We start from the raw sequence: 113,535 nt of genomic DNA on the forward strand, positions 1-113,535 counted from the left end.
CCGGCCGGTGCGGTCGCCACGCCTGTGGCGCCCGGCGCACCGCTGCCCGGTGTCGTACCGGTTTCCACATCCCTGCCTCCGGCGCCTTCCGCGCCTGCCGGCCGTAAGCGTCCCGGAATTCCTCCCGTGACAGCCCGTACCGGTGCTCCCAATTTGCCCGATCCGCTCGGCGACAACGTCGTCGGCGAGCGTGCCGTCGTCCCGCCGATCCAGCAGGGCAAGGCGCGCGCGGCCCTGGCCAATGAACTGGTAGCCGAACCCGTGGCTGGCACCGTGCCGGCCACGCCGGGCGGCGACCTGTTCATCGATGCGGTGCTGGCGCAGTCATACCGGCATTTCTTCGGTCCGACGTCGCAGCCGGCGGTGCCGCCAAGGCAGCAGGTCATCTCGATCGCGCGGCTGATGGAGAAGCTGGCTTATCTGAAGCCGGCTGACCAGGCGGTGGTGCGCGAGGCGTTCCAGTTCTCGGACGAGGCGCACCTGGGACAGTACCGCCAGAGCGGCGAGCCGTACATCACGCATCCGGTGGCCGTGGCCGAACTGTGCGCGGACTGGAAGCTGGACGTGCAGTCCATCATGGCGGCGCTGCTGCATGACGTGATGGAAGACCAGGGCATCACCAAGAGCGAGCTGGCCGAGAAGTTCGGGCCGAAGGTTGCGGAACTGGTCGATGGCCTGACCAAGCTGGACAAGCTCGAATTCCAGAGCCGCGAGCAGGCGCAGGCGGAAAGCTTCCGCAAGATGCTGCTTGCGATGGCGCGCGATGTGCGGGTGATTCTGGTCAAGCTGGCCGACCGCACGCACAACATGCGCACGCTCGATTTCGTGCCGCCCGAGAAGCGGCGCCGGATCGCGCTGGAAACGATGGAGATCTACGCGCCCATCGCGCACCGGCTGGGTCTCAACACGATTTACCGCGAGCTGCAGGAACTGTCGTTCAAGGTCGGCTCGCCGTTCCGCTACGCCACGCTGGAGAAGGCCGTCAAGGCCGCGCGCGGCAATCGCCGCGAGGTGGTTCGCCGCATCCTGGAGGCGGCGCAGGGCGCGCTCGGCGACGCCGGTATCGTGGCCGAGCTGTCAGGGCGCGAGAAGACCCTGTACAGCATCTATCGTAAGATGCATGACAAGCAGCTGTCGTTCTCGCAGGTGCTTGACGTCTACGGGTTCCGCGTGGTCGTGGAAACGCAGATGCACTGCTACATGGCGATGGGCGCGCTGCACAGCCTGTACAAGCCGATGCCGGGCAAGTTCAAGGACTACATCGCGATTCCGAAGATCAACGGCTACCAGTCGCTGCACACGACGCTGGTAGGGCCGTTCGGCACGCCGGTGGAGTTCCAGATCCGCACGCGCGGCATGCACCAGATTGCCGAGGCCGGCGTGGCGGCGCACTGGATGTACAAGCACCAGGCCGACCACGCCAACGATATCCAGCAGCAGGCCCACCAGTGGCTGCAGTCGCTGCTCGATATCCAGAGTCAGACCGGCGATTCGCAGGAATTCCTGGAGCACGTCAAGATCGACCTGTTCCCGGATGCCGTCTACGTATTCACGCCAAAAGGCCATATCCGTGCGCTGCCGCGTGGCGCCACGGCGCTGGACTTCGCGTACGCGGTGCACAGCGACCTGGGCAACCAGTGCGTGGCGGTCAAGATCAACAACGAGCTGCTGCCCCTGCGCACGGAGCTCAAGAGCGGCGATATCGTCGAGGTGGTGACGGCGCCGTACTCGAAGCCGAATCCGGCCTGGCTGGCGTTCGTGCGGACCGGCAAGGCGCGCGCGGCGATCCGCCACTACCTCAAGACCACCAAGCTCGACGAGGCCATCCAGCTGGGCGAGCGCCTGCTGGACCAGTCCGCGCGCCAGCTTGGCATCGAACTGAAGGCGGTGCCGCAGTCGGTGTGGGAGCGCATGATTCAGTGGACCGGCAACAAGGTGCGCGAGGACATCTTCGCCGACCTGGCGCTGGGTCGGCGTGTGCCGGCCGTGGTGGCCCGGCGCATGGAGATCCTGCTGCAGGAGCTGTCTGGCGATGTGGACAGCGCGCTGCTGGCCGCGGTGCAGACATTCGCTGGCGAGGAAGCCCCGGCCGTGCCGATCACCGGCGACGAAGGCATGTCGATGATCTTCTCGGCGTGCTGCCGTCCGATCCCGGGCGACTCGATCGTTGGCTATCTGGGCAAGGGCGAAGGCCTGCAGATCCACGTGCAGGACTGCAAGGTGGCCAAGCGCCTGCACAGCAAGGACCCCGAGCACTGGATCGAGGTCATGTGGGCCAAGAAGACGACGCGTGCCTTCGATGTGTCGATCAAGGTCATGGTGCGCAACGTGAAAGGCATCGTCGCGCGCGTGGCCGCCGACCTGACCGCCGCCGACGCCAACGTGGCCCATGTGGCGATGGAGCAGCAGCAGGTGGCGGGGCACCAGGAAGCCACGTACATGCAGTTCGTGATCCAGGTGCAAAACCGCCTGCACCTGGCCAACGTCATGCGCGCACTGCGTCGGAATCCGGATGTGATCCGCATCTTCCGCGACCGGAACGACGGTTAGAGACCCGAGGCCGCGCAACGACGCCCGCATCGTTGTCCTGGCGCCTCCGGGTTATTTCGCCGGGTATTTCACTTCCAGAATGTCGATCTGTTCGATGCCGGCCGGCGTGCGCAGCGGCACGGTGTCGCCTTCGCGCGCCTTGATCAGGGCCTTGGCGATCGGCGAAATCCAGCTGACGTGGTTGCTGTCCAGGTCCACCTCGTCCATGCCGACGATCGTGATCGTGGTTTCTTCGCCTGACTGGTTCGCGTACGTGACCGTGGCGCCGAAAAAAATCTGGTCGTTGTCGCCCTGCAGCGATGGGTCCACCACCTCGGCCTTGTCCAGCCGCCGTGTCAGGAAGCGGATGCGCCGGTCAATCTCGCGCAGGCGCTTCTTGCCGTAGAGGTAGTCGCCGTTTTCCGAGCGGTCGCCATTGGACGCGGCCCATGACACGATCTGGACGACATCTGGACGGTCCACATCGATCAGGTGCATCAATTCGTCGCGCAGCCGCTTGTAGCCGGCGGCGGTGATGTAGTTCTTGGTGCCGGCGGGCAGCGGTGTCGCGCCCTCGGGAAGATCGTCGTCGTCATCGTTGGACGACTCTTTGACAAATGCCTTGTTCATGTTCCGGATCACTTCATGAAGCTTCAATTATAGGAAGTTGCGCTCATCGACCCCGGTCGATGAAAAAAATGCGCGAAGGGGGTTCACAAAACTGAAAACTTCTATATAATCTCTTTTCTCGGTTGCGGCTGTAGCTCAGTTGGATAGAGTACTTGGCTACGAACCAAGGGGTCGTGGGTTCGAATCCTGCCAGCCGCGCCAACCTATACGAGAGAAGGGCTTCCGGAGACGGAAGCCCTTTTTTCATTCCCCTCCGCCTCCCGCTTCTTCCTTTCCCCCTTTGTTTTCGTTTGCGCCTCGTTCGCTGTCTATGCTGTATGCATGGTCGGCCGGAACACCTGCGCGCTGGCTGGCTCCAATTTCAATCCTGATCGCTACTCACGGAGGCAACACATGCAACAGGACGACTGGCGCGTGGAAGGCTATCGCGGCATGGACGCATACGTACTGGTGACCTCGCAGCACGATGCTGTCGCCGGCAGCGTGGGCGATACGCAGACATGGGGCTACGAAGTCCGTGTGGCACAGGAGGGCATGGACCCGGCCGATGCCGGCGACACCGAGCGGCTTGCCAGTGGCGCGCATGTCTATGCCACGCGCCATGCGGCCGAAGTGGCGGCATTCGCCGCAGCCTATGCGCTGATCGACAAGCTGGTGGTCCCGGCGCGATAGCGCTGGGCCTGTCCGGCGGTTCCTGGCCGCAAAGTTCCTTGCGATACGTGCAATGGCGTATCACAGGCCGATTCCGGCCTCATTGGTTTTGACTTGATCCAGGTCATTCGTGGATCGGGGGATGGCTCCTAGTCTGGTACTGAGGCGCGCCGCGGTGCGCGCCAGCAGTAGAAAACCAGGAGCGCGCCATGCCCGAATACGAAGGATTAAAGATCGTCTACGAAGTGATCATGCTGCCCAAGGACAAGTGGGCCATCATGATCGAGATCATTCGTCGCGAGGATGGCGAAGTTCTGATGGCGCGTCACAATCCGTTTCCGCGTCAGCCGTTCGATACCAAACTCGAAGCGCTCGATCATGTGAACCGCTATGTCGCGCAGGCCGTGAAGGGCCTGGAAGGTGACAACGTGAAGCCGTTGCGACGTCGCGCATAGGCGTTGTCATCGAAGGATGCGTGGTGATGAACAGAGGCCTCCACGATGTTGGAGGCCTTTTCTTCGTGCTGGTGCATGAAACGCTTGCCACGCGCCCCAAATTGCTGCATAATCTTTTTCTTCAGACGCGGGGTGGAGCAGTCTGGCAGCTCGTCGGGCTCATAACCCGAAGGTCGCAGGTTCAAATCCTGCCCCCGCAACCAGATACTCGAGAGGGCTACACATGATGTGTAGCCCTTTTGTTTTTCTCTGCGTTTCCGCTGTTTCCCCCCTCCTGCTGTTCGCTTCCCGTTTCCCTTTTTGTTCCGCTTTTTTATTCCGTGCACCGCATCCGGCGCGAGGCAGCGTGCGCTCGTCTTTTGCGCGTTGGATGATGCGACGTCTGCGGACGAGCCACGCCCCCGCGAGCCATGCGGCTGGCGGGGGCGTTGTTTGTCAGGGGCAGGGGATCAGGCCTTGATCAGCGAGGCGGCGCGTTGGAACGTATCGCGTACCTGCGGCTGGCCTTCGCGTTCTGCGGCTTCGGCGCGGGCCTTGAGTCGGGACGTCAGTACGGCAAGGTTGCCGCCGCCGCCGCATGCGCGTGCGGCCTCGTTCATCAGCTGCGTCAGTTCCTGATTCACGTCGGCGCCATCGAAAGCACTGACGGACAGGGCCGACACGCGCTCCAGAAAGCTGTTGACCAGTGCTTCATCATGTTGCGGTTCGGGCATGGTGGCTCCTTGGCGAACAACGAAAACACTGAAATAGGAATGCCGGCACGTCCGGACCGATGCCGGTCAGGCGGATCAATGCCGCGGGGGCAACTGCGGCGGTGCGATGCGTCGTCGGGCCGGCTTCAGCACGCGCGAAGGCCACAGCACGTAGTTCGTGTGCGGATCCATCGGCTTGCCGAAATACGATACCCATACCTGCACGCCGTGTTCGGTTTCGGACACGATGGCGGCCACTGCACGGGCCGCGACAGAGGGGGATTTCAGCAGGTCGGCCAGGGCCTCGACGCCCTGGACCACATGATGCTTTACCCCCTTGAACCACACGTATTGACGCATGGCAGCAAGAAATCGCTTGGTCATGAATGCTGCTCTTCTCGTTGGCGATGCGGAACTGAGACCACAGCTTACACGGATAGTTGTGACGGTTTTGTAGGCTAGCGTCTGATTTTCTTTCAGCGCACGATGACATGTGGCGGTTGCGATGCATCGTGACACCGACGCCGCTTCTGGGATGTGCGCCGGCAAATTGACAAGCTGTAACAGTTGTCTTAGCGTGGTTGCATATGCTGCACAAAATCTAACGTTGTCCTGGGCCCGATGGGCGTGGAGGCAAGTGTGGAAAAGGTGGCAGAACTCGAAAAGCGGCTCGAAAGCGGCAAGGCCCTGCGTCAGAAGGTGCCGCGACGCACACAGGAATCGATCGGCAATGTCGATCGCGATCCGGTTCGCCTGCTGGAGGAAAGCAGCGCCGGTCGGGTGGAGCGTCTGATCCCGCTGCGCTACGGGCGCATGATCGCGTCGCCATTCACGTTCTACCGTGGCAGTGCCATCATCCAGGCACACGACCTGGCCGGCACGGCGAACACGGGCTTGATCCACCAGATTTGCGGCGATTGCCATCTGTCCAATTTTGGCGGATTCGCTACGCCCGAGCGTGCGCTGCTGTTCGACGTCAACGATTTCGACGAGACCAGCCCGGGCCCCTGGGAATGGGATCTGAAGCGCCTGACCGCCAGCTTCGTGGTGGCGGCGCGCCATCTGCGCCATGGCACGGCGGCCGCCGACAACCTGGTCTTCGAAGTGGTCACCAGCTATCGCCAACGGATGGCCGAGTACGCTGAAATGGGCATCCTGGAAACCTGGTACGACCGGATCACGTTCGAGCGGCTACTGGAAAGCACGGACGATCCCGATATTCAGAAGCGCGTCAGGCGCGCCATGGAGCGGGCCGCGGAGCGCACGCACGAAACGCTGCTGCCGAAGCTGTCCGAACACGATGGCGAGCGCTGGCGCATTCTCGACGCGCCGCCCGCCGTGTTCCACGTGCGGGGCGCGCAGACCCTGTTCCGTGCCGAGGACGACTGGCTGGCCGTCGACAACCCGCGCGAGATCGTCGAAAAGTGCTTTGCCGACTACGTCTCGACGCTTGCCCGCGACCGGCGCGAACTGCTGTCGCATTTCAAACTGCATGACATGGCCTTCAAGGTGGTGGGCGTCGGCAGCGTCGGCACGCGCTGCCTGATCCAGTTGATGATCGACAGCCATGGCAAGCCGCTGTTCCTGCAGGTCAAGGAGGCCACCCGGTCGGTGGTGGCACGCTACTTCAAGTCGGCGGCGGTCGCGCATGAGGGGCGCCGCGTGGTCGAGGGCCAGCGCCTGATGCAAGCCGCCAGCGACTTGTTCCTGGGCTGGTCGAAAGGGCCGTTCGGACGCCATTTCTACATCCGCCAGCTGCGCGACATGAAGTTCTCGGCCGACATCGAACTGATGGACGTCAACGTGCTGACCGCCTATGCCCGCGTGTGCGGCTGGGTGCTGGCACGTGCCCATGCCAAGGCCGGCGGGCTGGCGGCCGAGATCAGCGGCTACCTGGGCAGCAATGACCGCATGGCCGAATCGATGATCGCCTATTCGAATGCCTATGCCGACCAGGTGGAGCGCGACTACGACGTCTTCGTCAAGGCGTGCCGCTCTGGCCGGCTCGAAGCCCGCACGGACGCCGACATGGCCGCCGATTTCCGCGTTTGACCCGGTCCGGACCCACCGGACCCGTTTGCCCCCAGGAGTGCGCCGATGACCGAAGATTTGCTGCTGCAACTGATGGTGGAAGTGGAAAAGGCCGATCCCATCGACTACGCGAACCTGCCTTTCGATGACGAAAAGCTGCGCGCCCTGGCCTGCAGGATCATTGCCGAACGCTCCACCGAACTGGAAACCTCGGGCCTGTCCCAGGAGGCGCTGCTGGCCACGCTGTGGGCGTCCACGGCCAAGCTGGTGCTGGAGAACATCGTGCTCAATGCCCGGCTGCTGACCCTGCAAGGCAAGGCCGAGGATGCGCGCGTGCTGATCGACCGGATCGCCCGGCAATCGCGCGGCACGCCCTGAACGCGCCGGCCTGCGGCGAGTCTCATGCATCACACGATGCGTGAGCGTCGCCGTTTGGCTAAAATAGCGCGTTTTCCGCTCTCAGGCCGTCCCCGACGGCCAACCGGTCACACCCGGGGGCGGGGGTTTGTCCTGGAGGGATTTCGGGTGATCAAATGGATTATCGTCGCCGCCTACGTGGGTGCCATCCTGTATGTGCATTTCCGCGGCAAGGTACGGCTGCCGTTCATGCGCCAGGTGCTTGACCATTCGGCACTGGTGGCGCCGGTCAATTGCTTCATGTACATGTTCTCGGGCGTGCCCCGCACGCCGTACATTGACGTCGACCGCTTTCCTGAACTGGAGAAACTGCGTGCCGCGTGGCCGCAGATTCGCGACGAGGGCCTGGCCCTGATCGCAATGCGCAAGATCAAGGCGGCCGACAAGAACGATGACGCTGGCTTCAATTCGTTCTTCAAGTACGGCTGGAAGCGGTTCTATCTCAAGTGGTACGAGGCCCAGCATCCGTCGGCGGAAACGCTGTGCCCGAACACCGTGGCGCTGCTGCGCGAGATGCCGTCGGTCAAGGCGGCGATGTTTGCCGAACTGCCGCCGGGCGGCAAGCTCAACCCGCACCGCGACCCGTTCGCCGGTTCGCTGCGCTACCACCTGGGCTTGTCCACGCCGAACGACGACCGCTGCTTCATCGAAGTGGACGGCGAACGCCACAGCTGGCGTGACGGCCAGGGCGTGGTGTTCGACGAGACCTACCTGCACTGGGCCGAAAACAGGAGCGAGACGGACCGCCTGATCCTGTTCTGCGACATCGAGCGCCCGATGCGCTATCGCTGGGCCGCCGCGGTCAACCACTGGATGGGCCGCAAGGTAATGACGGCCGCCAGCTCGCCGAACGACGAAAACGACCAGACCGGCGCGATCAACAAGCTGTTCCGCTTCGTGTGGCTGGGCGGCCAGTATCGCCGCCGCTTCAAGTCGTGGAACAAGAACCTGTATTACGTGACCAAGTTCGGCCTGATCATCGGCGGGGTGGCACTGATCGTGTTCCTCTGATCCCCGGCTTGCCGCTGCCGCTGAACTGGCGGCCGCGCAAACCGCGCAAACCGCGCAGACCGCTCAAACATGAACCGGCAGATGACTGCCGGTTTTTTTTCGTCCTGCGGTTTATCTTCCGCAGCCGTCAGTGCAGATCGGCTTCGGGCTGCCGCCGCTCGTTGCCCAGTTCCGCGTAGTGCGCCCGCTTGGCCTCGTACATGCGATGGTCGGCCAGCTTGACCGTGTCGGTCAGCCGGTCGCCCTGGGCGCACGTGGCCGTGCCGATCGAGAACGACAGCCGTGCACCGGGGTAGAACTGGTTGTTCAGGACCACCACTTCCTGGATCTGCTCGACCACGGTCGCCGCGCCGCGTTCGTCGCGCCCGGGCAGCAGCACCATGAATTCGTCGCCGCCGGTGCGGGCCACGCAGGCCTGCTCGCCGACGGCCTTCTTCAGCACCTCGCCGGTGCGGCGCAGCAGCGCATCGCCATCGCCATGGCCAAACTGGTCATTGATGGCCTTCAGGCCGTTCAGGTCCACCGCCACCACGCTGACCGGCCAAGGGCCCTTGCGGCCCAGGCGGGCCAGTTCGTCCTCGTAATAGGCACGGTTGTAAAGCTTGGTCAGCACGTCGTGCTTGCCCAGGAACTCCACATAGGCCTCGGCCTTCTTGCGCGCGGTGATGTCGGTCAGCGACACCAGCACCTGGTCCCAGTCGGCCTCGCGGCCCGGGAACACCGACCACTGCATGAAGACGTCCACGGAGCGGCCGTCCAGCGCGTAGTTGATGACTTCGCGCTGCTGCCAGAGCTTTTCGTGCCACAGGTCGATCAGTTGCTCGGCAAAGTGGAGGCGCATGTCGTCGCGGAACACGTCGCCCAGGCGCGACAGCAGGATTTCCTTGCTGGGCGCGCCGAACATCGTCAGCGTCTGCTGGTTGACGTCGAGCACGCGGATTTCCTGCATGCAGCGCGAGACAAAATCGGGATGCACGTTCAGGAAGGTGCGGAAATCGGTGATGCCGGCCGCGCGCACTTCGTCCAGCAGCATCTTCACGGCGCTGAAGTCTTCCACCCACAGCGACACGGGCGAATGCTCGAACAGCCCCACCGCATATTGCTGGGCGCGGCGCAGGTCGCGCTCGGTGCGCACGCGGGCCGTGATGTCCTCGATCGACAGCAGCACGCGCGACCAGTCGGCCTCGTGGCCGGGCATGACCGTGGCTTCCAGGCGGATGTCGAGCCGTTCGCCGTCCAGCGTGTAGTTGACGGTCTGGCTGGAAAAGTGGTTGCCGCCGTCCCAGAGCTGGCCCAGTTCCTCCACGTGCTGATCGAACATGTCGTCGCGGAACACGCTGTCGAGGTTGGCCACCAGGTCGGCCAGGTCGCTGGCGCGGAACAGGTCCAGCGTGCGCTGGTTCACGTCGAGCACGCGGATCAGCGCCGAGCAGCGCGCCACTTCGGCGGGGTTGTCGCGCAGGTGGCGACGCAGGTCGGTCACGCCATCGGCTCGCAGTTGTTCAAACGCCCGGCGCACCGCGCTGAAGTCTTCCAGCCAGAGCGACACGGGCGCCAGCTGGAACAGGGTTTGATAGTCGTTGTCGAGCCGCGAGGCGGCGGTTGCGTGCCCCAAGTTGTTCTCCCTTTTTGTGATGGATGGCGTACCGCGCACTAGCATAGGCGAGCGGGCACCGCTTGTGGGGAGAAATCTAAAGAAACGGCGATGTATCCGGTGCGGATGTGGTTGGCGCGCGCCAGGTGCCGGCGGCTGCCGGCCAGCCAGTCGGCCATCCAGCTGTCAGCCAGCCAGCCGGCGCGCCGCCGCGGCCACGGTGTCGAGCGCGCGCTCCAGTTCCGGCGTGCGCAGGTTGCCGCAGTTCAGCCGCAGAAAATGGTTGAAGCGGTTCGAATTGGAGAACATGGCGCCCGGCATCACGCGGATACCGTCGCCGATCACCTGCTCGAATACGGCTTCGGATGACACGCCGCGCGGCATTTCCACCCACAGGTGCAGACCGCCGCGCGGCAGCGTGAGCCGCGTGCCGGCCGGGAAGGTGGTGGCCACCCGCTGCGCCATCCATTCGCGCTGCACGCGCAGTTGGGTGCGCAGCCGCCGCAGGTGGCGGTCGAACGCGCCGGTGCCCATGTACTCGGCCACCGCGATCTGCGTCAGCATCTCGTTGGGCCGCGACAGGCCGAATTTCAGCATTTCCACGCGCGCCTGCCACTTGCCGGCCGTGATCCAGCCCAGCCGCATGCCGGGCGCCAGCACCTTGTGCAGCGACGCGCAGTGGATCACCGTGCCGGTGGTGTCCCACGCCTTGGCCGCTGGCAGCGGGGCATCGTCGTCGAACGTGGCCGAACAGCAGTCGTCCTCGATCATGGCGATGCCGCGCGCGGCGCACCACGCCACCAGCCGCTGCTTGTGCGCGTCGGGCATGACGCAGCCGAGCGGATTCTGCAGGTTCGGCACCACGCAAACGGCCTTGATGTTGGCATAGGTCTGGGCGGCCAGTTCCAGCGCCTCGAGCGAGATGCCGGTCAGGGGGCTGCACGGGATTTCCAGCGCGCGCATGCCCAGGCTTTCCAGGATCTGCAACAGACCGTAATAGGTGGGCGATTCCACGGCGATCACGTCGCCGGGGCCGGCCACCGCGCGCAGGGCCAGCGTCAGCGCCTCGGTGGCGCCGTGCGTGACAACGATTTCCTCGGGCGAGACGTTGATGCGCGACCGCAGCGCGTGACGGGCCAGCGCCGCCCGGAAGGCCGGATGCCCATCGGAATCGACCGAGGTGCCGAACAGTTCCGGGTAGCGGCGCAGGGCCCGCGTGGCCGCGTTGCGCAGCGCGTCGGTCGGGTACAGCTCGGGCGCCCCGCAGGCGCCGCCCAGGTTGATCCGGTGATGCTTGCTGCGCGCCAGGATGGCGGAAATGCGCTGGTGGATGCCGACGTACTGCGCCGGATCGGGCAGGCCGGGCACCGGCTCCTCGATGGGCGCCAGGGCCGGTTGCGCCGGTGCGCACACGAAGTAACCGGACCGGGGCCGCGCTTCGAGCAGGCCGGCCGCCTCGAGTTCGCGGCACGCCTGCAGCGCGGTGGACAGGCTGACCGCGTGCAGCCCCATCAGCGCCCGCACCGACGGCATGCGATCGCCAGGCACCAGCGTGCCCGCCGAGATCGCCTGGCGATAGTGGCCCGCCAGCTGCTGGTAGAGCGGGCCGGACGCGTGCGGCGGGACGGGGCGGGCAGCGGAGGCCGGGGCGACGGCAGGGGCAACGATGGACATGGCGGCATCATCGCGCGGGCGCGACGGTTGGAACAGATACAGATGGTACGCCGCTGTATCGTAACAGCGCCAAAGTTTTGCATCTGTTCTGGTCGAGGGCGCGAACGCTTGTGCCTGTTGGCCCGGCGGGCGCGCCGATACGCTGGTGGCACGTTTTTCATTTGCCAAGGAGTGCCGCCATGTCATCCCCCGAGACGATTTCCGGAGACGTTCAGACCATCTTCCTGGCGGCCGGCCAGTGCCTCAGCCTGCACCTGAAGGCCGGCGCGGTAGTGCATGTCCAGCAAGGCCGGGTGGCCGTGGCGGGCGCGCCGCGCTGGCTGGCCGAGCAGGTGTGCCAGGTGCCCCGGCATCTGTGCTCCGGCGGTGCCTGTGTGATGGCTACGGCAGGTTGGCACCAGCTGGTGGCGCAGGGGCCGGTGCAGTTGCGGATCATGACGCCGGCGGCGCGCCCGGGGCTATGGTCGCTGCTAAAATCGCGGCTCGGCCGTTCTGGCCTCCTGCTGGGTAACGCCCGGCCACCAGACATCCAGGCCGCAGAAGAATCGGTACCCCATGCTACGTCTCAGTGAAGTCAAACTGCCGCTCGACCACGTCGAGAGCGACCTCGAGGCTGCCGTGCGCAGCCATCTGGCCCAGATCGGTGTCAAGGGCGACGGCCTTGTCGGATTCACGGTGTTCCGCCGTGCGCACGATGCCCGCAAGCGCGACGATATCAAGCTGACCTACATCATCGACATCGAGGTCAAGGACGAGGCTGCCGCCGTCAAGCGCATGCAGCGCAAGCCGAACTGGAGCATCACGCCGGACATGGCGTATCACTTCGTGGCCAGGGCGCCCGAAGGCGGCCCGAAGTCGCGTCCGGTGGTGATCGGGCTGGGACCGTGCGGGCTGTTGGCCGGCCTGCTGCTGGCGCAGATGGGCTATCGCCCGATCATCCTGGAACGCGGCAAGGAAGTGCGCGAACGCACCAAGGACACCTTCGGCCTGTGGCGCAAGAGCGTGCTGAATCCGGAGTCGAACGTGCAGTTCGGCGAGGGCGGCGCGGGTACGTTCTCCGACGGCAAGCTGTACAGCCAGATCAAGGACCCGAAGCACTACGGCCGCAAGGTGCTGCAGGAATTCGTGCGCGCGGGTGCGCCCGAGGACATCCTCTACAAGGCGCGGCCCCACATCGGCACGTTCCGGCTGGTGAGCATGGTCGAGAAGATGCGCGCCGAGATGCTGGAGCTGGGCGCGGAAATCCGTTTCGAGACGCGCGTGGACGATATCGACATCGACAACGGCCAGGTGCGCGGGCTCAAGCTGTCCAACGGCGACTACCTGCCGTGCGACCACGTGATCCTGGCCGTGGGCCACAGCGCACGCGACACGTTCCACATGCTGCATGACCGGGGCGTGTTCATGGAAGCCAAGCCGTTCTCGCTGGGATTCCGCATCGAACACCCGCAGGGGCTGATCAACCGCAGCCGCTTTGGCAAGTTCGCGGGCAACAAGCTGTTGGGCGCGGCCGACTACAAGGTGGTGCATCACGCCAGCAACGGCCGTGCCGTGTACAGCTTCTGCATGTGCCCCGGCGGCACCGTGGTGGCCGCGGCGTCCGAGCCGGGGCGCCTGGTGACCAACGGCATGAGCCAGTATTACCGCGCCGAGCGCAACGCCAACGCCGGCATCGTGGTGGGGATCACGCCCGAGGAGGACTTCCCGGGCGGCCCGCTGGCTGGCATCGCATTTCAGCGAAAGTGGGAAGAGCGCGCGTTCGCGCTGGGCGGTGGCGACTATCGCGCGCCGGGCCAACTGGTGGGTGACTTCATTGCCGGGCGTGCGTCCACGTCGCTGGGATCGGTCGAGCCGTCGTACAAGCCGGGCGTGACGCCCACGGACCTGAGCACGTCGCTGCCCGACTACGTCATCGACGCGATCCGCGAGGCGCTGCCCGAGCTGGACAAGAAAATTGCCGGGTTTGCCATGCACGATGCGGTGCTGACGGGCGTGGAGACGCGGACGTCGTCGCCGCTGCGCATCCGGCGCAATCGCGACGACTACCAGAGCATCAACGTGCGCGGCCTGTATCCGGCCGGCGAGGGCGCCGGCTATGCGGGCGGCATCTATTCGGCGGCCATCGACGGCATCGAAGTGGCCGAGGCCGTGGCGCTGCACATCGAGAACGGACAGTGACGATGCCCGGGCAGGCCGTCGGCCCCGAAGACGAGCGCGTCGTCGCCGACGTGCGCCACTGGCTCACGCGCGCCGTGATCGGCCTGAACCTGTGCCCGTTCGCCAAGAGCGTGCATGTGAAGGGGCAGGTGCGGTATGTGGTCAGCCAGGCCACGCGCGACGAGGACGTGCTGGACGACCTGGAGCGCGAACTGCGGGCGCTGGCCGAGGCCGATCCGGAGCAGGTGGATACCACGCTGCTGATCGTGCCGCACGCGCTGGCCGATTTCCTGGCCTACAACGACTTCCTGTATTTCGCGGACCGGCTGCTCGGCAGCCTGCGGCTGGAAGGCACGCTGCAGATCGCGAGCTTTCATCCGCAATACCAGTTCGAGGGCACCGCGCCGGACGATATCGAGAACTACACGAACCGGGCGCCGTATCCCATTCTGCATCTGCTGCGCGAGGACAGCATCGCCCGCGCGGCGGAGGCTTTCCCCGAGGCCGAGGACATCTACGAGCGCAACATGGAAACCCTGCGCCAGCTTGGCCACACGGGGTGGCTCAAGTGGATGGCGGGCCAGGGCGATCTCTGAGCGGGCAGTCGCTGCGGCGTTGCGCGCGTCCGCTTACGCCGACGTGGCGGGCGTGGCGGACGTGTCGGGGGTGAAGAAGCGGTCGCCCAGTTCCTCCAGCCCCACGGACTCCAGCACCTGCTGCAGCCGCTCGGCTGGCCGGCGGCGCGGCAGGTCCTTGTACTGGGCGATGATCAGTTCGTTCTTCATCGAATGTTCCCAGCCCACCAGTTCGGTCACGCTGACCTGGTAGCCGTGCGCCTCCAGCTGCAGGCAGCGCAGCACGTTGGTCAGCTGGCTGCCGAATTCGCGCGTGTGCAGCGGGTGGCGCCAGATTTCCGTCATCGGATTGCCAGCGAGCAGCCGGCCCTTGTGCTTGCGCAGCACCGCTGCCACTTCAGCCTGGCAGCACGGCACCAGCACGATATGCTGCGCGTGCTTGGCTAGCGCGAAGCGGATTGCATCGTCGGTGGCGGTATTGCACGCGTGCAGCGCCGTGACGACGTCGACAGTCTCCGGTAGCGCCGGCGATGTGATCGAATCGGCCACGGACAGGTTCAGGAACGACATGCCCGGGAAGCCCAGGCGCCTGGCCAGCTCGGTCGAACTGGTGACCAGTTCCTCGCGCGTCTCGATGCCGTAGATATGCGAGCTGTCTTTCAGATCCTTGAAGAACAGGTCGTAAAGGATGAAGCCCAGGTAAGACTTGCCGGCGCCGTGGTCCACCAGCGACACGGCGCCTTTGGCGTCCTTTACCTCGCGCAGCAGGGGCTCGATGAACTGGAACAGGTGGTAGACCTGCTTGAGCTTGCGGCGGCTGTCCTGGTTCATCTTGCCGTCGCGCGTCAGGATATGGAGTTCCTTGAGCAGCTCGATGGACTGGCCGGGACGGACTTCGTGGGTGCTGGACATCGGGGGAACTGGGCTGTGGCGGCTTCGGAAAGGCCGACAGTTTACCGAAAACACCGTCGAAACACCTGCACCCCACTTTTGTGGGCTAAAGCTCACTCGCCCGATTGCCGTTAAACCTTCGATCACGACAAGCAGAGTTGGCGCAGGTACGGCCGTCCAAGCGGAAGGACCCCGGGGCACGAACCCCAGCCGGCATGGCGCCAAGCAGAACGAGAAAGCGGGGAGCCATGAACGCGGACGTGGGATTACGCCTGGAACTCAACCAGCCGGGCGATCAGGTGAGGGCCTGCTTTACGCCGGAACCGGGCCGGATGCCGCCGGATCGGGCGGCGCTGGAAGCATCGCTGGCCGAGCACGGCTGGCAGGGGGCGCGCCTGGACCAGGCGGCCGTGACCGGCTTTCTGACCCAGTGCCAGCTGACCGACCGCGAAATCGACGCGGTAATCGGCACGGTGCTCGATGGCGCCTTCGAACTGGAGATCTCCGCCGACAAGCTGCAGCTCCTGCTGACGCTGATGCCGCCCGAAGGCGGCCGCAGCATCGAGGAAAGTGATATCGCCGCCGCTGCCGCATCGATGGGCGTGGTGGCGCTGCTGGATTCCGCAGCCATTGGCGTGGCGCTGGAGGCCGGCAGTTGCGAAGGCCGCGAGATCGCACGCGGCGTGGCGCCCGTGCAGGGCGAAATGGCGCGCTTCGACAGCCTGGTGCAGCAGAAAAGACCGGCGCAGGCCGACAACGAGGAAGAGCGCGTCGATCTGCGCGACCTTGGCAACCTGCTGCTGGTGAATCCCGGCACGGCGCTGATGCGCCGCACCCCGGCCAGGTCCGGCAAGGATGGCATGGACGTACTGGGCAAGCCCATTGCGGCCGAGCCCGTGGTGGACACGCCCTATGCGGCGGACCTGACCGGTGTGGCCGCCGACCCCAACGACCCGAACCTGCTGCTGGCAGTCATCGCCGGATCGCCGCGCGTGCTGCCCAATGGCGTGATCGTCAGCCCCGTGGTCGATGTGGATGCGGTGGACCTGCATTCGGGCAACGTCAATTTCGATGGCTCGCTGCGAGTGTCGGGCGATATCCGCACCGGCATGTCGGTGCGCGTCACGGGCGACGTGGTGGTGCAGGGCACGATCGAGGCGGCCCATGTGGAAGCCGGGGGCGACGTGATCGTCAAGGGCGGCATCATCGGCAAGGCCGACTCGGCCCATGGCGGCGACCCCAACGAGGTGGCCAGCGTGCGTACCCGGGGTGCGGTGCATGCGCGCTATATCCAGAACGCGATCGTCGAGGCCGCGACCGAGGTGGTGGTCGAAAGCGGCATCCGTCAGAGCGATGTGTCGGCGGGCCAGCGCGTGGTGGTGGGCACGCCCACGTCCCAGGGCAGCATCAGCGGCGGCCGCACGCGCGCGCTGCAGTCGGTCAGCGTGGCCACGCTGGGCGCCCCGGCAGGATCTGCCACCGCCGTGCAGGTTGGCCTGAACCCGTTTGCGGACCAGCAGAAGGGCGAACTGGAAGCGCGCCGCCGCAAGGTGCTGGACGACCAGGCCAAGTTGCAGCAGCTGGTGGCCTTCTTTGCCAAGAATCCCGAGCGCGCGCAGGGCGACGTCCGCGAGAAGGCACGCGCCACGATGTACAAGATCAACCGCGACCTGTTCGAACTCGATGCGGATATCGCCAGGCTGGCCGAGCAGATCAAGCCGTCGGACGACGCCGTGATCGCCGTGGGCCGCCGCATCCATGGCGGCGTGACCCTGCAGGTGGGACACAAGGTGCTGAAGGTCATGGAAGACAAGACCGGCGGCCAGGTACGGGTCATCGAAGACCGGATCACGGTGACCTGATCCTGCCGAAGGCGGACCGGTTGCCGAGGGCTGGCCGCCGGTTCGGCCTTGCGGTCCGGCGGGCGGATATGACGGGTTTCGTTACGGTCCGGCGTGACACGTTACGTCGCCCGTAACATCGTGGCGCCTTCGCGCATGGCGCGCTGGCTTCGGTACGATGGCGCGCACAGCCGCCAATCCTTGCTGCGCATAGCATTTCAGCCAATTTTGCAGTTGCACGTGCGGCGCGTGACGGACAGATATTGTCTGGCACGCCGTTTGCTCGATCTCCCATATCAAAACCAGACACCGGGGGAAACGCAACATGACCGCACTCGTGATCGAAGACCAGCCGCTGGTACGTCTGGGCATGCAGGGATTGCTGGAACGGATACCTGGCGTCGGCGCCGTGCGGGCCCTGGACCCGGCCGGCATCCTGGCGCTGGAGCCAGGCCTGGAGGCGCCCATCGTGGTCTATGGCATGTCCGGCGACAGCAGCGACAACTGGTACCTGCTGCGCCAGCTGCATCAGGCGCTGCCCCACGCACGCATCCTGCTCCTGTCCGACAACATGTGGCTGCGCGTGCCGGCATCGCTGGAAACGTGCGGCGTCATCGAGCACCTGCCCAAGTCGGCGTCGATCGAACGCATGGAAGCAGTAGTGTTGCAGATGCTGGGCTGCGATGGATTCCTGCCGATGCGCGGCAGCCTTCGAGACGCATGGCAACCGGCCTATCATCCGCGCGTGGCGTCGTAACAGGCCGGCGTCGTCGCTCGAAATGTTATTGAGACGAATCCGATTTCACTGACGCCACGGTTTTTCGTGGCGTTTCGTGCCTGGAATTTCCGTCATCCCATCCTACCGGATCGGATCCAATGTGGATCGTGGGCAGATGATGGGGGCCGTGGCCAACGCGTCGATGATCGTCAGGCAGTGCGGCGGGTGACGGCGGCGCGGCAAGCCCCAAAGCGAAAGCCAAAGCAAAAAGGGCAACCCGAATGGGTTGCCCTTCCTACTTCAAGTGATGGTGCCGGAGATAGGAGTCGAACCTACGACCTTCGCATTACGAATGCGCTGCTCTACCAACTGAGCTACACCGGCGAATCCTGACTTGTAAAACCTGTTCCTATCGCTGCGATTCGCGCTGTTGCTGAGTTTGCGTCGAATCGGATAGAGCCAGCGATAATATCAGCGACTTCCGGGTTTGTGAAGCCCCTTGTGCAGGTTTTTTATCGCATCCTGCAGGCGGGGCTGCCCGGTACGCCGCTGTGGCAGCCAGCAGTGTGCGGCGACAACAGGCGCAAGGATCGCACAGGCGCGGCCGATGGCTTGGCGCAAAAAAGGGGCGAAGCTGCCCCCTGTTCCGGATTGACCCGACACCCGGCGGCACCCGGCGGCGACCGGGCGATCAGAACTTGTGGCGCAGGCCGGCCATCACGCCCACGCGGCTGCCGTGGCCGTAGAACGGCGTCTGGAACGTCGGCTGCGCGCCCAGCGTGCGCCACGCGTCGGTCAGCGACGTGTAGTCGGCTTCCAGGTAGACGTCGGTGCGCTTGCTGAAGGCGTAGTCGAGCATCATCGCGCCGGTGAAGCGGTTGCCCGAATCGCCGGCATGCTTGAGGTGGTCGTAGGTGCCGAGGGCGATCAGCGACCATGCCGGATTGAACTGGTACTTGGCGCCCAGGTAGCCGGCCTGGTTCCTGTAGCCGGCGTTGTCGACGTTGCTGTTCGTGTAGCCAAGATAGATCGTGGCCGGACCGGCGGTGTAGGTGCCGCCGAGCGTCCAGACCTTCTGGTCGCTGTTCGGCACGGTCACGCCGTAGTAGCTCGTGGTGTCCTTCATGATCTGGTAGCCGCCGGCCACCATGAACGGGCCCGTCGCGTACGTCAGGCTGCCGCCTGTCGACGACGACCGCGCCACACTGCCCGGTTGCTCGCCGAATGCGTGCTGGGCTGCAATCGTAAAGCCGCCAAATTTTCCGGCGTACTTGACCATGTTGTCCTGACGGACGCCGCCGGTGTAGTTGCCGCCCTGGAAACCAACGATGGCAAGATTGGCCAGCGCCATGGCGTCATAGCTGGCGATGACCTCGTGGATCACCGTGAATTGCCGGCCCAGCGTGATGGTGCCGAAGTCGCCCTGCATGCCGACATAAGCCTTGCGGCCGAACAGGCGGTTGCCTTGCAGGCTCTGCCCGGCATCGGGCGAGAAGCCCGATTCCAGCACGAACAGCGCCTGGTAGCCGCGCCCCAGGTCTTCCACGCCGTAGAGGCCCCAGCGGCTGCCTGTCAGCACGCCATCGGTCATCTGCACCTTGCCGTTACCGGCGACACTTTCGTTCGAGGTGTAGCGGATCGTGGTGTCGACGATGCCGTAGAGCGTGACGTTCGACTGGGCCTGGGCCGGTGCCGCGGCACCGATGGCGGCTAGTGCTGCTGTCGTGGCGAAGGGCGCAAGGGCTCGCTTCATGATGTGTGTCTCCATCCTGGCTATTGATTTCGTTTTTGCTACGGAAGCGCCGGTGCCAAATGCTTGTTCGACTTCTGGCCGAAGTGGATCGGCTTGTGCATTGCCCTCACCGGCTGGCATGGAAGGCGGGCAGGGGAGTCACTCCCCTGGCGCCGGGACAGACAGTCCAGATCGATTGGGAAAGGCAATCGATGTGATCCGATGTCCTATGACATCGTACCTTACAGAAAAATAACGAAGCAAGACATACGACGAGACATTGAGTGGATCAGCAACAGTCGCGGGCGAGATCAAATACCAGCTCAATAGGTTGCAATCGGGTGCAGTCCAAATTTATGTATTAGCTTAATTTGCATTGCAGCAAATCGCCGTCAGTCTCATGTCGGTCATTGACATTCAACGGGAAAGCGTTGGCTGTGGCGGAATGACGCAAATCCTGGATCGCGATATCGACGCTCTGGAAACACGGGGTTTCACACGTTTGCGAGAAAATAATCCGCACAGCAGCAATTAACGTCTGCATGTATGGAGCTTAAAACTTCTAGGGATTTTACCGAGGCGATATTACCTTGACCGCAATCGGGCAGACGATTAGATTCCAGTTGCGTTGTATGACGACAGATCAATACCACCCTAATCAGTCATTGGCGCGCGTTGAGTTCGATCCCGCGCACCTGTGCCGCCCGACACCATGTCTCAGACCTCCAAAGACCCGCTCGACGGCGTCACCACCCGTTGCCATCGCATTCTCCTGACCGGCGCCGCCGGCAATCTCGGAAAAGTTCTACGTGATCGGCTCAAGCGTTATGCCGATGTGGTGCGCGTGTCCGATATCGCCAGCCTGGGCGGCGCCCGCGAGCAGGAAGAGGTGGTGACGTGCGACCTCTCGGATCCCAAGGCTGTGCATGCGCTGGTGGAAGGCGTTGACGCGATCGTCCACCTTGGCGGGGTGTCGGTGGAGCGGCCGTTCGAGGAAATCCTGCCCGCCAACATCCAGGGCACGTACAACATCTACGAAGCGGCACGCCGCCACGGCGTGCGCCGCATCGTGTTTGCCAGCTCGAATCACGTCATCGGCTACTACAGGCAGGGGGAAGTGCTCGATGCCGATACGCCGCCCAGGCCCGATGGCTACTACGGTGTCAGCAAGGCGTTCGGCGAGCAACTGGGCAGCTTCTACAGCGACCGCTACGGCATCGACACCGTGGCGTTGCGCATCGGTTCGTCGTTCCCCGAGGCCAAGGATCGCCGCATGATGGTGACGTGGCTGGGCTACGACGATCTGGAACAGCTGCTCAAGCGCGCCCTCTTCGTGCCGAAGGTTGGCTTCCTGATCGTCTATGGCGCTTCAGCCAATCGCGACAGCTGGTGGGACAACAGCAAGGCCGCGCGCCTGGGATTCAAGCCCGTGGAGTCTTCCGAGCAGTTCCGCGCCAAGGTGGAATCGGTGCCGCCGCTGCCGGCCGACGATCCGGCCGGTTGGTATCAGGGTGGGGCCTTCGTCAAGGCCGGCCCGTTCGGCGACTGAGGGGCCCGCACGCGATGACCGACGCCTTTGAACGGATCGGCGACATGCGCTGCGGCGTGGGGGAAAGCCCCGTGTGGCGTGCATCGGAAGCCGCCCTGTACTGGACCGATATCCCGAATCGCTCGCTGTGGCGCTTCGATCCGGCCAGCGGGCGCATCGACCAATGGGCCGTGCCCGAGATGGCCGGCTGCATGGCCATGACCCCCGACGGCGGCTGGCTGCTGGCGATGGAGACCGGCATTTTCCGGATGGGCCGGCTGGTGGCGGGGCAGCCTGCACCCGAGGCCCGGCGCGTGGCAGCCGTGGCGCATGCGCGTGAGGGCATGCGGTTCAACGATGGCCGTTGCGACCGGCAGGGCCGCTTCTGGGCCGGCACGATGGTGATGGACATGTCGCTGGCCGCCACCGACGGCAAGCTGTATCGCTTCGACGCCCGCACCGGCGCGCTGGACGTGATCCGCGACGAGATGATCACGCCGAACGGCCTGGCCTTCAGCCCCGATGGCCGCACGATGTACGTGTCGGATTCGCATCCGGCCCGGCAGGCCGTGTGGGCCTATGACTATGACATCGACACGGGCACGCCGTCCAACGGCCGGGTGTTCATCGACATGAATCGCTACCCCGGACGGCCCGATGGCGCGGCGGTCGATGCCGATGGCTGCTACTGGATCTGCGGCAACGATGCCGGCCAGGTGCATCGCTTCACGCCCGATGGCCGGCTGGACCGCAGCCTGGCGGTGCCGTTTGCCAAGCCCGCCATGTGTGCGTTCGGCGGCAGCGGCCTCGATACGCTCTATGTGACGTCGATCCGCACCGACGACACCGATCCGCTGTCCGGCGCGGTGGTGGCGCTGCGCCCTGGCGTGCGCGGCACGCCCGAGCCCGTGCTGCGTGACCGGTCCTGATCCGAAGACGGCGCGCCGAGCCGGGCGGGCCGGGCAATGTGTTGACTTGAACGACAAATAACTGATAACGCTGGAGGCAAGACACATGTTTCAAAAACACTTCGCACGTACCCGGCTGGGTACCCTGATGGCCGCACTTGCGACAGCCGTGGCGTTGCCGGTCGGGGCGCACGCCGCGGATTTCCGCTCCGCCGACATTCACCCCGACGACTACCCCACCGTGCAGGCCGTGCGCTACATGGGCGACCTGCTCAAGCAGCGATCGAACGGCAAGATGTCGATCAAGGTCTTCGCGCAGGGCGCGCTGGGCAGCGAGAAGGACGCCATCGAACAGACCAAGATTGGCGCGCTGGCGATGGTGCGCGTGAACTCGGCCGCGATGAACAACATCTGCGAAGCCACCATCGTGCCGACGATGCCGTTTCTGTTCCGGTCCACCGACCATATGCGCCACGTGCTGGACGGCCCGATCGGTGAAGACATCCTGAAGTCGTGCGAAAAGAACGGCTTCATCGGGCTGGCCTGGTACGACAGCGGTTCGCGCTCGATGTACACCACCAAGCGCCCCATCAAGACCCTGGCCGATGCCAGGGGCATGAAGATCCGCGTGCAGCAGTCGGACCTCTGGGTGTCGCTGCTCGAAGCCATGCATGCCAATGCCACGCCGATGCCGTGGGGCGAGGTCTACACCGCGCTGAAGACCGGTCTGGTCGATGGCGCCGAGAACAACTGGCCCAGCTACGAAAGCTCGCGCCAGTTCGAAGTGGCCAAGTATTACTCGCTGACCGAGCACTCGATGGCGCCTGAAATGCTGATGTTCTCGAAGGTCGCGTGGGATCGCCTGTCGAAGGAAGACCAGGCCATGGTGCGCCAGGCCGCCAAGGATTCGGTGCCTTACATGCGCAAGCTGTGGGACGAGCGCGAGCAGAAGTCGCGCAAGCTCGTCGAGGCGTCGGGCGTGCAGATCATCCAGGTGGACAAGGCCTCGTTCCAGGCCGCGATGAAGCCCGTGTACGACCGCTTCATCACCAGCGCGCAGATGAAGGACCTGGTGCGCCGCACACAGGAAACGAAGTAAACCGCCGACCTCAGGTTGCAGGGAATTCATCATGCTTTCGCCATCTCCCACGCCGGCCACGCCGGCGGATGGCGTGCGCGAGCCCGCCGCTGAGGCGGGCGCCGTGCGCGCCCCCGTTTACACCCGGTTCTGCGCCGCCCTGGCCCGTGCCTGCCTGGGCCTGGGCGTGTTCGGCCTGCTGCTGCTCGTGGTCGCCGTGCTGTACCAGGTCTTCGGCCGCTACGTGCTCAACGACACGCCCACCTGGGCCGAATCCATCGCCATGCTGCTGGTGCTGTATGTGACGATGCTGGGCACCGCCGTGGGCGTGCGCGACGCCGGCCACATCGGCCTGGAATCGCTGCTGGTCCTGCTGCCCGATCGTCTGCGCGCCAGGCTGGAGATCCTGATCCATGTGCTGGTGGGCGTGTTCGGTGCTGTCATGGCCTACAACTGCGCGTTCCTGGCGCATTCGGTGGCGGACTACAAGCTGCCGACGCTGGGCATTTCCGAAGGCTGGCGCTATCTGCCGCCGGTCATCGCCGGCACGCTGATCGTGCTGTTTTCGATCGAACACATCATTGCAGTGCTGAAAGGCACGGAAGTGGAGCCGGCATGGCACTGATCATTCTTACCGTCTGCTTCTTCGGCTTCCTGATCCTGGGGGTGCCGGTGGCATTCGCCATCGGCCTGTCGGCCGTGGCCACCATCCTGTACGAAGGCCTGCCGCTGGCGGTGGTGTTCCAGCAGATGACCTCGGGCATGAACGCGTTTTCGTTCCTGGCCATCCCGTTCTTCATCTTCGCCGGCGAGCTGATGCTGTACGGCGGCATTGCCGACCGCATCGTCAATTTCGCCAAGTCGATGGCCGGCCATGTGCGCGGCGGCTTGGGCATGTCCAACGTGGTGGCCTGCACGCTGTTCGGTGGGGTGTCCGGGTCGCCGGTGGCCGACGTGTCGGCCATGGGCGCGGTGATGATCCCGATGATGAAGCGCGAGGGCTATCACGCCGACTACGCCGTCAACGTGACCACCCACGCGGCACTGGTGGGCGCGCTGATGCCGACCAGCCACAACATGATCATCTACACGCTGGCCGCGGGCGGCAAGGTGTCGATTGCCGCGCTGATCCTGGCGGGCGTGCTGCCGGCGCTGATCCTGACGATCTGCAACCTGGCCGCCGCGTACTTCGTGGCGCGCAGCCGCGGCTATCCGTCCGGCAAGTTCCCGGGCTGGGAGATCGTGGGGCATTCGCTGGCCGCCGCGCTGCCAGGCCTGTTCGTGGTGGTGCTGATCCTGGCCGGCATCCTGTCGGGCGTGTTCACCGCTACGGAATCGGCCGCGGTCGCCGTGCTGTATGCGCTGACACTAACCGTGTTCCTGTACCGCTCGCTGACGAGGGAGCAGTTCATCAAGGCCGCCGCCAAGGCGGTGAAGACCACCGGCGTGGTGCTGCTGCTGATCGGCATTTCGGCCACGTTCGGATACATGATCAGTCTCTACGGCGTGGCCGAGCTGACCGGCCAGTTCCTGAGTTCGGTGTCCACCAGCCCCTGGGTGATCTTCCTGATGGTGAACCTGATGCTGTTCATCCTGGGCACGTTCCTTGACATGGCGGCCACCATCCTGATCTGTACGCCGATCTTCCTGCCGATCTGCATGCACTACGGCATGAGCCCGGTGCAGTTCGGCATGCTGATGCTGATCAACTGCGCGCTGGGGCTCAACACGCCACCGGTGGGCACCACGCAGTTCGTGGGTTGTGCGATCGGCGGGGTGTCGGTGAGGCAGGTCATGCGCACGATCTGGCCGTTTTACGGTGCGCTGGTGGCTGCGCTGCTGCTGGTGACATATGTGCCGGCGTTCTCGCTGTGGCTGCCCGACGTGCTGCTGAAGTAGGCGGTTTTCCCCCGCTCCTGCGCGCAGGAGCGGGGAGTCGACACGTCGAGGACTGACTGACATGCCCTGGCTTGCATCTGGCCCCCTTTATACGCTGCACGCGGGCGCGCATACGTTGACGGTGGCGCCGGCCGCCGGCGGGCGCATGGCGACGTTCCGTACCGCGCGGGCCGACGGCCATGTGATCGACTGGCTGGCGCCCATGCCCTGGCAGGCGCTGGAACAAGGCTTTGACGGGTTCCAGTGGCCCAAGGCCGGCAGCTATCCGTTGCTGCCGTTCTCGAACCGCATTCGCGAGGGCCGTTTCCGCTGGGACGGGCGCGATATCGATCTGCCCGCGCATCCGGGGCAGGCCCATGCGATGCACGGGTTTGGCCATGCGCGCCCCTGGACCGTCGTCGAACAGGGTCGCGACCGCATCGTCATGGCGCTGGTACATGCGCCAGCCGGCGGTGACTGGCCTTGGGCGGTCAGTGCCTGCCAGACGCTGCGGCTGACCGAAGATGGCCTCGATGCCGAGCTGGCGATCCGTAATGATGGCGAAACGGCTATGCCGGCGGGCGGTGGCTTTCACCCGTTCTTCGCGCGCTTGCCGGGCATGCGCCTGCAGTTCGATGCCATGCATATGTGGCCGGCGGATGCGGGTGGCGTGGCCACGGGCCGTACCGTGGTGGGGAACCGCGAACGGTTCCTGCGCGAGCGCCACCTGCCCGATGCCGATCTGAGCGTCTATTACAGTGGCTGGAAGCGTGTGGCGACGCTGAAGCGGCCCGATGGCGCCGCGCTGACGCTGCGCGCCGGCGACGGGCTCGATCACCTGGTGCTGCACGCACCGGGCGGCTGCGATTTCGTATGCGTGGAGCCGGTGTCGCACGTGGCCGATGCGGTCAACCTGTCCGCGCGTGGCTGGGAGGGCACCGGGCTACGCCGGCTGGCGCCGGGCGACACGGCCGCATGGCGCATGCAGTGGCAGGTCGCTCCCTGACCGCCGCCGGAAGCCGGAGGCCAGAGGGGGGCGGAAAAGCAAACAGGGCGCTGGGGCGCCCTGTTTGCGTGGAAATTTCCGCCGCGATGCCGCGGATCAGGCCTTGCCGGCCGCTTCCTGGTGGTAGCGCGTCACGCGCTCCACTTCGTTCTTCGAACCCAGGATCACCGACACGCGCTGGTGAAGCTTGGTCGGCGTCACGTCCAGGATGCGCTCGTGGCCGTTGGTGGCCGCGCCGCCGGCCTGCTCGACCAGGAACGCCATCGGGTTGGCTTCGTACATCAGGCGCAGCTTGCCCGGCTTCTCGGGCTCGCGCTTGTCCCACGGATACATGAAGATGCCGCCGCGCGTCAGGATGCGGTGCACATCGGCCACCATCGACGCAATCCAGCGCATGTTGAAGTTCTTGCCGCGCGGGCCATCCTCGCCGGCCAGGCATTCGTCGATGTACTGGCGCACCGGGGGCGCCCAGTGACGCATGTTGGACATGTTGATCGCGAATTCCTTGGTGTCTTCCGGGATCTTCACGTCCGATTGCGTCAGCACGAAGCTGCCGGCCTCGCGGTCGAGCGTGAACATGTGCACGCCGTTGCCGACGGTCAGCACCAGCGTGGTCTGCGGGCCGTACACGGCATAGCCGGCCGCCACCTGGTGGGTGCCGGGCTGCATGAAATCGCTCTCGGTGACGGTCTCGCCCGGCTTGTGCATGTGCAGCACCGAGAAGATCGTGCCGATCGACACATTCACGTCAATGTTCGACGAGCCGTCGAGCGGATCGAACAGCAGCAGGTATTCGCCCTTCGGGTAGCGGTTCGGGATCTCGTAGAACGAATCCATTTCCTCGGACGCCATGGCCGCCAGGTGGCCGCCCCATTCGTTGGCGTCCAGCAGCACTTCGTTGGCGATCACGTCGAGCTTCTGCTGCGTTTCGCCCTGGACGTTGCCGGTGCCGGCCGAGCCCAGCACGCCGGCGAGGGCGCCCTTGCTGACGGCGTTGGAAATGGCCTTGCAGGCGCGCGCAACCACCTCGATCAGCAGCCGGAGTTCCGGCTGGATCGTGTTGTGCTTGCGCTGCTCCTCGACCAGATAGCGGGTGAGGCTGATGCGTGTCATGGTGGGTTCTCCTTGGATGGCCGCCATTCTACAGGGCCGGCGCTGCGGACAGGCCGTTTTCGGCCCGTCGAGCGCCTTGGCCGGCACATCAGCTTGCCAGCGCCTTGCCTACGATCTCGCGCACGTCGCGCGACAGCGTGGGAGCTGCCGCCACGCGTTCCAGCGCCGCGCGCATGCGGTCGCGCAGCGGGATCTCGTACTTTTGCCAGCGGTCCATCACCCGCGCCAGCCGCGCCGCCACCTGGGGGTTGATCGCGTCGAGCGCCAGCACCTGGTCGGCCCAGAACGCGTAGCCCGAGCCATCGGCGGCATGGAACTGGGCCGGATTGCCCGAGCAGAAGCTGAAGATCAGCGACCGTGCCCGGTTCGGGTTGCGCAGGTTGAACGCCGGATGCTCCATCAGCGCGCGCACCGTGTCGATCGTGCGCTTGCCGGCGTGCGGACCCACCTCGCCGCGCTGCATGCCCTGCAGCGAGAACCACTTGTCGATGACCAGCGCGTCGTCCTCGAATCGCTCGTAGAAATCGGCCAGGGCATGCTCGCGGCCCGGCGCGAAGCTGTTGACCAGCGCCGACAGCGCGGCAAAGCGGTCGGTCATGTTGTCGCTCTGCTGGTAGTGCCGGTCGGCCAGCGCCTGCATGTCGGCGTCGCCGCTGTCGGCCAGGTAGCCCAGCGCCAGGTTGCGCAGTGCCCGCTTGGCCATGGACCCGGCATCGGGGCTGTAGTCGCCCGGCGTGGCATTGGCCTGATACGCAGCCAGCCATTCGGCCTTGAGCGCGCGGGCCAGGCCTTCGCGCATGAACAGGCGGGCGCGATGGATCGCTGCCGGATCGGCCACGCCCATGCGCTCGGCCAGATAGGCTTCGGCCGGCAGCATCAGGGCTTGCTCGCGGAATGCGGGATTCAGCGATCCATCGGTCAGCACGGTCCGGAAAGCCGCCACCAGCGCCGGGTCCAGCTTCAGTTCGCGCTGGGCCTGCACGTCGCCCACCAGTTGCAGCAGGGCGCGCGTGGCCAGGCGCTGGCCGGCTTCCCAGCGGTTGAACGCGTCGCTGTCGTGCGCCAGCAGGAAGGTCAGCTCGGCATCGGAATATTCGTAATCGACGATCACCGGGGCCGAAAAATTGCGCAGCAGCGACGGCAGCGGGGGCCTGGCGCCCTTTGGCAGGCCGACGAAGCGGAAGGTCTGCTCGGCCTGGGTGAAATCGAGCACGCGCGTGGTGCCGGCCGCCCGGGTTTCGCCGTCGAGCTGCAGCGGCAGGTCGTTGCCCTGGGCGTCGATCAGGCCCAGTGCGAACGGGATGTGAAAGGGCTGCTTGTCTGGCGTGCCGGCCTTGGTTTCGATGCCCACCTTCGGGCAGCTCTGCGTCAGCGTCAGCGCCAGCGTGCCGGCGGCGCCATCCCATTGCGTCCGGGCCGTCACCACCGGGGTGCCGGCCTGGCTGTACCAGAGGCCGAACTGCGTGAGGTCGCGGCCGTTGGCGTCGGCCATGGCGGCGCGGAAGTCGTCGCAGGTCACGGCCTGGCCGTCATGGCGCTTGAAATACAGATCCATGCCGCGGCGGAAGCCGTCGCGACCCAGCAGGGTCTGATACATGCGCACGACCTCGGCGCCTTTCTCATAGACCGTGACCGTGTAGAAGTTGTTGATTTCCTCGTAGCTGTCGGGACGCACCGGGTGGGCCATCGGGCCGGCATCCTCGGGGAACTGCACCTGGCGCAGCACGCGTACGTCCTCGATACGCTTGACCGCGCGGCCCGATTCCGAGCCCATCATGTCGGCCGAGAACTCCTGGTCGCGGAACACGGTCAGGCCTTCCTTGAGCGACAGCTGGAACCAGTCGCGGCAGGTCACGCGGTTGCCGGTCCAGTTGTGGAAGTATTCGTGCGCCACCACCGATTCGATATTGGCGAAATCCACGTCGGTGGCGGTCTGCGCATTGGCCAGCACGTACTTCGTGTTGAAGATGTTCAGGCCCTTGTTCTCCATCGCGCCCATGTTGAAGTCGCTGACGGCGACGATCATGAAGCGGTCGAGATCCAGTTCCAGGCCGAAACGGCGCTCGTCCCAGCGGATCGAATGGATCAGCGAATCCATGGCGTGGCGCGTCTTGTCCAGGTCCTGGGGCTCCACCCAGACCTGCAGCAGCTTTTCCTTGCCCGACGCCGACACGATCTTCTCTTCGATGCGTTCGAGCTTGCCCGCCACCAGCGCAAACAGATAGGACGGCTTGCGGAACGGGTCTTCCCAGACGGCTTCGTGGCGGCCGTCCGGCAGGTCGGCCTGCGACAGCAGGTTGCCATTGGACAGCAGCACCGGGCAGGCGGCGCGGTCGGCGCGCAGCGTCACGCGGTACGTGGCCATCACGTCCGGGCGATCGAGGAAATACGTGATGCGACGGAACCCTTCGGCTTCGCACTGTGTAAAGAAATTGCCATTGGAGACGTAGAGTCCCGACAGCGTGGTGTTGGCGGCCGGGTTGCAGGCCACCGTGATCTGCAGCGTGCCCTGCGCGGGAAGGCCGGTCAGCGTGAGCGTGTCGGCTTCGGCGCGGTAGGTGGCAAGCGGCTGGCCGTCCAGGGTGATACCGATCAGTTCGAGTGCTTCGCCGCTGAGTACCAGCGGCGCATCGGCGGCGCCGGTGCGCTGCAGCTTCAGCGTGCTGGTGACGAGGGTGCGCTGCGGGTCGAGGTCGAGCACGAGATCGACATGATCGATGGCAAACGCGGGCGGAGTATAGTCCTTGCGATAGACGGTAACGGGCGTGTCGGTACGCAGCATGGGGAGATCCTGTCTTCGGGTGACCGGGGGCGGCGGGCCGTGAACGGTGACAACCGGCCCTGAAGCCCCCATTGTAGCCAAGCGGTTTCAGGCCTGCGTCGCGTCGGTGCCGGCGTGGGAATTCGGCTGCCCCGATCGTGTCTGAGGAAACGTGACCGAATCAAGAATAACGAGGTGTGACGATGTGGCAAGCAGCGGTTTCATGGGGACAACGGCGTGGGCGGGGTGGCCTGGGTGTGCTGGCGGCGCTCGCCGCGCTATGGCTGGCGGGTTGCGCCAGTACCGTCACCACCGAGGTGACCGCGTTCCGCGACGCGGCCTGGACCAATGACGCGCCGCGTACCTACGCATTCGACCACGCACCGCACCAGGACGCGCAGCTCGATCGCCAGACGTACGAACTGTGGCTGTCCCAGGCCCTGTCCGGCGTTGGCTTCGAACAGGCGCCCCCCAAGCAGGCCCGGTACCTGGTGACGATGGACTATGACGCCGCGCCCGGCTTCGTGCGGGTGGCGGAAACCGTCTATCCCGATCCCTGGTATGGCCCCTGGGGCCCGTACTGGGGGCCGTACGGCGGGTATCGCCCGTGGGGCCCGTATGGCTGGGGCCCGGGCTACTGGCCGCCGCAGACCGTGGTGCGCGATGTGCCGGTGACGTTCTCGAACCTGCGGGTCTTCTTCAAGGATGCCGCCAGCGGCAAGCGGGTCTACCAGGTGACGGCGCGCAACACCACCGAGGGCGGCGACCTGACGGCCGTGATGCCCTACATGATCCGCAGTGCGTTCACCCATTTCCCGGGCGAAAGCGGACGACCGCGGCGCATCACGCTGGAAGTCCAGAAGGACCAGAAGTAGCGAAAAACCGGCATGCATTCGTCGACATTCGTCCACCGGCATGTTTCGCTGGTGGACGAATCGCACTGGCTACCGTGAAGTAAAAGGAGTTTTTCGACGCTGCGCCGTAAAAACACTGTCCGGACCCAGGCAAAGCCCTTCCGGCAGGGGAAGGGTGGGCATAGAATGGCTGCTCGATTTTTTTCGCCTTCTCTTCCCGGACAAGCAGAATGAGCAGCAAGACCAGCGGTGATGCACCGCAACACGCCCCGAACAGCCCCGAAGCGCAACTGCGTCTGGCCGCGCTGGAATACCACCGCAGCCCGACCAAGGGCAAGATCCAGGTAACGGCCACCAAGGCGCTGTCGAACCAGCGCGACCTGTCGCTGGCCTATTCGCCGGGCGTGGCCTACGCCTGTGAAGAGATCCACAAGGACCCCGCGATGGCCGCCGAGTACACCTCGCGCGCCAACCTGGTGGCGGTGATCACCAACGGGACGGCGGTGCTGGGCCTGGGCGACATCGGTCCGCTGGCCGGCAAGCCGGTGATGGAAGGCAAGGGCTGCCTGTTCAAGAAGTTCGCCGGCATCGACGTGTTCGACATCGAACTCGATGCGCGCGACCCGGACAAGATCGTCGAGATCGTCGCCGCGCTGGAACCCACGCTGGGCGGCGTGAACCTCGAGGACATCAAGGCGCCCGAGTGCTTCTACATCGAGAAGAAGCTGCGCGAGCGCATGAACATCCCCGTCTTCCATGACGACCAGCACGGCACCGCCATCATCTCGGCCGCGGCACTGCTGAACGGCCTGAAGGTGGTCGGCAAGGAAATCGGCAAGGTCAAGGTGGCCGTGTCGGGCGCGGGCGCTGCAGCCATTGCCTGCCTGGACACGATGGTCAGCCTGGGCGTGAAGCGCGAGAACGTGTATGTGGTCGACTCGAAGGGCGTGATCTTCCAGGGCCGCGACGCGAACATGGAAGCCAACAAGGCCCGTTACGCGCAGGACACGGCGGACCGCACGCTGGCCGACATCGTCAAGCATGCCGACGTCTTCCTGGGCTGCTCCACCGCGGGCGTGCTGACCGGCGACATGGTCAAGACCATGGCCGAGAAGCCGATCATCCTGGCGCTGGCCAACCCGGAACCGGAAATCCGCCCGGAAGTGGCCAAGGCCGCCCGTCCGGACTGCATCATCGCCACTGGCCGTTCGGACTATCCGAACCAGGTGAACAACGTGCTGTGCTTCCCGTACATCTTCCGCGGCGCGCTCGATTGCGGCGCCACGAAGATCACGGAGGAAATGAAGCTGGCGTGCGTGAAGGCCATCGCCGAGCTGGCCGAAGCCGAACTGAACGATGCCGTTGCCGCGGCCTACGGCGGCCGCGAACTGAAGTTCGGCCCCGACTACATCATCCCGACGCCGTTCGACCAGCGCCTGATCGAGAAGATCGCGCCGGCAGTGGCCAAGGCTGCGGAAGAGTCGGGCGTGGCCACGCGTCCGATCAAGGACCTGGAAGCCTACCGCCAGCAGCTGTCCAGCTACGTGTACCACACCGGCCTGATCATGAAGCCGGTGTTCTCGGCCGCCAAGGCCGCGCCGAAGCGCGTGGCCTACGCCGAGGGCGAGGAAGAGCGCGTGCTGCGCGCCGTGCAGGGTGTGGTGGACGAAGGCCTGGCCCGTCCGATCCTGATCGGCCGCCCGCACGTGATCCAGATGCGCATCGAGAAGGCCGGCCTGCGCCTGCGCGCCGGTGCCGACTTCGAACTGATCAACCCGGAAGACGATCCGCGCTACCGCGCCTATCACGAGGAATACCACGCGCTGCGTGGCCGTGATGGCGTGACGCCGGACATGGCCAAGGTGGCGCTGCGCCGCTCCAACACGCTGATCGGCACGATGCTGATGCACATGGGCGATGCCGACGCGCTGCTGTGCGGCACGGTCGGCCGCTTCGAGGCTCATCTCGAACACGTGCGTGACGTGATCGGCCTGGCGCCGGACGCCAAGGTCTTCGCCGCGATGAACGCGCTGATGCTGGAAAAACATACGCTGTTCATCACCGACACGTTCGTCAACGATGATCCGAGCGCCGAGGAACTGGCCGCGATCGCGCAACTGGCGGCCAAGGAAATCGGCCGCTTCGGGCTGCATCCGAAGGTGGCCATGATGTCGCACTCGATGTTCGGTTCGTCGAACCGTCCGTCGGCGCGCAAGATGCGCGACGCGGCGGAGATCCTGGCCCGCGTGGCACCGGAGCTCGAAGTGGAAGGCGAAATGCAGGGCGACGCCGCGCTGGATGAAGACGTGCGCCGCCACTTCCTGCCGGGCACCAAGCTGGCCGGCAGCGCCAACCTGCTGGTCATGCCGACGCTGGATTCGGCCAACATCGCGTTCAACCTGCTCAAGATGACGGGCGGCCAGGGCGTGACGGTGGGCCCGATCCTGCTGGGCGCCGCCAAGCCGGTTCACATCCTGAATCCGCAGGCCACCACCCGCCGCATCGTCAACATGACGGCCGTGGCGGTTGCGGAGGCTGGCGCGATCCGCTAAGCACCTGCATTCTGATCTGAGAGTTTTGCAGATCTGATGGTCTTAAAAGGAAACCGGGCCGCGAGAGTCTCTCGGGGCCCGGTTTTTTTTGTCGGTGCGCTGGCACGTCTGCCGGGGTGTCAGCGCGTCGGCGGGTCAGTACGCACGGGTGGCGTGTGCCCAGCCAAGAAGACCTTGGCTATTGCAGCACGTTGTACTGCTCCCGCATCACCACGATGATCGAACGGGCCGCGGCCATCTGCTGTGCCAAATCGTCGAAGGTGTCCTGGCGAAAATCGACCTCAGCACTCCAGTTGCAACCCGTGTGGTCCGGCGAATGCACGCGCATCGCATGCAACTCCACCTCGCCGCATTCGGGGTTGTTGTCCAGGCACTGGCTCAGGATGGCCATCAGTTCCGATCGGGATTTCACATAGCGCCGCATGCGTCACCTCACTCGTCCTGGTTTACGTGGTCCGGCACACAGTCCGGAAGACCAATCTAGGTAGAACAGGGGGGCGCCGCCAATTGAATCGCGCTATGGAGCAATGGCTTCCGATCCTGCTGCATTTGCGCAAGATCGCGCTGCGGCGCAGCATTGTGGCGCAACGGTGACTGCCGCGCGCAAGAAAAAAGCCTGCCGCGCGGGCAGGCTTCAGTGCTGCGGGTGTAGCCGACTGCCGTGATCAGAAGCGGTGGCGGACGCCGACGCCGAAGGTGTCGCCGTGCTCTACGCCCGTGACCTTGTCGTAGTAGTACGCGGCGTACACGTCGGTGCGCTTCGACAGGTTGTAGTCGTAGGCCACGCCGAACGTGTTGCGCTTGATGCTGGTCACTTCGTTCAGCACGCGGCCGAACGTGTACGACGCCAGCACGTTACCCGCGCCGACGGGCACCGACACACCGGCCTGGCCGTCGATGTGCTTGATGTCGCCCGTGGTGCTGGTCGTGAAGTTCGTCTTGATGTACTGGCCTTGCAGGTACGCTTTCACGAACTTGAAGTCGTACGTCACGCCAGCCTGGACGGCCGACTGCTTGTCGAGGTTGGCCAGCGCCGGGTTCTGCGGGTCGAACGGTGCAACGTCGAACTTGACCTGCTGGAACGCCACCGTGGCGGCGAAGTTGCCCGAGAAGTAGGTCAGGTTGCCGCCCCACTTGTTCTTGCTGTTGCTGCCAGCCGACTCGCCCATGCCGTAGATCAGGTTGGCGGTCAGGCCGCCGAAGGTCGGCGTCGAGTAGACCAGCGAGTTGTTCCAGCCCGAGTCACCGATGATGCCCGGATCGTACAGGCCCGTGCCCGGCGTACCGAAGTACGTATGGAAGATCATCGGGCTGAAGGTGTACGAGTCCACCAGCGGGTTGAACAGGATGGTCGACACGAAGTACGGCGTCGTGTTGCGGCCCAGCTTCAGCGTGCCGTACTTGTCGTTCGTCAGGCCGACGAACGCGTTGCGGCTGAACATCGAGTCGCCGGTGAAGCGGCCCGTGCTGCCGGTGTCCGGGCGGAAAAAGCCGTTCAGGTCGAAGATGGCCTTCGTGCCCATGCCCAGGTCCTCGGTACCCTTGATGCCCCAGTACGAGGTTTGCATGCCACCGGAATTGACAACGTAGGCACGGTCGCCCGAGCCCGGTGCCTTGACACCTCCGACAAAAGCGTCGGCCATGCCGTACAGCGTCACGCTGGACTGGGCCATGGCTGCGCCGGAGAAAAGGGTGGCCGCGATTGCCGCCAGCTTGATAGCCGGCTTGTACTGCTTCGTCATGTAAGACCTCCGTGGTTGTGATGCTGCTCAGAACGTTTTCTTGTGTGCCGGGACCCTGGCGGGGTCTTCTTCTGCTTTGTCTCTCGGCCGCGCACGGTGTCTGCCAGTAGCAGTGGCACCGGCGCGGCCGGAGACTTTTTTTACAGCGATGCTGCGTCGCTGAACGTTCCTGAATTTCTCTCTCTTTACTGCCGTGGATTTTTTTTCAGGCGGATACTAAGTCGTTCAGGCGGAACTGCGCAATGCGATGAATCTGGTTGATGCATGTTTGCAACTCCACGGCCGGCTCGTTTTCGATACGTCTTGCAAAAGCGTCGATGATCCCGTGCCGGTCGTAGCCGCGCACGGCCAGGATGAACGGGAAGCCGAACTTGCGGTTGTAGGCCGCGTTCAGGTCCTGCAGGCGCTGGAATTCCTCGGCCGTGCACTGATCCAGGCCGGCTCCGGCCTGCTCCCGCGTGGATTCGGCGGTCAGCTCGCCGCGGACGGCGGCGCGGCCGGCCAGCTCCGGGTGGGCGCGCACCAGCTTGATCTGGGCCTCCTGGCCCGCCGCGTCAACGGCGCCGCGCAGCGCGGCAGCCAGTTCGGCCACGTTGGCAAACGGGCGCTGCTTCGCGGCCGCTTCGGCAAACCACGGCGAGTGTTCGTAGATGCCGCCGAGTACCTGGATGAACTCGGCCTCGGGCATCGCATTCAGCTGGGTGATGGTGTAGGGGTTCGGGCTCATGCCTGGCTCCGGTACGGGTGGGTGTCGATCCAGTGGCGCGCGATGTCCACGCGCCGGCAGATCCATACCTTGTCGTGCGATTGCACGTAGTCCAGGAACCGCTGCAGCGCGCGGAAACGTCCCGGGCGGCCCAGCAGGCGGCAGTGCATGCCCACCGACAGCATCTTCGGCTGATCGAGCCCGCGCGGATCGCCTTCGGCGTACAGCACGTCGAACGCGTCCTTCAGGTACTGGAAGAACTGCTCGCCCGTGTTGAAGCCCTGCGGCGTGGCAAAGCGCATGTCATTGGAGTCGAGGGTGTATGGCACCACCAGGTGCGGCTTCTTGTCGCCGCCGGTGACTTCCACCTCGGTCCAGAAGGGCAGGTCGTCGCCGTAATAGTCGGCGTCGTACAGCAAGCCGCCGTGTTCGACCACCAGCTTGCGCGTGTTGGGACTGTCGCGGCCGGTGTACCAGCCCAGCGGCATGTCGCCGGTCAGTTCCTTGATGATCTGCATGCCGATACGCATGTGCTCGCGTTCGGTAGCCTCGTCGATGTTCTGGTAGTGGATCCAGCGCCAGCCGTGGCAGGCGATCTCGTGGCCCAGTTCCACGAAGGCGCGCGTCAGTTCAGGATGACGCTGCAGGGCCATCGACACGCCAAAGATGGTCAGCGGCAGCTTGCGTTGCTCGAACTCGCGCAGGATGCGCCAGACGCCGGCGCGCGAACCATATTCGTAGATGCCTTCCATGCTCATGTGCCGGGCGGGGTAAGCCGCGGCACCGACGATCTCGGACAGGAACTGCTCCGACGCGGCGTCGCCGTGCAGCACGCAGTTCTCGCCGCCTTCTTCGTAATTGAGCACGAACTGCAGCGCGATACGCGCACCGCCCGGCCAGCGGGCGTGCGGTGGCTGGGCGCCATAGCCGATGAGATCGCGTGGATAGTTATCGTGTGTCATCTCGTTGTGTCTGCTTCAGGAGAGAAATCCAAACTGCTGCCCCCGACCCGCTATTCGGGCGAGGGCGTGGCCGGAACCTGGAGCGCACTGGCTTACGCAAAGCGCGTGCCAGATTTCCGGCGAAAGACTTGACAACCGTGCGCAACGTGTCGTGGATTGTCCGTTCGCAATTGTCGAGTCCGATTGTCGAGCGTCGATTGTTCGTCGTTGGCGTGTGGCGTTACTCCGTGCCGTGGGTGTTCGCGGCGGCGTTGCGCATGGCTTCCTCGGCCGACTGGATGCCGTTGAAGAACAGGTTCAGCGCCACGGCCACGATGGTGCCCAGCACGATGCCGCTGTGCGTGAACGGGTCGGTCCACTTGGGCAGGTACTGGAACAGCGTGGGCGACAGGGTCGGGATCATGCCGAAGCCGATCGAGATCGCCACGATGAACAGGTTGTGGCGGTTGCGGTTGAAATCGCACCCGCCCAGCATGCGGATGCCGGTGGCCGCCACCATGCCGAACATCACGATGCCGGCACCGCCCAGCACGAACTGCGGCACCGAGGCCACCACATGCGCCATCTTCGGGAACAGGCCGAACGCGATCAGGATCAGGCCGCCGGCCGCCGCCACGTAGCGCGAGCGCACGCCGGTCACCGTGACCAGGCCCACGTTCTGCGAGAACGACGTGTACGGGAACGTGTTGAATACCCCGCCGATCACCGTGCCCAGGCCGTCGGCGCGCAGGCCGGCCGTCAGGTCCTTCGTGCTCAGCTTGCGGCCGGTGATGTCGGACAAGGCGAGGAACATGCCGGTCGATTCGACCAGCGTGATCAGCATGACGATGCACATCGACAGCACGGCGGTAAGCTGGAACGTCGGCATGCCGAAGTGCAGCGGCGTGATGACGGCCACGAAGCTGGCGTCATGGAGCCCGTCGAACGACACCTTGCCGAACGCCATGGACACGAAGGTGCCGATGATGATGCCGAGCAGCACCGCGCAGTTGGCGACCAGACCGCGGCCATAGCGGGTGAGCGCCAGGATGACCAGCAGCGTCAGGCCGGCGATGGCCAGGTTGCCCAGGTCGCCATACGCGAGGTTCGGCACGTCCTTGACCACGCCGTCGATCACCGCGCGCGTGGTGGGCTGGCCGCCCCCCGCCCAGTTGATGCCCACGCGCATCAGCGACACGCCGATCAGCGTGATCACCGTGCCCGTGACCACGGGCGGGAAGAGTCCGAGCATGCGGCCCATCATCGGCGCAATCAGTATGCCGAACACCCCGGAAGCGATCACCGCGCCGTAGATGCCCAGCAGGCCGACGTTGGGATCGTTGCCGATGGCGATCATCGGCGCCACCGACGCAAACGTGACGCCCATCATCACCGGCATGCGGATACCGAATTTCCAGAAGCCGATGGCCTGGATCAGCGTGGCCAGGCCGGCCGCGAAGAGATCGGCATTGATCAGGAAGGCCAGCTGGTCCTTCGGGAGCTTGAGCGCACCGCCGACGATGAGGGGAACGGCAACCGTGCCGGCATACATCACCAGCACGTGCTGCAGGCCCAGCGCCAGCAACCGCCCGGAGGGCAGCCGCTCGTTTGTCAGATCCGTGGGGACCGTGGTGCTTGCGGAATTCATGGGTGTGTGTCTCCTCTCCTTTGGTTTCGATGGGAACGCACGCCGGGTTCCACCCTTGACCGCCTTGTCGTCGCGTCTTGTCGAGGGCGTTTGTTGGCGGTTCTTGTCCGGTTTCAGTCGCGCCTCTGGCGGGCTTGATCAGCGACGGAAAGCCGGCGGGATGGCATCGGCAACAGGGGGTCTCTGTTGCCCGGCGGCGGGAACATCGTGCTAGGTGGAGCGGCCCAGCACGGTGCGAAGATCGAAGTTGCCGGGTTCGTCCGGTTGCACGCGGTCGGCGCAGGCGCCAAGGTGGTGCGCCATGCGCGACTGGGCCAGTGCGGCATCGCCCTGTTCCAGTGCGTCGAGAATGTCGTCGTGCTCGTCGAACGAGCAGGCGTTGTGGCCGGGGGCTTCGACGCTGGCAATCATCAGCGTGGTGCGCGACACCAGCCGGCGCATCATCGTCACCAGCAGTTCGTTGCCGGAAAGGTCGGCCAGTGCGGTATGGAATTCGGCGGACAGACGGATCCAGGTGGGACGCTCGTGGGTCAGGAAGGCCTGGCGTTCGTCGTTGACCATCTTGCGCAGCGGGGCGATCACGGTGCGCACGTTCGGCATGGCGGCCAGCTTTTCCAGCACCGCGCGTTCCAGCATCTGGCGCAGTTCGAACATGTCATGGGCCTCGTCGGTGGACGGGCTCGCGATGAACGCGCCGCGATTCGGCTCCAGATCGACCATGCCGTCGGCGGCCAGGCGCGACAGCACCTTGCGCACCGTGTGACGTGCGGTGGCATAGATTTCGCAAAGCGAATGCTCGGTCAGCTTCGTCCGGGGCGGCAGCCGGTGCTCCATGATCGCGTCGTAGATCTCGTGATACATGCGCTCTTCCACCGACCCCTTGCGGGCGGGCTTGTTATCGGTGGACGCGGGCAGGGCGTCGGCGGCGGCAATCAGCTTGAGATTCTTGGACATGCTGGGCACTCGTGGAAGCGGGACAGGCAATGGTCAGCGATCGTAGCGAGCCGTTCACGCATCAACATCAAGGGTCTTGATATCGATCATTTGGCTTCGCCGATCTAAAAATTGTTGACAATTATTTGGATATGCAAGCACCATTGTCAACAAAACCGACCAAGGTTTTCGACAACTACGGGTATTTACCGAGTTGTCATCAGGATAGGGCGGGCGCATTGTCGCCTCGCACCAATCCAGCGCCGGGATGCGTTGAAACACGTACCGAGCGGGCACCATTTCCCACAAATGGTGCTAGTGAAGGCAGCGGCGCCCCTCACAACCCACACTCCAAAGGAAGAACAGGATGGGACGCTTGACCACTCACGTTCTCGACACTGCCGCCGGTACGCCCGGTGCCGGCATGTCGGTTACCCTGCATAAAATTGTCGACAATCGTCGCGAGACCCTGAAGTCGATCCAGACCAACCACGACGGCCGTGCCGACCAGCCCCTGCTGGAAGGCGCCGACCTGCAGCCCGGGGTCTACGAACTCGATTTTGGCGCTGGCGCCTACTTCCGTGCCCAGGGCGTGAAGCTGCCCGAGCCGGCATTCCTTGATGTGGTGACGCTGCGTTTCGGCATTGCCGACACGAACGCGCACTACCACGTGCCCCTGCTGGTGTCGCCGTGGTCGTATTCGACCTACCGCGGCAGCTGAGTCAAGGCGGACGGGAACAAGGAGACAAGTCATGGAAGGCTACATTCTCGACTGGGCCAATCTGCTGTTGCGCTGGCTGCACGTCATCACGGCAATCGCCTGGATCGGTTCGTCGTTCTACTTCGTCTGGCTCGACAACAGCCTGACGCGCCCCACCGATGCGGGCCTGAAGGACAAGGGCGTGGACGGCGAGTTGTGGGCCGTGCACGGTGGCGGCTTCTACAATCCGCAGAAGTACCTGACCGCGCCCAAGTCGCTGCCCGAGAACCTGCACTGGTTCTACTGGGAGTCGTATTCCACGTGGATGAGCGGCTTTGCGCTGCTGGTGGTACTGTACCTGTTCAACGCCAGCACGTTCCTGATCGACAAGAACGTCTACGACATGTCGCCCGGCGCAGCCGTCGGCTTTGCCGTGACGTACCTGATCGTCGGCTGGGTGGTCTATGACGCGATCTGCCGCATCTTCGGCAAGAGCGACCGGACCGTGGGCATTCTGGTGGCGGTGTACGTGGCCGTGGCAGCCTTCGCGGCGTGCCATATCTTCTCGGGCCGCGCGGCATTCCTGCTGACCGGCGCGATGATCGCCACGATCATGAGCGCGAACGTGCTGTTCTGGATCATCCCGGGCCAGCGCAAGGTGGTGGCGGCCCTGAAGGCCGGCCAGCCGGTGGACCCGATCCACGGCAAGCGCGGCAAGCAGCGCAGCGTGCACAACACCTACTTCACGCTGCCGGTTCTGTTCGCGATGTTGTCGAACCACTACAGCATGACGTATGCGGCCAAGAACAACTGGCTGGTGCTGATCCTGGTCATGCTGGCCGGTGTGCTGATCCGTCAGTTCTTCATTTTGAAGCACAAGGGCAAGATCAACTTCGCGTGGCCGACGGCCGGTGTGGCGTGCCTGGGCCTGGTGGCATTCCTGATCGCTCCGCAGCCGCGCCAGCAAGTGGCCAAAGGCGCCGACGGCGACGCCGCTGCCACGGCCGTGAGCTTCGTGAAGGTTCAGGAAATCATGAACACGCGCTGCGTGCAGTGCCACGCCGAGCAGCCGAAGATGATGCCGACGGCCGCCAAGGGTATCAAGCTCGACAGCGTCGACGGTATCAAGTCGCACGCCCAGCTGATCTACCAGCAGGCCGTGCAGCAGAAGGCCATGCCGCTGGGCAACGTGACCCAGATTACGGACGACGAACGCGCGCTGCTGGGCCAGTGGTTCGAGGGCGGCGCCAAGACGACCAACTGATTTTGACCGGGCATCGGTGATCGACGGTCCGGAGGCTGCGCAGTCGGCAGCCGGCTGTACCGGACCGGCGAGGGTTTGAGCGGGGCTTCGGCCCCGTTTTTTTATGTCTGCTGCCGATGGGCGTCAGCCGCCCACGTTGAACAGCGCCAGCAGGCCGAGCACCAGGAAGATCGCCGCGGCAATCTTGTGCACCAGCGCGATCGGCATCTTGTTGGCGAAGCGGTCGCCCAGCAGCACGGCCGGCGCGTTGGCCAGCATCATGCCGAACGTCGTGCCAGCCACCACAGCCAGCACTTCACCATGGAAGCGCGCCGCCAGGGCCACCGTGGCGATCTGCGTCTTGTCGCCCATCTCGGCGAAGAAGAACGCCACGATCGTCGTGCCCAGGATGCCCAGCGCGCCCTTGACCGGCTTGGCTTCCTCGGCGTCGTCGAGCTTGTCCGGAATCAGCATCCAGCCTGCCATCGCAATAAAGCCAAGGCCAAGGATCCAGCGCAGCAGGTTGGCGCCCAGCATGCCGGTGATCCAGCCGCCCAGCGCGCCGGCAAAGCCGTGGTTGACCAGCGTGGCGATCAGGATGCCGAGAATGATGGGAAGGGGCTTGCGATACCGTGCGGCCAGCACGAGCGACAGCAGCTGCGTCTTGTCGCCCATTTCGGCGAGCGCGACGATACCTGTGGAGACGAGGAACGATTCCATTTTTATTGGTGCATGAACCGGGCCGCAAACGCATCTCGCGAGATGCCAATGACACACACCTTTCCCGGCCCGGCCAGAAAGGTATGGTCATCGGTCTCGCCAGGCGTCGGACACAAGGTCCTTGGCTGCGCACGCCATAACCGCCTGCCATGTCGGCATTTGGTCAAGTCTGTTGACGTACGCCCCTGTCTTCCGGGTGCCGCATTGCGCGGCGCGGTGAGATCAGGGCGGCTACTCCCCAATGGAAGCCCGCATTGTAGCCAGACCGATGGATGATGTCCATCAATCTGGCTTTTTTACGATACTTTGCGAATGATTCTCAGGTCGGGACCGGGCTGTTCTCGCTGGTCTGCCGACCGCGGAAATCGGTCCAGCACAGCGCCTTGAAGTCGTAGAGCTTGCAGCGTCGCGCGGTCTGGAAGTACCAGCGCCACGAGAAGTTTTCGATGATGATGCGTCCCGGCAGCGCGTGCTCGAGCAGCGCCTGGGCGCGCTTGAGCTGGTACAGCGGCACGCTCATGTCCACGTGGTGTGCCGTGTGCTCCATGATGTGATGCAGTGCCGCGCCAATCCCCATGCCGAAGCGCAGATGCACGGTTGTCGACACGAACGGCTGGGCCTTGGCCCACATCGGCTTGGTGTCGTACCAGGCCACGCTCGTATGCGTGTGGTGCACATAGAGCACGAAGCCGACCGTGGTGTTCCAGACCAGGAAGGGCAGCACGAAGCCGGTGCCGATCATCAGCAGCACGGACTGGTCCGTGGCAATGGCCAGCCACGCCAGCGCGCCGATCCACAGCGCGCCGAAGGCCGCGACGAGCGCGCAGTCCCACATGAAGATCGCGCGGCGCGTGGCCATCTGGCGCTTGCTCGGGAAGAACAGCTTGAACCACCAGATTTCGATCAGGTAGTACAGCCCGGCGCCGAAGCCGTTGCGGTAGATGCGTTCCATCACGCGGCGACGGCGCGGCAGCGCGCGGAATTCCTCCAGCGAGTAGGGCGCCCAGACGAAGTCGAAGCCCTTCAGGTTCGTGTAGCCGTGATGCACCACGTTATGGCCCACTTCCCACAGGCTGTATGGCGTCAGCGACGGCAGGAAGGTCAGCCGGCCCAGCCATTTGTTCAGGCCGCGGTGGTCGGTCAGGCTCTGGTGGCAGGCATCGTGGCCGATGATGAACAGCCGCGCGATGATCAGGCCGGCCAGCACGCCCAGGCCCACCTTGGCCCACCATGCCGACAGCAGCACCACGCCGGCCAGCACGGCCGCGAACAGCGCGTAGTCGAACGCGAACAGGCACAGCGCGCGCGACGTGCTGCGCCGGCCCAGCGGGATCAGCCAGCTGCGGATGGTCTTGCGATTGGGAAATGGTGCCTCGAAGGCGATCGGTTCCGGCAGGGGAACGTTGCCGGAAGGGCGGGTCTGTCGGGAGGGGCCGGGGGCGGCCGCCGTACCGATGTCTTGGGCATCGGCAGGGGAAATCGTGTCGGATCGGGCAGTCATCGATGGTCCAGCGAGTCGGAATGCGGTGGCGCTCAGTCTTCGAGGGCGCACGGATGCGACAGGCTAGAAGGGTTTGATGACGGTTGTGTTGATTCCGGTCAATACAAGACCTTTAAAAGGGGCTTTTCGTTCGCATGCGACCGGAAAGCCCCTTGTCGAAGTGGCGAACCGTCGTCAGGCTGCCAGCGGCGCATCGGCCGAAGCCTGCTCGCCCATGATGTAGACGCTGTCGATCACGCGGTCGTCGCCCAGCATCGCAAACGCGAACAGTTGCTCCTCCAGCGATGCCGAGCGATGGCTGCGGCGCGCGATCAGCGGCGTGGCCTCGGGGTCCAGCACCACGAAGTCGGCCTCGCAGCCCGGCTCGAAGCTGCCGATACGGTCCTGCCAGCCCAGCGCCTCGGCGGCGGCGCGCGTGGCCAGGTAGAACATGCGCAGCGCGGTCAGGTGATAGCCGCCCATGCGGGCGACCTTGTGGGCCGCATTCATCGTGCGGAACATCGAGAACGACGTGCCCCCGCCCACGTCTGTGGCCAGCGTCACGTTCAGGCGATTGGCGTCGGACTGGTGGAAGTCATAGAACCCGCTGCCCAGGAACAGGTTCGACGTGGGACAGTGCGCCACGGCCGCGCCGCTGTCGGCCAGCCGGCGGCGGTCCTCGGGGTCCAGGTAGATCGCGTGGCCGTAGAACGCGCCCGGACGCAGCAGGTTGTAACTGTCGTAGACGTCCAGGTAGCTGCGCGCGTCGGGAAACAGCTCGCCCACCCATTTCACCTCGTCGCGGTTCTCGGCCACGTGCGTCTGGATAAACACGTCGTGGTGGGCGCGGGCCAGCTCGCCGCAGGCGGCCAGCTGCGCTTCGGTCGATGTCGGCGCAAAGCGGGGCGTGATGGCGTAGGCCAGGCGGTCCTTGCCGTGCCACTTCGAGATCAGGTCAGCCGATTCGCGCGCGCCGGACTCGGCGGTGTCGCGCAGGAAGTCGGGGCAGTTGCGATCCATCAGCACCTTGCCCGTGATCATGCGCATGTTGCGCGCCTGGCTGGCCGCGAACAGGCCGTCGGCCGAGGCGGCGTGCACGGTGCTCCAGACCATGGCCGTGGTGGTGCCGTTGCGCAGTAGTTCGTCGGTGAAGAAGTCGGCCACGCCGCGCGCATAGGCGGCGTCGCTGAAGCGGCGTTCCTCGGGGAACGTGTAGGTGTCGAGCCAGTGCAGCAGGCCCGGCGACGGCGACGCGATGATGTCGGTCTGCGGATAGTGGATGTGCGTGTCGATGAAGCCCGGCACGATCAGCTTGCCGCGATGGTCGATCACCTCGGCACCGGCAGGCATCTCGCCCGCCAGGCTGTCGTACGATCCGACGGCGGCAACGCGGCCGGCCGTCACGATCAGCAGGCCGTCTTCCCAATACTGATAGGCATCGTCATGAAACTGCGGGTCGCGCAGAAAATGAAGGATGCGGCCGCGGATGGCGCGGGTGACGGCACCATGGGTGCCGGAGGCGGGGGAAGTCGTCGTCATCGTCTTGTCTCGGGGCGGCCGGCGCCCCGCCCGTGCCTGTCTGGCAGCGGGCGCGGCATCCGGCGTTCTGGGTATGCGCCCGCTCAGCTTGTGGAAGTCACGTGGGCCGTCGCGGGCGGGGTCATGGGCGCGGCCGACCAGAAATGGTCGACCTCCGCCAGGAATTCGGCCTTCTGCACGGCAGGCAGGAAGGCCGCTTCAAAACTGTTGCGCGCCAGCTTGTGGGCATCCGCGGCATCCAGCGGCAGCGCGTCGAACGTGGCTTCCCAGTTGGCGTTCATGTAGCCGCCAAAGTAGGCCGGATCGTCCGAGTGCAGCGTGACGGCCACGCCGGCATCGAGCAGCTGCTTGAGCGAATGGTCGCGCAGGTCCGGATACACCTTCAGCTTCTGGTTCGACAGCGGGCACACGGTCAGCGCAATGCGTTCGCGCGCCAGCCGCGCCACCAGCGCGGCGTCGTCGATGGCACGCACGCCATGGTCGATGCGCTCCACCTTGAGGATGTCCAGCGCGTCGGTCACGTACTGAGCCGGGCCTTCCTCGCCGGCGTGCGCCACCAGGTGCAGGCCCAGCGTCTTCGCCTTGGCGAACACGCGCGCGAACTTCTCGGGCGGGTTGCCGCGTTCGGACGAATCCAGGCCCACGCCGACAAAGCGGTCGCGGTAGGGCAATGCGGCCTCCAGCGTGGCAAACGCGTCTTCCTCCGAGAGGTGGCGCAGGAAGCACAGGATCAGGCTGCTGGAAAAATCGTATTCGGTGCGGGCCTGCGCCAGTGCGTCGGAAATGCCGTCGATCACGGTGCCGATCGGCACGCCGCGCTCGGTATGGGTCTGGGGATCGAAGAAGATCTCGGCATGGCGCACGTTGTCGGCCACGGCGCGCTTGACGTAGTCCATCGTCATGTCGAAGAAATCTTCCTCGGTCAGCAGCACGCTGGCGCCGGCGTAGTAGATGTCCAGGAACGATTGCAGGTCGGTGAACGCGTAGGCCGCGCGCAACGCCTCCACGTCGGGGTAGGCCAGCTTGACGTGGTTGCGCTGGGCCAGCCGGAAGATCAGCTCGGGTTCGAGCGTGCCTTCGATATGCACATGCAGTTCGGCCTTGGGAGTACGGCGGATCTTGTCCGCCAGCGCGGCATCGATGGTCATGGGGCCTCTTTTCTATGCTGACAGCCGGATCACGGCTGTGCTGTTACGGAAGCACCGCCTCCAGCCGGTTGGCACGCAGCGCGGCGATGCGCTGCTCGCGAACCTGCAACAGCTGGGCGACGATGGCAACCGCAATCATAGCCGGAGCCTTGTCGGTGATGCCGGCCACCCCCATCGGACACGTCATTTCCGGCAGGCGTGCCGGGTCCACGCCGTGTTCCACCATGCGGTGCTCGAACCTGGCGCGCTTGGTCTTCGATCCGATCAGGCCGAAATAGGCAAAATCGGTGCGCTGGAAGATCCGCTCGCAAAGCTGCTGGTCCAGCGCGTGGCTGTGCGTCATGACGATGAAATACGCGCCGGGCGGCGCCTGGTCGACCACGGACTCGGGCGTATCGGTGGCCTCGGCCTCCACGCTGTCGGGCAGTCCGCCCGGGAACAGCGTGTCGCGTTCGTCCACCCAGTGCACGCGGCACGGCAGCGTCGACAGCACCTTGACCAGCGCATGGCCCACGTGCCCGGCGCCGAACAGCACCACGTGCATGTCGTCCGGCACCAGCGTGTCGGTCCACGTACCGTCTGCGTGCAGCACAGCCGTATGCAGCATCGCGCGGCTGGCTTCGACCGTGATGGCGCCGTCCGGCGGCACCCTGCGTTGCAGCGCGCGACCGGCCCGGAACGCGGTCTCGACGGCATCGAGCCACGCCAGGTCGGCTTCGCCCAGTACCTCGAAGGCCAGCTTCACCACGCCGCCGCAGCACTGGCCCAGGGCCGGACCCAGCGGAATGCGCTCGATACGGCGATGTGGATTGCCCCGCACATGACGGTTGGCCAGCATCGCCCGCGCGATATCCATGCCGCGCCATTCCAGATGGCCGCCGCCGATGGTGCCCACCAGGTCGGTGGCCGTGACCAGCATGCGGATGCCGGGCTCGCGCGGCGCGGAACCCTTGACGTCGACGATGGTGACCATCGCCACGGGCACGCCGGCGCGCACCCAGCGGGCGGCATCGGCGAAGCGGAACGGTTTGAGCGGGGCGTCCTGCATGGTTGTGGTCTCTCTTGCTGTCTGGCGTGCCTGGCGTCAGGCGGGTACGGCTTCAGTGCTGGCGGCCTGCGTGGCCATCACGGCCTGCACGGCTTCCACCGCATCGAGGATGGCTTCGCTGGTGGCGGGCGCGCGCAGCGGCGGGTTGACCTGGTAGTCACCCACGGCGGCAATCGCGTCGCGGATCGCGAAGAACACCGAGAACGGCAGCAGCAGCGGCGGCTCGCCCACGGCCTTCGACCGGTGGATGCTGTCCTCGACGTTGCTGTTCTGGAACAGCCGCACGTGAAAGTCTTCCGGGCAGTCGTTGATCGTCGGGATCTTGTACGTGGACGGTGCGTGCGTCATCAGCTTGCCGTTCTGGTTCCACCACAGTTCCTCGGTGGTCAGCCAGCCCATGCCCTGGATGAAAGCCCCTTCCACCTGGCCGATGTCGATGGCCGGATTCAGCGACTTGCCCGCGTCATGCAGCGCATCGGCGCGCAGCAGCTTCCATTCGCCGGTCAGCGTGTCGACGATCACCTCGGCGCACGCGGCGCCGTAGGCGTAGTAGTAGAACGGCCGGCCGTGCAGCGCCTTCTGGTCCCAGTACAGCTTGGGCGTGGTGTAGAAGCCGTCCGACCACAGCTGCACGCGCGCCACGTAGGCCTCGCGGGCCAGGTCGCCAAACGGCAGGCGCAGTTCGCCGGCGATCACCAGATCGTCGTTGAAGCGCACCGCATCGGGCTCCACGCCGGCCTTGCGGGCGGCGAAAGTGGCCAGGCGCTCGCGGATCTGCCGCGCGGCGTCCTGCGCGGCCTTGCCGTTCAGGTCGGCGCCCGTGGATGCGGCCGTCGCCGACGTGTTGGCCACCTTGCTGGTATCGGTTGCCGTCACGCGTACGCGCTCCATGCGGATACCCAGTTCGTGCGCCACCACCATCGCCACCTTGGTGTTCAGGCCCTGGCCCATTTCGGTGCCGCCGTGGTTCACCAGCACCGACCCGTCGTTGTAGACGTGCACCAGCGCGCCGGCCTGGTTGTAGTGCGCCACGTTGAACGAGATGCCGAACTTGACCGGCGTAATGGCGATGCCCTTCTTCAGCACCGGGCTCTTCGCGTTGAACTCTCGCGTGGCCGCGCGACGGGCCTGGTACCCGGACGTGGCCACGAGTTCGTCGATCAGCTCGTGGATGACGTTGTCTTCCACGGTCTGGCCATACGGCGTGACGTTGCGCTCGCCCTTGCCGTAGAAGTTGGCGCGGCGTACTTCGAGCGAATCCTTGCCCACGTTGCGCGCCACGTTGTCGAGGATGTACTCGATTGCGAACGCCCCCTGCGGGCCGCCAAAGCCGCGGAAGGCGGTATTGCTCTGCGTGTTGGTCTTGCCGCAATAGCCGTCGATCTGCACGTTCGGCAGCCAGTAGGCGTTGTCGAAGTGGCAGATGGCGCGCGTCATCACCGGGCCGGAGAGGTCGGCCGAGAAGCCGGCGCGCGACACCATTTCCACGCGCACGCCCTCGATGCGGCCATCGTCGTCATGGCCCACGTCGAAATCGAACGTGAAGTCGTGGCGCTTGCCGGTGATCATCATGTCGTCGTCGCGGTCCGGACGCAGCTTGACCGGGCACAGCAGCTTCCAGGCCGCCAGCGACGCGCAGCACGCGAACATGGCCGACTGCGATTCCTTGCCGCCAAAGCCGCCGCCCATGCGGCGGCATTCCACCAGCACCTGGTGCGCATGCCATCCCAGCATGTGGGCCACGGCGTGCTGCATCTCGGTCGGGTGCTGGGTCGAGCACCAGACGTGCATGCCGTCGTTTTCTCGTGGGGCGGCGTAGGCGATCTGGCCTTCCAGATAGAACTGTTCCTGGCCGCCTAGCTGGATCTTCGCGTGGTCGCGGTGCCGGGCGGCGTCGATGTGCCTGGCCGGTTCGCCGCGCGTCAGGTGCATCGGCGGCAGCACGTAACTGCCGGCCGCGTGCGCGGCCTCGGGCGTCAGCACCGGGGGCAGGTCTTCGTAGTCGATATCGGCCAGGCGGGCGGCGCGGCGCGCGGCGTCGTGGGACGACGCCACCACCACGAAGATCGGCTGGCCGATGAACTGCACCACGTCCTTCGCCAGGATCGGATCGTCGTGGATGATGGGGCCGCAGTCGTTGACGCCGGGAATGTCGTCCACGGTCAGCACGGCCACCACGCCGGGCGCCTTGCGCACGCGGTCCAGGTTGACGTTTTTCAGCCGTGCATGGGCCTTGGTGCTCATGCCCAGCGCGGCGTGCAGCGTGCCGGCCAGCTCGGGGATGTCGTCGGTATAGGTGGCCGTGCCGGCCACGTGCAGGTGGGCCGATTCGTGCGGGCGCGAAATGCCGACCACCGGGGTGGATTCGGCGGCCACGCTGGCGTCGAGCATGAAGGGTTCGGTTTGCTTGTTCATGGGGGCTCTCCTCAGGCGCTCACGGTTTCACCGGCGCCCACGGCGCGGACGTTGACCATGGCGGCGGGCAGCGCGCCATCACGCGTTTCCAGCCAGAAGCGATAGAGCAGGTTGGCGGCGCCACGGCTGCGGTAGGCGGCAGTGGCCCGCATATCGGTCAGCGGCGTGTAGTCCTGGCCCAGCGCGGCCATGCCGGCGCGCGCGGTGGCCTCGTTCCACGGCTGCCCGGTCAAGGCGGCCTCGGCCAGCGCGGCGCGCCTGGGCGTGGCGGCCATGCCGCCGAAGGCGATGCACGCGGCCGTGACGATGCCGTTTTCGACCGTGATGCCGAAGGCGGCGCACACGGCGGAGATGTCCTCGTCGAACCGCTTCGACAGCTTGTAGGTGCGGAAATGCTGCGGCCCCTTCACCGGCACGCGCAGCGCGGCCACGAATTCGCCTTCGGCCATGGCGGTCTTCTGGTAGGCCAGGTACAGGTCCTCCAGCGGCATCGTGCGGCGCACGTCCCCGTGCTGCAGCACCACTTCGGTGCCCAGCGCAATCAGCGCGGGCATGGAATCGCCGATGGGCGACCCGTTGGCGACGTTGCCGCCCAGGGTGCCGGCATTGCGGATCGGCAGCGACGCAAAGCGTTTCCACAGCTCTTCGAGCTCGGGATGGGCGGCATTCAGCGCGGCGTAAGCCTTCTCCAGCGTCACGGCGGCGCCAATCTCGATAAAGCCATCGCGCTCGGTGACCGTGTTCAGGTCTTCCACCTGGCCGACGTAGAGCAGGTTCCCCAGTTCGCGGAACTGCTTGGTCACCCACAGGCCGACGTCGGTGCTGCCGGCCAGGATGCGGATATTCGGCTCGGCGGCCTTGATCGCGGCGAACTCGGCGGCGGTGCGCGGTGCGTAGAAGTGCTGGCCGCCCGCGTGGTAATGGAACGTCTCGCCACGCTTCAGGTTGCGCAGGGTGTCGGCGATCTGCTTCGGGTTCAGGCGGCTGGCGGTCGGGGCGGGCAGGGCCATCATGCGCTGGCCGGCATCGACGATCGGGCGGTAGCCGGTGCAGCGGCACAGGTTGCCGGTCAGTGCATCGCAGATGTCCTGGCGCGCGGGCGGTTCGCCGCCGGGCGTGTGCTGCTGGTAGAGCGCCCACAGCGACATCACGAAGCCGGGCGTGCAGAAGCCGCACTGCGAGCCATGGCACTCGACCATCGCTTCCTGCACCGGGTGCAGGGCGCCGTCGGCCTGGCGCAGGTCTTCGACCGTGATGAGGGCCTTGCCATCGAGCGTGGGCAGGAACTGGATGCAGGCGTTGACCGCCTTGAATTCGACGTTGCCGTCGGCCTGCAGGTCGCCGATCACCACGGTGCAGGCACCGCAGTCGCCTTCGGCGCAGCCTTCCTTGGTGCCCGTGCAGCGCACGTCTTCACGCAGGTACTGCAGCACGGTACGGGTTACGGGGGCGTCGGATACTTCCTGGACCTGGCCGCGGTGGAAAAAGCGGATGGTTTGCGTCTCCATGGTCTTCTCTCTTTCGGGGATGGCTGCAAACATAGCATCAGGCCTTTTCCTGCAATATTTGGCCCATGTGATATGCCCCATCAAGGCGCGTGCCGGTGGGCGGCCCGTGCCCGCCATCGCTGCCCCGGGGCGGCCTGGCGCCGATCTACGGGTCTACCCGTAGTGCATCGGGACGAATGACCGGATTTGACCGCATCCCCGGTGGCTGTCTTACACTATGCGCCGTTCCCTTCCCCCACGCCACCCACGCCCGCCATAAGAGCCAGGTGGCACCTGCCATGCACGGACGCGACCATCTCGATACCTATTTGCTGCGGGTACTGCACACCCTGCTGACCGAGCAGAGCGTGACCCGCACCGCCGTCCGCCTGGGCCAGTCGCAGCCGGCCATCAGCAACACGCTCAAGCGGCTGCGCGAAATCACCGGAGACGCCATCCTGGTGCGCGGCAAGAGCGGCATGGTGCCAACCGAGCGCGGCCGCGAACTGCTGCTGCTGGCCGAGCAGAGCCTGGCGGCGATGGATCGCATCGCCCGTCCGCCGCAGCAGTTCGATCCGGCCACCACCACGCGGACGTTCCACCTGGGCGCGCCCGACTACCTGGACGCGTTCTTTCTGCCCAATATCGTCGAGCGCGTGCGCCGCCTGGCGCCGGGCGCCAAGCTGTTCGTGCATCCGATGACGCAGTCCACGGATTTCCTGGACGCGCTGGAGCAGGGCCACCTGGACATCGTGGTCGGCAACTGGCTGTCGCCGCCCGAGCACCTGCACATCTCGCCGCTGTTCGACGACGAGGTGGTCTGCATGCTGGGCGCCCAGCACCCGCTGGCCCGCCATGGCCTGACCCTGCGCCACTACCTGGAAATGCCGCATCTGGCGCCCGCGCCGTATGCGTCGATGCAGCGCAGCATGATCGACCAGGCGCTGGCCGAGCAGGGCTACAAGCGCAATATCCAGGTCACCCTGCCGTATTTCGGCCTGGTGCCCTACGTGCTGATGAAGACCGACATGGTATTCACCACGGGCCGTCAGTTTGCCGCCCACTACGCGCAGTACCTGCCCATCCGCATGGTGCCGTCGCCGGTGACGTTCCCGCGCATGCGCTTCTACCAGCTCTGGCACGAACGCTGCCATGCCGCCCCGGACGTGATGTGGCTGCGCCGCATGATCGCCGAAGTCGCGTCCGACCTGCCTCAGCTTCCCCGCCTGGAATCCGCACCGGCCAGCCAGGCCTGACCGATGTGCCTTGCGCTGTACTTGCGCCGCCCTCCGTCCCGATGCCCCGGTAGGCCCCCTGACCGCGGCTGGCGTTACACTCACCGGACGTTGAACGCGCGCTCGGTCGCGAGGAGCTTCCATGCTGGAAACCGCTGCGCTGGCTGCGGGCATGTCCTGGGCCAGTGGCCTGCGCCTGTACCTGGCCGTGCTGACGGCGGGCGTGCTCGCCCGCCTGGGCTGGCTTGACCTGCCATCGGGGCTGCAGGTGCTGTCGTCGTGGTGGGTGATTGGTGTGGCCGCGGCGATGACGGTGGCCGAATTCGTGGCCGACAAGGTGCCCGGCTTCGACACCGTCTGGGACGGCATCCAGACCTTTATCCGCATTCCGGCCGGGGCGATCCTGGCCGCCGCCGCGTTTGGCCACATGGACCCGCAGTGGACCGTGGCGGCCGGCCTGATCGGCGGGACGCTGGCCGGCACCGCCCATGCCGCCAAGGCGGGCACGCGGGCGCTGATCAATGTGTCGCCCGAACCTTTTTCGAACTGGGTGGCCTCATTCACCGAGGATATCGGCACGGTCGGCGGGCTGTTGCTGGCGTTCTTCCTGCCGGTCGTGTTCCTGATCCTGCTGGTGCTGTTCCTGGTGCTTGCCGCGTGGCTGGTGCCCAAACTGTGGCGCGGCGCGCGACGGCTGCATGCCAGCCTGCGTGACAAGACACAGCCGGCGTCCCGGCCGCCGGCAAAGCAGCCGCCGCATCGTCCCTGAGACCCTTTTGCCAACCGTCAGCCGAACATGTCGACTGCCTCCGATCCCGTTGTTCCCCAAGCAAGGTTTTCCGCGTGGCGCCAGGCCCTGCGCATGGCGCGCCGCGACTGGCTGGCCGGCGAGCTGACGCTGCTGCTGTTCGCGCTGGTGCTGGCCGTGGCCGCGCTGACCAGCGTGGGCTTTCTGGCGGACCGCATGCGCCTGGGGCTGGAGCGCGACGCGCGGCAGATGATTGCCGCCGACGTGCTGCTGATTTCCGACCAGCCGTTCGACGCCGCCTTCAGCGACCGCGCCCGGCGCGACGGCCTGCAGGTGGCGCAGACCGTAACGTTCCCGAGCATGGCCACGGCGCGTGCCAATGGCGCGCCGGCGCAGGGCGAGGCGCCCAGCCAGCTCGGCGCGCTGAAGGCCGTGACGGACGGCTATCCGCTGCGCGGCCGGCTCAAGGTCGCGCAGACGCCCGGCGGGCCGGAATCGAACGCCGAAGGCATTCCGGCACCCGGCACGGTGTGGGTGGACGAGGCGCTGCTGACCGCCCTGAACCTGCGGGTCGGCGACGGGCTGCAGCTTGGCAGCAAGACGTTCCGTATCGACCGGATCATTACCCAGGAACTCGATCGCGGCGCCGGCTTCATGAACTTCGCGCCGCGCGTGCTGCTGCCGATGTCGGATCTGGATGCCACGAAGCTGATCGGCTGGGGTAGCCGCGTGACCTACCGCCTGCTGGTGGCGGGCCCCGATGCCGCCGGCGACGCCTATCGCAAATGGGCCACGGCCGAGATCGAACAGCGCCACCTGCGCAATACGCGCGTGGAATCGCTGGAGTCCGGGCAGCCCCAGATGCGGGCGACGCTGGACCGCGCCGAGCGGTTCCTGTCGCTGGTGGCGGTGCTGTCGTCGATGATCGCGGCGGTGGCCATTGCGATGTCCGCGCGCCGCTACATGCAGCGCCACACCGATGCGTGCGCGGTCTACAAGTGCATGGGCCTGTCGCGCGGCCAGATTCTGGCGGCATTCGGCATCGAGTTCCTGCTGCTGGGCCTGGGAGGCGCGCTCGTGGGCGTGGCGCTTGGCTACGCGGCGCACTACGGGCTGCTGATGTCGCTGGGCGGGCTGCTGCAGGTGTCGCTGCCGCATCCGTCATGGGTGCCGGCGGTGGTGGGCGTGGCGGCCGGGCTGGTGCTGCTGACCGGCTTTGCGCTGCCGCCGCTACTGGCGCTGACGCGTATCGCGCCGCTGCGCGTGTTGCGGCGCGACGTGGGCGTGCCGCCCATTTCCGCCTGGGTGGCATATGCCTTGGGTCTGGGCGCGTTCGTGGCGCTGCTGATGGTGGCGGCCCGCGATCTCAAGCTCGGGGTGACCACGGCGGGCGGATTCGCTGGCGCCGGCGTGGTATTTGCGTTGCTGGCCCTGGGGCTGCTGATGGCGCTGTCGCGCACCATGCGCGGGCGCGCCAGCTGCAGCGTGGGCTGGCGTTTTGCGCTGGCTGTGCTGGAGCGGCGCCGCGGGGTGACCGTGTTGCAGACCGTGGCGCTGGCGGTGGGGCTGATGGCCTTGCTGCTGCTGGGCATGACGCGCAACGACCTGATCGATTCCTGGCGCAACGCCACGCCGGCCGACGCACCGAACCGCTTCATCATCAATATCCAGCCCGACCAGCGCGAGCCGCTGCGCACCATGCTGGCCAGGAGCGGGGTCGATGACCTGCTGTTTCCGATGGTACGCGGCCGCCTGATCCAGATCGGCGACCGGCCGGTGCAGGCCAGCAGCTACCCCGACGGCCGCGCGCGCAACCTGGTGGAGCGCGAGTTCAACCTGTCGTACATGGACAGGATGCCCGACGGCAACGAGGTGGTGGCTGGCCAGTGGGAAGGCGGCGCGTCGGTGGAGGAAGGCATCGCCAAGACGCTGCATATCCGGCTGGGCGATACGCTGCGCTTCGACGTGGCGGGCCAGATCGTCGAGGCGCCGGTGACATCGCTGCGCAAGCTCGAATGGGGCTCCATGCGCGTCAACTTCTTCGTGATCCTCCCAGTGGCAAAGATGCAGGGGCTGCCCGAGACCTACATCACGTCGTTCTACCTGCCGCCGGCCAAGGCGGCGCTGGGCAACCAGCTGACCGCCGCGTTCCCGAACATCACGGTGGTCAACACCGACCTGATCCTGCGCCAGATCCAGAACGTGCTGGACCAGGTGATCGCGGCGGTGGAGTTCCTGTTTGTCTTCACATTGCTGGCCGGCGTGACAGTGCTCTATGCGGCACTGTCCGGTGCGCGCGACGAGCGCAAGCGCGATGCCGGCCTGCTCAAGGCGCTGGGCGCGCCGGCGTCGCTGGTGCGGCAGACCCAGTATGCGGAATTCCTGGTGGTGGGCGGGCTGGCCGGGTTCCTGGCCAGCCTGGGCGCGATCGGCGTGGGCTGGGGGCTGTCGCAGTTCGTGTTCGACTTTCCGTATCGCTTCAACGCGTGGATTGTGCCGGTCGGCGTGGTTTCTGGCATGCTGTGCGCTTTTGCCGGCGGCTGGCTCGGCTTGCGCGAGGTGCTGCGGCAGCCGGCGCTGGCCACGCTGCGCGATGTGAACTGATTGGCCATGATTACCGAACCTGCAGAACCCGAAGACAACCGCGACGACATCACCGCCTACGAACTGATTGGCGGGGAAGGGCGCGTGCGCGAGCTGGTCGACCGCTTCTACGACCTGATGGACCTGGAAGCCGAATTCGCCGGGCTGCGTGCGCTGCACCCGCCCACACTGGACGGCTCGCGCGACAAGCTGTTCTGGTTCCTGTGCGGCTGGCTGGGCGGCCCGAACTACTTTATCGAGCGATTCGGGCATCCGCGCCTGCGGGCGCGCCATCTGCCGTTCGAAATCGGCACGAGCGAGCGCGACCAGTGGATGCGCTGCATGGCGCTGGCCATGCAGGACGTGGGGCTGCCCGAGTCGCTGCAGATGCGCCTGATGCAGGCGCTGTTCCAGACCGCCGACTGGATGCGCAATGTCCAGCGGTAAGCCGTTGCCGGCGGCGGCGCAGGCCGTGCTCGCGTTCTGGTTCGGCACGCCGGGATCGCCCGAATGGGATGGGTCGCGGCGCGAGTGGTTCGCCAAGTCGGACGACTTCGATGCCAGGATCCGCGAGCAGTTCCTGCCGGTCTGGCAGGCCGCCCACGACGGCGCCGACGATGACTGGTCCGTGACGCCCGAAGGCGCCTGCGCGCGCATCGTGCTGCTGGACCAGTTCCCCCGCAACATGTTCCGCGGCGATGCGCGCAGCTTTGCCACCGATGCGCAGGCGCTGGCCGTGGCGCGGCGCATGCTGGCCGACGGTTGGGACCGGCAACTGCCGACGGCCTGGCATCGCGTGTTCTGCTATCTGCCGTTCGAGCATGCCGAGTCGCTGGCCGACCAGGATATCTCCGTGCGCGAGACCACGGCGCTGCGCCAGGACACGTCCGGCCGGGTCGATGTCGTGGAATGGGCCATCAAGCATCACGAGATCATCGCGCGCTTTGGCCGCTTCCCGCACCGGAATGCGGTGCTGGGCCGCGAGAGCAGCGCCGAAGAGCTGGCCTTCCTGAAACAGCCCGGATCGCGCTTCTAGCCGCTTCCTGTGCCGGAAACGCCGCTTGTGGCCGCGGTGCCCGGCCCGGTGTGCTTATAATCGCAATCCTGCCGTTACACAGTCTTTCCGATACCCATGGAAGCCAAACCGCAAGCCGGTCCGCGCCGTACCCGAGACCGCATCCTCGACGTGTCGCTGCGCCTGTTCAATGAACTTGGCGAGCCCAACGTCACCACCACGACGATTGCGGAAGCCATGGAAATCAGCCCTGGCAACCTGTACTACCACTTCCGCAACAAGGACGACATCATCAACTCGATCTTCGTGCGCTTCGAGCAGGAGATGGAGCGCCGCCTGAAGATGCCGGAAGACCACAAGGCCACGCTGGGGGAGAGCTGGGGCTACCTGCAGTACATGTCCGAGTTCCTGTGGAACTACCGTTTCCTGTATCGCGACATCAACGACCTGCTGGCGCGCAACCGGATGCTGGAGACCAACTTCAAGCGCATCGTGGACCAGAAGAAGCGGTTCGCGCTGGAAATCTGCCGCCAGTTCCAGGAAGACGGCGACATGGAAGCCACGCCCGAGCAGGTCGATGCGGTGTGTACCAATATTGTTGTCATTGCCACCTACTGGCTATCGTTCCAGTTCGTGCAGCATCCGCGCCAGTACAACGATCCCGAGCAGATCCGCGGCTATCTGCATGGGTCGAGCTATCACATCTTCTCCATCCTGGCGCCATACCTGCGCGGCAAGGCGCGCGAGGCGTTCGACCAGCTGGCGCGCGAGTACGCCGCGGAAAAGGCGGCGGCCGAGGCGGCCAAGGCCGAAAAGGACAAAAAGTGAAATCGGTTTGCGTGTATTGCGGTTCGAGTCCCGGCTTCCGGCCGGAGTACGCCGAAGCGGCCAAGGCATTGGGCCAGACCATGGCCGAACAGGGCCTGGCGCTGGTCTATGGCGGCGGCAAGGTGGGGTTGATGGGCATCGTGGCTGATAGCGTGCTGGGGCACGGCGGCACGGCCATCGGCGTGATTCCCGACGCGCTGATGCAGAAGGAAGTGGGTCATCGCGGTCTGACCGAATTGCACGTGGTGCGCAACATGCATGAACGCAAGCAGATGATGGCTGACCGGTCCGACGCCTTCATCGCCATGCCCGGCGGCGTGGGCACGTTCGAGGAACTGTTCGAGACGTTCACGTGGGCGCAGCTTGGCTATCACGACAAGCCGGTGGGCCTGCTCAACGTGGCCGGCTTCTACGACGGCATGCTGGCGTTCCTGCATCACGCCGTGGGCGAGGGCTTCCTGAAGCAGGTACACGCCGACATGCTGCACGTATCGACGTCGCCGCAGGACCTGCTCGGCCAGCTGGCCGCCGCGCCGCGCGTGCGCGTTGACAAGTGGCAGGAAGGTCGCGAGAAGACGTAAGCCTGAAAGACTGCCGCGATGGAAAACGCCGCCAGCGATGGCGGCGTTCTGCTTTCTGGCGAAACGACTAGCCGAACGGGCGAGTCGAAGCGGCAAGTTCAGGGGCCTAGTTCATCAGCATCCCGATCCACCGCACGACGTGCGGGCCGCCGATCGCTATCCACGTGCCGCCGCAGAGAATCAGTGCCAGCATCACCGCCGCACTGCCGAAATCCTTGGCGCGCTTGGACAGGCTGTGGCGTTCCAGCGAAATCCGGTCGATGGCCGCTTCCACGCTCGAATTGAGCAGTTCCACGATCAGCACCAGCAACAGCGTGCCCAGCAGCATCACGCGTTCGACCACGGACACCGGCAGGATGAACGCACAGGGCGTCAGGATAACGACCAGCGTCAGTTCCTGGCGAAACGCACTTTCTTCCAGGACGGCATAGCGCAGGCCCGACAGCGAGTTGATCGCCGCGTGCCAGGCGCGCGTCAGGCCACGGTTGCCCTTGTGCGGATTGTTGGCGATCGAGTAATCGGTTTCCACCTCAGCCGCCACCCGGGTGGCGGTCGACCGGTGCAGCGACGGATCGGGCGGTAGCGTGGGTTGGGGCTTGGCCATGATCGGGTGCGACGGAAGATTCCGCATGATCGGATCCGCCAGCCGCGCTGGGCAGCGGACGCAGATGCGCAAGGAACTGCTCGGATGCCGCGCGCCACGAGAATTTCTCCGCGTGGGCACGGGCGGTGGCGCGGTCGATGCGCAGCGCCTCCAGGCAGGCCTCCCGCAAGTCTTCGTGCATCACGCCGGCCGGGCTGTCGCCAAGCACGTCGATTGGACCCGTCACCGGGTATGCCGCCACGGGCAGCCCACTGGCCAGTGCTTCCAGCAGGACCAGCCCGAAGGTATCGGTCTTGCTGGGAAACACGAAGACGTCTGCCGAAGCATACACCTTCGCCAGTTCCGGCTGCTTGAGCACCCCGAGGTAGTTGGCGGTCGGATAGCGCGCCTTCAGCGTGGCCAGCGCCGGGCCATCGCCAACGACCCACCTGGAGCCGGGCAGGTCGAGCTGCAGGAACGCTTCGACGTTCTTTTCGACGGCCACGCGGCCCACGTACAGGAAGATCGGATGGGCTGTGTTTAAAACGTTCGCTCGCTGCGCGGTGAAGACGTCCAGATCCACGCCGCGCGTCCACAGCACGCCGTGCGTGATGCCGTAGTCGTGCAGGTCCTTCAGCACCACCGGGGTGGGGGCCATGACGGCACGCGCCGGGCCGTGGAACCAGCGCAGGAAGCGATAGGTCCAGGCCAGCGGCACGCCGAAGCGCGCCTGCACGTATTCCGGAAACCGCGTGTGGTAGGCGGTGGTGAAGGGCAGCTTGTGTTTCAGGGCATAGGCGCGCGCGGCCAGCCCCAGCGGGCCTTCGGTCGCGATATGCAAGGCGTCCGGCCGGAACGTGTCGATGCGGCGGCGCACCCTGGCGGCCGGCAGGATCGACAGGCGGATCTCTGGATAGGTCGGGCACGGCACCGTGCGGAATTCCAGCGGGGTGAGCAGATCCACCGTGTGACCCATGGCTTCGAGTTCGCGGCGGGTCGACTTCAGCGTGCGAACCACGCCGTTGACCTGCGGTTCCCATGCGTCGGTGACAATCATGACTCTCATTGAGGCTCCTTGGGACGGCAGCGCCGTGGTGTTGTGGGGTGGCGGGTCCGCGCCGGGCAGGCCGGGGCGGGTCGAGCGGATGGGCGCTGGCTCGCGGGCCGGGCCAGGCGGTGGCCCGGGCCCTGTCAGGCCGCGATCCCGGCGGTGCGGCGGCGCCGGCGGGTGGCTGGCACTGGCGGATCGATCAGCGTGGTCCAGTAGACGATCTTCAACTCGCCTTCCATGGTTTCCACCAGCGCCGACAGGCTTTCCACCCAGTCGCCGTCGTTGCAGTAGAGCTGGCCGTCCACCTCGCGAATCTCGGCCTTGTGGATGTGGCCGCAGACCACGCCATCGCAGCCACGGCGGCGCGCCTCGTCCACCATCGCGTGTTCGAACGAATTGATGTAGCTCACCGCATTCTTGACCTGATGCTTCAGGTACTGGGACAGCGACCAGTAGTCGAATCCGAGTCGCGCGCGTACGCGGTTGAAGTGGCGGTTCAGCGCCAGGATCATCGTGTAGAGCGAATCGCCAAGGTAGGCCAGCCATCTGGCATGCTGCACCACCCCGTCGAACAGGTCGCCATGCACGACCCACAGGCGCTTGCCGGTGGCGGTGACGTGCACGGCGTCCTCGCGCACGCTGACGTCGCCGAAGGCCAGCCCGTCGAACTGGCGGGCACCTTCGTCGTGGTTGCCAGGGATGTAGATCACCTCGGTGCCCTTGCGCGCCTTGCGCAGCAGCTTCTGCACCACGTCGTTGTGACTCTGCGGCCAGTACCAGCCACGGCGCAGTTGCCAGCCGTCGATGATGTCGCCAACCAGGTAAAGCACGTCGGAATCGTTGTGCTTGAGGAAGTCGAGCAGGTAGGTCGCCTGGCAGCCCGGCGTGCCCAGGTGGATATCGGACAGCCAGATGGCGCGGTAGCGTTGCGCAGAAGGTTCGGCAGTGGCCGGCGGGCGGTTGCCGGCGTCGGCAGGGTCGCGCGAGGGGGTGACCCGGGCAGGGGACAGATCGGCCTGCGCTGGCATGAACGCCGCGTAGGCGGCAGACATCGAGAGCGTCGTGTCAGGCTTGCCGCGCAGGCGCTGCGCAACCCTCGACAGACTCACGCGTGCAGATCGGATGGCTTGAACCATGGTGGCCCCGGTATCGGCGATGGCTGCATTGAGCCAGTGCCGCATGACGGAGCCGTGACGGAAACATGAATGTCACATGAAGGTTGCCGGCCGCGGCGCGCCGCGATGGTTAGCGGGGCGTGACGATGGCGGGGGAGGCGGGCTGCCGCTGCAGCATGGCCAGTGCCGTCAGCGTCGCCTGCACGGCACGCGGGTCGCGCAGCAGCGACACATGGCCGATGCCGTCGAGCGCCAGATGCTGTGCGCCGTCAAGCCACGACGTGCCCGGTGGGCCGGCGATGGAGTCATGCCAGCTGAAGACCGATACGATGCGCGCGCGCATCGGCGGGGTCTCGGCGGCGGCCAGCGCGGCGAGCCACGGGCTCTGCCATCGCATCTGCCGTGCATTGCGTCCACTGCCGAAGCGCGCCAGCGCACAGCCCTGATGCGGGCTGCCCAGCGTAACGATGCCCGCGCAGGGGGTGTCACCGCCAGCCTGCGCAGCCAGCGCCTGCGCGGCGCGCGCGGCCAGTCCGCCCATGCTGTGGCACACCAGTAGCGGGGCCCGGCCCGCACGCGCTTGCATCTCGCGCATGCGCGCCAGCAGTTGCGGGGCGTAGTCGTCGATGTCGCCAAGCACCGGCGTCAGGTCGATGGCTTCGCAGCGGTAGCCCGCGGCGGCCAACGCCGGCGCCATGTCGAGCCAGACCGCGTGGTTGCAGCCGTAGCCGTGTACCAGCAGTACGTGGGGGGCATCTGGAAGGGGATGTGTGGGCTGGGCAAGGCTCAGCCGTGACCGGAACGGCTGCAGCCAGTTGAACATCCGGAAGACGGCGCGGCATTCGACCAGAAAGCAGCGCAGTGCTGCGCGGGCGTCAAGACGTTGCCGGGATGGCGCTTGATCGGGAAGCGGCGGCCGGTTCCGGCGCGGGATTCCCAGACCGCCAAGCGTGGCGCCGAACGCCCAGGCGACGCTGGCGCCGAAGGTCAGCAGCACGATGGCCAGGCCTGCGGCCAGTGCCGGCATCCATGCCCAACCGTGGCCCAGTGCCAGCCAGGCCGCCAATCCGCCCGCAGCCGCCGTCTGTACCAGCACGGCGACGCGACGCAGGGCGGCGGCCGTCAGGCTCATGGCTGCTGCGGGCGCAGGTCGGTCAGGCGGGTGCCGGCCAGTCGGTCATGCAGGAACTGGCGGCGCGGATCGAGCCATGCCAGCGACATCCAGATCAGCAGCCCGACGGTCAATACGCCGATAAACGGCCACAGCGTGAGGCCCATCGCGTGCCCCACGGCGGCCGCGGGCGGCAGCCACAGCCAGGCCAGCACGTAGCGCAGCAGCGCCTTGGGCCAGCCCGGCGGCTGGCCGGCGGTCGTCTCCAGGCGGATACGCCAGGTCTGCATCGCCAGCGTCTGGCCGTTACGCTGCCAGAACCACGAGAAATAGACGCCAAGCACGATGAACATCCATACCTGATCCACGTACACGTGGTGGAGCCCAAGCTGCTGGATCAGCGGACGGGCCAGGACCGAGACGGCGCTGGCGAGCATCAGCACGCCAAACAGCAGTACGCCTTCGTAGAGCATGCAAAGCAGGCGACGGCCCAGCGTAGGGGCGCGTGGCGGCGTGGAGGGAGTCTGGACGGAGGCGGCTGGCGTGGCGACAGGCATGGCGCGTGGCGGATCGGGGGAAGCGGCCATTATGCCAAACGGCGCACAGGGGGCCATTGCCGGAATTCCGGGGATGCGGGGGCGCGGTGGATCGCTGACGTTCCGTGAGCCAATCTGGTAACGCTGCCGAAGATCGGGGTGGGCCGGGCGGCTCTGCCGAAGCGGGTGTTACGGACGCGTTTCGGTCTGGTTGAAGTCAGTGGCCGCTTCGCCCGTCACTGGCGGCGAAAGCGTCGGCGCCTGGGCGGGCGAGGCCGGCATTGCCGCAGCCGGCGCGGCCGGCGCAGGTGCCGGGGCCGCCGGGGCGGTGGCTGCCGCGCTCCCCGCCAAGGCCGGCGCCCCGGGCGCGGATGCCGGCGAGGCTTCCGGTGCACTGGCCGGCCGGCCCTGATGGTGGAGCTGCCGGCTCGTATCGGCCGGCGGACGCTTGCCCGAAGGCAGCGCGCTGACAGCACCCGGACGGCGCGGTACCTTTTCGGCGGCGGCCAGCTTCTTCTTCTGCTCTTCCGGCAGTTGCTGGTAGCGATCCCACGCTTCCGCCTTCTTTTCCGGCGGCAACTGGCGCGTGATCTGATAGTTCTCGCGGGCCAGACGGCGTTGCTGCGGCGTCATTTTGACCCACTCGGCCATCCGCTCCTGCAGGCGCTGCTGTTCCTCGGGCTTGAGCGTGGGGTACAGGTCGGCAATGCGCTGCCACTTGCGGCGGTTCAGTTCGGGGATGGTGTCCCAGAGCGGCTGCAGCGGCGCCAGAATCTGACGATGCGGCGCAGACAGTTCCTGCCAAGTGGGATGGGCGTTGATGACGGGCCGCGCTGCCGGCTGGCTGGCCGACTGCGCTTGCTGGCCCTGGGCGTGCGCCTCTTCCACCACGACATCGATCGAAAGTGCAGCCAGGGTTGCGCCGGCGGCGCAAAGCGCGGCAAGCCGGCGACGGAGTGCGTCGGTACGGGAAGGTGCGCAGGCCATCTTATTGGTCGCGGTCCCGCTTCAGGAACACGTGAAAGCCCTGGTCGGCATAGGCCGTCGGGGGCAGGTCGTCGAGCAGCATCGCGGCATCGACATCGGCCAGTTCCTCGACGCGCTTCTGCTGCTGCCAGTGGTAGATGCCCATCAGACCGGCACCCAGCGCGACCAGCGTCCACACCAGTGCGAGCTTGCGCAGCCACGCACCGGCACGGTGCAGCGGGGTGTCATCCTCGTCGTCGAAGGCGTAGCCGTGCGGTGCATTGGGCAGCACGAGCTGCGGCACGTGAGCACGCACTTCAGCCTTCTTGGCGGCCAGCGCCATGCGCCGCGCGGCGGCCAGCCGTTCGGAAATGTCCCGCGGCAGCGCCTCCGCGGAGGCATCGAGTGCCACCCGGATCTCATGGGCGAAGCGCCGTTCCTGGATATCTCGTTCGTTTCTGCTCATAGTCGGACTCCCCGCGCACGCAACGCTTGCGCCAGCGTGTGCGTGGCGCGGGAACAGTGCGTCTTGACGCTGCCTTCCGAACAGCCCATCACGGCTGCGGTTTCGGCTACGTCCATATCCTCCCAGTAACGCATCAGGAAAGCCTCGCGTTGACGCGTGGGCAATCGCTGGATTTCCTGCTCGATGATATGCATGACCTGGGCCCGCTCGACCTTGTCGGCGCTGCTTTCGGCCATCTCCGTGCCGCTTTCGGCTTCCAGGGTGTCCAGCAGATCGCTGTCGTCGCCTTCGCGGTCGTCGCGCAGGTTGGAGAACAGGGTGACCCAGGTGTTCCGCACCTTCTGGCGCCGGAACCAGTCGTGAATGGTGTTCTGCAGAATGCGCTGGAACAGGGGCGGCAGTTCGTTCGGCCCCTTGTCGCCGTACTTTTCCGCCAGCTTGATCATGGCGTCCTGCACGATGTCCAGCGCAGCTTCGTCGTCACGCACGGCGAACACGGCCTGTTTGAAGGCGCGGCGTTCGACGCTGGCGAGAAAGTCTGAGAGTTCCTTGTCGGTGGCCATGCAGGCGAAAACAGCAGTTGGGCGGTCAGGCCAGGCCGAATGTGCCGGACTCGTCCTGTGGCACCCCGGAAATGTCTGCGATCCTAACAAAAAACACCTGCCCTCTGCCACTCCTGTATTCAAGTGCAGACATGCTCGCTTGACTGCGCAACGCACGATCGCCGCGCGGATGACCTGGACCGGGGCGACCGTGCAAAAAGTTCCGTCGATACATTTACCGCGCTGGTGCATTGCAGTATCATCGACGGTTCACGACATCAGTGGTTGTCTCATCAGACCGCTTATAAGGCGGTCTCTTCATGCAGACGCGCACCGCTTGAACCCGAGCCACAAGCCCGGCAGAGAGCATCCAAACAATTTTTTGCCGAAAATTGCAAAGGACAGAAATGAACATGCCCAGCGCGGAATTCTCCCACGCAGACAGCAATTCATCCTCCGGTCGGGAAATGATCGGAGCGGAAATCCTCGTCAACGCACTTGCCGAAGAAGGCGTCGAATACGTCTGGGGCTATCCCGGCGGCGCAGTGCTCTATATCTACGACGAGCTCCACAAGCAAACGAAATTCGAACATATCCTGGTGCGCCACGAACAGGCCGCCGTGCATGCCGCTGACGGCTATGCCCGCGCGACCGGCAAGGTGGGCGTGGCACTGGTGACTTCGGGCCCGGGCGTCACCAACGCCGTGACCGGCATCGCCACCGCCTACCTCGATTCGATCCCGATGGTGGTGATCACCGGCAACGTGCCGACCCACGCCATTGGCCAGGATGCGTTCCAGGAATGTGACACCGTCGGCATCACGCGCCCGATCGTCAAGCACAACTTCCTCGTGAAGGACGTGCGCGACCTGGCCGCGACGATCAAGAAGGCGTTCTTCATTGCCGCCACCGGCCGTCCCGGCCCCGTGGTGGTCGACATCCCGAAGGACGTGTCGCGCAACGCGTGCAAGTTCGAGTACCCGAAGGCCGTCGACATGCGGTCGTACAACCCGGTGAACAAGGGTCACTCGGGCCAGATCCGCAAGGCCGTGGCGCTGCTGCAGGCCGCGGAGCGTCCGTATATCTATTCGGGCGGCGGCGTGGTGCTGGCCAACGCCAGTGACGAACTGCGCGAGCTGGCCGCACTGACCGGCCATCCGGTGACCAACACGCTGATGGGCCTGGGTGCATTCCCCGGCACGCACAAGCAGTTCGTCGGCATGCTCGGCATGCACGGCACGTATGAAGCCAACATGGCCATGCAGAACTGCGACGTGCTGATCGCCATCGGCGCCCGGTTCGACGACCGCGTGATCGGCAATCCGTCGCACTTCACGGCGCAGGCGCGCAAGATCATCCATATCGACATCGACCCGTCGTCGATCTCGAAGCGCGTGAAGGTGGACATCCCCATCGTCGGCAACGTCAAGGACGTGCTGCAGGAACTGATCGCCCAGATCAAGGCCAGCGACGTCAAGCCCAAGCGCGAGGCGCTGGCGAAGTGGTGGGACCAGATCGAACAATGGCGTTCGGTGGACTGCCTCAAGTACGACCGCAGTTCCGAGATCATCAAGCCGCAGTACGTGGTGGAAAAGATCTGGGAACTGACCAAGGGCGACGCGTTCATCTGCTCCGATGTGGGCCAGCACCAGATGTGGGCCGCGCAGTTCTACAAGTTCGACGAACCGCGCCGCTGGATCAACTCGGGCGGCCTGGGCACGATGGGCGTGGGCCTGCCGTACGCGATGGGCATCAAGAAGGCGTTCCCGGACAAGGAAGTCGTCACCATCACGGGTGAAGGCTCGATCCAGATGTGCATCCAGGAACTGTCGACCTGCCTGCAGTACGACACCCCGGTCAAGATCTGTTCGCTGAACAACGGTTACCTGGGCATGGTTCGCCAGTGGCAGGAAATCGAATACGACAACCGGTATTCGCATTCCTACATGCAGGCTCTGCCCGACTTCGTGAAGCTGGCCGAATCGTATGGCCACGTGGGCATGCGCATCGAGAAGTCTTCCGATGTCGAGCCGGCCCTGCGCGAGGCATTCCGCCTGAAGGACCGTACCGTGTTCCTGGACTTCCAGACCGACCCCACTGAAAACGTGTGGCCGATGGTCCAGGCCGGCAAGGGGATCTCCGAAATGCTGCTCGGCGCGGAGGACCTGTAATGCGTCACATCATCTCGGTCCTGCTGGAAAACGAACCCGGCGCGCTGTCGCGCGTGGTGGGCCTGTTCTCGGCCCGTGGATACAACATCGAGACGCTGACGGTGGCTCCCACCGAAGATGCGTCGCTGTCGCGGATGACCATCGTCACCACCGGCTCGGACGACGTGATCGAACAGATCACCAAGCACCTGAACCGCCTGGTGGAGGTGGTCAAGGTGGTGGACCTGACCGAAGGCGCGCATATCGAGCGCGAGCTGATGCTGGTCAAGGTCCGTGCCGTGGGCAAGGAGCGCGAGGAAATGAAGCGCACCGCCGACATCTTCCGTGGCCGCATTATCGATGTGACCGAAAAGACGTACACCATCGAGCTGACCGGCAACGGCGGCAAGCTGGATGCGTTCCTCGATGCCATCGACCGCACCGCGATCCTGGAGACCGTCCGTACGGGCGGCTCCGGCATCGGCCGTGGCGAGCGCATCCTGAAGGTCTGACCGGCGCCCCCGGCAACAGAGCACGGCCACAAGCCGACACGCAGTATCCCGAAGCGGCGCGACGACCCCAACAGTCAGGTGTTGCGCCGCCACCCCAATACGAAGATTTGAGAAATTGAAGGAAATATCATGAAAGTGTTTTACGACAAGGACGCCGACCTCTCCCTCATCAAGGGCAAGAATGTCACCATCATCGGCTACGGCTCGCAAGGCCACGCCCACGCGCTGAACCTGAAGGAATCGGGCGTGAACGTGACGGTCGGTCTGCGCAAGAGCGGCGCGTCGTGGAACAAGGCCGTCAACGCCGGCCTGACGGTCAAGGAAGTGGCCGAAGCCGTGAAGGGCGCCGACGTGGTCATGATCCTGCTGCCGGACGAGCAGATCGCCGACGTGTACAAGAACGAAGTGCACGCCAACATCAAGGAAGGCGCCGCCCTGGCCTTCGCCCACGGCTTCAACGTGCACTACGGTGCCGTGATTCCGCGTGCCGACCTGGACGTGATCATGATCGCCCCGAAGGCGCCGGGCCACACGGTGCGTTCGACGTACTCGCAAGGTGGCGGCGTGCCGCACCTGATCGCCGTGCACCAGAACAAGTCCGGCGCCGCCCGTGACATCGCGCTGTCGTACGCCACCGCCAACGGCGGCGGCCGTGCCGGCATCATCGAGACGAACTTCCGCGAAGAAACCGAAACCGACCTGTTCGGCGAGCAGGCCGTGCTGTGCGGCGGTACCGTCGAGCTGATCAAGGCCGGCTTCGAGACGCTGGTGGAAGCCGGCTACGCGCCGGAAATGGCCTACTTCGAGTGCCTGCACGAGCTGAAGCTCATCGTCGACCTGATTTATGAAGGCGGTATCGCCAACATGAACTACTCGATCTCGAACAACGCCGAATATGGCGAGTACGTCACTGGCCCGCGCGTCGTGACGGAAGAGACGAAGAAGGCCATGAAGCAGTGCCTGACCGACATCCAGACCGGCGAATACGCCAAGAGCTTCCTGCTGGAAAACAAGGCAGGCGCCCCGACGCTGATCTCGCGCCGCCGCCTGACGGCCGAGCACCAGATCGAGGAAGTGGGTGCGAAGCTGCGCGCGATGATGCCGTGGATCGCCAAGAACAAGCTGGTCGACCAGTCGAAGAACTAAGCAGTACGGGCAGAAGCGGGCACCGGGCCGATGCGGCCAGGTGCCTCGCCAGTGCCGCAGCCGCCCAGTCGGCCGCCGGTCTTTTGTGATTGCACAAGACATTTCGGCGGTGACTGGGCGGCTTTTTGTTATCCTTGTCGGACTTTTTCAGGCGCCGGCCTGAATTTTTTCTTATCTCTCGCGCCGACATATCCTGAATGCATGCCACGCGGTACGCTGCGGGCTGGCTTTTCGACAGGATGTGCACCGTCTGTGCGAACAACAGAACAACGCTTGCATGAACTATCCTCATCCGCTTATCGCCCGTGAAGGCTGGCCGTTCCTGGCCGGCGCTTTCATCATCTCGCTGCTGGTGCATGTCAGCGCGGGCTTCTGGTGGGCGTTGCCGTTGTGGATCATCACGATCTTCGTGCTGCAGTTCTTCCGCGACCCGCCGCGGCCGATTCCGTCGGCCCCCAATGCCATCCTGGCGCCGGCCGATGGCCGCATCGTGGTGGTCGAAAAGACCCAGGACCCGTATGCCGGCCGCGAGGCGCTGAAGATCAGCGTATTCATGAACGTGTTCAACGTGCATTCGAACCGCGCTTCGCTGGACGGCAAGGTCGAGAAGCTCGAGTATTTCCCGGGCAAGTTCGTCAATGCCGATCTGGACAAGGCATCGCTGGAAAACGAGCGCAACGCGGTGGTGATCCGTCGCGCGGCGGACGGCCAGCTGGTGACGCTGGTGCAGGTGGCCGGCCTGGTGGCACGCCGCATCCTGTGCTACACGCGGGTAGGCGACACGCTGTCGCGCGGCCAGCGTTACGGCTTCATCCGTTTTGGCTCGCGTGTCGACGTGTATCTGCCCGTCGATGCCCGCCCGCGCGTGACGATCGGCGAGAAGGTGTCGGCCTCGTCCACCGTGCTCGCCGAGCTGGACGTCCAGGCCTGAGGCCGGACCGGTCAGCGACAGGAGACCTGGCATGGGTGCCTTCAACCGACGCAACAAGCGCGTGAGCAATGGCAACGTGACGCATCTGCGTCCGTTCCGCCATAACCAGCTGCGCAACGACGCCGCCTACGAGGCCGACGAGCACGACATCGAGTACGTGCGTCCGCGCCGGCGCGGCATCTACCTGCTGCCCAACGCGTTCACCACGGCGGCGCTGTTCGCGGGGTTCTTCGCGATCGTGCAGGCCATGAACATGCGCTTCGACGTGGCGGCCATCGCCATCTTCGCGGCCATGGTGCTCGATGGCATGGACGGCCGCGTCGCGCGCATCACCAATACGCAGAGCGCGTTTGGCGAACAGTACGATTCGCTGTCGGACATGACATCGTTCGGTGTGGCGCCGGCGCTGGTGATGTACGAGTGGATCTTGCACGACCTTGGCAAGTGGGGCTGGATTGCAGCCTTTGTCTATTGCACCTGTGCCGCGCTGCGGCTGGCGCGTTTCAACGCCAATATCGGCGTGGTCGACAAACGCTTCTTCCAGGGTTTGCCGAGCCCGGCCGCGGCCGCGCTGGTGGCCGGGTTTGTCTGGCTGGCCATCGACAACAAGCTGCCCGTGAAGGAACTGTGGATGCCGTGGGTTGCCTTTGCGATCACGCTCTATGCGGGCCTGTCGATGGTGTCGAACGCGCCGTTCTACAGCGGCAAGGCGCTCGACGTGCGCTACCGCGTGCCGTTCGGCATGATGGTGCTGGTGCTGGTGCTGTTCGTCATCGTGTCGTCCGACCCGCCGGTTGCACTGTTTGGCCTGTTCGTGGCCTATGCGATTTCGGGCTACCTGCTATGGGCCTGGCGTGCGGTGCATGGCCAGCCGGGCGGGGTGGTCAAGGCGCGTGCCAGCGGTAACGGCAACGGCGCGGGCAGCGGCAACTGACCGGATCTTGAAGAAAAAGGCGCTCATCGGGCGCCTTTTGTTTTTCCGTTCGACAACCTCAGGAGAATGTCATGGGCATGTTCGACTTCATCAAGGAAGCGGGAGAGAAACTGTTCGGCAAGGGCGAGGCGAAGGCGGCACAGGAGGCTGCCGCAGCCGATCCGTCCGCAAGCGACAAGGCCGAGGCGGCCAACCGCGCGGCCGGCGACGCGATCGAGGCCTATATCGCACAGATGGGACTGTCCGCCACGGGCCTGACCGTGACCGTGGACGGATCGCAGGGCAAGGTCACCGTATTCGGTGTGGCGCCCGATCAGGCCACGCGCGAGAAGATCATCCTGTGCTGCGGCAATGTGGAGGGGGTCGAGTCGGTCGAGGACAAGATGTCGGTCAACGTGGAAAGCGACGAGTCGCAGTGGCACACCGTGGTGAAGGGCGACACGCTTTGGGCGATTTCCCAGGCCGCGTACGGCAATGGCGCCGAATACAACAAGATCTTCGAGGCCAACAAGCCGATGCTGACGCACCCGGACAAGATCTACCCGGGGCAAAAACTGCGCATTCCTCCGAAATAACCCGGTTGCGCCGCCGCACCAAACGAGCTATAGTCGCCGACATGATTTCGCACCAGACCCAGATCGCCCGCACCACCCTAGGTGGCCTACTAGGCCATCAGGTCGGGACGCGCGCGCGCTAAGGGACTCGGTTACCCCTCCCTGGCGCGGAAATCACCAGGATTTTTGAAAACGCCCCGGCCTGCATTCATGCACGCCGGGGCGTTTTGCATTCCGATCCGAATGCCCGGTGTCGCGATTGCGGGACGGCGGACCAGTACATAAGGCACAGCCCAGGAGCTCCACAAAATGTCTGACAAACTCATCATTTTCGACACCACCTTGCGCGATGGCGAGCAGTCGCCCGGTGCGTCCATGACCCGCGAGGAGAAGATCCGCATTGCGCGTCAGCTGGAGCGCCTGAAGGTCGATGTGATCGAGGCCGGTTTTGCGGCCAGCTCCAATGGCGATTTCGAAGCGATCCGCTCGATTGCCCAGGTTGTTAAGGATTCTACGATCTGCTCGCTGGCTCGCGCCAACGACAAGGACATCGCGCGTGCCGCCGAGGCCCTGAAGCCGGCCAACTCGTTCCGTATCCACACGTTCATCGCCACGTCCGCGCTGCATATGGAGAAGAAGCTCCGCATGACGCCGGACCAGGTCTACGAGCAGGCCCGCCTGGCCGTGCGCTTTGCGCGTCAGTTCACGGACGATATCGAGTTCTCGCCCGAAGACGGCAGCCGTTCGGACATGGATTTCCTGTGCCGCGTGCTCGAAGGCGTGATTGCCGAAGGCGCCACCACGATCAACCTGCCGGATACCGTGGGCTACGCCGTGCCGGAAGGCTATGCGGAGCTGATTCGTTCGGTGCGCGAGCGGATTCCGAATTCGGACAAGGCGATCTGGTCGGTGCATTGCCATAACGACCTGGGCATGGCCGTGGCCAATTCGCTGGCGGCGGTGAAGCTGGGCGGCGCGCGCCAGATCGAGTGCACGATCAACGGTCTGGGCGAGCGCGCCGGCAACACGAGCCTGGAGGAAGTGGTGATGGCCGTGAAGACGCGCCGCGACTACTTCAATATGGACGTTGGTATCGATACCACGCAGATCGTGCCGGCCTCCAAGCTCGTGTCGCAGGTCACCGGATTCGTGGTGCAGCCGAACAAGGCCGTGGTGGGCGCCAATGCGTTTGCCCACGCCTCGGGCATCCACCAGGATGGCGTGCTCAAGGCGCGGGACACCTACGAGATCATGCGCGCGGAAGATGTGGGCTGGACCGCCAACAAGATCGTCCTGGGCAAGCTCTCGGGCCGCAATGCATTCAAGCAGCGCCTGCAGGAACTGGGCATCGAGCTCGAAAGCGAAGCCGAAATCAACGCCGCGTTCACCCGCTTCAAGGAACTGGCCGACCAGAAGGCCGAGATCTTCGACGAAGACATCCTGGCGATCGTTTCCGATGAGGAGCAGGAAAACGCCAACGAGCACTATCGCTTCGTGTCGCTGTCGCAACGCTCGGAAACCGGCGAGCGTCCGCACGCCCGCGTGGTGTTCAACATCGATGGCGCCGAGCAGGCTGGCGAGGCCGAAGGCAATGGTCCGGTGGATGCGACGCTGCACGCCATCGAAGGGCGCGTGAACAGCGGTGCCGAACTGGTGCTGTATTCGGTGAACGCCATCACGGCCGGTACGCAGGCCCAGGGCGAAGTGACCGTGCGCCTGTCCAAGGCTGGCCGCATCGTCAACGGCGTGGGTACCGATCCGGACATCGTCGCCGCATCGGCCAAGGCCTACCTGGCTGCACTGAACAAGCTGCACGACAAGGCCGTGCAGAAGATCAATCCGCAGATCTGACCGTTATCTGACCTGATTCCTGCGATGCGATGGCGGGGCTCACAAGGCCCCGGCTGTCATGAACCGCCCGCCCCGATGCGTATCCCGCAGGGCCCGGGCGGTTTGTCGTTTGTGCGCGCTCAGCGCGGGTCCGGGCGGTCGCGCAGCGGATCGGGGGTGATCAGCGTGCGGCGCAGCACGCCCGCATCGTCGAACATGAAGTTGAACATCGAGTACCACTGGTCTTCGTGCAGGAAGCGGTAGCTCCAGGCTTCCTGTTTCAGGCGCGGGTAGTACTCGATCGGCTCGCGCGGGGCGCCGAAATGTTCCAGCACATCCTTCTTCGTCCACGCGTCGACCTTGGCCTTGTAGAGCTCGGTCGTGGTCAGCATCTGCCGGAAATTGGTCAGCTTGCCGTCGCGGTCGAAATCGGCCGCATAGGAATATTCGCCAAGCGGTTGTTTCGAGTAGAACCAGCGGGTGGTGCCGTCGTCGAGCCGGTACACATCGGTGGGTTTGCCGAAGGTTGCCGCCACGGCGCTTTGCGGTTGGCCTACGAGCTTCAGGCCGGTGTTGACGGGGGCCAGGGCAGGCCCCAGGCTGCTGCAGCCGGCCACGGCCCCGGCAGCCAGTGTCAAGGCGGCGATCCAGTGCCGGGCGACTGTCGGAAATGTCGTCATGTTCAGTGATTTGCGGCAAAAAGTGCACGAGTCGTAGTGTAGCGGGCCCGGGCGCAATGTGTGTACCATCGCGGCTTTTGCGCAGAGAAGGGAAGTCGAATGGGCGGAATCCGAACAAGCGGGCACATGGCCCGGCTGCGGGCGTGGCTGGCCGCGACGCTGTGCTGCGTGGCGACGGCCGCGGCGGCACAGCAGCCGGCTGGCGCGCCGATCCGGCTCGGGATGATCGACGGGTTATCCGGCCCCTTCGCCAACGCAGGCGAGGCCGTGGTGCGCAACCTGCGGATCGCGATCGATCGCATCAATGCCCGCGGTGGAGTGAAGCTGCCCGATGGCGCCCATCCGATGGAACTGGTGACGTTCGACAGCAAGGGCAATGTCGACGAGAGCCTGATCCAGTTCCGCAGCCTGGTCGACAAACGCATTCCGTTCGTCCTGCAGGGCAACAGTTCGGCCGTGGCCAGCGCGCTGGTGGCGGCGATCAATCGCCAGAACCAGCGCCAGCCCGATGCGCGCGTGCTGTTCCTGAACTATTCGGCGGTGGACCCCACGCTGACCAACGAGAATTGCAGTTTCTGGCATTTTCGCTTCGACGCCAGTGCAGACATGCGCATGCAGGCGCTGACCGAGGCCATCCGCAGCGAACACGCGGTGCGCAAGGTCTACCTGATCGATCAGGATTACAGCTTCGGGCATCAGGTGGCCCGGTCCGCGCGCGAAATGCTGGCCGCCAAGCGGCCCGATATCCAGGTGGTGGGCGACGAATTCCATCCCGTCGGCAAGATCAAGGACTTTGCCCCGTATATCGCCAAGATCAAGGCCAGTGGCGCCGACGCCGTGATTACCGGCAACTGGGGCAACGACCTGACGCTGATGGTCAAGGCCGCGCGCGAGGGCGGCCTCAACGCGCGCTTCTACACGTTCTATGGCAACGGCCTGGGCGCGCCCGCCGCCATGGGCGATGCCGGCGTGGGCCGGGTGCTGGCCGTGGCGGAATGGCATCCGAACGTGGGCGGCGCGGCATCCGACGCGTTCTACCAGGCGTTCCGCACCCGCTATCCCGATCCGCGCGACGACTACGTGCATCTGCGCATGCAGATGATGGTGGAAATGCTGGCCCGCGCGATCGAGCAGGCTGGCGGCACCGACGCCGTGGCGGTGGCCTACGCGCTGGAGAACATGCGTTTCACGAACGGTTTCCACGAGGCCACGGTGCGGGCGGACGACCACCAGGTGCTGCAGCCGCTCTACGTCTCGATGATGGCAAAGCAGGGCGGGGAGGTGCGTTTCGACAACGAGGGCTCCGGCTACGGCTTCCGGACCGTCAAGAAGCTCAAGACGGCCCAGACCACGCTGCCCACCACGTGCCGGATGGAGCGCCCGGCGCGAAATTGAGCCATTGCCGGTGGCGGGCTTCGCCGCCGGACGGAATTCGGCTATAATCCGCGGCTGTCGTCCGCAAGTCATCTGGCTACGGACGGCGGATGCCGAGTCAAAAAGCAAGGCACGACGCAGGCGGCGCATCCCGTGCTGCAGCGTTCGCAAGTGAAAGGAAAACATCATGGCAATTGCCAACAAGTCCGAAGTCATCCAGAAGTTCGCCCGCGGCGCCAACGACACGGGTAGCCCCGAAGTCCAGGTCGCACTGCTGACCACCCGCATCAACGAACTGACCCCGCACTTCAAGGCCAACATGAAGGATCACCACAGCCGCCGCGGTCTGCTGCGCATGGTGAGCCGTCGTCGTCGCCTGCTGGACTACCTCAAGTCCAATGACGCTGACCGTTACCGCGCCCTGATCGAAGCCCTGGGCCTGCGCAAGTAAGGTCTGCGGATGGCAGCACGGATCCTGCAAGCGTTGTTCAAGCACGATTTCACGTGAGGCCACGATGCCTGCGCCAGCACTGCTGGGGCAGGCATTTTGCTTTTCTGCACCGGCGATTTTTGACCGGGCAGTGATGGATGTGATGTTTATTTCACACTAAACCCGGGCGAATTTGCCCGGACGCCGTTGCGCCACGCCGTGCGACGGAGTAAGTTACCTCGCTCTTTCTGACACCGGAACTGGCCAAGGAAACGGGGTTTTGTGTCATTCCATCGCGTATCGCATCGTCCTCATGTGGGCCGGACGGTGGCGCGATGGAATGGCATAGCACTTCCCTGAGACTGCGGACCGGGCAAATTTCCGGCAGTCCGCCTGCCGCTGCGAGCGCAGGCGTCGGCCCGCTGTATCTGTTTACGGCAGGCAAGCATGAATCAAGGAACGCTCATGACCATGTTCAACAAGATCGTCAAGGAATTCCAGTGGGGCCAGCACACGGTCCGCATGGAAACCGGCGAAATCGCCCGTCAGGCATCGGGTGCCGTGATCGTCGACGTGGAAGACACCGTGGTGCTGGCCACCGTGGTGGCAGCCAAGAGCCCGAAGGCGGGCCAGGACTTCTTCCCGCTGACCGTCGACTACATCGAAAAGACCTACGCCGCCGGCAAGATCCCGGGTGGTTTCTTCAAGCGTGAAGGCCGTCCGTCGGAAAACGAGACGCTGACCTCGCGCCTGATCGATCGTCCGCTGCGCCCGCTGTTCCCGGAAGGTTTCTACAACGACGTGCAGGTGGTCATCCACGTGCTGTCGATCAACCCGGAAGTGCCGGCCGACATCCCGGCCCTGATCGCCTCGTCGGCCGCGCTGGCCGTGTCGGGCATCCCGTTCAGCGGTCCGGTGGGCGCCGCCCGCGTCGGCTACAAGGACGGCCAGTACCTACTGAACCCGAACCGTTCGCAGATCGCCGCGTCGGAGCTGGACCTCGTCGTTGCCGGTACCGAGCGTGCCGTGCTGATGGTGGAATCGGAAGCCAACCAGCTGTCGGAAGACGTGATGCTGGGCGCCGTGGTGTATGGCCACGAGCAGATGCAGACCGCCATCAACGCGATCCACGAACTGGTCCGTGAAGGCGGCAAGCCGGAATGGGACTGGGCGCCTGCCGCCAAGAACGAAGCACTGATCGCCAAGGTCAGCGAGATCGGCCTGCCGCTGCTGCAGCAAGCCTACCAACTGCGTCAGAAGTCGGCACGCAGCACCAAGCTCAAGGAAATCTACGCAACCGTGCAGGCCCAGCTGGCCGAAGCCGGCGTGGAAGCCGACAAGGTGGAAGTGGGCAACGTCCTGTTCGACCTGGAAGCCAAGATCGTGCGTGGCCAGATCCTGGCCGGCGAGCCGCGTATCGACGGCCGCGACACGCGCACCGTGCGCCCGATCGAGATCCGTTCGTCGGTGCTGCCGCGCGCCCACGGTTCGTCGCTGTTCACGCGTGGCGAAACGCAGGCACTGGCAGTAGCCACGCTGGGCACCAAGAGCGACGAGCAGATCATCGACGCGCTGGCCGGCGAGTACCGCGACCGCTTCATGCTCCACTACAACATGCCCCCGTTCGCCACCGGCGAAACGGGCCGCGTGGGCAGCCCGAAGCGCCGTGAAATCGGCCACGGCCGTCTGGCCAAGCGCGCACTGATCCCGGTGCTGCCGAAGGAAGACGAATTCGCCTACACGATCCGCCTGGTTTCGGAAATCACCGAATCCAACGGCTCGTCGTCGATGGCATCGGTGTGCGGCGGCTGTCTGGCACTGATGGACGCTGGCGTGCCGGTGAAGGCGCACGTGGCCGGCGTGGCCATGGGCCTGATCCTGGAAGGCAACAAGTTTGCCGTGCTGACCGACATCCTGGGTGACGAAGATCACCTGGGCGACATGGACTTCAAGGTGGCGGGTACCGATACGGGTATCACGGCACTGCAGATGGACATCAAGGTGCAGGGCATCACCAAGGAAATCATGCAGGTGGCACTGGCGCAAGCCCGTGAAGGCCGTATGCACATCCTGGGCAAGATGCAGGAAGCGATGGGCCACGCCCGCACCGAGCTGTCGGAGCACGCTCCGCGCATGATCACGATGAAGATCCATCCGGACAAGATTCGTGAAGTGATCGGCAAGGGCGGTTCGACCATCCAGGCGCTGACCAAGGAAACGGGCACGACCATCGACATCCAGGAAGACGGCACGATCACGATCGCCTCGACCTCGACCGACGGCATGGCCGAAGCCAAGCGCCGCATCGAAGGCATCACCGCCGAAGCCGAAGTGGGCAAGATCTACGCCGGTACCGTGCTGAAGCTGCTGGACTTCGGTGCCATCGTGAACATCCTGCCGGGCAAGGACGGTCTGCTGCATATCTCCGAGATCGTCAACGAGCGCGTGAAGGACATCAAGGACTGGCTGAAGGAAGGCCAGCAGGTGCGCGTGAAGCTGATCCAGGCCGACGAGAAGGGTCGTCTGCGTCTGTCGCTGAAGGCTGCACTGGCCGAAGAGGGCGGCAGCATCAGCCCGATCGCCCCGCAAGGCGATGCGCCGGCGGCACCCACCTCGCCGGAACAGCAGCAGTAAGCTGAACGGCAGGCGGTACCGATAGCAGTACCTGCAAAAGCGGCTGGCGATGTCCAGCCGCTTTTTTGTTTACACTGCCGGTCAGCCTTTTACCTGCGTTGGGCGCGCGCATGCTTGCCGCGCGCGATGCGACATACGACATTGATGAGGAGCGATCATGAAAGCCATCGAAATCCGTGAATACGGCGGCCCTGAAGTCCTGCAGGAAGCGCAGCGTCCCGACCCGGAGCCGAAGGCCGGAGAGATCCTGATCCGCGTGGCCGCAGCGGGCATCAATCGCCCCGATGTGTTCCAGCGTACCGGCAACTATCCGGTGCCGCCGGGTGCGTCCGACTTGCCGGGCCTGGAGGTGGCCGGCGTGGTGGTGGGCGGCGACCTGTCGAATCCGGCGAACCGCTTTGGCCTGAAAGCGGGCGACCGGGTTTGCGCGCTGGTGCAGGGCGGCGGCTACGCCGAGCTTTGCACGGCACCGATCGAACAATGCCTGCCGGTGCCCGAAGGCCTCAGCGATATCGAGGCTGCCGCACTGCCGGAAACATTCTTCACCGTGTGGAGCAACGTGTTTGATCGTGGCCAACTGGGCAAGGGCCCGCGCGGGGCGGCGGAGACGCTGCTGATCCAGGGTGGGTCGAGCGGCATCGGTACCACGGCCATCCAGATCGCCAAGGCGATGGGCTTCAAGGTATTCGTGACGGCGGGCAGCGACGACAAGTGCAAGGCCTGCGAGGCGTTGGGCGCCGATCGTGCGATCAACTACAAGACGCAGGACTTCGCGGCCGAGGTCAAGGCGTTGACCGAAGGCAAAGGCGTTGACGTGATTCTCGACATGGTGGCCGGTTCGTACCTGGCCCGTGAACTGTCGTGCATCGCTGACGACGGGCGCATCGTCATCATTGCGCTGCTGGGCGGCGGCAAGGCCGAGATTCCGCTGGGCGATATCCTGCGTCGGCGCATCACCGTGACAGGTTCGACACTGCGTCCGCGTCCGGCATCGTTCAAAGGCGCGATTGCGCAGGCGCTGCACCAGAACGTCTGGCCGCTGCTGGCTTCGGGCAAGATCAAGCCCGTGATCTACAAGGTCTTCCCTGCCGCGCAGGCCGCCGATGCCCATCGCCTGATGGAATCGAGCGAGCACACCGGCAAGATCGTGCTGACCTGGTAACGGGTTTCGTTGGCCACACAATTGCACCATCGCTGTCGCAATTGTGGGCCGACGACCACTGGCTGTCCGCAATTGGCCGCCATGCGCTGGCGGCCCCCCGTTGACCACGCTACAATAGCCGGCTTGATTTAAGAGGGGACCCTTGTGAGACAAAAGCTGGTCATCGGCAACTGGAAGATGCACGGCAGCCTCGCCGCCAATGCGGCCCTGCTGGAAGGCATCAAGGCAGCGCCGGCCAAGGCGAAACTGGCCGTCTGCGCACCGTTCCCCTATCTTGCCCAGTGCCAGTCGCTGCTCACCGGTACCCAGGTGTCGTGGGGCGCCCAGGACACGTCCGCCGAAGTCCGCGGTGCCTTCACGGGCGAAGTTGCGGCGCCAATGCTGGCCGAGTTCGGCTGTACTTATGTGCTGGTGGGTCACTCCGAGCGCCGCACGTACCACGGCGAATCCGATGCGACGGTGGCTGCCAAGGCACTGCGTGCGCTGGAATCGGGCCTGGTCCCGGTCGTTTGCGTCGGCGAAACGCTCGCCGAGCGCGAGGCCGGGCAGACCGAGGCGGTGGTGGGCCGCCAGCTGCAGGCCGTACTCGATGCGCTGTCTATCGACCAACTGAATCGCATTGTTTTGGCCTATGAGCCCGTCTGGGCCATTGGCACCGGAAAGACGGCCACCAGCGAGCAGGCTCAGGCCGTCCATGCCGCACTCCGCGCGCAGGTCGCCGGCAAGGACGCGGGCGTGGGCGAGCGTATCGCCATCCTGTACGGCGGCAGCGTGAAGCCGGACAATGCGGCGGAACTGTTTTCCATGTCCGATATCGACGGGGGCCTGATTGGCGGCGCCTCGCTGAAGGCGGATGATTTCCTCGCGATCGGCAACGCCTGAATGCCGGATGCGACTGTCTGATCAGGCAAGTACGAAACGAATTTAACCAAATGGCAATTTTCAAGACTCTGTTGGTCGTCGTGCAGGTTCTGTCCGCGCTGGGCGTGATCGGTCTGGTCCTGCTGCAGCACGGCAAGGGCGCCGACGTGGGCGCGGCGTTCGGCTCTGGCGCATCGGGCAGCCTGTTCGGTGCATCGGGCTCGGCAAACTTCCTGTCGCGCACCACGGCCGTTCTGGCGGCGCTGTTCTTCGCTTGCACGCTGGGCCTGACGCTGCTGGGCAACTACAAGCCGCAGGCTTCGCTGGGCGTGATGGGCGCAAGCCAGCAGCCCCAGGCTACCCAGGCTTCGGCACCGTCCGCATCGGCGCCGGCAGCGGCTGCCGCATCGGCACCGGCCGGGCCCGCAGTGCCGAAGTAAGCTTCGGCATTGACGCAATAATCGAACAGTGTGTTCAAGGATTCCTGATTTAATTTGTGATTGTGCATTGAACAAATCAGGGATCATGAGTTAGAATGCAAGGCTTGAAACGATTCCCCAGCGCGGGGCGAAAGCCAGAGGACAGACTCTTCTGACAACGCTTCGTAGGGTGTAAAAACCCGGCGCAAGGCAATATTGTTTCTCCCCCAGCCGACGTGGTGAAATTGGTAGACACGCTATCTTGAGGGGGTAGTGGCGAAAGCTGTGCGAGTTCGAGTCTCGCCGTCGGCACCAAACAATTGATCGGAAGTCAATGTCGCATCCGTGTCATGCACGGATCGCACCATTGACTCTCCGGCAGTCCGCAAGGCGGCGCCGTGCTAAGACGGGATGGCGCCTGGGGTGGGCAACAGGTCGCCGCTAGCTGGTGCTGTTGACAACATTCCAGATAAGGCTGGCCGTACCTTGACACTCGAAGCCTACTTCCCCGTCCTCGTCTTCATCCTCTTTGGCATCGTGCTCGGTGTGGCGCTGATGTCCATTGGTCGGATTCTCGGTCCCAACAATCCTGACGCAGCGAAGCTGTCGCCGTACGAGTGCGGCTTCGAGGCATTCGAGGATGCGCGCATGAAGTTCGACGTGCGCTACTACCTCATCGCCATCCTCTTTATCCTGTTCGATCTCGAAACTGCCTTCCTGTTTCCCTGGGGCGTTGCCCTCAAGGACATCGGTTGGCCGGGATTCATCGCCATGGGCGTGTTTCTGCTGGAATTCATCGTGGGCTTCGTCTACATCTGGAAAAAGGGCGCGCTCGATTGGGAGTGATGTGAAATGGCAATCGAAGGCGTTCTCAACGAAGGCTTTGTCACGACGACCGCTGACAAGCTGATCAACTGGACCCGTACGGGTTCCCTGTGGCCCATGACGTTCGGTCTGGCCTGCTGTGCAGTGGAAATGATGCACGCCGGCGCCGCACGCTACGACATGGACCGTTTCGGCGTGATCTTCCGCCCGTCGCCGCGTCAGTCCGACGTGATGATCGTGGCAGGCACGCTCTGCAACAAGATGGCCCCCGCGCTGCGCAAGGTCTACGACCAGATGGCAGAACCGCGCTGGGTGATCTCGATGGGCTCGTGCGCCAATGGCGGCGGCTACTACCACTACTCGTATTCGGTGGTGCGTGGCTGCGATCGCATCGTGCCGGTCGACATCTATGTTCCGGGCTGCCCGCCGACCGCGGAGGCGCTGATCTACGGCGTGATCCAGCTCCAGAACAAGATCAAGCGTACCAACACCATCGCGCGCAAGGGCTGACATGGCGAACCTCGATACCCTCAAGGCCGCCCTCGAGAAAGTTCTGGGCAAGCGCGTGCAGAACCTGACCGAGGCCATCGGCGAACTGACGCTGATCGTCAAGGCTGCCGACTACCTCGACGTGGCACGCCTGCTGCGCGACGACCCGTCGCTGCACTTCGAGCAGGCGATCGACCTCTGCGGCGTCGACTATTCCGACTACGCCGATGGCACCTGGGACGGCCCGCGCTTCGCGGCTGTCACGCATCTGCTGTCGCTCAAGCACAACTGGCGCCTGCGCCTGCGCGTGTTCGCGCCGGACGACGACATGCCCGTGGTGCCGTCGCTGATCGACGTGTGGAACTCGGTGAACTGGTTCGAACGCGAAGCGTTCGACTTCTACGGCATCGTGTTCGAAGGCCACCCCGACCTGCGCCGTCTGCTGACGGACTACGGTTTCGTGGGCCATCCGTTCCGCAAGGACTTCCCGGTCTCGGGCTACGTGGAAATGCGTTACGACCCCGAGCAGAAGCGGGTCATCTACCAGCCGGTGACGATCGAGCCGCGCGAAATCACGCCGCGCGTGATTCGCGAGGAAAACTACGGCGGCACGAAGCACTGAGAACGGCGTCATGGCAGATATCAAGAACTACACCCTCAACTTCGGTCCTCAGCATCCTGCGGCACACGGCGTGCTGCGTCTGGTGCTCGAGCTGGACGGCGAAGTCATCCAGCGTGCCGATCCCCACATCGGCCTGCTGCACCGCGCCACCGAAAAGCTGGCCGAGCAGAAGAGCTGGATCCAGAGCGTTCCCTACATGGACCGTCTCGACTACGTGTCGATGATGGTCAACGAACACGCCTACGTGATGGCGATCGAGCGGATGCTCGGCATCGAGGTGCCGATCCGCGCGCAGTACATCCGCGTGATGTTCGACGAGATCACCCGCCTGCTGAACCACCTGATGTGGATCGGCGCCCACGCGCTGGACGTCGGCGCGATGGCCGTGTTCCTGTACGCGTTCCGCGAGCGCGAGGACATGTTCGACATGTACGAGGCGGTGTCGGGTGCGCGCATGCACGCGGCCTACTACCGTCCGGGCGGCGTCTACCGCGACCTGCCGGACACGATGCCGCAGTACCGTGCGTCGAAGATCCACAACGAGAAGGCCATCAAGGTCATGAACGAAAACCGTTCGGGCTCGCTGCTGGACTTCATCGAGGACTTCACGAACCGTTTTCCGACGTACGTGGATGAATATGAGACGCTGCTGACCGATAACCGTATCTGGAAGCAGCGTCTGGTGGATATCGGCGTGGTGACGCCGGAGCGCGCACTGCAGATGGGTTTCACGGGTCCGATGCTGCGTGGCTCGGGCATCGAGTGGGATCTGCGCAAGAAGCAGCCGTACGAGGTCTACGACAAGATCGTCTTCGACATCCCGGTGGGCACGGCGGGCGACTGCTATTCGCGTTATCTGGTGCGCGTGGAAGAAATGCGCCAGTCGAACCGCATCATCAAGCAGTGCATCGACTGGCTGCGCCGCAACCCGGGTCCGGTGATTTCCGAGAACCACAAGGTGGCCCCGCCGTCGCGCGTGGACATGAAGTCGAACATGGAAGAGCTGATTCACCATTTCAAGCTCTTCACGGAAGGCATCCACGTACCGCCGGGCGAGGCTTACGCGGCAGTGGAACACCCGAAGGGCGAGTTCGGTATCTACGCGATCTCGGACGGTGCGAACAAGCCGTACCGCCTGAAGATCCGTGCCCCGGGCTTTGCCCACCTGGCCGCGCTCGACGAAATGGCCAAGGGACACATGATTGCGGATGCGGTCACGATCATCGGGACACAGGACATCGTGTTCGGCGAGATCGACCGCTAAGGGATACCGGCAGAAGGGTATCCCGTCACAGGCCGTTGTCCGGACGACGATCCGGGCGTGTTCGGCCGGCCCCGGCGGTAATGGTGGCAGCAGGCTCCGGCCTGCGACGGATCGGCAAGGAATGCGCTGGAGCATTCCGGGCCGGCAGAACATGGCAGCGACGGCTGCAAACCAGCGAAGCCCGGCATACAAGGGCAGGGCTTCGCCGTATTACTGCAATGACCATGCTATCAGCAGAAGCTCTCAAGGAAATCGATCGCGCGATCGCGAAGTATCCGGCCGACCAGAAGCAGTCGGCCGTGATGGCGGCACTCGCCGTGGCACAGGGCGAGGTGGGCTGGGTTTCCCCCGAAGTCATGCAGTTCGTCGCCAGCTACCTGGAAATGCCGCCCGTGTGGGTGGAAGAGGTGGCCACGTTCTACAACATGTATGACACCAAGCCGGTGGGCAAGTACAAGCTCACCGTCTGCACCAACCTGCCGTGCGCGCTGTCGGGCGGCGACCGGGCTGGCGAATACCTGAAGCGCAAGCTCGGGATCGACTACAACGAAACCACCGCCGATGGCTGCTTCACGCTGAAGGAAGGCGAGTGCATGGGCGCTTGCGGCGACGCACCGGTGATGATCGTCAACAACACCCGCATGTGCAGCTTCATGAGCGACCAGAAGCTCGACGCCCTGGTCGACGAGCTCAAGGCCGAAGCCGCCGCCAAGGGGGACAAGTAACATGACCTCTCTGCACGACCGTCACATCAAGCCGCTGATCCTGGCCGGCCTGGACGGCAAGAACTGGCACCTCGAGGACTACGTCAAGCGCGGCGGCTACGCCCAGCTGCGCCGTATCCTCGAGCAGAAGGTAACGCCCGAGCAGGTGATTGCCGACGTCAAGGCCTCGGGCCTGCGCGGCCGGGGCGGTGCGGGTTTTCCGACCGGCCTGAAGTGGAGCTTCATGCCGCGTTCGTTCCCGGGTCAGAAGTACCTGGTCTGCAATACCGACGAGGGCGAGCCCGGCACGTTCAAGGACCGTGACATCATCCGCTACAACCCCCATGCGCTGATCGAAGGCATGGCCATCGGGGCGTACGCGATGGGCATCACCGTGGGTTACAACTACATCCACGGCGAAATCTGGAACGAATACAAGATCTTCGAGGAAGCCCTCGAGGAGGCTCGCCGCGCCGGTTTCCTGGGCGACAACATCCTGGGTTCGGGCTTCGACTTCCAGTTGCATGCCCACCACGGCTACGGCGCGTACATCTGCGGCGAGGAAACCGCGCTGCTCGAATCGCTGGAAGGCAAGAAAGGCCAGCCGCGCTTCAAGCCGCCTTTCCCGGCCAGCTTCGGCCTGTACGGCAAGCCGACCACCATCAACAACACCGAGACGTTCGCAGCGGTGCCGTTCCTCCTGGCCGTGGGCCCGGACGAATACCTGAAGATGGGCAAGCCGAACAACGGCGGCACCAAGATCTTCTCGATCTCCGGCGACGTCGAGCGTCCGGGCAACTACGAAATCCCGCTGGGCACGCCGTTCTCCACGCTGCTGGAGCTGGCGGGTGGCATGCGCGGCGGCAAGGCGCTCAAGGCGGTGATCCCTGGCGGATCGTCGGCGCCCGTGGTGCCGGCCGACCTGATGATGGCGTCGACCATGGACTACGACTCGATCGCCAAGGCCGGCTCGATGCTGGGCTCGGGCGCCGTGATCGTCATGGACGAAACGCGCTGCATGGTGCGGTCGCTGCTGCGCCTGTCGTATTTCTACTTTGAAGAGTCGTGCGGCCAGTGCACGCCGTGCCGTGAAGGCACCGGCTGGCTCTACCGCATGGTGAATCGTATTGAACACGGAGAAGGCCGCCAGGAAGATCTGGACCTGCTCAATAACGTCGCGGAAAACATCATGGGTCGCACGATTTGCGCGCTCGGCGATGCCGCGGCGATGCCGGTACGCGGCATGCTCAAGCACTACTGGAAAGAGTTCGAATATCACGTCGAACACAAGCAGTGCATGGTCCCGGCCCATTCCTGAAGCGTGGCAGAACATGGTTGAACTCGAGATCGACGGCAAGAAGGTAGAGGTTGCGGAAGGCAGCCTCGTGATGGAAGCGGCCCGCAAGCTGGGCACCTACATCCCGCACTTCTGCTACCACCGCAAACTGTCCATCGCGGCGAACTGCCGCATGTGCCTGGTCGAAGTGGAAAAGGCGCCCAAGGCGCTGCCCGCCTGCGCCACCCCGGTGACGCCCGGCATGAAGGTCTTCACGAACTCCGAAAAGGCTGTCAAGGCCCAGAAGTCCGTGATGGAATTCCTGCTGATCAATCACCCGCTCGACTGCCCGATCTGCGATCAGGGCGGCGAATGCCAGCTGCAGGATCTGGCCGTGGGCTACGGTGCCTCGGAGTCGCGCTACAAGGAAGAAAAGCGCGTGGTGTTCCACAAGAACGTGGGCCCGCTGATCTCCATGGAGGAGATGACCCGCTGCATCCACTGCACCCGCTGCGTGCGCTTTGGCCAGGAAGTGGCCGGCGTGATGGAGCTGGGCATGCTGAACCGTGGCGAACACTCGGAAATCACGACGTTCGTCGGCCAGACCGTGGATTCGGAACTGTCCGGCAACATGATCGACCTGTGCCCGGTCGGTGCGCTGACCAGCAAGCCGTTCCGTTATTCGGCCCGTACGTGGGAACTGGCTCGTCGCAAGTCGGTGTCGCCGCACGACGGCGTGGGCGCCAACCTCGTGGTCCAGACCAAGAACCAGCGCGTGATGCGCGTGGTGCCGCTGGAGAACGAAGACGTCAACGAGTGCTGGATCTCCGACAAGGACCGCTTCTCGTACGAAGGTGTGAACAGTGCCGACCGTCTGACCCGCCCGATGCTCAAGCAGGGCAACCAGTGGATGGAAACCGACTGGCAGACCGCGCTGGAATACGTGGCCAACGGCCTGGCAAGCATCAAGCGTGACCATGGTGCCGACCAGATCGCCGCCATTGCCAGTCCGCACAGCACGCTGGAAGAACTGTTCCTGCTGGGCAAGCTCGTCCGTGGCCTGGGCAGCGACAACGTGGACTTCCGCCTGCGCCAGACCGATTTCTCGGCCGCGCTGAAGGGCGCGCCGTGGCTGGGCATGCCGATTGCCGACGTCACCACGCTGCAACGCGCGCTGGTGATTGGCGCTTCGCTGCGCAAGGATCAGCCGCTGCTGGCCTCCCGCCTGCGTCAGGCCGCCAAGAAGGGGGCCCGCGTGGCCGTGATCGGTACCGGCGGTGAAGACCTGCTGATGCCGCTGGCCGCACGTATCGACGTGGCGCCGTCGGGCTGGACGGCCGCACTGGCCGGCGTGGCCCGTGCCGTGGCCGCCGCCAAGGGCGTGGCCGCTCCGGCCGGGACCGATGGTTTCGACGGTGGCGATGCCGCCAGGACCGTGGCCGATGCGCTGCTGTCGGGCGAGCGCCGTGCCGTGTTCCTCGGCAACGAAGCCGTGCGTCACCCGCAATTCTCGGCGCTGCACGCGCTGGCCCAGTGGATCGCAACCGAAACGGGGGCCACGCTGGGCTTCCTGACCGAGGCGGCCAACACCGTCGGCGGCTACATCGCCGGCGCGCTGCCGCAACAGGGCGGTGCCAATGCCCAGGCAATGTTCGATGCGCCGCGCAAGGCATACATCGTGCTGAACGCCGAAGCCGAATTCGATACCGCCGATGCACGCAAGGCCCTGGCCGCGCTGCAGCAGGCCGGTACCGTCGTGGTGCTGTCGCCGTTCCGCTCGGAAGCGGCCATGCAATACGCCGACGTGATCCTGCCGATCGCGCCGTTCACCGAGACCGCCGGTACGTTCGTGAACGCCGAGGGCCGTGCCCAGAGCTTCAACGGCGTGGTGCGCGCGCTGGGTGAATCGCGTCCGGGCTGGAAGGTGCTGCGTGTGCTCGGCAACCTGCTCGACGTGCCGGGCTTCGACTTCGAAACCGCCGAAGCCGTGCGCGATGCCGCACTGGTGAAGCTGGCTCCGGCGCAGCTGAACAACGCTACGGATGCCCCGATCCGCGTGACGGCAGCCGCCACCACCGGTATCGAGCGCATCGCCGATGTGCCGATCTACCACGCCGACCCGATCGTGCGTCGTGCCGATTCGCTGCAGCTGACCGCTGCAGCGCGCCGCGCGATGACGGTGGGCCTGTCGTCGGAACTGTTCGCCAAGCTGGGCGTGCAGGCGGGCGACCCGGTGCGCGTGACGCAGGACGGTGCCAGCGTGGTGCTGCCCGCGGCGCTGGAAAAAACGCTGCCGGCCAATGCCGTGCGCGTGCCGGCCGCCACCGTGGCCGCCGCAACGCTGGGCGCGCTGTTCGGTACCGTCACCGTTGAGAAAGCCATCGACCTGTCGGCCGGCCAGGGTGCCGCCGCGACGGCCACCGTATAAGAAGAGCGAGATAGCAACATGATCGATCTCATTACCTCGCAGGGCCAGGCCATCTTCGGCAGCGCTTGGACGCTGATCTGGATCCTGATCCGTGCCGTGGTCATTGTGGTGCCGGTGCTGCTGTGCGTGGCCTACCTGATTCTGTGGGAACGGAAGCTGATCGGCTGGATGCACGTCCGTATCGGCCCGAACCGCGTGGGTCCGCTGGGCCTGCTGCAGCCGATTGCCGACGTGCTGAAGCTGCTGCTCAAGGAAGTGATGTTCCCGTCGCAGATCAACCGGATGATGTATCTGGTTGCGCCGCTGATGGTGCTGGTGCCGGCAGTGGCCGTCTGGGCCGTGATTCCGTTCCAGCCCGAAGTGGTGATGGCGGACGTCAACGCCGGCCTGCTGTACGTGATGGCCATCAGCTCGGTGGGCGTGTACGGTGTGATCCTGGCGGGCTGGGCATCGAACTCGAAGTACGCGTTCATCGGCGCCATGCGTGCCGCGGCGCAGATGGTGTCGTATGAAATCGCCATGGGCTTCGCGCTGGTGACCGTGCTGATGGTGGCCGGCAGCCTGAACCTGTCGACGATCGTGAACAGCCAGAACGTGGGCTACTTCGCGGACATGGGCATCAACATCCTGTCGTGGAACTGGCTGCCGCTGCTGCCGATGTTCGCCGTGTACTTCATCTCGGGCGTGGCGGAAACCAACCGCCATCCGTTCGACGTGGTGGAAGGCGAGTCGGAAATCGTGGCCGGTCACATGATCGAATATTCGGGCATGACGTTCGCGCTGTTCTTCCTGGCCGAGTACATCAACATGATCATCATCTCGACGATGACCTCGCTGATGTTCCTTGGTGGCTGGGCGCCGCCGTTCTCGAGCGTGATCACGAATGCGGTCCCGGGCTTCTTCTGGCTGGTGATCAAGGTTTTCCTGCTGCTGTCGGTGTTCATCTGGATTCGTGCCTCGTTCCCGCGTTACCGCTATGACCAGATCATGCGTCTGGGCTGGAAGATCTTCATTCCGCTGACCGTGGCGTGGCTGATCATTGTGGCGATCTGGATCAAGTCGCCGTGGAACATCTGGCACTAAGAGGCCAGGCGACGGCGCGCCGCCCGAACGGGCAGGGCGCGCCGCGCGGAAATACTTAGGAAGCAATCGTCATGCTGATCGCCATCAAGGACTTCTTTAACAGCCTGCTCCTGAAGGAACTCTTCAAGGGCATGGCACTTACCGGCCGCTATCTCTTCGCCCGGAAGGTGACTGTCCAGTTCCCGGAAGAGAAGACGCCGATGTCGCCGCGTTTCCGCGGCCTGCACGCACTGCGCCGCTACCCGAACGGGGAAGAGCGTTGCATCGCCTGCAAGCTGTGCGAAGCGGTGTGCCCGGCCATGGCCATTACGATCGAGTCGGATGTGCGTAACGACGGCACCCGCCGCACCACGCGCTACGACATCGATCTGACCAAGTGCATTTTCTGCGGTTTCTGCGAAGAAGCCTGCCCGGTCGACGCGGTCGTCGAAACGCATATTTTCGAATACCACGGCGAGAAGCGCGGCGACCTGTACTTCACGAAGGACATGCTGCTGGCAGTGGGCGACCGCTACGAGCCGCAGATCGCGGCAGCCAAGGCCGCGGACGCGAAGTACCGCTAAGCGTACCGGCAGGACGGGAGCCGGGCACGCGGTGCGCGGTTCCCGGCAACGAATTTGAAGTCGCCCCGCAAGGGGCACAACCAAGAGAAGCAAGTCGCGCAAGGCGCGGCTGCCCCGACGGGCAGCCCGGACCGGCGCGGCCCAAAGAGGATCCGATAGGGACCATGGAACTCACGACAGCCATCTTCTATGCCTTTGCCCTGGTGCTGGTGCTCTCCGCACTGAAAGTCATCACGGCAAAGAACCCGGTGCATTCCGCACTGTTCCTCGTCCTGGCGTTCTTCACCGCCGCGGCGATCTGGATGATCCTGAAGGCCGAGTTCCTCGCCATCCTGCTCGTGCTGGTGTACGTAGGTGCGGTGATGGTGCTGTTCCTGTTCGTGGTGATGATGATCGATATCGATATCGAGCACCTGCGCCGCGACTTCTGGACGTACGTGCCGATGGCGTCGATCGTCGGTGCGCTGATCATCGCCGAAATGGCCATCGTGCTGGTGCGCAACTTCATCGGCACCACCAACGCCGTGCTGCCGCCGGGTGCGCAGGACCCGAATTATTCGAACACCGCCGCGCTGGGCAAGCTGATCTACACCGACTACGTGTACGCCTTCGAAGTGGCCGGCATCATCCTGCTGGTGGCCATCGTGGCCGCCGTGGCCCTGACGCTGCGCCGCCGCAAGGACGTCAAGGCGCAGGACGTGGGTGCCCAGCTGCGTGTACGCCGCGACGAGCGCGTGCGCATGGTGAAGATGCCGGCCGAGGGCCGGGCCGAAGCGGATGCTGCTGCGTCCGCCAACAAGAACTAAGCCCGGAGAACCCGCTGTGCTGTCTCTCGCTCACTTTCTCGTCCTCGGTGCCATCCTGTTCGCGATCAGCATCGTTGGCATCTTCCTGAACCGCAAGAACGTCATCGTGCTGCTGATGGCGCTCGAACTGATGCTGCTTGCGGTGAACATGAATTTCGTCGCCTTCTCGCACTACATGGGCGACCTGGCCGGACAGGTTTTCGTTTTCTTCATCCTTACGGTGGCCGCCGCCGAGTCGGCAATCGGTCTGGCAATCCTGGTCGTGCTGTTCCGTAACCTGGACACGATCAACGTGGACGACATGGATACCCTCAAGGGCTGACATGAACGCTCACGACATGAACCAAGACTGCACCCCGACCGCACACCAATAAGCGTCCTATGGCAACCACGCTCAACCCCAACCTGCTGCTGGCGATCGCGCTGGCACCGCTCGCCGGTGCCGCGATAGCCGGTCTGTTCGGTACCAAGTTCTTCGGCACGTTCTCCTCGGAGACGCGCGGCGGCCGCATCGTGGCCCACTCGGCAACGATCCTCGGTGTCGCCATCTCGTTCGTCCTCTCCGTGATGGTGCTGCTCGACGTGATGAACGGCGCCGGCTACAACGCCACCGTGTACGAATGGATGACCATCGGCTCGCTGAAGATGGAAGTCGGCTTCCTGGTCGATTCCCTGACGGCGATGATGATGGTCGTGGTGACCTTCGTCTCGCTGATGGTGCACATCTACACCGTCGGCTACATGGACGGGGACCCCGGCTACAACCGCTTCTTCGCCTACATCTCGCTGTTCACCTTCTCGATGCTGATGCTGGTGATGAGCAACAACTTCCTGCAGCTGTTCTTCGGCTGGGAAGCTGTGGGCCTGGTGTCGTACCTGCTGATCGGCTTCTGGTACACGCGTCCGACCGCGATCTTCGCCAACCTGAAGGCGTTCCTGGTCAACCGCGTGGGTGACTTCGGCTTCATCCTCGGTATCGGCCTGCTGCTGGCGTACAGCGGCAGCATGAACTACACGGACGTGTTCGCCCAGCGCGAGCAGCTGGCAACCGTGATCTTCCCGGGCACCGACTGGCTGATGATCACCGTGGCGTGCATCTGCCTGTTCATCGGCGCGATGGGCAAGTCGGCGCAGTTCCCGCTGCACGTGTGGCTGCCTGACTCGATGGAAGGCCCGACCCCGATCTCCGCACTGATCCACGCGGCAACCATGGTGACGGCCGGTATCTTCATGGTGTCGCGCATGTCGCCGCTGTTCGAGCTGTCGGACACCGCCCTGTCGTTCGTGATGGTCATCGGCGGCATCACGGCACTGTTCATGGGCTTCCTGGGCATCATCCAGAACGACATCAAGCGCGTGGTGGCGTACTCCACGCTGTCGCAGCTGGGCTACATGACCGTGGCCCTGGGCGCTTCGGCCTACTCGGTGGCCGTGTTCCACCTGATGACCCACGCGTTCTTCAAGGCGCTGCTGTTCCTTGCGGCCGGTTCGGTCATCATCGGCATGCACCACGACCAGGACATCCGCAACATGGGCGGCCTGCGCAAGTACATGCCGATCACCTGGATCACGTCGCTGGTGGGTTCGCTGGCGCTGATCGGCACGCCGTTCTTCTCGGGCTTCTATTCGAAGGACTCGATCATCGAGGCCGTGGCCGAGTCGCACCTGGCCGGTTCGGGCTTCGCGTACTTCGCGGTGCTGGCTGGCGTGTTCGTCACCGCCTTCTACTCGTTCCGCATGTACTTCCTGGTGTTCCACGGTGAAGAGCGTTTCGGCAAGCCGCACGCGCACCACGACCACCACGAGGAGGAAGAGGAATCGCACGGCGACGACCACCACCATGGTCTGGCTCCGGGCCAGAAGCCGCACGAGTCGCCGTGGGTGGTGACGCTGCCGCTGGTGCTGCTGGCCATCCCGTCGGTGATCGTTGGCGCCATCGCCATCGAGCCGATGCTGTTCGGTGACTTCTTCAAGCATGGCCTGGCGTTCAAGGACGTGATCTTCGTCGGCGAGAACCATCACGCCATGGAAGAGCTGAAGGAAGCGTTCCACGGCTGGGTGCCGATGGCGATTCACTCGCTGACGACTCCGGTGCTGTGGCTGGCCATTGCCGGTGTGGTGCTGTCGTGGTTCTTCTACATGAAGCGCCCGGACATTCCGGCCGCCATCAAGCAACGCTGCTCGGGTCTCTACAACCTGCTCGAGAACAAGTACTACATGGACGCGATCAACGAGGCGGTGTTTGCCCGTGGCGCGCGCCTGCTGGGTACCGGCCTGTGGAAGGGTGGTGACCAGAGCTTCATCGACGGCCTGTTCGTCAATGGTTCGGCCCGTGTGGTGGCGTCGTTTGCCGCGGCCAGCCGTTACCTGCAGTCCGGCTACATCTACCATTACGCTTTCGCGATGATCCTCGGCATGCTGGTGCTGTTGACGCTGACGATCACTGGCGTGATAGGCACCAAGTGATAGGCACCGAGTAAGGAAAACAAACAAATGGTTCTGTCTCTCGCAATCTGGCTGCCTATCTTCTTCGGCCTGCTGGTATTGATGTTCGGCTCCGACAACAGCAAGGGCTTCGCGCGCTGGATGGCGCTGTTCGGTGCCATCGCCAGCTTCGCCGTGACGCTGCCGCTGGTCTTTCATTTCGATACGTCGACGGCTGCGATGCAGTTTGTCGAGCAGGCGAACTGGATCGAGCGCTTCAACATCGCCTATCACCTGGGCGTTGACGGCATCTCGATGTGGTTTGTCGTGCTGACCTCGTTCATCACCGTGATCGTCGTGATCTCGGCCTGGGAAGTGATCACCGAACGGGTGGCCGAGTACATGGCCGCGTTCCTGATCCTGTCGGGTCTGATGGTGGGCGTGTTCTGCGCGCTGGACGGCATGCTGTTCTACGTGTTCTTCGAAGCCACGCTGATCCCGATGTACATCATCATCGGTGTCTGGGGTGGCCCGAACCGCGTGTACGCCGCGTTCAAGTTCTTCCTCTACACGCTGCTGGGCTCCCTGCTGACGCTGGTTGCCCTGCTGTACCTGTACAACAAGACAGGTACGTTCGACATCCTGTCCTGGCACCAGGCCAAGCTGTCGTTCGAGGAGCAGATCCTGATCTTCCTGGCGCTCTTCATGGCCTTCGCCGTGAAGGTGCCGATGTGGCCGGTGCACACCTGGCTGCCGGACGCCCACGTGGAAGCGCCGACCGGCGGTTCCGTGGTGCTGGCCGCGATCATGCTGAAGCTGGGCGCCTACGGCTTCCTGCGTTTCTCGCTGCCGATCGCGCCGGACGCCAGCCACTACATGGCACCGTTCATCATCACGATCTCGCTGGTCGCGGTGATCTACATCGGCCTCGTGGCGCTGGTCCAGGCCGACATGAAGAAGCTGGTGGCGTACTCGTCGATCGCCCACATGGGCTTCGTGACGCTGGGCTTCTTCATTTTCAACGACCTGGGCGTTGAAGGCGGCATCATCCAGATGATCTCGCACGGCTTCGTGTCGGGCGCCATGTTCCTTGGCATCGGCGTGCTGTACGACCGCGTGCATTCGCGCCAGATCGCCGACTACGGCGGTGTGGTGAACGTGATGCCGAAGTTCGCCGCGTTCTCGGTGTTCTTCGCCATGGCAAACTGCGGCCTGCCGGCTACTTCCGGTTTCGTCGGCGAGTTCATGGTCATCCTGGCCTCGGTCAAGTTCAATTTCTGGATCGGCCTGCTGGCTGCCACGGCCCTGATCCTGGGCGCGGCCTACTCGCTGTGGATGGTCAAGCGCGTGATCTTTGGCGATATCGTGCATCAGCACGTGCGTGAACTGGTAGACCTGAACAAGCGCGAATTCCTGATGTTCGGCCTGCTGGCCATCCTGACGCTGTACATGGGTCTGTACCCGAAACCCTTCACCGATGTGATGCACGCCTCGGTGGTGAACCTGCTGTCCCACGTGGCACAGTCCAAGCTGTAAGCGGGGGAGAGAAACCAACATGCAATCGTCCTCTAGCCTGGCCCCGGTGGCGCCAATCATTTTCCTGGCGGTCGCCATCGCGGCGATCAACTGGATCGACCTAGCGCGCGGCAAGGGCCGCACCAGCGTGGCATACCCGCTGGCACTGCTCACGACGCTGGTGCTGACCTTCTGGTTCGCACTGGACGCCGCGAACGGCGAGACGCACTACGTGTTCGCCAACCTGGTGGTCGTGGATCCGATGGCCAACGTGCTGTCGGCGTTCTGCTCGCTGGGCATGTTCCTGACGCTGATCTACACGCGCACCTACCTGAGCAACCGCGACATGTTCGCGGGCGAGTTCTACATGCTCGCGCTGTTCACGCTGGGCGGTCAGCTCGTGATGATTACCGGCAACAACTTCCTGACCCTGTATCTGGGCCTGGAACTGCTGTCGCTGTCGTCGTACGCCCTGGTGGCCCTGCGCCGCGACTCGCGCGTGACGTCGGAATCGGCCATCAAGTACTTCGTGCTGGGTGCACTGGCCTCGGGCTTCCTGCTCTATGGCATGTCGATGATGTACGGCGCCACCGGTTCGCTGAACCTGGGTGAAGTCTTCCGCGTGGTGGAGTCGGGTCGCGTCAACACGACGATGCTGGCCTTCGGCGTGGTGTTCATCGTCGCCGGTGTGTCGTTCAAGCTCGGTGCCGCACCGTTCCACATGTGGATTCCGGACATCTACCAGGGCTCGCCGACCGCGGTGACGCTGCTGATCGCCGCCGGCCCGAAGGTTGCCGCGTTCGCGCTGATCATGCGCCTGCTGGTCGAAGGCCTGCTGCCGCTGGCCGGCGACTGGCAGATGATGCTGGTGGTGCTGTCGGTCGTGTCGCTGCTGATCGGCAACCTGACCGCGATCGTGCAGACCAACCTGAAGCGGATGCTGGCGTACTCCACCATCTCGCACATGGGCTTCATCCTGCTGGGCATGCTGTCCGGCGTGGTGGCGAACAAGGCGGATGGCGCGGCCAATGCCTACAGCGCGTCGATGTTCTACTCGATCACCTACATGCTGACCACGCTCGGCACGTTCGGCCTGATCCTGATCCGGACGCGCAAGGGTTTCGAGGCCGAAACGCTGGACGACCTGAAGGGCATGTCGCGCCGTCATCCGTGGTTTGCGCTGCTGATGCTGGTGATGATGTTCTCTATGGCCGGCATCCCGCCGACCGTCGGCTTCTACGCCAAGCTGGCCGTGCTGTCGGCCGTGGTCAAGGCCGGCATGAGCTGGCTGGCCGTGGTGGCCGTGGTGTTCTCGCTGATCGGCGCGTTCTACTACCTGCGCATCGTGAAGCTGATGTACTTCGACACGCCGGCTGGCGAAGAGCCGCTGGAAGCGTCGGTTGGCGTGCGCTCGGTCCTGAGCCTGAACGGCCTGGCCGTGATCCTGCTGGGCCTGTTCCCGGCTGCGCTGATGAACCTGTGCTACCAGGCCATCCGCGCCACGCTGGCTTCGTAACATAACAAGGTGACGACATGAGTTCCTCGGCGGGCGGTTGGTTTGTCATTTTGCTGGCACTGGTCTGTGCCAACCTGCCGTTCGTCAACCAGCGCCTGTTCGCGGCGGTGGGCCTGAAATGGGCCCGCAAGCCGCTGTGGCTGCGGGCCGTGGAGCTGTTCGTCTGGTATGTGGTGGCCGGTGTTGCCGGCTTTGCGGTGGAGGCGGGCCTTGGCAACGCATTCCCGCAGGGCTGGCAGTTCTACGCCATCACGGCCTGCATGATGCTGGTGTTTGCCTTCCCGGGCTTCACCTGGCAATACCTGGTCAAACATCGCACGGCCTGAGGGCTTGCCTGCTCCGGTCCGTGCCATCTCCGGAGCGCGCATGACCGACAAGACCCTCCCCGTTTCCTCCCAGTCGTCCGAAGTCTCGGATGACCATCTCCGCGAGACGCCGGTCGCTTCGGCAACCATCCACCGCGGGAAATTCCTGACCCTCAAGCAAGACATCGTGCGCCTGCCCGACGGCAAGCAGGCCGGGCGCGAGTACGTGCTGCATCCGGGCGCCGTCATGATGATCCCGCTGTTCGACGATGGCACCGTGCTGATGGAGCGCCAATTCCGCTATCCGGTGGGCGAAGTCATGCTCGAATTCCCGGCCGGCAAGCTCGACCCGGAAGAGGGTGCGCTGGTGTGCAGCAAGCGCGAACTGCTGGAAGAAACCGGCTACACGGCAGCGCGCTGGGACTACCTGACGCGCATCCACCCCGTCATTTCCTATTCGACCGAATTCATCGACCTGTTCCTGGCCCGTGATCTGACGGCTGGCGAGTCGAAGCTCGACGACGGTGAATTCCTTGAGACCTTCGTCACACCTGTCGGACAGATCATTGACTGGGTGCGGCAAGGCCGCATTACCGACGTGAAGACGATCATCGGCGCGTTCTGGCTCGAGAAAATTGTCTCGGGCACCTGGCAACCCGGCGAACAGGCCGAACCGCCGTTCCCGACCGCACGGGCGGCCGGCTAGAACGTCGCTTTGCTGCTAAGCTTGGCGAGGCGCGAATCACGGGTTTTCCCTTGATTTTTCAGGGCCCGGCGCCCAAATAGGCTGCCATCGGCGGGATTGTGTTTCCTACGCATCCTGCCAGGCAAAAACGGCTGCAAAAAAATTAGCACGACCGTTCACAAAATTTCGATTCACGGCTAACATTGCCCCGACGGGCTGGAAAGATCATGAAGGTGCTCGACCTGTGCTGTGCGCATGACCATCGTTTCGAGGGCTGGTTTGCCTCGGAGGAAGATGCGCAATCGCAGATTTCACGCGACCTCGTCCAATGCCCGGTCTGTGGCGACCATGCGGTCAGCCGCCTGCCCAGCGCGCCGCGCCTGAATCTGTCGGGTGCCACCGCGAAGCCGGCGCCGACGCAGGGCCGCGATGGCGAACCAGGCAAGGCCGAGGCCCGGCAGATGATGCAGGCGCTGCAGGCCCACTACCTGAAGGCCGTGCGGCAGGTGCTGGCGCAGACCGAGGACGTGGGAGACCGCTTCGTGGAGGAAGCGCGGCGCATGCATTACGAGGAGGCGCCCGAACGCGGCATTCGCGGTTCGGCCACCGCCGAGGAAGTGCAGGCGCTGGCTGAAGAGGGCATCGACACCTTTCCGCTCATCGTGCCGGACGCATTGAAGCAGACGGCCCACTGAACAAGCATCCTGTGCCCGGTTTTACCAGCGCAGCGATGCGCAGGTAAAACAATCGGCCGGCGCCCGCCGGCACCACCTATGGAGACGGGCATGGATCTCAACTACTCGGCGGCGGACAACGCCTTCCGTCAGGAAGTGCGCAGCTGGCTCGAAGCCAACCTGCCGGCGGAAATCAGCGAAAAGGTGCTCAACCACCGCCGCCCCAACCGCGACGATCTGGTGCGCTGGCACAAGATCCTGGCCGGCAAGGGCTGGTCAGTGCCGCACTGGCCGGTGGAATTCGGCGGTACGGGCTGGAACGCCACGCAACGCCATATCTGGGACGAGGAAAATGCCCGCGTCGGCGCACCCGGCGTACTGCCGTTCGGTGTGGCGATGGTTGCGCCCGTGATCATGAAGTACGGCAATGCCGAGCAGAAGTCGTACTACCTGCCGCGTATCCTCGACTGCACCGACTGGTGGTGCCAGGGCTATTCGGAGCCCGGCTCGGGTTCCGACCTCGCATCGCTGAAGACGCGCGCCGAACTGACGCCGGACGGCAAGCACTACATCGTGAATGGCCAGAAGACCTGGACCACGCTGGGCCAGCACGCCGACATGATCTTCTGCCTGGTGCGCACCGACCCTGAAGCCAAGAAGCAGGAAGGCATCTCGTTCCTGCTGATCGACATGAAGACGCCCGGTATCACCGTGCGCCCGATCATCATGCTCGACGAAGAGCACGAGGTGAACGAAGTCTTCTTCGACAACGTGAAGGTGCCGGTCGAAAACCGCGTGGGCGAAGAGAACCGCGGCTGGACCTACGCCAAGTACCTGCTGGGCCACGAGCGCACCGGCATTGCCCGTGTGGGCAATTCCAAGCGCGAACTGGGGTTCCTGAAGCGCGTGGCGCGTCAGCAGCAGAAGAACGGCAAGCCGCTGCTGGCCGATCCGGTGTTCGGCGCCAAGGTGGCCGCGCTGGAAATCGAGCTGATGGCGCTGGAAATCACGGTGCTCCGCGTGGTGTCGAGCGAAGCGGCCGGCAAGGGCCCTGGCCCGGAAGCGTCGATGCTCAAGATCAAGGGCACCGAGATCCAGCAGATGCTGACCGAGCTGATGGTGGAGGCCGTGGGTCCGTATGCCCAGCCGTTCGACACCGCCTACCTCGAATGCGAGCACGACCATGCCGTGACCGGCTACGACGATGCCGCGCCGCTGGCCGCCTACTACTTCAACTACCGCAAGACGTCGATCTACGGTGGTTCCAACGAAATCCAAAAGAACATCATCAGCCAGATGATTCTGGGGCTGTGAGGAGACACGCGACATGAACTTCAATCTCAGCGACGAACAGAAGCAGCTGGCCGACGCGATTCGCCGTTTTGTCGAGAAGAGCTACGACTTCGAATCGCGCAAGAAGAACATCAAGACCGAGGCAGGCTACGGCGAGCAGGCCTGGGGCGCCCTGGTGGAGCTGGGCCTGACCGCGCTGCCGGTGCCGGAAGCGCAGGGCGGTTTCTCGGGTACGGCCGTCGACATGATGGTGGTGCAGGAGCAGCTGGGCCGTGGCCTGATCGTGGAGCCGTACTTCGCCACCGTGGTGGCCGCGCACGCACTGAAGCTGGCCGGCGGCCAGGAAGCGGTACTGGAGCAGGTGGCCGGCGGCGAGGTGAAGCTGGCCACGGCGTTCAACGAGCCCCAGGCGCGCTACGAACTGAACAACGTGACGGTGACGGCCAAGGGCGGCAAGCTCAACGGTCGCAAGGTGGTGGCGATCCACGGTGCGCAGGCTGACAAGCTGGTGGTGTCGGCCCGTACCGGCGGTGCCCAGTCCGATCGTGACGGCATCTCCCTGTTCCTGGTCGATACGAACGGGGCTGGCGTCAGCGTCAAGGACTACCGCACAATCGACAACCTGCGCGCGGCCGACGTGACGTTTGCCGATGCGCCGGCCACGCTGCTCGGTGCCGAAGGCAAGGGCTTTGACGTGCTGGAGGCGACGGCCGACTACGCCGCCGTGCTGCTGTGCGCCGAGGCCGTTGGCGTGATGGACACGCTGAACGCCGCCACGCTCGAATACGCCAAGACGCGCCAGCAGTTCGGCGTGCCGATCGCGCGCTTCCAGGCGCTGCAGCACCGCATGGTGGAAATGTTCATCCATGCCGAGCAGTCGCGTTCGATCACGCTGCTGGCTGCCGCCCGCTTCGAGGAATCGTCGCCGGAAGAACGCCGCCGCTACGTGTCGGCTGCCAAGGCACGGGTGGGCCAGGCGGCGCGCTCGGTCGGTCAGGAAGCCGTGCAGATCCACGGCGGCATGGGCGTGACCGACGAACTGCCGGCCGCGCACATGTTCAAGCGGCTGACCATGATCAACACGACGTTTGGCGACGTGGACCATCACCTGGGCCGCTTCGCAAGCCAGCCGGGCTTCCAGGAAGCCGCCTGACCGTAGTGTTTGACCTGAACCGCGCCGGCGACCCCGAGCGCGGTTTTTTGCTTTGGAGCCCACGATGTCCAACAAGATGTACTTCGAAGACTATGTCGTCGGCAGCGAGATTCCGCTTGGCAGCTACCACGTTACCGAGGAGGAGATCCTCACGTTTGCGCGCCAGTACGATCCCCAGCCGTTCCACATCGACAAGGCCGCGGCGGAAAGCAGCATTTACGGTGGCCTGATTTCAAGCGGCTGGATGACCTGCGGCATCATGATGCGGCTGCTGGTACAGTCGATGGGCGACCGCTCCACCAGCATGGGTTCGCCCGGCGTGGACGAGGTGCGCTGGATCAAGCCGGTCTATGCTGGCGACACGCTGACCGCCGTGCTGAAGATCCTGGAGAAGCGCCCGTCCAGCACGAAGCCCGACCGCGGCGTGGTGATGACGCAGTGGGTTGGCACCAACCAGAAGGGCGAGGTGGTGTGTACGGTCAAGGGCATGGGCATGTACAAGCGCCGCCCGGCCTGAGGCCGGTGCGAGCGCGGCAGGAAGCCATTCAGCCGGGCAACGAGACGACAAGACGACAAGACGACAAGACGACAAGACGACAAGACGACAAGACGACAAGACGACAAGACGACGAGACAATAGGAGACAAGTCATATGCGCACCATTGCATCGCTGGAAGAGCTGGAGTCCCTCCAGGGCCAGGAAGTGGCCGTCAGCGACTGGTCCGAAATCACGCAGCAGCAGGTAAACCTGTTTGCCGAGGCGACGGGCGATCATCAGTGGATCCACGTCGATGTCGAGCGCGCCAAGCGGGAGTCGCCATTCGGCGCCCCGGTGGCGCATGGTTTCCTGACGTTGTCGCTGCTGCCGCAGTTCATGCAGAACGCCATCCACATGGAAGGCGTCAAGATGGGCGTCAACTACGGGCTGAACCGGGTGAGGTTCACCTCGCCGGTGCCGGTCGGCAGCAAGCTGCGCGCGCGCGTGAAGCTGCTCAAGGTCGAGCGGCTCGATCCGTTGCCAAACGGCCTGCTCGGCGCTCAGTCGACCTGGGAAGTCACCATCGAACGCGAGGGCAGCGATCGCCCCGTCTGCGTGGCGGAATCGATCAGCCGGCGCTACTCCTAGCCGTTGCAGGGTGCAGCGGAGCGGGGCCGCTAGAACGCGGCCCCTTTCTTTTGTCCAGAAGAATCGCATGACAAATACGTTCACAACGTGATCTGTTTCCTTTGCGCGACATCAAGAACATTGTCCGGTTAAAAGAACAGTGTTTCCGTTGTGTTTGGGTTTACCCGCAATGTTGCGTTGCGGTACATTCGCGCCCAACGATGTTTTAAGTAATGCGATATCCGCTCGGAGACCGTGCTCGCTGCGCTGGCGGGTCGGTCAAAAGCAGGCGGAAATCGCGTGAGCATCGTGACACAACGCTTGTCCCGGTGGCTGCTCCGAACCGGGAACGATCGCAGTTCAGGCAGTCGGTTACCTCAGCGCACGCTTCCGCCCCCGGCGTTTCGCGCACGCAGTCGTCAGTTGCTGTCCAGCCGCGCTCACGGCGTTGCCCGGCCGCATGGTCCGCCGGTGCTTGCTCGCCCCATCAACGCTTGCGCCAGCTTTGGACACGTCCCCGGTTTTTCCCAGCCCAGCCAGCCCGTTGCCTCGTGCAGCAGGCGGCAGTGCCTCGCTTGTGCACAGGCGTGGCGCAACCAGACCGTCGTGACATGAACACATCAACAATGCCGCGCCTGATGCGGTACCTGCCTTGCCTTGGCCTGCTCCTGCTGGCCGGCTGCGACTACGCGCTGATGAACCCGAAGGGGCAAGTCGGCGTCGACATCAAGGGCATCATCCTGATCGCCACCTGGCTGATGCTGCTGGTCGTGGTGCCGGTGATCATCCTGACGATCGTGTTCGCGTGGAAGTACCGCGCCAGCAACACGTCGGCCACCTACGATCCGGACTGGTCGCACTCGACCAAGATCGAAGTCGTGGTCTGGCTGATTCCCTGCCTGATCATCATCGCGCTGGGCATCATCACCTGGAAGTCGTCGCACGATCTCGATCCCTACAAGCCGCTGGAGTCGAACGTCAAGCCGGTGCAGGTCGAAGCCGTGGCGATGAACTGGAAATGGCTGTTCATCTATCCGGAACTGAAGATCGCGACGGTCAACCAGCTGGCGCTGCCGGTGAACACGCCGGTGAACTTCAAGATCACGTCGGATTCGATCATGAATTCGTTCTTCATCCCCCAGCTGGGCAGCCAGGTGTACGCCATGGCCGGGATGGAGACCAAGCTGCACCTCATCGCCAATGAAGCCGGCACGTACGACGGCATGTCCGCCAACTACAGTGGCGGCGGCTTCTCGGGCATGAAGTTCAAGACCATCGCCATGTCGAATTTCGACTTCGACAAGTGGGTGGAACAGGTGCGCGCGTCCAGCAAGCAGCTCGGCGCCGAGGACTACAAAGTCCTGGCCAAGCCGAGCGAAGCAGATCCGGTGACGTACTTCGGCAAGATCGAAGACGGCCTGTTTACCGGCATCCTGCATCAATACATGGGGCACGACGGCCGTGCCATGGCCCGCGAAGGTTTCGATGGCGGTCCGGTCTGCACGTCGCGTAACACGCTTGGCGAAGAGCGTGTATCCATGACCACGCCGGCCAAGCCGGCCGTGGGCGCGCAAATCTAGGAGCAATGATGTTTGGCAAATTGAGTTTGTCGGCGATTCCGTTTCATGAGCCGATCATCATGATCACGCTGAGCTGCGTGGCCCTTGGCGGGCTGGGGCTGCTCGGCGCGATCACGTATTTCAAGAAGTGGAATTACCTGTGGGTCGAATGGATCACTTCGGTCGACCACAAGCGCATCGGCGTGATGTACTCGCTGGTGGCGCTGATCATGCTGCTGCGCGGCTTTGCCGACGCCATCATGATGCGTACCCAGCTGGCGGTTGCCACCAACGGCGCCACCGGCTTCCTGCCGCCCGAGCACTATGACCAGGTGTTCACGGCCCACGGCGTGATCATGATCTTCTTCGTGGCCATGCCGCTGATGACGGGCCTGATGAACCTCGTGGTGCCGCTGCAGATCGGCGCGCGCGACGTGGCATTCCCGTTCCTGAACACGCTGAGCTTCTGGCTGTTCGTGGCCGGCGCGCTGCTGGTCAATATCTCGCTGGGGGTTGGCGAATTCGCGCGTACGGGCTGGCTGGCCTATCCGCCGCTGTCGGGCCTGGACTACAGCCCGGGCGTGGGGGTGGACTACTACCTCTGGTCCTTGCAGATTTCAGGGTTGGGCACGCTGCTGACCGGCGTGAACTTCCTGGTGACGATCCTGAAGATGCGCGCCCCGGGCATGACCCTGATGCGCATGCCGGTGTTCACGTGGACGGTCTTCTGCACCAACGTGCTGATCGTGGCCGCCTTCCCGGTGCTGACGGTGTCGCTGGCCCTGCTGGGTCTGGACCGTTACTTCGACATGCACTTCTTCACGAACGACGGTGGCGGCAACGCCATGATGTACGTGAACCTGATCTGGATCTGGGGCCACCCCGAGGTCTACATCCTGGTGCTGCCGGCATTCGGTATCTTCTCGGAAATCATCGCCACGTTCTCGGGCAAGAAGCTGTTCGGCTACAAGTCGATGGTTTATGCAACGAGCGCGATCATGGTGCTGTCGTTCATCGTGTGGCTGCACCACTTCTTCACGATGGGCTCGGGCGCCAACGTGAACGCGTTCTTCGGCATCACGACGATGATCATCTCGATCCCGACGGGCGTGAAGATCTTCAACTGGCTGTTCACGATGTACCGTGGCCGCGTGCAGTTCACGTCGCCGGTGCTGTGGACGCTGGGCTTCATGATCACGTTCGTGATCGGCGGCATGACCGGCGTGCTGATGGCCGTGCCGGCAGCCGACTTCGTGCTGCATAACAGCCTGTTCCTGATTGCCCACTTCCACAACGTGATCATCGGCGGCGTGCTGTTCGGCTACCTGGCCGGCATCACCTACTGGTGGCCGAAGGCGTTCGGCTTCAAGCTGAACGAGCGGCTGGGCAAGTGCGCCTTCTGGTGCTGGATCGTCGGTTTCTACTTCGCGTTCATGCCGCTGTACGTGCTGGGCCTGATGGGCATGACCCGTCGTCTGAACCACACGAACAACCCGGAATGGACGCCGTGGCTGCATCTGGCCGTGGTGGGCGTGGTGTTCGTGGCGCTGGGCATCTTCTTCCAGGTGCTGCAGATCGTCGTGTCGATCCGCGACCGCAAGAAGCTGGCCGACGTGACGGGCGACCCGTGGGGTGGCCGTACGCTGGAATGGGCAACGTCGTCGCCGCCGCCGTTCTACAACTTCGCGCACACCCCGGTGGTGCGTGACCTGGACGCGTTCGCCGACATGAAAGCCCGTGGCGAGAAGCTGCCGACCAGCGGCTTCGAGCAGATCCACATGCCGAAGAACACGGCTGCCGGCTTCTACATGGGTGCCTGGAGCCTGGCGCTGGGCTTCGCGCTGATCTGGCACATCTGGTGGCTTGCCGCCGTTGGCCTGGTCGGCATGGTGGTGGCGTTCATCCGTCGCGCCAACGATGACCACATCGACTACTACGTGCCGGCCGCCGAGGTCGAGCAGATCGAAACCCGCTACCAGCAGCGTGTGGCTGCACAGGGCTGATAACGATGTCGACAGAAGTTCTTGACCGCTTTGGGGCGCAAGCCCCCGCGCATGCGCACTCGCACGACGAGTCGCACGACCACGCCCATCACGACACCAGCGAGAACACCATCTTCGGTTTCTGGCTGTACCTGATGAGCGACTGCATCCTGTTCGCGTGCCTGTTCGCCGCGTTCGCCGTCCTGCGCGGCGAAGTGGCGGGTGGCCCGTCGGGCAAGGAGCTGTTCGAGCTCAACTACGTGCTCGTGGAAACGGCAATCCTGCTGTTCTCGTCGATCACCTACGGCTTTGCCATGGTGTCGATGCAGAACCAGCAGCGCGGCCGCGTGATGTTCTGGCTGGCCGTGACGTTCCTGCTGGGCGCAGGCTTCATGGCGATGGAAATCAACGAGTTCGCGCACCTGATCCATGAAGGTGCCGGCCCGAGCCGCAGCGCCTTCCTGTCGTCGTTCTTCACGCTCGTGGGCACCCACGGCCTGCACGTGGCAAGCGGCATGCTGTGGATGCTCGTGCTGATGTACCAGCTGTCGAAGAAGGGCCTGACCCCGGCCGTGGCCAAGCGCCTGAACTGCCTCAGCCTGTTCTGGCACTTCCTGGACGTGGTCTGGATCGGTGTGTTCACCGTGGTCTACCTGATGGGAGCAATGTAAATGGCACAGCAACACGCAAGCGCCGCCCATGGCGCGTCGCATGGCCACAGCAGCGTCAAGTCGTATGTGATCGGCTTCGTGCTGGCGGTGATCCTGACCGTGATCCCGTTCAAGATCGTGATGGACGGCTCGATCGACCGCGCCACCACGCTCTGGATCATCCTGGGCATGGCCGTGGTGCAGATCATCGTGCACCTGAAGTACTTCCTGCACCTGGACGGCTCGGATGGCCAGAAGTGGAACGTGATGGCACTGCTGTTCACGGTCCTGATCCTCTTCATCGTGCTGGCCGGCTCGCTCTGGATCATGCACAACATGAACGCCAACATGATGCCGTGGATGAGCAAGTGACCGTCGTCACCGGTATCTGAAGAAACGGGGCCCCTGCGGCCCCGTTTTTTATTGCATTTTTCCCTGACCGCTTCAGGCCGCAGCGGGAGAGGGAGGGGCTGCGGCCCCCGTCCGAAATCTTGCCGCTGGTGCGCCACGCACCGATCCCTTCCAGCCATGCACCGCATCGGGCCGATGCACGACGCCGGTGCATGCGTCCGTTCCTGCCCCTTCGCAACCCCGGCACCTTACTGGTGCGCCCCCGCTCCGTCCCATCCGATTTGTCTTGCCGCCGTTGCCTGGCAACGGTTTGCGGTCGTTGGCGCGCTTGGCACGCAAGTTGCAGAAGCGTTACCCGGGGTGCGTAGTCCCTGACCACATACGACAAATTGGACAAAATGGGAGCTGCAATGAAACGACGTGACATGCTGAAGCTGTCGGCGGTAGCCGCCGCGGCGATGATCGGTACCAGCCCGCTGATGGCGCAGACGAAGGAACCGATCAAGGTCGGCATCCTGCATTCGCTGTCGGGCACCATGGCCATCTCCGAGACTTCGCTCAAGGACGTGGCGCTGATGACGATCGACGAGATCAACAAGAGCGGCGGCGTGCTGGGCCGCAAGCTCGAGCCCGTGGTGGTCGACCCCGCTTCCAACTGGCCGCTGTTCGCCGAGAAGGCCCGTCAGCTGATCACCAAGGACAAGGTGGCCGTGACGTTCGGCTGCTGGACGTCCGTGTCGCGCAAGTCGGTGCTGCCGGTCTATGAAGAGACCAACGCACTGCTGTTTTACCCGGTGCAGTACGAAGGCGAGGAAATGTCCAAGAACGTGTTCTACACGGGGGCCGCGCCGAACCAGCAGGCCATCCCGGCCGTGGAATACCTGATGAGCAAGGAGGGCGGCGGTGCCAAGCGCTTCTTCCTGCTGGGCACCGACTACGTGTATCCCCGCACCACCAACAAGATCCTGCGCGCGTTCCTGAAGAGCAAGGGCGTAGCCGACAAGGACATCGAAGAGGTCTACACCCCGTTTGGCCATAGCGACTACCAGACCATCGTCGCCAACATCAAGAAGTTCTCGCAGGGCGGCAAGACGGCCGTGATCTCGACGATCAACGGCGACTCCAACGTGCCGTTCTACAAGGAACTGGGCAACGCCGGCCTGAAGGCCAAGGACGTGCCGGTGGTGGCTTTCTCGGTGGGCGAGGAAGAACTGCGCGGCATCGACACCAAGCCGCTGGTGGGCCACCTGGCCGCCTGGAACTACTTCATGTCGGTCAAGAATGGCGAGAACGACGCGTTCAAGAAGCGGTGGGCGGCATGGGTCAAGGCCAACAACCTGCCCGGCGGCGACAAGCGCGTGACCAACGACCCGATGGAAGCCACCTACGTCGGTATCCACATGTGGGCCCAGGCCGTGAAGAAGGCCGGCACCACCGACGTGGACAAGGTGCGCGCCGCCATGTACGGCCAGACCTTCAAGGCGCCGGACGGCTTCACGCTGACCATGGGCGACAACCATCACCTGTACAAGCCCGTGATGATCGGCGAAGTGAAGGGCGACGGCCAGTTCAACGTGGTCTGGAAAACGCCGAAGCCGATCCGTGCGCAGCCGTGGAGCCCGTTCATCGCGGGTAACGAAGGCAAGGCCGACAAGGTCGGCGGGAACTAAGCGCTGCCGACCGTTGTTATGCGCTCCCCTCTCCCATGCAGTGGAGAGGGGTGGGGGTGAGGGTAAAACCTCTCAAGATGCGAGTGCGGCGATTTGACCTGCCGTGCCCTCACCCCCGGCCCCTCTCCCGCAGGCGGGAGAGGGGAGCAAGGACAAGAACAATACTAGACGCGATCCATCGCGCGAACCAGGCTCCTGAATGCACCGACCCAATATCCGCTCGTGGCTGCGCGCCATGCTCGCCGCGTTGCTGCTGGCCGCTGCCCCGCTCTGGGCCGCCACGCCGCTCACGCAGGCCGACCTGAAGCCGCTGGCCGAGGACGACTTCGACGCCAAGACCGCCGCGCTTGCCAAAGTCACGCAGGCGCCGGCCGAACAGGCCGGCCCGATCCTGAAGGCACTGCAGGACGATGCGCTGCAGTATGAACCATCGGTCGGCATGGTGCGCCAGGATGGTGACAAGTATCTCGATGCCATCAGCGGCAAGCCCGTCGCCGTGAAGAGCGATGCGCTGGAATCGCTGACGCTGAACAACAGCCTGCGCACCATCGTCGACAGCGCCGCCAGCAGCCTGCTGCTGCAGTCGCCGGACATCGCGGTACGCACGCAGGCCATCAACACGCTGCTCGACCAGCCCGGGAACGCGTCGCGCGAGGCGGTCGAGGCCGCCCGCAAGGCCGAGGCCGATGCCGGGCTGCGTGCCCGCCTGGACGTGATCTGGGCCAATACCGTACTGGCCCAGGGCACCGAGGCCCCGCGCGATGCACGGCTCGATGCCATCCGCATCCTGGGCAGCGACAGCAACCCGCAGTCGCGCCAGAAGCTGATGCCGCTGATGGAAAAGGACGATGCCGGCAAGTACAAGGAAGCCGACGAGGGCGTGCGCGTGGCCGCCCAGCAGGCCATCGACCAGATGCGCAGCGAACAGCGCCGCGCCGAACTGCTGGGCAACCTGTTCGCCGGCCTGAGCCTGGGCAGCGTGCTGCTGCTGGCGGCGCTGGGCCTGGCCATCACGTATGGCCTGATCGGCGTCATCAACATGGCGCACGGCGAATTCCTGATGATTGGCGCCTATGCCACGTACGTGGTGCAGACGCTGTTCCGCGCCTATGCGCCGAACGCGTTCGACTGGTACCTGGTGGCGGCGCTGCCGGCCTCGTTCCTGGCGGCTGGCGTGGTCGGCTTCGCGCTGGAGCGGATCGTGCTGCGGCATCTGTACGGCCGTCCGCTGGAAACGCTGCTGGCCACGTTCGGTATCAGCCTGCCGCTGATGCAGGCCGTGCGCACGATCTTCGGCGCGCAGAACGTGGAGGTGGCCAATCCGGTGTGGATGAGCGGCGGCTTCGATGCGATGGCCGGGCTCGTGATCCCGTACAACCGTGTGGTCATCATCCTGTTCGCGCTGGCCGTGGTGGCCGTGGCGTGGGCCGTGCTGAACCGTACCCGTCTGGGCCTGTTCGTGCGCGCCACGACGCAGAACCGCACCATGGCGGCCTGCGTGGGCGTGCGCACGTGGAAGGTGGACAGCTACGCGTTTGCGTTCGGCGCCGGCATTGCCGGGCTGGGTGGCTGCGCGCTGTCGCAGATCGGCAATGTGGGCCCCGACCTGGGGCAGGCATACATCATCGATTCGTTCATGGTCGTGGTGCTGGGCGGGGTGGGGCAGCTGGCCGGCACCATCGTCGGGGCATTCGGCCTCGGCATCATCAACAAGTTCATCGAGCCGTTCTACGGCGCGGTGCTGGCCAAGATCTTCGTCCTCGTGCTGATCGTGCTGTTCATCCAGAAGCGGCCGCAGGGACTTTTCGCGCTCAAGGGGCGCAGCGCGGAGGCCTGACATGAGCAGCTTTTCCTCTTCATCCCGCAAGGCGTTCAAGCTGTCGGTGCCGGAGCGCCAGCCGCTGTTCTCGGGCCGCGTATGGACGCTGCTGGTGCTGCTGACCGTGGTCGTGGCCATCGGCGTGCCCATCTGCGCGCTGGTGCTGCCGGAGACCCATCCGCTGCACCTGTCGGCCTATGCGCTGACGCTGTTCGGCAAGATCATGTGCTTTGCGCTGGCGGCCATCGCGCTGGACCTGGTGTGGGGCTACTGCGGCATCCTGAGCCTGGGCCACGGCCTGTTCTTCGCGCTGGGCGGCTATGCGATGGGCATGTACCTGATGCGCTCGATCGGCCGCGAGGGGGTCTACAAGAGCGACCTGCCCGACTTCATGGTGTTCCTGGACTGGAAGGAACTGCCGTGGTTCTGGCACGGCACCGAGCACCTGCCGTATGCGCTGCTGCTGGTGGTGCTGGTGCCCGGCGTGCTGGCGTGGCTGTTCGGCTTCTTCGCGTTCCGGTCGCGCATCAAGGGCGTGTACCTGTCGATCATCACGCAGGCCATGACCTATGCCGCGATGCTGCTGTTCTTCCGCAACGAGACGGGTTTCGGTGGCAACAACGGCTTCACGGACTTCAAGCGCATCGCCGGCTTCGCGGTGGCCGCGCCGCAGACCCGCACCGCCCTGTTCGTGCTGACCTTCCTGGCGCTGGTGGCCGGCTTCGTTGCGTGCCGCTACATCGTCACGTCGAAGCTGGGCCGCGTGGTGACCGCCGTGCGCGACGCCGAAACGCGCGTGATGTTCTCGGGCTACAACCCGCTGGGCTACAAGCTGTTCGTCTGGACGTTCTCGGCCGTGCTGTGCGGCATTGCGGGCGCGCTGTACGTGCCGCAGGTGGGCATCATCAACCCGGGCGAGATGTCGCCGGCGAACTCGATCGAGATGGCCGTATGGGTCGCCGTGGGTGGCCGCGGCACGCTGATCGGGCCCATCGTCGGCGCGTTCCTGGTGAACGGCGCCAAGACCATGTTCACGGCCTACTTTGCCGAGTACTGGCTGTTCCTGCTCGGCGCGATGTTCGTGCTGGTGACGCTGTACCTGCCCGATGGCGTGGTGGGGCTGGTGCGGCGCCTGCGGGGCCAGCGCACCGCCGCGGAAAAGATCGAGGCGGCCACCGATGAAGCAGCGGTGGCGCCGCAACAAGGGAGCAACGCATGAACGCCGCGCTGGGACTGCAACAGGCAGAAAGCGGAGACGCCACCGGCCTGGGCCGCATCGTCGAACCCGGTGTCATCGACACCACGCACGGGCCCATCCTCTATATCGAGGACCTGACCGTGCAGTTCGACGGCTTCCGCGCGCTGAACAAGCTGTCGCTGTCGATCGACCATGGCGAGCTGCGCTGCGTGATCGGCCCGAACGGCGCGGGCAAGACGACCATGATGGACGTCATCACCGGCAAGACCGGGCCGCGCAACGCGAACGTCACGGGACGCGTGTACCTGGGCCAGACCATCGACCTGATGCGGATGACCGAGCCGAAGATCGCCCAGACCGGCATCGGCCGCAAGTTCCAGAAGCCCACCGTGTTCGAGCAGCACGCGGTCTGGGAGAACCTGGAACTGGCGATGAAGGCCGACAAGCGCTGGTGGTCGTCGCTGCGTGCACGGCTGACTGGCGAAGGACACCGCCGGATCGAGGAAACCCTGGCGCTGACGGGCCTGGAGGACGAGGCCTACCGGCCCGCCGGCCTGCTGTCGCACGGCCAGAAGCAGCGGCTGGAGATCGGCATGCTGCTGATGCAGCAGCCGCAGCTGCTGCTGCTCGATGAGCCCGTGGCCGGCATGACCGACGAGGAAACCATGCAACTGGCGGCGCTGCTCAACAGCCTGCGCGGCAGCTGCTCGATGATGGTCGTGGAGCACGACATGGAGTTCGTGGCCGCGCTGGCGGGCGACGCCGGCCGGGTGACGGTGCTGGCCGAAGGCAGTTTGCTGGCCGAGGGCACCCTCGACGCCGTCAAGCGCGACGAGCGCGTGATCGAATCCTACCTGGGAAGATAACCATGCTGCAGGTCAATGCACTGAACCAGTTTTACGGCGGCAGCCACATCCTGCGCGATGTGTCGTTCGAGGTGCCGCACGGCAAGCTGACGACGCTGCTGGGCCGCAACGGCGTGGGCAAGAGCACGCTGCTCAAATGCCTGATGGGCGTGGTGCCCACCCGCAGCGGCAGCGTCAGCTGGGACGGCAAGGCGCTGGAGAAGAAGGCGCCCTATGAGCGCGTGTCGGCCGGGCTGGCCTACGTGCCGCAGGGCCGGGAGATCTTTCCGCGCCTGAGCGTCGAGGAAAACCTGCTGATCGGCGCCGCCAGCCGTGGCAAGCCGGCAGGCGTACCGGACCGCATCTACGAGCTGTTTCCCGTGCTGCGCACGATGCGCCAGCGGCGGGGCGGCGACCTGTCGGGCGGGCAGCAGCAACAGCTGGCCATCGGCCGCGCGCTGATGAGCGAGCCCCAGCTGCTGATTCTTGACGAGCCGACCGAGGGCATCCAGCCGTCGATCATCCAGGACATCGGCCGCGCGCTGCGCCTGCTGGTGGACGAATTCGGCATGACCGTGCTGCTGGTGGAGCAGTACTACGAATTCGCGCGCCATCTGGCCGATCATTACGTGGTGATGAGCCGGGGCGAAGTGGTGGCCAAGGGCGCGGGCGCGACGATGGAACAGGACGGCGTGCGGGAACTGATCGCGGTGTGAAGCCCCGCCGACGGCACGCGCGCTGGCGCGCCTTCCGGTGAGGGCGGCCGCGCGCTATGATCCGTGGGATACCTCCGCGCGCGTCCGCGCCTGCCTTTTTCATCATGCGTCATCCGGATTTTCCTTCGTCACTCGCCATGTCTGCTGGATGGCACGCCAGCCTGCGCCTGCGCTTTGCAGACCGCGCGGGCCGCGCCGCCATGGTCGAGCGCCGGCACGAGGGGCCGTTGCGCGTGCAGAAGCCGCTCTACCCGGAAGGGGCCATCTGTCATGGCGTGGTGCTGCACCCGCCGGCCGGCGTGGCCGGGGGTGACCTGCTCGATATCGACATCGCCGTGGAAGCCGGCGCGCACGCCGTGCTGGCGACGCCGGGCGCCACCAAGTGGTACAAGTCGCAGGGCCGCGACGCGGCGCAGCAGGTGCGGATCGAAGTGGCCGAAGGGGCCAGGCTGGACTGGCTGCCGCAGGAGAACATCGTGTTCGACGATGCCCGTGCGCGCATTGCCACCGACGTGGTGGTGGCGCCCGGCGGCAGCGCCATCGGCTGGGACGCCGTGGTGCTGGGCCGGCTGGCTTCGGGCGAACATTGGGCCCGCGGTTCGCTGTGGCTCGATACCCGTATTGCCGGCCCGGACCGTGCGCTGTGGATCGAGCAATCGCTTCTCGACGCCGGGTCGCCGTTGCGCGGCGCGCTGGCCGGCATGGACGGCCTGCCCATCCTGGCCACGCTGTGGGCCGTGGGGCAGGGCGCCACGCAGGAACTGGCCGAATCGCTGGCCGAACGGTTGCCGTATCGCCCGGACCTCCGGGCCGGCGTGACCTGCCTGGCAGGCCGAGGACAACCGGCAAGCCAGTCGATGCTGCTGGTCCGCGTGCTGGGCCGCGACATGGAGGCAGTGCGCCACCTGATGATCGATTGCTGGAACGCACTTCGCATGCCGATCCACGGCGTGCCGGCCCGGCCCCTGCGGCTCTGGGCCACCTGACGGCACATCAACAAGAACGCCAGCAAGAACGCCAACAAGAACACCAGAACGGAAAAGCCAACATGGAACTGACGCCGCGCGAGAAAGACAAGCTGCTGATCTTCACCGCCGCCCTGCTGGCCGAGCGCCGCCGGGCGCGCGGGCTCAAGCTCAACTACCCCGAGTCGGTGGCGCTGATCACCGCCGCCATCATGGAAGGCGCGCGGGACGGCCGCACCGTGGCCGAACTGATGCACGAAGGCACCACCGTGCTGCGCCGCGAGGACGTCATGGACGGCGTGGCCGAGATGATTCCGGAAATCCAGGTGGAAGCCACGTTCCCGGACGGCACCAAGCTGGTCACCGTGCACCACCCGATCGTCTGAAGCCCATCCCCGGCCCATCCCAGGCCCATCCCCGGCCCATCGCCCGAACCGAACGCTCAACAAGAAGAGGACCAACCCTATGCAACGCCCGACTTTCGCCCGCGTCATGACCGGCGCCACGCTTTCGCTGGCCGCCGTTTCCGCCTTCGCCCACCCCGGCCACGACGCCGCCACGGTCGGCGCCAGCCTGTTCGCCGGCCTGGCCCACCCGTTCACCGGTGCCGACCACCTGCTGGCGATGGCAGCCGTCGGTGTCTGGAGCGCACTGATCGCCACGTCGAGCGGTGCCTTCGGCCAGGGTGCGTCGAAGCTCGACATGCTGCGCCTGCCGCTGGCCTTCGTCGCGATGATGCTGGTGGGCGCCGTGCTGGGGCTGGCCGGGGTGACGCTGCCGGCCGTGGAGCCGATGATCGCGGTCTCGCTGCTCGTGATCGGCCTGCTGGTGGCGATGCGTGCGAAGCTGCCGGCGCTGTCCGGCATGGCCATCGTCGGCGGCTTTGCGCTGTTCCACGGCTACGCGCACGGTGCGGAGCTGCCGGCCACCGCGGCGGCGCTGCCCGGCGTGCTGGCCTATGTCGGCGGCTTTGCCGTCAGCACGATGACGCTGCATGTGATGGGTATTGGCGTTGGCACGTTCCTGCGTCGCCATGCGGGCTGGATG

The 113,535-nt window shown here is 64.8% G+C and carries 105 protein-coding genes, 4 tRNA genes and 1 riboswitch (1 of these 110 only partly in view); of the genes, 77 read left to right on the forward strand and 32 right to left on the reverse strand.

The genetic code is table 11. The features are described from left to right. Positions 1-126: 126 nt before the first annotated feature. Positions 127-2,550, forward strand: a complete 2,424-nt coding sequence (locus tag D9X30_RS12540; protein ID WP_249640948.1) for a RelA/SpoT family protein — start codon at positions 127-129, stop codon at positions 2,548-2,550. Positions 2,551-2,601: 51 nt separating this feature from the next. On the opposite strand, the gene greB is transcribed toward D9X30_RS12540, so the two are convergent. Further along, on the reverse strand, positions 2,602-3,159 hold the full coding sequence (greB, locus tag D9X30_RS12545) for a transcription elongation factor GreB (RefSeq protein WP_153947530.1): 558 nt from the start codon (positions 3,157-3,159) through the stop codon (positions 2,602-2,604). Positions 3,160-3,283: 124 nt separating this feature from the next. Between greB and D9X30_RS12550 the strand changes: the two genes are divergently transcribed. The 4 genes from D9X30_RS12550 to D9X30_RS12565 all read left to right on the forward strand — a co-directional run bounded on the left by D9X30_RS12550 (position 3,284) and on the right by D9X30_RS12565 (position 4,468). Next, positions 3,284-3,360: transfer RNA gene (locus D9X30_RS12550), tRNA-Arg, on the forward strand. A 192-nt stretch (positions 3,361-3,552) separates the two neighbouring features. Further along, positions 3,553-3,831, forward strand: coding sequence for a hypothetical protein (locus D9X30_RS12555; protein ID WP_153947531.1), 279 nt, complete (start codon positions 3,553-3,555; stop codon positions 3,829-3,831). Positions 3,832-4,019: 188 nt separating this feature from the next. Then, complete coding sequence (locus D9X30_RS12560) at positions 4,020-4,265, forward strand: hypothetical protein (protein ID WP_153947532.1); 246 nt, start codon at positions 4,020-4,022, stop codon at positions 4,263-4,265. 126 nt (positions 4,266-4,391) lie between these two features. Next, a tRNA-Met gene (locus D9X30_RS12565) sits at positions 4,392-4,468 on the forward strand. A gap of 246 nt (positions 4,469-4,714) precedes the next feature. Here the strand turns inward: D9X30_RS12565 and D9X30_RS12570 are convergent. Further along, positions 4,715-4,978, reverse strand: coding sequence for a hypothetical protein (locus tag D9X30_RS12570; RefSeq protein ID WP_153947533.1), 264 nt, complete (start codon positions 4,976-4,978; stop codon positions 4,715-4,717). A 75-nt stretch (positions 4,979-5,053) separates the two neighbouring features. Continuing rightward, entirely contained in the window at positions 5,054-5,341 is a 288-nt protein-coding gene (locus D9X30_RS12575; RefSeq protein WP_153947534.1) for a hypothetical protein, read from the reverse strand. A gap of 237 nt (positions 5,342-5,578) precedes the next feature. On the opposite strand from D9X30_RS12575, the gene D9X30_RS12580 reads away from it, so the two are divergent. The 3 genes from D9X30_RS12580 to lpxO all read left to right on the forward strand — a co-directional run bounded on the left by D9X30_RS12580 (position 5,579) and on the right by lpxO (position 8,416). Continuing rightward, positions 5,579-7,009 carry a DUF2252 domain-containing protein gene (locus tag D9X30_RS12580; protein ID WP_153947535.1) on the forward strand — a complete coding sequence of 477 codons (1,431 nt, stop codon included), beginning with the start codon at positions 5,579-5,581 and terminating at the stop codon, positions 7,007-7,009. A 45-nt stretch (positions 7,010-7,054) separates the two neighbouring features. Continuing rightward, positions 7,055-7,366, forward strand: a complete 312-nt coding sequence (locus D9X30_RS12585; protein ID WP_153947536.1) for a hypothetical protein — start codon at positions 7,055-7,057, stop codon at positions 7,364-7,366. A gap of 147 nt (positions 7,367-7,513) precedes the next feature. Next, positions 7,514-8,416 (forward strand): lipid A hydroxylase LpxO, encoded by a 903-nt coding sequence (gene lpxO / locus D9X30_RS12590; protein ID WP_249640950.1) that lies wholly within the window; start codon positions 7,514-7,516, stop codon positions 8,414-8,416. A 127-nt stretch (positions 8,417-8,543) separates the two neighbouring features. On the opposite strand, the gene D9X30_RS12595 is transcribed toward lpxO, so the two are convergent. Continuing rightward, positions 8,544-10,076, reverse strand: coding sequence for a sensor domain-containing diguanylate cyclase (locus D9X30_RS12595; RefSeq protein ID WP_153947537.1), 1,533 nt, complete (start codon positions 10,074-10,076; stop codon positions 8,544-8,546). Between the two features lie 120 nt (positions 10,077-10,196). After that, a complete protein-coding gene (locus tag D9X30_RS12600) occupies positions 10,197-11,684 on the reverse strand; it encodes an aminotransferase-like domain-containing protein (protein WP_153947538.1) in 1,488 nt (495 codons plus the stop codon). Between the two features lie 179 nt (positions 11,685-11,863). Here D9X30_RS12600 and D9X30_RS12605 point away from each other — a divergent pair, with 179 nt between their 5' ends. From D9X30_RS12605 to D9X30_RS12615, 3 genes are read left to right on the forward strand one after another with little or no spacing between them, the layout of a single operon-like run. After that, complete coding sequence (locus D9X30_RS12605) at positions 11,864-12,256, forward strand: hypothetical protein (RefSeq protein WP_153947539.1); 393 nt, start codon at positions 11,864-11,866, stop codon at positions 12,254-12,256. Next, on the forward strand, positions 12,240-13,862 hold the full coding sequence (locus D9X30_RS12610; RefSeq protein WP_153947540.1) for an NAD(P)/FAD-dependent oxidoreductase: 1,623 nt from the start codon (positions 12,240-12,242) through the stop codon (positions 13,860-13,862). Before D9X30_RS12605 ends, D9X30_RS12610 begins: the two co-directional genes overlap by 17 nt. Positions 13,863-13,864: 2 nt before the next feature. Beyond that, the gene (locus D9X30_RS12615) at positions 13,865-14,437 is read left to right on the forward strand and encodes a DUF1415 domain-containing protein (RefSeq protein WP_153947541.1); all 573 of its coding nucleotides are present in this window, start codon (positions 13,865-13,867) and stop codon (positions 14,435-14,437) included. A gap of 33 nt (positions 14,438-14,470) precedes the next feature. Here D9X30_RS12615 and D9X30_RS12620 read toward each other — a convergent pair whose 3' ends face one another. After that, positions 14,471-15,328: a class I SAM-dependent methyltransferase gene (locus D9X30_RS12620; RefSeq protein WP_153947542.1), complete on the reverse strand. Its 858-nt coding sequence runs from the start codon at positions 15,326-15,328 to the stop codon at positions 14,471-14,473. 227 nt (positions 15,329-15,555) lie between these two features. Here D9X30_RS12620 and D9X30_RS12625 point away from each other — a divergent pair, with 227 nt between their 5' ends. Together D9X30_RS12625 and D9X30_RS12630 are read left to right on the forward strand one after the other, a co-directional pair. Then, positions 15,556-17,169, forward strand: coding sequence for a flagellar assembly protein A (locus D9X30_RS12625; RefSeq protein WP_153947543.1), 1,614 nt, complete (start codon positions 15,556-15,558; stop codon positions 17,167-17,169). A 304-nt stretch (positions 17,170-17,473) separates the two neighbouring features. Continuing rightward, positions 17,474-17,905, forward strand: a complete 432-nt coding sequence (locus D9X30_RS12630; protein WP_194946503.1) for a response regulator — start codon at positions 17,474-17,476, stop codon at positions 17,903-17,905. 269 nt (positions 17,906-18,174) lie between these two features. Here D9X30_RS12630 and D9X30_RS12635 read toward each other — a convergent pair. Both D9X30_RS12635 and D9X30_RS12640 read right to left on the reverse strand, forming a co-directional pair. Next, positions 18,175-18,250, reverse strand: a tRNA-Thr gene (locus tag D9X30_RS12635). Positions 18,251-18,557: 307 nt separating this feature from the next. Then, positions 18,558-19,619, reverse strand: a complete 1,062-nt coding sequence (locus D9X30_RS12640) for a porin (protein WP_153947544.1) — start codon at positions 19,617-19,619, stop codon at positions 18,558-18,560. A gap of 691 nt (positions 19,620-20,310) precedes the next feature. Between D9X30_RS12640 and D9X30_RS12645 the strand changes: the two genes are divergently transcribed. From D9X30_RS12645 to D9X30_RS12670, 6 genes are all read left to right on the forward strand, one after another. Next, entirely contained in the window at positions 20,311-21,147 is an 837-nt protein-coding gene (locus D9X30_RS12645; RefSeq protein WP_153947545.1) for an NAD-dependent epimerase/dehydratase family protein, read from the forward strand. A gap of 14 nt (positions 21,148-21,161) precedes the next feature. Further along, the gene (locus D9X30_RS12650; protein ID WP_228770878.1) at positions 21,162-22,055 is read left to right on the forward strand and encodes an SMP-30/gluconolactonase/LRE family protein; all 894 of its coding nucleotides are present in this window, start codon (positions 21,162-21,164) and stop codon (positions 22,053-22,055) included. Between the two features lie 85 nt (positions 22,056-22,140). Further along, positions 22,141-23,133, forward strand: a complete 993-nt coding sequence (locus D9X30_RS12655; protein ID WP_502799630.1) for a TRAP transporter substrate-binding protein — start codon at positions 22,141-22,143, stop codon at positions 23,131-23,133. A gap of 31 nt (positions 23,134-23,164) precedes the next feature. Next, positions 23,165-23,737, forward strand: coding sequence for a TRAP transporter small permease (locus D9X30_RS12660; protein WP_153947546.1), 573 nt, complete (start codon positions 23,165-23,167; stop codon positions 23,735-23,737). Further along, positions 23,728-25,011: a TRAP transporter large permease gene (locus D9X30_RS12665; RefSeq protein WP_153947547.1), complete on the forward strand. Its 1,284-nt coding sequence runs from the start codon at positions 23,728-23,730 to the stop codon at positions 25,009-25,011. The genes D9X30_RS12660 and D9X30_RS12665 overlap by 10 nt, the downstream gene beginning before the upstream one ends. A 61-nt stretch (positions 25,012-25,072) precedes the next feature. Then, positions 25,073-25,996 (forward strand): aldose 1-epimerase, encoded by a 924-nt coding sequence (locus tag D9X30_RS12670; protein ID WP_153947548.1) that lies wholly within the window; start codon positions 25,073-25,075, stop codon positions 25,994-25,996. Positions 25,997-26,092: 96 nt separating this feature from the next. Here the strand turns inward: D9X30_RS12670 and D9X30_RS12675 are convergent, their stop codons facing one another. Then, positions 26,093-27,109, reverse strand: a complete 1,017-nt coding sequence (locus tag D9X30_RS12675; RefSeq protein ID WP_153947549.1) for a class 1 fructose-bisphosphatase — start codon at positions 27,107-27,109, stop codon at positions 26,093-26,095. Positions 27,110-27,197: 88 nt separating this feature from the next. Then, positions 27,198-29,891 (reverse strand): aminopeptidase N, encoded by a 2,694-nt coding sequence (pepN, locus tag D9X30_RS12680; RefSeq protein ID WP_153947550.1) that lies wholly within the window; start codon positions 29,889-29,891, stop codon positions 27,198-27,200. 182 nt (positions 29,892-30,073) lie between these two features. On the opposite strand from pepN, the gene D9X30_RS12685 reads away from it, so the two are divergent. Together D9X30_RS12685 and D9X30_RS12690 are read left to right on the forward strand one after the other, a co-directional pair. After that, complete coding sequence (locus D9X30_RS12685) at positions 30,074-30,745, forward strand: DUF4136 domain-containing protein (RefSeq protein ID WP_153947551.1); 672 nt, start codon at positions 30,074-30,076, stop codon at positions 30,743-30,745. Between the two features lie 209 nt (positions 30,746-30,954). Next, complete coding sequence (locus D9X30_RS12690) at positions 30,955-33,276, forward strand: NADP-dependent malic enzyme (protein ID WP_153947552.1); 2,322 nt, start codon at positions 30,955-30,957, stop codon at positions 33,274-33,276. A 178-nt stretch (positions 33,277-33,454) separates the two neighbouring features. Here D9X30_RS12690 and D9X30_RS12695 read toward each other — a convergent pair whose 3' ends face one another. The 6 genes from D9X30_RS12695 to D9X30_RS12720 all read right to left on the reverse strand — a co-directional run bounded on the left by D9X30_RS12695 (position 33,455) and on the right by D9X30_RS12720 (position 39,267). Further along, complete coding sequence (locus D9X30_RS12695; RefSeq protein WP_029051014.1) at positions 33,455-33,700, reverse strand: hypothetical protein; 246 nt, start codon at positions 33,698-33,700, stop codon at positions 33,455-33,457. Positions 33,701-33,941: 241 nt separating this feature from the next. Then, complete coding sequence (locus D9X30_RS12700) at positions 33,942-35,018, reverse strand: porin (RefSeq protein WP_153947553.1); 1,077 nt, start codon at positions 35,016-35,018, stop codon at positions 33,942-33,944. Positions 35,019-35,223: 205 nt separating this feature from the next. Continuing rightward, positions 35,224-35,745 carry a 2-oxo-4-hydroxy-4-carboxy-5-ureidoimidazoline decarboxylase gene (gene uraD, locus D9X30_RS12705; protein ID WP_153947554.1) on the reverse strand — a complete coding sequence of 174 codons (522 nt, stop codon included), beginning with the start codon at positions 35,743-35,745 and terminating at the stop codon, positions 35,224-35,226. Beyond that, entirely contained in the window at positions 35,742-36,686 is a 945-nt protein-coding gene (gene puuE / locus D9X30_RS12710; RefSeq protein WP_153947555.1) for an allantoinase PuuE, read from the reverse strand. The genes uraD and puuE overlap by 4 nt, the downstream gene beginning before the upstream one ends. A 220-nt stretch (positions 36,687-36,906) precedes the next feature. Then, the gene (locus tag D9X30_RS12715; RefSeq protein WP_153947556.1) at positions 36,907-38,313 is read right to left on the reverse strand and encodes a nucleobase:cation symporter-2 family protein; all 1,407 of its coding nucleotides are present in this window, start codon (positions 38,311-38,313) and stop codon (positions 36,907-36,909) included. 210 nt (positions 38,314-38,523) lie between these two features. Then, positions 38,524-39,267 (reverse strand): GntR family transcriptional regulator, encoded by a 744-nt coding sequence (locus tag D9X30_RS12720; RefSeq protein WP_153947557.1) that lies wholly within the window; start codon positions 39,265-39,267, stop codon positions 38,524-38,526. Positions 39,268-39,613: 346 nt separating this feature from the next. Between D9X30_RS12720 and uraH the strand changes: the two genes are divergently transcribed. Together uraH and D9X30_RS12730 are read left to right on the forward strand one after the other, a co-directional pair. Then, complete coding sequence (gene uraH, locus D9X30_RS12725; RefSeq protein ID WP_153947558.1) at positions 39,614-39,967, forward strand: hydroxyisourate hydrolase; 354 nt, start codon at positions 39,614-39,616, stop codon at positions 39,965-39,967. A 31-nt stretch (positions 39,968-39,998) separates the two neighbouring features. Then, entirely contained in the window at positions 39,999-41,210 is a 1,212-nt protein-coding gene (locus tag D9X30_RS12730) for a urate hydroxylase PuuD (protein WP_153947559.1), read from the forward strand. A 123-nt stretch (positions 41,211-41,333) separates the two neighbouring features. Here the strand turns inward: D9X30_RS12730 and D9X30_RS12735 are convergent, their stop codons facing one another. The 7 genes from D9X30_RS12735 to xdhA form a co-directional block, all read right to left on the reverse strand. Beyond that, positions 41,334-41,909 carry a TMEM165/GDT1 family protein gene (locus D9X30_RS12735; RefSeq protein ID WP_153947560.1) on the reverse strand — a complete coding sequence of 192 codons (576 nt, stop codon included), beginning with the start codon at positions 41,907-41,909 and terminating at the stop codon, positions 41,334-41,336. Positions 41,910-41,939: 30 nt separating this feature from the next. After that, a riboswitch (yybP-ykoY riboswitch) is annotated at positions 41,940-42,161 on the reverse strand. Positions 42,162-42,228: 67 nt separating this feature from the next. Continuing rightward, positions 42,229-43,410 carry a fatty acid desaturase gene (locus D9X30_RS12740; RefSeq protein WP_153947561.1) on the reverse strand — a complete coding sequence of 394 codons (1,182 nt, stop codon included), beginning with the start codon at positions 43,408-43,410 and terminating at the stop codon, positions 42,229-42,231. A 174-nt stretch (positions 43,411-43,584) separates the two neighbouring features. Then, positions 43,585-44,928 carry a guanine deaminase gene (gene guaD / locus D9X30_RS12745; RefSeq protein ID WP_153947562.1) on the reverse strand — a complete coding sequence of 448 codons (1,344 nt, stop codon included), beginning with the start codon at positions 44,926-44,928 and terminating at the stop codon, positions 43,585-43,587. An 83-nt stretch (positions 44,929-45,011) separates the two neighbouring features. Continuing rightward, on the reverse strand, positions 45,012-46,076 hold the full coding sequence (locus D9X30_RS12750) for an adenosine deaminase (RefSeq protein WP_153947563.1): 1,065 nt from the start codon (positions 46,074-46,076) through the stop codon (positions 45,012-45,014). 43 nt (positions 46,077-46,119) lie between these two features. Next, on the reverse strand, positions 46,120-47,124 hold the full coding sequence (gene xdhC / locus D9X30_RS12755) for a xanthine dehydrogenase accessory protein XdhC (RefSeq protein ID WP_153947564.1): 1,005 nt from the start codon (positions 47,122-47,124) through the stop codon (positions 46,120-46,122). Positions 47,125-47,160: 36 nt separating this feature from the next. After that, complete coding sequence (gene xdhB / locus D9X30_RS12760) at positions 47,161-49,539, reverse strand: xanthine dehydrogenase molybdopterin binding subunit (protein ID WP_153947565.1); 2,379 nt, start codon at positions 49,537-49,539, stop codon at positions 47,161-47,163. A gap of 11 nt (positions 49,540-49,550) precedes the next feature. Further along, on the reverse strand, positions 49,551-51,047 hold the full coding sequence (gene xdhA / locus D9X30_RS12765) for a xanthine dehydrogenase small subunit (RefSeq protein WP_153947566.1): 1,497 nt from the start codon (positions 51,045-51,047) through the stop codon (positions 49,551-49,553). A 278-nt stretch (positions 51,048-51,325) separates the two neighbouring features. Here xdhA and D9X30_RS12770 point away from each other — a divergent pair, with 278 nt between their 5' ends. The 7 genes from D9X30_RS12770 (at position 51,326) to D9X30_RS12800 (ending at position 58,016) form a co-directional block, all read left to right on the forward strand. Continuing rightward, positions 51,326-52,282, forward strand: coding sequence for a LysR substrate-binding domain-containing protein (locus tag D9X30_RS12770; protein WP_153947567.1), 957 nt, complete (start codon positions 51,326-51,328; stop codon positions 52,280-52,282). A gap of 121 nt (positions 52,283-52,403) precedes the next feature. Then, positions 52,404-53,030 (forward strand): DUF4126 domain-containing protein, encoded by a 627-nt coding sequence (locus tag D9X30_RS12775; protein WP_153947568.1) that lies wholly within the window; start codon positions 52,404-52,406, stop codon positions 53,028-53,030. A gap of 27 nt (positions 53,031-53,057) precedes the next feature. Next, entirely contained in the window at positions 53,058-55,613 is a 2,556-nt protein-coding gene (locus D9X30_RS12780; RefSeq protein WP_153947569.1) for an FtsX-like permease family protein, read from the forward strand. A gap of 6 nt (positions 55,614-55,619) precedes the next feature. Next, positions 55,620-56,039, forward strand: a complete 420-nt coding sequence (locus tag D9X30_RS12785; protein ID WP_153947570.1) for a group II truncated hemoglobin — start codon at positions 55,620-55,622, stop codon at positions 56,037-56,039. Continuing rightward, the gene (locus D9X30_RS12790) at positions 56,026-56,628 is read left to right on the forward strand and encodes a DUF924 family protein (protein WP_153947571.1); all 603 of its coding nucleotides are present in this window, start codon (positions 56,026-56,028) and stop codon (positions 56,626-56,628) included. Before D9X30_RS12785 ends, D9X30_RS12790 begins: the two co-directional genes overlap by 14 nt. Before the next feature lie 96 nt (positions 56,629-56,724). Then, positions 56,725-57,435 (forward strand): TetR/AcrR family transcriptional regulator, encoded by a 711-nt coding sequence (locus tag D9X30_RS12795; protein ID WP_029050993.1) that lies wholly within the window; start codon positions 56,725-56,727, stop codon positions 57,433-57,435. Further along, complete coding sequence (locus D9X30_RS12800) at positions 57,432-58,016, forward strand: LOG family protein (protein WP_249640952.1); 585 nt, start codon at positions 57,432-57,434, stop codon at positions 58,014-58,016. The genes D9X30_RS12795 and D9X30_RS12800 overlap by 4 nt, the downstream gene beginning before the upstream one ends. A gap of 106 nt (positions 58,017-58,122) precedes the next feature. Here the strand turns inward: D9X30_RS12800 and D9X30_RS12805 are convergent, their stop codons facing one another. The 8 genes from D9X30_RS12805 to D9X30_RS12840 form a co-directional block, all read right to left on the reverse strand. Continuing rightward, on the reverse strand, positions 58,123-58,620 hold the full coding sequence (locus D9X30_RS12805; RefSeq protein WP_153947572.1) for a diacylglycerol kinase: 498 nt from the start codon (positions 58,618-58,620) through the stop codon (positions 58,123-58,125). Then, on the reverse strand, positions 58,547-59,665 hold the full coding sequence (locus tag D9X30_RS12810; RefSeq protein ID WP_153947573.1) for a glycosyltransferase family 4 protein: 1,119 nt from the start codon (positions 59,663-59,665) through the stop codon (positions 58,547-58,549). Before D9X30_RS12810 ends, D9X30_RS12805 begins: the two co-directional genes overlap by 74 nt. A gap of 125 nt (positions 59,666-59,790) precedes the next feature. Then, positions 59,791-60,786 (reverse strand): UDP-2,3-diacylglucosamine diphosphatase, encoded by a 996-nt coding sequence (locus D9X30_RS12815; RefSeq protein WP_153947659.1) that lies wholly within the window; start codon positions 60,784-60,786, stop codon positions 59,791-59,793. Between the two features lie 109 nt (positions 60,787-60,895). After that, positions 60,896-61,897, reverse strand: coding sequence for a lipase family alpha/beta hydrolase (locus tag D9X30_RS12820; protein ID WP_153947574.1), 1,002 nt, complete (start codon positions 61,895-61,897; stop codon positions 60,896-60,898). Beyond that, a complete protein-coding gene (locus D9X30_RS12825) occupies positions 61,894-62,433 on the reverse strand; it encodes an RDD family protein (RefSeq protein WP_153947660.1) in 540 nt (179 codons plus the stop codon). The genes D9X30_RS12820 and D9X30_RS12825 overlap by 4 nt, the downstream gene beginning before the upstream one ends. A 168-nt stretch (positions 62,434-62,601) precedes the next feature. Continuing rightward, complete coding sequence (locus D9X30_RS12830; RefSeq protein ID WP_153947575.1) at positions 62,602-63,399, reverse strand: DUF3106 domain-containing protein; 798 nt, start codon at positions 63,397-63,399, stop codon at positions 62,602-62,604. A gap of 1 nt (position 63,400) precedes the next feature. Next, positions 63,401-63,844, reverse strand: coding sequence for a DUF3619 family protein (locus tag D9X30_RS12835; RefSeq protein WP_153947576.1), 444 nt, complete (start codon positions 63,842-63,844; stop codon positions 63,401-63,403). Beyond that, positions 63,841-64,407: an RNA polymerase sigma factor gene (locus D9X30_RS12840; protein WP_153947577.1), complete on the reverse strand. Its 567-nt coding sequence runs from the start codon at positions 64,405-64,407 to the stop codon at positions 63,841-63,843. The genes D9X30_RS12835 and D9X30_RS12840 overlap by 4 nt, the downstream gene beginning before the upstream one ends. A gap of 386 nt (positions 64,408-64,793) precedes the next feature. On the opposite strand from D9X30_RS12840, the gene D9X30_RS12845 reads away from it, so the two are divergent. From D9X30_RS12845 to D9X30_RS12875, 7 genes are all read left to right on the forward strand, one after another. Beyond that, on the forward strand, positions 64,794-66,557 hold the full coding sequence (locus D9X30_RS12845) for an acetolactate synthase 3 catalytic subunit (RefSeq protein WP_029050864.1): 1,764 nt from the start codon (positions 64,794-64,796) through the stop codon (positions 66,555-66,557). Next, the gene (ilvN, locus tag D9X30_RS12850) at positions 66,557-67,048 is read left to right on the forward strand and encodes an acetolactate synthase small subunit (protein WP_008643328.1); all 492 of its coding nucleotides are present in this window, start codon (positions 66,557-66,559) and stop codon (positions 67,046-67,048) included. The genes D9X30_RS12845 and ilvN overlap by 1 nt, the downstream gene beginning before the upstream one ends. 129 nt (positions 67,049-67,177) lie before the next feature. Beyond that, positions 67,178-68,194, forward strand: a complete 1,017-nt coding sequence (gene ilvC, locus D9X30_RS12855; protein ID WP_029050863.1) for a ketol-acid reductoisomerase — start codon at positions 67,178-67,180, stop codon at positions 68,192-68,194. Positions 68,195-68,471: 277 nt separating this feature from the next. Continuing rightward, entirely contained in the window at positions 68,472-69,125 is a 654-nt protein-coding gene (locus tag D9X30_RS12860; protein ID WP_066738990.1) for a phosphatidylserine decarboxylase, read from the forward strand. 31 nt (positions 69,126-69,156) lie between these two features. Next, a complete protein-coding gene (gene pssA / locus D9X30_RS12865; RefSeq protein ID WP_153947578.1) occupies positions 69,157-70,059 on the forward strand; it encodes a CDP-diacylglycerol--serine O-phosphatidyltransferase in 903 nt (300 codons plus the stop codon). Between the two features lie 71 nt (positions 70,060-70,130). Then, positions 70,131-70,634 (forward strand): peptidoglycan-binding protein LysM, encoded by a 504-nt coding sequence (gene lysM / locus D9X30_RS12870; protein WP_153947579.1) that lies wholly within the window; start codon positions 70,131-70,133, stop codon positions 70,632-70,634. Positions 70,635-70,922: 288 nt separating this feature from the next. Beyond that, positions 70,923-72,464, forward strand: coding sequence for a 2-isopropylmalate synthase (locus D9X30_RS12875; RefSeq protein WP_153947580.1), 1,542 nt, complete (start codon positions 70,923-70,925; stop codon positions 72,462-72,464). A 119-nt stretch (positions 72,465-72,583) separates the two neighbouring features. On the opposite strand, the gene D9X30_RS12880 is transcribed toward D9X30_RS12875, so the two are convergent. Further along, positions 72,584-73,123 carry a hypothetical protein gene (locus tag D9X30_RS12880; RefSeq protein ID WP_194946504.1) on the reverse strand — a complete coding sequence of 180 codons (540 nt, stop codon included), beginning with the start codon at positions 73,121-73,123 and terminating at the stop codon, positions 72,584-72,586. 126 nt (positions 73,124-73,249) lie between these two features. Here D9X30_RS12880 and D9X30_RS12885 point away from each other — a divergent pair, with 126 nt between their 5' ends. From D9X30_RS12885 to D9X30_RS13080, 40 genes are all read left to right on the forward strand, one after another. Next, positions 73,250-74,518 carry a branched-chain amino acid ABC transporter substrate-binding protein gene (locus D9X30_RS12885; RefSeq protein ID WP_228770879.1) on the forward strand — a complete coding sequence of 423 codons (1,269 nt, stop codon included), beginning with the start codon at positions 73,250-73,252 and terminating at the stop codon, positions 74,516-74,518. A 166-nt stretch (positions 74,519-74,684) separates the two neighbouring features. Beyond that, positions 74,685-74,948: a 30S ribosomal protein S15 gene (gene rpsO / locus D9X30_RS12890; RefSeq protein WP_153947581.1), complete on the forward strand. Its 264-nt coding sequence runs from the start codon at positions 74,685-74,687 to the stop codon at positions 74,946-74,948. Between the two features lie 444 nt (positions 74,949-75,392). Further along, positions 75,393-77,561, forward strand: a complete 2,169-nt coding sequence (gene pnp / locus D9X30_RS12895) for a polyribonucleotide nucleotidyltransferase (protein WP_153947582.1) — start codon at positions 75,393-75,395, stop codon at positions 77,559-77,561. Between the two features lie 157 nt (positions 77,562-77,718). After that, complete coding sequence (locus tag D9X30_RS12900; RefSeq protein ID WP_153947583.1) at positions 77,719-78,723, forward strand: NAD(P)H-quinone oxidoreductase; 1,005 nt, start codon at positions 77,719-77,721, stop codon at positions 78,721-78,723. A gap of 144 nt (positions 78,724-78,867) precedes the next feature. Beyond that, positions 78,868-79,605, forward strand: coding sequence for a triose-phosphate isomerase (gene tpiA, locus D9X30_RS12905; RefSeq protein WP_283780788.1), 738 nt, complete (start codon positions 78,868-78,870; stop codon positions 79,603-79,605). 50 nt (positions 79,606-79,655) lie between these two features. Beyond that, entirely contained in the window at positions 79,656-80,024 is a 369-nt protein-coding gene (secG, locus tag D9X30_RS12910) for a preprotein translocase subunit SecG (RefSeq protein WP_153947584.1), read from the forward strand. Between the two features lie 209 nt (positions 80,025-80,233). Further along, positions 80,234-80,318 (forward strand) — tRNA-Leu (locus D9X30_RS12915). 171 nt (positions 80,319-80,489) lie between these two features. Continuing rightward, positions 80,490-80,849 carry an NADH-quinone oxidoreductase subunit A gene (locus tag D9X30_RS12920; RefSeq protein WP_029050851.1) on the forward strand — a complete coding sequence of 120 codons (360 nt, stop codon included), beginning with the start codon at positions 80,490-80,492 and terminating at the stop codon, positions 80,847-80,849. Positions 80,850-80,855: 6 nt separating this feature from the next. Continuing rightward, the gene (locus tag D9X30_RS12925) at positions 80,856-81,338 is read left to right on the forward strand and encodes a NuoB/complex I 20 kDa subunit family protein (RefSeq protein ID WP_008643342.1); all 483 of its coding nucleotides are present in this window, start codon (positions 80,856-80,858) and stop codon (positions 81,336-81,338) included. A 1-nt stretch (position 81,339) separates the two neighbouring features. After that, positions 81,340-81,939: an NADH-quinone oxidoreductase subunit C gene (locus D9X30_RS12930; protein WP_153947585.1), complete on the forward strand. Its 600-nt coding sequence runs from the start codon at positions 81,340-81,342 to the stop codon at positions 81,937-81,939. Between the two features lie 10 nt (positions 81,940-81,949). Then, positions 81,950-83,203, forward strand: coding sequence for an NADH-quinone oxidoreductase subunit D (locus tag D9X30_RS12935; RefSeq protein WP_153947586.1), 1,254 nt, complete (start codon positions 81,950-81,952; stop codon positions 83,201-83,203). 224 nt (positions 83,204-83,427) lie between these two features. Then, positions 83,428-83,928 carry an NADH-quinone oxidoreductase subunit NuoE gene (gene nuoE / locus D9X30_RS12940; protein WP_029050848.1) on the forward strand — a complete coding sequence of 167 codons (501 nt, stop codon included), beginning with the start codon at positions 83,428-83,430 and terminating at the stop codon, positions 83,926-83,928. Position 83,929: 1 nt separating this feature from the next. Then, positions 83,930-85,225, forward strand: coding sequence for an NADH-quinone oxidoreductase subunit NuoF (gene nuoF, locus D9X30_RS12945; protein WP_153947587.1), 1,296 nt, complete (start codon positions 83,930-83,932; stop codon positions 85,223-85,225). A gap of 13 nt (positions 85,226-85,238) precedes the next feature. Then, complete coding sequence (nuoG, locus tag D9X30_RS12950; RefSeq protein WP_153947588.1) at positions 85,239-87,611, forward strand: NADH-quinone oxidoreductase subunit NuoG; 2,373 nt, start codon at positions 85,239-85,241, stop codon at positions 87,609-87,611. Positions 87,612-87,629: 18 nt separating this feature from the next. Next, entirely contained in the window at positions 87,630-88,694 is a 1,065-nt protein-coding gene (gene nuoH, locus D9X30_RS12955) for an NADH-quinone oxidoreductase subunit NuoH (protein ID WP_153947589.1), read from the forward strand. A gap of 74 nt (positions 88,695-88,768) precedes the next feature. After that, positions 88,769-89,257 (forward strand): NADH-quinone oxidoreductase subunit NuoI, encoded by a 489-nt coding sequence (gene nuoI / locus D9X30_RS12960; protein ID WP_175459842.1) that lies wholly within the window; start codon positions 88,769-88,771, stop codon positions 89,255-89,257. Between the two features lie 164 nt (positions 89,258-89,421). After that, the gene (locus D9X30_RS12965) at positions 89,422-90,063 is read left to right on the forward strand and encodes an NADH-quinone oxidoreductase subunit J (RefSeq protein ID WP_066738975.1); all 642 of its coding nucleotides are present in this window, start codon (positions 89,422-89,424) and stop codon (positions 90,061-90,063) included. Between the two features lie 16 nt (positions 90,064-90,079). Further along, a complete protein-coding gene (gene nuoK / locus D9X30_RS12970) occupies positions 90,080-90,385 on the forward strand; it encodes an NADH-quinone oxidoreductase subunit NuoK (RefSeq protein WP_029050842.1) in 306 nt (101 codons plus the stop codon). 59 nt (positions 90,386-90,444) lie between these two features. Continuing rightward, the gene (gene nuoL / locus D9X30_RS12975; protein WP_153947590.1) at positions 90,445-92,529 is read left to right on the forward strand and encodes an NADH-quinone oxidoreductase subunit L; all 2,085 of its coding nucleotides are present in this window, start codon (positions 90,445-90,447) and stop codon (positions 92,527-92,529) included. Between the two features lie 27 nt (positions 92,530-92,556). Beyond that, positions 92,557-94,023 carry an NADH-quinone oxidoreductase subunit M gene (locus tag D9X30_RS12980; RefSeq protein WP_153947591.1) on the forward strand — a complete coding sequence of 489 codons (1,467 nt, stop codon included), beginning with the start codon at positions 92,557-92,559 and terminating at the stop codon, positions 94,021-94,023. Between the two features lie 19 nt (positions 94,024-94,042). Then, on the forward strand, positions 94,043-95,518 hold the full coding sequence (gene nuoN / locus D9X30_RS12985; RefSeq protein ID WP_153947592.1) for an NADH-quinone oxidoreductase subunit NuoN: 1,476 nt from the start codon (positions 94,043-94,045) through the stop codon (positions 95,516-95,518). A gap of 17 nt (positions 95,519-95,535) precedes the next feature. After that, positions 95,536-95,844 (forward strand): DUF2818 family protein, encoded by a 309-nt coding sequence (locus D9X30_RS12990; RefSeq protein ID WP_029050838.1) that lies wholly within the window; start codon positions 95,536-95,538, stop codon positions 95,842-95,844. A 40-nt stretch (positions 95,845-95,884) separates the two neighbouring features. Beyond that, positions 95,885-96,529: an NUDIX domain-containing protein gene (locus tag D9X30_RS12995; protein WP_153947593.1), complete on the forward strand. Its 645-nt coding sequence runs from the start codon at positions 95,885-95,887 to the stop codon at positions 96,527-96,529. Positions 96,530-96,735: 206 nt separating this feature from the next. After that, a complete protein-coding gene (locus D9X30_RS13000) occupies positions 96,736-97,203 on the forward strand; it encodes a DUF1178 family protein (RefSeq protein ID WP_153947594.1) in 468 nt (155 codons plus the stop codon). Positions 97,204-97,293: 90 nt separating this feature from the next. Beyond that, on the forward strand, positions 97,294-98,496 hold the full coding sequence (locus D9X30_RS13005) for an acyl-CoA dehydrogenase family protein (RefSeq protein WP_153947595.1): 1,203 nt from the start codon (positions 97,294-97,296) through the stop codon (positions 98,494-98,496). Positions 98,497-98,509: 13 nt separating this feature from the next. After that, on the forward strand, positions 98,510-99,628 hold the full coding sequence (locus D9X30_RS13010) for an acyl-CoA dehydrogenase family protein (RefSeq protein ID WP_153947596.1): 1,119 nt from the start codon (positions 98,510-98,512) through the stop codon (positions 99,626-99,628). Positions 99,629-99,692: 64 nt separating this feature from the next. Next, positions 99,693-100,145: a MaoC family dehydratase gene (locus D9X30_RS13015; RefSeq protein ID WP_153947597.1), complete on the forward strand. Its 453-nt coding sequence runs from the start codon at positions 99,693-99,695 to the stop codon at positions 100,143-100,145. 135 nt (positions 100,146-100,280) lie between these two features. Then, positions 100,281-100,754 (forward strand): MaoC family dehydratase, encoded by a 474-nt coding sequence (locus tag D9X30_RS13020; protein WP_029050832.1) that lies wholly within the window; start codon positions 100,281-100,283, stop codon positions 100,752-100,754. 590 nt (positions 100,755-101,344) lie between these two features. Further along, a complete protein-coding gene (gene cyoA / locus D9X30_RS13025) occupies positions 101,345-102,313 on the forward strand; it encodes a ubiquinol oxidase subunit II (RefSeq protein ID WP_029050831.1) in 969 nt (322 codons plus the stop codon). A gap of 8 nt (positions 102,314-102,321) precedes the next feature. Next, entirely contained in the window at positions 102,322-104,295 is a 1,974-nt protein-coding gene (cyoB, locus tag D9X30_RS13030) for a cytochrome o ubiquinol oxidase subunit I (protein ID WP_092594655.1), read from the forward strand. Between the two features lie 5 nt (positions 104,296-104,300). Beyond that, positions 104,301-104,945 carry a cytochrome o ubiquinol oxidase subunit III gene (gene cyoC, locus D9X30_RS13035; protein ID WP_092594653.1) on the forward strand — a complete coding sequence of 215 codons (645 nt, stop codon included), beginning with the start codon at positions 104,301-104,303 and terminating at the stop codon, positions 104,943-104,945. After that, entirely contained in the window at positions 104,946-105,296 is a 351-nt protein-coding gene (cyoD, locus tag D9X30_RS13040) for a cytochrome o ubiquinol oxidase subunit IV (protein WP_092594651.1), read from the forward strand. 389 nt (positions 105,297-105,685) lie between these two features. After that, on the forward strand, positions 105,686-106,945 hold the full coding sequence (urtA, locus tag D9X30_RS13045; RefSeq protein ID WP_153947598.1) for an urea ABC transporter substrate-binding protein: 1,260 nt from the start codon (positions 105,686-105,688) through the stop codon (positions 106,943-106,945). A gap of 199 nt (positions 106,946-107,144) precedes the next feature. Continuing rightward, a complete protein-coding gene (gene urtB / locus D9X30_RS13050; protein ID WP_153947599.1) occupies positions 107,145-108,782 on the forward strand; it encodes an urea ABC transporter permease subunit UrtB in 1,638 nt (545 codons plus the stop codon). 1 nt (position 108,783) lies between these two features. Then, positions 108,784-109,983 (forward strand): urea ABC transporter permease subunit UrtC, encoded by a 1,200-nt coding sequence (gene urtC, locus D9X30_RS13055; protein ID WP_153947600.1) that lies wholly within the window; start codon positions 108,784-108,786, stop codon positions 109,981-109,983. After that, positions 109,980-110,828, forward strand: coding sequence for an urea ABC transporter ATP-binding protein UrtD (gene urtD / locus D9X30_RS13060; RefSeq protein WP_153947601.1), 849 nt, complete (start codon positions 109,980-109,982; stop codon positions 110,826-110,828). Before urtC ends, urtD begins: the two co-directional genes overlap by 4 nt. Before the next feature lie 2 nt (positions 110,829-110,830). After that, positions 110,831-111,523: an urea ABC transporter ATP-binding subunit UrtE gene (gene urtE, locus D9X30_RS13065; RefSeq protein WP_153947602.1), complete on the forward strand. Its 693-nt coding sequence runs from the start codon at positions 110,831-110,833 to the stop codon at positions 111,521-111,523. 104 nt (positions 111,524-111,627) lie between these two features. Beyond that, entirely contained in the window at positions 111,628-112,509 is an 882-nt protein-coding gene (locus D9X30_RS13070; protein WP_194946506.1) for an urease accessory protein UreD, read from the forward strand. Positions 112,510-112,571: 62 nt separating this feature from the next. Next, positions 112,572-112,874, forward strand: a complete 303-nt coding sequence (locus D9X30_RS13075; RefSeq protein ID WP_092594639.1) for an urease subunit gamma — start codon at positions 112,572-112,574, stop codon at positions 112,872-112,874. 79 nt (positions 112,875-112,953) lie between these two features. After that, positions 112,954-113,535, forward strand: the 5' portion of a protein-coding gene (locus D9X30_RS13080) for a HupE/UreJ family protein (protein ID WP_153947604.1). The gene runs 57 nt beyond the window's last position; only the first 582 of its 639 coding nucleotides appear in the window; it begins with the start codon at positions 112,954-112,956; its stop codon lies beyond the right edge, outside the window.

The organism is Cupriavidus sp. U2, from assembly GCF_009663685.2.
GTDB classification, from domain to species: domain Bacteria; phylum Pseudomonadota; class Gammaproteobacteria; order Burkholderiales; family Burkholderiaceae; genus Cupriavidus; species Cupriavidus necator_C.

Coding starts and splice junctions, on each gene's coding strand:
- D9X30_RS12875 (WP_153947580.1), top strand. CDS start 70,923: ATGTCTGACAAACTCATCATTTTCGACACCACCTTGCGCGATGGCGAG.
- D9X30_RS12630 (WP_194946503.1), top strand. CDS start 17,474: ATGACCGCACTCGTGATCGAAGACCAGCCGCTGGTACGTCTGGGCATG.
- nuoE (WP_029050848.1), top strand. CDS start 83,428: ATGCTATCAGCAGAAGCTCTCAAGGAAATCGATCGCGCGATCGCGAAG.
- D9X30_RS12790 (WP_153947571.1), top strand. CDS start 56,026: ATGTCCAGCGGTAAGCCGTTGCCGGCGGCGGCGCAGGCCGTGCTCGCG.
- D9X30_RS12700 (WP_153947553.1), bottom strand. CDS start 35,018: ATGACGAAGCAGTACAAGCCGGCTATCAAGCTGGCGGCAATCGCGGCC.
- D9X30_RS12840 (WP_153947577.1), bottom strand. CDS start 64,407: ATGGCCACCGACAAGGAACTCTCAGACTTTCTCGCCAGCGTCGAACGC.
- urtE (WP_153947602.1), top strand. CDS start 110,831: ATGCTGCAGGTCAATGCACTGAACCAGTTTTACGGCGGCAGCCACATC.
- D9X30_RS12740 (WP_153947561.1), bottom strand. CDS start 43,410: ATGACTGCCCGATCCGACACGATTTCCCCTGCCGATGCCCAAGACATC.
- urtC (WP_153947600.1), top strand. CDS start 108,784: ATGAGCAGCTTTTCCTCTTCATCCCGCAAGGCGTTCAAGCTGTCGGTG.
- D9X30_RS12730 (WP_153947559.1), top strand. CDS start 39,999: ATGGAAGGCTACATTCTCGACTGGGCCAATCTGCTGTTGCGCTGGCTG.
- D9X30_RS12695 (WP_029051014.1), bottom strand. CDS start 33,700: ATGCGGCGCTATGTGAAATCCCGATCGGAACTGATGGCCATCCTGAGC.
- nuoG (WP_153947588.1), top strand. CDS start 85,239: ATGGTTGAACTCGAGATCGACGGCAAGAAGGTAGAGGTTGCGGAAGGC.
- D9X30_RS12995 (WP_153947593.1), top strand. CDS start 95,885: ATGACCGACAAGACCCTCCCCGTTTCCTCCCAGTCGTCCGAAGTCTCG.
- D9X30_RS12720 (WP_153947557.1), bottom strand. CDS start 39,267: ATGTCCAAGAATCTCAAGCTGATTGCCGCCGCCGACGCCCTGCCCGCG.
- D9X30_RS12660 (WP_153947546.1), top strand. CDS start 23,165: ATGCTTTCGCCATCTCCCACGCCGGCCACGCCGGCGGATGGCGTGCGC.
- D9X30_RS12600 (WP_153947538.1), bottom strand. CDS start 11,684: ATGTCCATCGTTGCCCCTGCCGTCGCCCCGGCCTCCGCTGCCCGCCCC.
- cyoA (WP_029050831.1), top strand. CDS start 101,345: ATGAACACATCAACAATGCCGCGCCTGATGCGGTACCTGCCTTGCCTT.
- D9X30_RS12935 (WP_153947586.1), top strand. CDS start 81,950: ATGGCAGATATCAAGAACTACACCCTCAACTTCGGTCCTCAGCATCCT.
- D9X30_RS12770 (WP_153947567.1), top strand. CDS start 51,326: ATGCACGGACGCGACCATCTCGATACCTATTTGCTGCGGGTACTGCAC.
- urtA (WP_153947598.1), top strand. CDS start 105,686: ATGAAACGACGTGACATGCTGAAGCTGTCGGCGGTAGCCGCCGCGGCG.
- D9X30_RS12715 (WP_153947556.1), bottom strand. CDS start 38,313: ATGAATTCCGCAAGCACCACGGTCCCCACGGATCTGACAAACGAGCGG.
- D9X30_RS12640 (WP_153947544.1), bottom strand. CDS start 19,619: ATGAAGCGAGCCCTTGCGCCCTTCGCCACGACAGCAGCACTAGCCGCC.
- D9X30_RS12675 (WP_153947549.1), bottom strand. CDS start 27,109: ATGACACGCATCAGCCTCACCCGCTATCTGGTCGAGGAGCAGCGCAAG.
- D9X30_RS13020 (WP_029050832.1), top strand. CDS start 100,281: ATGCGCACCATTGCATCGCTGGAAGAGCTGGAGTCCCTCCAGGGCCAG.
- D9X30_RS12860 (WP_066738990.1), top strand. CDS start 68,472: ATGAACTATCCTCATCCGCTTATCGCCCGTGAAGGCTGGCCGTTCCTG.
- D9X30_RS12930 (WP_153947585.1), top strand. CDS start 81,340: ATGGCGAACCTCGATACCCTCAAGGCCGCCCTCGAGAAAGTTCTGGGC.
- lysM (WP_153947579.1), top strand. CDS start 70,131: ATGGGCATGTTCGACTTCATCAAGGAAGCGGGAGAGAAACTGTTCGGC.
- uraH (WP_153947558.1), top strand. CDS start 39,614: ATGGGACGCTTGACCACTCACGTTCTCGACACTGCCGCCGGTACGCCC.
- D9X30_RS12885 (WP_228770879.1), top strand. CDS start 73,250: ATGGCCCGGCTGCGGGCGTGGCTGGCCGCGACGCTGTGCTGCGTGGCG.
- D9X30_RS12835 (WP_153947576.1), bottom strand. CDS start 63,844: ATGAGCAGAAACGAACGAGATATCCAGGAACGGCGCTTCGCCCATGAG.
- D9X30_RS12775 (WP_153947568.1), top strand. CDS start 52,404: ATGCTGGAAACCGCTGCGCTGGCTGCGGGCATGTCCTGGGCCAGTGGC.
- D9X30_RS12965 (WP_066738975.1), top strand. CDS start 89,422: ATGGAACTCACGACAGCCATCTTCTATGCCTTTGCCCTGGTGCTGGTG.
- D9X30_RS12615 (WP_153947541.1), top strand. CDS start 13,865: ATGCCCGGGCAGGCCGTCGGCCCCGAAGACGAGCGCGTCGTCGCCGAC.
- D9X30_RS12795 (WP_029050993.1), top strand. CDS start 56,725: ATGGAAGCCAAACCGCAAGCCGGTCCGCGCCGTACCCGAGACCGCATC.
- greB (WP_153947530.1), bottom strand. CDS start 3,159: ATGAACAAGGCATTTGTCAAAGAGTCGTCCAACGATGACGACGACGAT.
- D9X30_RS12825 (WP_153947660.1), bottom strand. CDS start 62,433: ATGCCTGTCGCCACGCCAGCCGCCTCCGTCCAGACTCCCTCCACGCCG.
- D9X30_RS12560 (WP_153947532.1), top strand. CDS start 4,020: ATGCCCGAATACGAAGGATTAAAGATCGTCTACGAAGTGATCATGCTG.
- D9X30_RS12655 (WP_502799630.1), top strand. CDS start 22,141: ATGTTTCAAAAACACTTCGCACGTACCCGGCTGGGTACCCTGATGGCC.
- D9X30_RS13015 (WP_153947597.1), top strand. CDS start 99,693: ATGTCCAACAAGATGTACTTCGAAGACTATGTCGTCGGCAGCGAGATT.
- urtB (WP_153947599.1), top strand. CDS start 107,145: ATGCACCGACCCAATATCCGCTCGTGGCTGCGCGCCATGCTCGCCGCG.
- D9X30_RS12620 (WP_153947542.1), bottom strand. CDS start 15,328: ATGTCCAGCACCCACGAAGTCCGTCCCGGCCAGTCCATCGAGCTGCTC.
- D9X30_RS12575 (WP_153947534.1), bottom strand. CDS start 5,341: ATGACCAAGCGATTTCTTGCTGCCATGCGTCAATACGTGTGGTTCAAG.
- xdhB (WP_153947565.1), bottom strand. CDS start 49,539: ATGAACAAGCAAACCGAACCCTTCATGCTCGACGCCAGCGTGGCCGCC.
- cyoD (WP_092594651.1), top strand. CDS start 104,946: ATGGCACAGCAACACGCAAGCGCCGCCCATGGCGCGTCGCATGGCCAC.
- D9X30_RS12605 (WP_153947539.1), top strand. CDS start 11,864: ATGTCATCCCCCGAGACGATTTCCGGAGACGTTCAGACCATCTTCCTG.
- D9X30_RS12610 (WP_153947540.1), top strand. CDS start 12,240: ATGCTACGTCTCAGTGAAGTCAAACTGCCGCTCGACCACGTCGAGAGC.
- guaD (WP_153947562.1), bottom strand. CDS start 44,928: ATGACGACGACTTCCCCCGCCTCCGGCACCCATGGTGCCGTCACCCGC.
- D9X30_RS12735 (WP_153947560.1), bottom strand. CDS start 41,909: ATGGAATCGTTCCTCGTCTCCACAGGTATCGTCGCGCTCGCCGAAATG.
- nuoL (WP_153947590.1), top strand. CDS start 90,445: ATGGCAACCACGCTCAACCCCAACCTGCTGCTGGCGATCGCGCTGGCA.
- D9X30_RS12900 (WP_153947583.1), top strand. CDS start 77,719: ATGAAAGCCATCGAAATCCGTGAATACGGCGGCCCTGAAGTCCTGCAG.
- pnp (WP_153947582.1), top strand. CDS start 75,393: ATGACCATGTTCAACAAGATCGTCAAGGAATTCCAGTGGGGCCAGCAC.
- D9X30_RS13070 (WP_194946506.1), top strand. CDS start 111,628: ATGCGTCATCCGGATTTTCCTTCGTCACTCGCCATGTCTGCTGGATGG.
- D9X30_RS12785 (WP_153947570.1), top strand. CDS start 55,620: ATGATTACCGAACCTGCAGAACCCGAAGACAACCGCGACGACATCACC.
- D9X30_RS12880 (WP_194946504.1), bottom strand. CDS start 73,123: ATGACGACATTTCCGACAGTCGCCCGGCACTGGATCGCCGCCTTGACA.
- D9X30_RS13000 (WP_153947594.1), top strand. CDS start 96,736: ATGAAGGTGCTCGACCTGTGCTGTGCGCATGACCATCGTTTCGAGGGC.
- pepN (WP_153947550.1), bottom strand. CDS start 29,891: ATGCTGCGTACCGACACGCCCGTTACCGTCTATCGCAAGGACTATACT.
- D9X30_RS12925 (WP_008643342.1), top strand. CDS start 80,856: ATGGCAATCGAAGGCGTTCTCAACGAAGGCTTTGTCACGACGACCGCT.
- D9X30_RS12580 (WP_153947535.1), top strand. CDS start 5,579: ATGGGCGTGGAGGCAAGTGTGGAAAAGGTGGCAGAACTCGAAAAGCGG.
- D9X30_RS12750 (WP_153947563.1), bottom strand. CDS start 46,076: ATGACCATCGATGCCGCGCTGGCGGACAAGATCCGCCGTACTCCCAAG.
- D9X30_RS12670 (WP_153947548.1), top strand. CDS start 25,073: ATGCCCTGGCTTGCATCTGGCCCCCTTTATACGCTGCACGCGGGCGCG.
- D9X30_RS12555 (WP_153947531.1), top strand. CDS start 3,553: ATGCAACAGGACGACTGGCGCGTGGAAGGCTATCGCGGCATGGACGCA.
- pssA (WP_153947578.1), top strand. CDS start 69,157: ATGGGTGCCTTCAACCGACGCAACAAGCGCGTGAGCAATGGCAACGTG.
- D9X30_RS12650 (WP_228770878.1), top strand. CDS start 21,162: ATGACCGACGCCTTTGAACGGATCGGCGACATGCGCTGCGGCGTGGGG.
- urtD (WP_153947601.1), top strand. CDS start 109,980: ATGAACGCCGCGCTGGGACTGCAACAGGCAGAAAGCGGAGACGCCACC.
- rpsO (WP_153947581.1), top strand. CDS start 74,685: ATGGCAATTGCCAACAAGTCCGAAGTCATCCAGAAGTTCGCCCGCGGC.
- xdhA (WP_153947566.1), bottom strand. CDS start 51,047: ATGGAGACGCAAACCATCCGCTTTTTCCACCGCGGCCAGGTCCAGGAA.
- D9X30_RS12990 (WP_029050838.1), top strand. CDS start 95,536: ATGAGTTCCTCGGCGGGCGGTTGGTTTGTCATTTTGCTGGCACTGGTC.
- D9X30_RS12805 (WP_153947572.1), bottom strand. CDS start 58,620: ATGGCCAAGCCCCAACCCACGCTACCGCCCGATCCGTCGCTGCACCGG.
- D9X30_RS12595 (WP_153947537.1), bottom strand. CDS start 10,076: ATGCTAGTGCGCGGTACGCCATCCATCACAAAAAGGGAGAACAACTTG.
- D9X30_RS12690 (WP_153947552.1), top strand. CDS start 30,955: ATGAGCAGCAAGACCAGCGGTGATGCACCGCAACACGCCCCGAACAGC.
- D9X30_RS12845 (WP_029050864.1), top strand. CDS start 64,794: ATGAACATGCCCAGCGCGGAATTCTCCCACGCAGACAGCAATTCATCC.
- D9X30_RS12585 (WP_153947536.1), top strand. CDS start 7,055: ATGACCGAAGATTTGCTGCTGCAACTGATGGTGGAAGTGGAAAAGGCC.
- cyoB (WP_092594655.1), top strand. CDS start 102,322: ATGTTTGGCAAATTGAGTTTGTCGGCGATTCCGTTTCATGAGCCGATC.
- D9X30_RS12665 (WP_153947547.1), top strand. CDS start 23,728: ATGGCACTGATCATTCTTACCGTCTGCTTCTTCGGCTTCCTGATCCTG.
- nuoF (WP_153947587.1), top strand. CDS start 83,930: ATGACCTCTCTGCACGACCGTCACATCAAGCCGCTGATCCTGGCCGGC.
- D9X30_RS13010 (WP_153947596.1), top strand. CDS start 98,510: ATGAACTTCAATCTCAGCGACGAACAGAAGCAGCTGGCCGACGCGATT.
- D9X30_RS13005 (WP_153947595.1), top strand. CDS start 97,294: ATGGATCTCAACTACTCGGCGGCGGACAACGCCTTCCGTCAGGAAGTG.
- uraD (WP_153947554.1), bottom strand. CDS start 35,745: ATGAGCCCGAACCCCTACACCATCACCCAGCTGAATGCGATGCCCGAG.
- nuoH (WP_153947589.1), top strand. CDS start 87,630: ATGATCGATCTCATTACCTCGCAGGGCCAGGCCATCTTCGGCAGCGCT.
- D9X30_RS12980 (WP_153947591.1), top strand. CDS start 92,557: ATGGTTCTGTCTCTCGCAATCTGGCTGCCTATCTTCTTCGGCCTGCTG.
- D9X30_RS12810 (WP_153947573.1), bottom strand. CDS start 59,665: ATGAGAGTCATGATTGTCACCGACGCATGGGAACCGCAGGTCAACGGC.
- D9X30_RS13075 (WP_092594639.1), top strand. CDS start 112,572: ATGGAACTGACGCCGCGCGAGAAAGACAAGCTGCTGATCTTCACCGCC.
- secG (WP_153947584.1), top strand. CDS start 79,656: ATGGCAATTTTCAAGACTCTGTTGGTCGTCGTGCAGGTTCTGTCCGCG.
- D9X30_RS12820 (WP_153947574.1), bottom strand. CDS start 61,897: ATGAGCCTGACGGCCGCCGCCCTGCGTCGCGTCGCCGTGCTGGTACAG.
- xdhC (WP_153947564.1), bottom strand. CDS start 47,124: ATGCAGGACGCCCCGCTCAAACCGTTCCGCTTCGCCGATGCCGCCCGC.
- ilvC (WP_029050863.1), top strand. CDS start 67,178: ATGAAAGTGTTTTACGACAAGGACGCCGACCTCTCCCTCATCAAGGGC.
- D9X30_RS12830 (WP_153947575.1), bottom strand. CDS start 63,399: ATGGCCTGCGCACCTTCCCGTACCGACGCACTCCGTCGCCGGCTTGCC.
- D9X30_RS12685 (WP_153947551.1), top strand. CDS start 30,074: ATGTGGCAAGCAGCGGTTTCATGGGGACAACGGCGTGGGCGGGGTGGC.
- nuoN (WP_153947592.1), top strand. CDS start 94,043: ATGCAATCGTCCTCTAGCCTGGCCCCGGTGGCGCCAATCATTTTCCTG.
- D9X30_RS12625 (WP_153947543.1), top strand. CDS start 15,556: ATGAACGCGGACGTGGGATTACGCCTGGAACTCAACCAGCCGGGCGAT.
- puuE (WP_153947555.1), bottom strand. CDS start 36,686: ATGACACACGATAACTATCCACGCGATCTCATCGGCTATGGCGCCCAG.
- D9X30_RS12780 (WP_153947569.1), top strand. CDS start 53,058: ATGTCGACTGCCTCCGATCCCGTTGTTCCCCAAGCAAGGTTTTCCGCG.
- D9X30_RS12815 (WP_153947659.1), bottom strand. CDS start 60,786: ATGGTTCAAGCCATCCGATCTGCACGCGTGAGTCTGTCGAGGGTTGCG.
- cyoC (WP_092594653.1), top strand. CDS start 104,301: ATGTCGACAGAAGTTCTTGACCGCTTTGGGGCGCAAGCCCCCGCGCAT.
- ilvN (WP_008643328.1), top strand. CDS start 66,557: ATGCGTCACATCATCTCGGTCCTGCTGGAAAACGAACCCGGCGCGCTG.
- D9X30_RS12570 (WP_153947533.1), bottom strand. CDS start 4,978: ATGCCCGAACCGCAACATGATGAAGCACTGGTCAACAGCTTTCTGGAG.
- D9X30_RS12645 (WP_153947545.1), top strand. CDS start 20,311: ATGTCTCAGACCTCCAAAGACCCGCTCGACGGCGTCACCACCCGTTGC.